This window comes from Calditrichia bacterium, from assembly GCA_020634975.1.
Classification (GTDB): domain Bacteria; phylum Calditrichota; class Calditrichia; order RBG-13-44-9; family J075; genus JACKAQ01.
In genome coordinates this window covers 807,400-922,742 of sequence record JACKAQ010000001.1, presented here as the reverse complement: position 1 = coordinate 922,742, position 115,343 = coordinate 807,400, and the positions used below count along the sequence as shown (strand labels likewise).

At 46.9% G+C, this 115,343-nt stretch carries 91 protein-coding genes (2 of these 91 only partly in view); 68 read left to right on the top strand and 23 right to left on the bottom strand.

Features of this window, described 5'->3' with window-relative positions:
- The 5 genes from alaS to H6629_03565 all read left to right on the top strand — a co-directional run.
- A protein-coding gene (gene alaS, locus H6629_03585; GenBank protein ID MCB9066883.1) for an alanine--tRNA ligase crosses the window boundary here: on the top strand, nt 1-2,453 show its 3' portion. Its footprint begins 190 nt before the window's first position; only the last 2,453 of its 2,643 coding nucleotides appear in the window; its start codon lies off the left edge, out of view; it ends in the stop codon at nt 2,451-2,453.
- Nucleotides 2,454-2,619: 166 nt separating this feature from the next.
- The gene (locus H6629_03580) at nt 2,620-3,462 is read left to right on the top strand and encodes a lysophospholipase (GenBank protein MCB9066882.1); all 843 of its coding nucleotides are present in this window, start codon (nt 2,620-2,622) and stop codon (nt 3,460-3,462) included.
- A gap of 212 nt (nt 3,463-3,674) precedes the next feature.
- Nucleotides 3,675-4,766: an AAA family ATPase gene (locus H6629_03575; protein ID MCB9066881.1), complete on the top strand. Its 1,092-nt coding sequence runs from the start codon at nt 3,675-3,677 to the stop codon at nt 4,764-4,766.
- 190 nt (nt 4,767-4,956) lie between these two features.
- Nucleotides 4,957-5,157, top strand: a complete 201-nt coding sequence (locus tag H6629_03570; protein MCB9066880.1) for a hypothetical protein — start codon at nt 4,957-4,959, stop codon at nt 5,155-5,157.
- A gap of 576 nt (nt 5,158-5,733) precedes the next feature.
- Nucleotides 5,734-7,482 (top strand): response regulator, encoded by a 1,749-nt coding sequence (locus H6629_03565; GenBank protein MCB9066879.1) that lies wholly within the window; start codon nt 5,734-5,736, stop codon nt 7,480-7,482.
- Here the strand turns inward: H6629_03565 and H6629_03560 are convergent.
- A complete protein-coding gene (locus H6629_03560) occupies nt 7,476-8,390 on the bottom strand; it encodes a DUF58 domain-containing protein (GenBank protein MCB9066878.1) in 915 nt (304 codons plus the stop codon). The genes H6629_03565 and H6629_03560 overlap by 7 nt on opposite strands.
- A 390-nt stretch (nt 8,391-8,780) precedes the next feature.
- Between H6629_03560 and ffh the strand changes: the two genes are divergently transcribed.
- The 26 genes from ffh (at nt 8,781) to H6629_03430 (ending at nt 46,918) form a co-directional block, all read left to right on the top strand.
- Complete coding sequence (gene ffh / locus H6629_03555; GenBank protein ID MCB9066877.1) at nt 8,781-10,103, top strand: signal recognition particle protein; 1,323 nt, start codon at nt 8,781-8,783, stop codon at nt 10,101-10,103.
- A gap of 78 nt (nt 10,104-10,181) precedes the next feature.
- Nucleotides 10,182-10,670 carry a 30S ribosomal protein S16 gene (rpsP, locus tag H6629_03550; GenBank protein ID MCB9066876.1) on the top strand — a complete coding sequence of 163 codons (489 nt, stop codon included), beginning with the start codon at nt 10,182-10,184 and terminating at the stop codon, nt 10,668-10,670.
- A 138-nt stretch (nt 10,671-10,808) separates the two neighbouring features.
- Entirely contained in the window at nt 10,809-11,039 is a 231-nt protein-coding gene (locus tag H6629_03545) for a KH domain-containing protein (GenBank protein MCB9066875.1), read from the top strand.
- Between the two features lie 54 nt (nt 11,040-11,093).
- On the top strand, nt 11,094-11,597 hold the full coding sequence (rimM, locus tag H6629_03540; GenBank protein ID MCB9066874.1) for a 16S rRNA processing protein RimM: 504 nt from the start codon (nt 11,094-11,096) through the stop codon (nt 11,595-11,597).
- The gene (gene trmD, locus H6629_03535) at nt 11,597-12,307 is read left to right on the top strand and encodes a tRNA (guanosine(37)-N1)-methyltransferase TrmD (GenBank protein ID MCB9066873.1); all 711 of its coding nucleotides are present in this window, start codon (nt 11,597-11,599) and stop codon (nt 12,305-12,307) included. Before rimM ends, trmD begins: the two co-directional genes overlap by 1 nt.
- 82 nt (nt 12,308-12,389) lie before the next feature.
- The gene (gene rplS / locus H6629_03530) at nt 12,390-12,737 is read left to right on the top strand and encodes a 50S ribosomal protein L19 (protein MCB9066872.1); all 348 of its coding nucleotides are present in this window, start codon (nt 12,390-12,392) and stop codon (nt 12,735-12,737) included.
- Between the two features lie 95 nt (nt 12,738-12,832).
- A complete protein-coding gene (locus tag H6629_03525) occupies nt 12,833-14,092 on the top strand; it encodes a 1-acyl-sn-glycerol-3-phosphate acyltransferase (protein ID MCB9066871.1) in 1,260 nt (419 codons plus the stop codon).
- A 3-nt stretch (nt 14,093-14,095) separates the two neighbouring features.
- Nucleotides 14,096-15,844 carry an Ig-like domain-containing protein gene (locus tag H6629_03520; protein ID MCB9066870.1) on the top strand — a complete coding sequence of 583 codons (1,749 nt, stop codon included), beginning with the start codon at nt 14,096-14,098 and terminating at the stop codon, nt 15,842-15,844.
- Nucleotides 15,844-16,704: a diaminopimelate epimerase gene (locus tag H6629_03515; protein ID MCB9066869.1), complete on the top strand. Its 861-nt coding sequence runs from the start codon at nt 15,844-15,846 to the stop codon at nt 16,702-16,704. The genes H6629_03520 and H6629_03515 overlap by 1 nt, the downstream gene beginning before the upstream one ends.
- A gap of 61 nt (nt 16,705-16,765) precedes the next feature.
- Entirely contained in the window at nt 16,766-17,845 is a 1,080-nt protein-coding gene (locus H6629_03510; GenBank protein ID MCB9066868.1) for a mannose-1-phosphate guanylyltransferase, read from the top strand.
- The gene (locus tag H6629_03505) at nt 17,836-18,135 is read left to right on the top strand and encodes a hypothetical protein (GenBank protein MCB9066867.1); all 300 of its coding nucleotides are present in this window, start codon (nt 17,836-17,838) and stop codon (nt 18,133-18,135) included. The genes H6629_03510 and H6629_03505 overlap by 10 nt, the downstream gene beginning before the upstream one ends.
- A gap of 605 nt (nt 18,136-18,740) precedes the next feature.
- On the top strand, nt 18,741-21,431 hold the full coding sequence (locus H6629_03500; GenBank protein ID MCB9066866.1) for a T9SS type A sorting domain-containing protein: 2,691 nt from the start codon (nt 18,741-18,743) through the stop codon (nt 21,429-21,431).
- 198 nt (nt 21,432-21,629) lie between these two features.
- The gene (locus H6629_03495; GenBank protein MCB9066865.1) at nt 21,630-24,473 is read left to right on the top strand and encodes a carboxypeptidase-like regulatory domain-containing protein; all 2,844 of its coding nucleotides are present in this window, start codon (nt 21,630-21,632) and stop codon (nt 24,471-24,473) included.
- A 33-nt stretch (nt 24,474-24,506) separates the two neighbouring features.
- On the top strand, nt 24,507-27,644 hold the full coding sequence (locus H6629_03490) for a T9SS type A sorting domain-containing protein (GenBank protein ID MCB9066864.1): 3,138 nt from the start codon (nt 24,507-24,509) through the stop codon (nt 27,642-27,644).
- A 96-nt stretch (nt 27,645-27,740) separates the two neighbouring features.
- Nucleotides 27,741-28,757, top strand: coding sequence for a PorV/PorQ family protein (locus tag H6629_03485; GenBank protein ID MCB9066863.1), 1,017 nt, complete (start codon nt 27,741-27,743; stop codon nt 28,755-28,757).
- 200 nt (nt 28,758-28,957) lie between these two features.
- Complete coding sequence (locus H6629_03480) at nt 28,958-29,512, top strand: hypothetical protein (protein MCB9066862.1); 555 nt, start codon at nt 28,958-28,960, stop codon at nt 29,510-29,512.
- A gap of 26 nt (nt 29,513-29,538) precedes the next feature.
- Nucleotides 29,539-31,758 (top strand): T9SS type A sorting domain-containing protein, encoded by a 2,220-nt coding sequence (locus H6629_03475; protein MCB9066861.1) that lies wholly within the window; start codon nt 29,539-29,541, stop codon nt 31,756-31,758.
- Between the two features lie 302 nt (nt 31,759-32,060).
- Nucleotides 32,061-35,165 (top strand): carboxypeptidase-like regulatory domain-containing protein, encoded by a 3,105-nt coding sequence (locus H6629_03470; protein MCB9066860.1) that lies wholly within the window; start codon nt 32,061-32,063, stop codon nt 35,163-35,165.
- A 359-nt stretch (nt 35,166-35,524) separates the two neighbouring features.
- Nucleotides 35,525-37,762 carry a transglycosylase SLT domain-containing protein gene (locus tag H6629_03465; protein MCB9066859.1) on the top strand — a complete coding sequence of 746 codons (2,238 nt, stop codon included), beginning with the start codon at nt 35,525-35,527 and terminating at the stop codon, nt 37,760-37,762.
- A gap of 30 nt (nt 37,763-37,792) precedes the next feature.
- Nucleotides 37,793-39,940, top strand: a complete 2,148-nt coding sequence (locus H6629_03460) for a transglycosylase SLT domain-containing protein (GenBank protein MCB9066858.1) — start codon at nt 37,793-37,795, stop codon at nt 39,938-39,940.
- Between the two features lie 17 nt (nt 39,941-39,957).
- Nucleotides 39,958-40,314, top strand: a complete 357-nt coding sequence (locus H6629_03455; GenBank protein ID MCB9066857.1) for an STAS domain-containing protein — start codon at nt 39,958-39,960, stop codon at nt 40,312-40,314.
- 90 nt (nt 40,315-40,404) lie between these two features.
- Nucleotides 40,405-42,162: a GAF domain-containing sensor histidine kinase gene (locus H6629_03450; protein MCB9066856.1), complete on the top strand. Its 1,758-nt coding sequence runs from the start codon at nt 40,405-40,407 to the stop codon at nt 42,160-42,162.
- Nucleotides 42,163-42,219: 57 nt separating this feature from the next.
- A complete protein-coding gene (locus H6629_03445; GenBank protein ID MCB9066855.1) occupies nt 42,220-43,179 on the top strand; it encodes a histone deacetylase in 960 nt (319 codons plus the stop codon).
- 73 nt (nt 43,180-43,252) lie between these two features.
- A complete protein-coding gene (locus tag H6629_03440) occupies nt 43,253-43,906 on the top strand; it encodes a protein-L-isoaspartate(D-aspartate) O-methyltransferase (GenBank protein ID MCB9066854.1) in 654 nt (217 codons plus the stop codon).
- A 107-nt stretch (nt 43,907-44,013) separates the two neighbouring features.
- Complete coding sequence (locus H6629_03435; GenBank protein ID MCB9066853.1) at nt 44,014-44,688, top strand: hypothetical protein; 675 nt, start codon at nt 44,014-44,016, stop codon at nt 44,686-44,688.
- A 103-nt stretch (nt 44,689-44,791) separates the two neighbouring features.
- Entirely contained in the window at nt 44,792-46,918 is a 2,127-nt protein-coding gene (locus tag H6629_03430; GenBank protein MCB9066852.1) for a TonB-dependent receptor plug domain-containing protein, read from the top strand.
- On the opposite strand, the gene H6629_03425 is transcribed toward H6629_03430, so the two are convergent.
- Nucleotides 46,891-47,049, bottom strand: coding sequence for a hypothetical protein (locus H6629_03425; GenBank protein MCB9066851.1), 159 nt, complete (start codon nt 47,047-47,049; stop codon nt 46,891-46,893). The two genes, H6629_03430 and H6629_03425, sit on opposite strands and share 28 nt — an antisense overlap.
- A 326-nt stretch (nt 47,050-47,375) precedes the next feature.
- Between H6629_03425 and H6629_03420 the strand changes: the two genes are divergently transcribed.
- Nucleotides 47,376-49,160, top strand: coding sequence for a hypothetical protein (locus H6629_03420; GenBank protein MCB9066850.1), 1,785 nt, complete (start codon nt 47,376-47,378; stop codon nt 49,158-49,160).
- A 289-nt stretch (nt 49,161-49,449) separates the two neighbouring features.
- Here the strand turns inward: H6629_03420 and xseB are convergent, their stop codons facing one another.
- From xseB to H6629_03400, 4 genes are all read right to left on the bottom strand, one after another.
- A complete protein-coding gene (xseB, locus tag H6629_03415) occupies nt 49,450-49,680 on the bottom strand; it encodes an exodeoxyribonuclease VII small subunit (protein MCB9066849.1) in 231 nt (76 codons plus the stop codon).
- Between the two features lie 36 nt (nt 49,681-49,716).
- Nucleotides 49,717-50,928, bottom strand: coding sequence for an exodeoxyribonuclease VII large subunit (gene xseA / locus H6629_03410; protein MCB9066848.1), 1,212 nt, complete (start codon nt 50,926-50,928; stop codon nt 49,717-49,719).
- A gap of 196 nt (nt 50,929-51,124) precedes the next feature.
- Nucleotides 51,125-52,003: a tetratricopeptide repeat protein gene (locus tag H6629_03405; protein MCB9066847.1), complete on the bottom strand. Its 879-nt coding sequence runs from the start codon at nt 52,001-52,003 to the stop codon at nt 51,125-51,127.
- 5 nt (nt 52,004-52,008) lie between these two features.
- Entirely contained in the window at nt 52,009-52,320 is a 312-nt protein-coding gene (locus H6629_03400) for an integration host factor subunit beta (GenBank protein MCB9066846.1), read from the bottom strand.
- Between the two features lie 254 nt (nt 52,321-52,574).
- Here H6629_03400 and H6629_03395 point away from each other — a divergent pair, with 254 nt between their 5' ends.
- The 3 genes from H6629_03395 (at nt 52,575) to H6629_03385 (ending at nt 54,906) form a co-directional block, all read left to right on the top strand.
- Complete coding sequence (locus H6629_03395) at nt 52,575-53,357, top strand: MotA/TolQ/ExbB proton channel family protein (protein MCB9066845.1); 783 nt, start codon at nt 52,575-52,577, stop codon at nt 53,355-53,357.
- A 44-nt stretch (nt 53,358-53,401) separates the two neighbouring features.
- Nucleotides 53,402-54,103 (top strand): OmpA family protein, encoded by a 702-nt coding sequence (locus tag H6629_03390; protein ID MCB9066844.1) that lies wholly within the window; start codon nt 53,402-53,404, stop codon nt 54,101-54,103.
- A 74-nt stretch (nt 54,104-54,177) separates the two neighbouring features.
- Nucleotides 54,178-54,906, top strand: coding sequence for an SDR family NAD(P)-dependent oxidoreductase (locus H6629_03385; protein MCB9066843.1), 729 nt, complete (start codon nt 54,178-54,180; stop codon nt 54,904-54,906).
- Between the two features lie 3 nt (nt 54,907-54,909).
- Here H6629_03385 and H6629_03380 read toward each other — a convergent pair whose 3' ends face one another.
- On the bottom strand, nt 54,910-56,367 hold the full coding sequence (locus H6629_03380; protein MCB9066842.1) for a cysteine--tRNA ligase: 1,458 nt from the start codon (nt 56,365-56,367) through the stop codon (nt 54,910-54,912).
- 341 nt (nt 56,368-56,708) lie between these two features.
- On the opposite strand from H6629_03380, the gene H6629_03375 reads away from it, so the two are divergent.
- A complete protein-coding gene (locus tag H6629_03375) occupies nt 56,709-57,206 on the top strand; it encodes a hypothetical protein (protein ID MCB9066841.1) in 498 nt (165 codons plus the stop codon).
- Nucleotides 57,207-57,211: 5 nt separating this feature from the next.
- Here H6629_03375 and H6629_03370 read toward each other — a convergent pair whose 3' ends face one another.
- Nucleotides 57,212-60,079 (bottom strand): SpoIIE family protein phosphatase, encoded by a 2,868-nt coding sequence (locus tag H6629_03370; GenBank protein ID MCB9066840.1) that lies wholly within the window; start codon nt 60,077-60,079, stop codon nt 57,212-57,214.
- Between the two features lie 242 nt (nt 60,080-60,321).
- On the opposite strand from H6629_03370, the gene typA reads away from it, so the two are divergent.
- Both typA and H6629_03360 read left to right on the top strand, forming a co-directional pair.
- Nucleotides 60,322-62,142: a translational GTPase TypA gene (gene typA, locus H6629_03365; protein ID MCB9066839.1), complete on the top strand. Its 1,821-nt coding sequence runs from the start codon at nt 60,322-60,324 to the stop codon at nt 62,140-62,142.
- A gap of 14 nt (nt 62,143-62,156) precedes the next feature.
- Entirely contained in the window at nt 62,157-63,002 is an 846-nt protein-coding gene (locus H6629_03360; protein MCB9066838.1) for a hypothetical protein, read from the top strand.
- A 5-nt stretch (nt 63,003-63,007) separates the two neighbouring features.
- On the opposite strand, the gene H6629_03355 is transcribed toward H6629_03360, so the two are convergent.
- Nucleotides 63,008-63,415 carry a hypothetical protein gene (locus H6629_03355; GenBank protein ID MCB9066837.1) on the bottom strand — a complete coding sequence of 136 codons (408 nt, stop codon included), beginning with the start codon at nt 63,413-63,415 and terminating at the stop codon, nt 63,008-63,010.
- Nucleotides 63,416-63,754: 339 nt separating this feature from the next.
- Between H6629_03355 and H6629_03350 the strand changes: the two genes are divergently transcribed.
- A complete protein-coding gene (locus H6629_03350) occupies nt 63,755-64,387 on the top strand; it encodes a rhomboid family intramembrane serine protease (GenBank protein ID MCB9066836.1) in 633 nt (210 codons plus the stop codon).
- On the opposite strand, the gene H6629_03345 is transcribed toward H6629_03350, so the two are convergent.
- The gene (locus H6629_03345; protein MCB9066835.1) at nt 64,384-65,259 is read right to left on the bottom strand and encodes a methyltransferase domain-containing protein; all 876 of its coding nucleotides are present in this window, start codon (nt 65,257-65,259) and stop codon (nt 64,384-64,386) included. The two genes, H6629_03350 and H6629_03345, sit on opposite strands and share 4 nt — an antisense overlap.
- A gap of 273 nt (nt 65,260-65,532) precedes the next feature.
- Here H6629_03345 and yfcC point away from each other — a divergent pair, with 273 nt between their 5' ends.
- The 6 genes from yfcC to H6629_03315 all read left to right on the top strand — a co-directional run bounded on the left by yfcC (nt 65,533) and on the right by H6629_03315 (nt 74,058).
- A complete protein-coding gene (gene yfcC, locus H6629_03340) occupies nt 65,533-66,996 on the top strand; it encodes a putative basic amino acid antiporter YfcC (protein ID MCB9066834.1) in 1,464 nt (487 codons plus the stop codon).
- Between the two features lie 193 nt (nt 66,997-67,189).
- Complete coding sequence (locus H6629_03335) at nt 67,190-68,947, top strand: hypothetical protein (protein MCB9066833.1); 1,758 nt, start codon at nt 67,190-67,192, stop codon at nt 68,945-68,947.
- A gap of 84 nt (nt 68,948-69,031) precedes the next feature.
- Nucleotides 69,032-69,580 carry a DinB family protein gene (locus H6629_03330; protein ID MCB9066832.1) on the top strand — a complete coding sequence of 183 codons (549 nt, stop codon included), beginning with the start codon at nt 69,032-69,034 and terminating at the stop codon, nt 69,578-69,580.
- A 25-nt stretch (nt 69,581-69,605) separates the two neighbouring features.
- Nucleotides 69,606-70,823 (top strand): aminomethyl transferase family protein, encoded by a 1,218-nt coding sequence (locus H6629_03325; protein MCB9066831.1) that lies wholly within the window; start codon nt 69,606-69,608, stop codon nt 70,821-70,823.
- 38 nt (nt 70,824-70,861) lie between these two features.
- Nucleotides 70,862-72,454, top strand: coding sequence for an NAD(P)/FAD-dependent oxidoreductase (locus tag H6629_03320; protein ID MCB9066830.1), 1,593 nt, complete (start codon nt 70,862-70,864; stop codon nt 72,452-72,454).
- A 20-nt stretch (nt 72,455-72,474) separates the two neighbouring features.
- Nucleotides 72,475-74,058, top strand: a complete 1,584-nt coding sequence (locus tag H6629_03315) for an NAD(P)/FAD-dependent oxidoreductase (protein ID MCB9066829.1) — start codon at nt 72,475-72,477, stop codon at nt 74,056-74,058.
- A gap of 15 nt (nt 74,059-74,073) precedes the next feature.
- On the opposite strand, the gene H6629_03310 is transcribed toward H6629_03315, so the two are convergent.
- Entirely contained in the window at nt 74,074-75,177 is a 1,104-nt protein-coding gene (locus H6629_03310) for a T9SS type A sorting domain-containing protein (GenBank protein MCB9066828.1), read from the bottom strand.
- 309 nt (nt 75,178-75,486) lie between these two features.
- Between H6629_03310 and H6629_03305 the strand changes: the two genes are divergently transcribed.
- Nucleotides 75,487-76,233, top strand: coding sequence for an NAD(P)H-hydrate epimerase (locus tag H6629_03305; GenBank protein ID MCB9066827.1), 747 nt, complete (start codon nt 75,487-75,489; stop codon nt 76,231-76,233).
- Here H6629_03305 and H6629_03300 read toward each other — a convergent pair.
- Entirely contained in the window at nt 76,230-76,595 is a 366-nt protein-coding gene (locus tag H6629_03300; GenBank protein ID MCB9066826.1) for a methylated-DNA--[protein]-cysteine S-methyltransferase, read from the bottom strand. The genes H6629_03305 and H6629_03300 overlap by 4 nt on opposite strands.
- 445 nt (nt 76,596-77,040) lie before the next feature.
- Between H6629_03300 and H6629_03295 the strand changes: the two genes are divergently transcribed.
- The 15 genes from H6629_03295 to H6629_03225 all read left to right on the top strand — a co-directional run bounded on the left by H6629_03295 (nt 77,041) and on the right by H6629_03225 (nt 90,292).
- Nucleotides 77,041-78,990, top strand: coding sequence for a hypothetical protein (locus tag H6629_03295; protein ID MCB9066825.1), 1,950 nt, complete (start codon nt 77,041-77,043; stop codon nt 78,988-78,990).
- Between the two features lie 37 nt (nt 78,991-79,027).
- The gene (locus tag H6629_03290) at nt 79,028-79,333 is read left to right on the top strand and encodes an STAS domain-containing protein (GenBank protein ID MCB9066824.1); all 306 of its coding nucleotides are present in this window, start codon (nt 79,028-79,030) and stop codon (nt 79,331-79,333) included.
- Between the two features lie 16 nt (nt 79,334-79,349).
- Nucleotides 79,350-79,715, top strand: coding sequence for a response regulator (locus tag H6629_03285; GenBank protein ID MCB9066823.1), 366 nt, complete (start codon nt 79,350-79,352; stop codon nt 79,713-79,715).
- Nucleotides 79,715-81,844, top strand: coding sequence for a chemotaxis protein CheA (locus H6629_03280; GenBank protein MCB9066822.1), 2,130 nt, complete (start codon nt 79,715-79,717; stop codon nt 81,842-81,844). Before H6629_03285 ends, H6629_03280 begins: the two co-directional genes overlap by 1 nt.
- Before the next feature lie 65 nt (nt 81,845-81,909).
- Complete coding sequence (locus H6629_03275) at nt 81,910-82,569, top strand: hypothetical protein (GenBank protein ID MCB9066821.1); 660 nt, start codon at nt 81,910-81,912, stop codon at nt 82,567-82,569.
- 245 nt (nt 82,570-82,814) lie between these two features.
- A complete protein-coding gene (locus tag H6629_03270) occupies nt 82,815-83,159 on the top strand; it encodes a hypothetical protein (protein MCB9066820.1) in 345 nt (114 codons plus the stop codon).
- A complete protein-coding gene (locus H6629_03265) occupies nt 83,159-84,337 on the top strand; it encodes a HAMP domain-containing protein (protein ID MCB9066819.1) in 1,179 nt (392 codons plus the stop codon). The genes H6629_03270 and H6629_03265 overlap by 1 nt, the downstream gene beginning before the upstream one ends.
- 118 nt (nt 84,338-84,455) lie before the next feature.
- Nucleotides 84,456-85,022, top strand: a complete 567-nt coding sequence (locus H6629_03260; GenBank protein ID MCB9066818.1) for a hypothetical protein — start codon at nt 84,456-84,458, stop codon at nt 85,020-85,022.
- On the top strand, nt 84,977-85,696 hold the full coding sequence (locus H6629_03255; protein ID MCB9066817.1) for a HAMP domain-containing protein: 720 nt from the start codon (nt 84,977-84,979) through the stop codon (nt 85,694-85,696). The genes H6629_03260 and H6629_03255 overlap by 46 nt, the downstream gene beginning before the upstream one ends.
- A 26-nt stretch (nt 85,697-85,722) precedes the next feature.
- Nucleotides 85,723-86,181: a hypothetical protein gene (locus tag H6629_03250; protein ID MCB9066816.1), complete on the top strand. Its 459-nt coding sequence runs from the start codon at nt 85,723-85,725 to the stop codon at nt 86,179-86,181.
- 16 nt (nt 86,182-86,197) lie between these two features.
- Nucleotides 86,198-86,707: a purine-binding chemotaxis protein CheW gene (locus H6629_03245; GenBank protein MCB9066815.1), complete on the top strand. Its 510-nt coding sequence runs from the start codon at nt 86,198-86,200 to the stop codon at nt 86,705-86,707.
- A 36-nt stretch (nt 86,708-86,743) separates the two neighbouring features.
- The gene (locus tag H6629_03240; protein MCB9066814.1) at nt 86,744-87,598 is read left to right on the top strand and encodes a protein-glutamate O-methyltransferase; all 855 of its coding nucleotides are present in this window, start codon (nt 86,744-86,746) and stop codon (nt 87,596-87,598) included.
- Between the two features lie 202 nt (nt 87,599-87,800).
- Nucleotides 87,801-88,703 (top strand): HAMP domain-containing histidine kinase, encoded by a 903-nt coding sequence (locus H6629_03235; GenBank protein ID MCB9066813.1) that lies wholly within the window; start codon nt 87,801-87,803, stop codon nt 88,701-88,703.
- A 21-nt stretch (nt 88,704-88,724) separates the two neighbouring features.
- Nucleotides 88,725-89,204 (top strand): chemotaxis protein CheD, encoded by a 480-nt coding sequence (locus tag H6629_03230; protein ID MCB9066812.1) that lies wholly within the window; start codon nt 88,725-88,727, stop codon nt 89,202-89,204.
- A gap of 11 nt (nt 89,205-89,215) precedes the next feature.
- Nucleotides 89,216-90,292 carry a chemotaxis response regulator protein-glutamate methylesterase gene (locus H6629_03225; GenBank protein ID MCB9066811.1) on the top strand — a complete coding sequence of 359 codons (1,077 nt, stop codon included), beginning with the start codon at nt 89,216-89,218 and terminating at the stop codon, nt 90,290-90,292.
- Nucleotides 90,293-90,534: 242 nt separating this feature from the next.
- Here H6629_03225 and H6629_03220 read toward each other — a convergent pair whose 3' ends face one another.
- From H6629_03220 to H6629_03185, 8 genes are all read right to left on the bottom strand, one after another.
- Nucleotides 90,535-91,215 (bottom strand): DUF2007 domain-containing protein, encoded by a 681-nt coding sequence (locus H6629_03220; GenBank protein MCB9066810.1) that lies wholly within the window; start codon nt 91,213-91,215, stop codon nt 90,535-90,537.
- Nucleotides 91,216-91,518: 303 nt separating this feature from the next.
- Nucleotides 91,519-92,829, bottom strand: coding sequence for a septal ring lytic transglycosylase RlpA family protein (locus H6629_03215; protein ID MCB9066809.1), 1,311 nt, complete (start codon nt 92,827-92,829; stop codon nt 91,519-91,521).
- Between the two features lie 219 nt (nt 92,830-93,048).
- The gene (locus tag H6629_03210) at nt 93,049-94,413 is read right to left on the bottom strand and encodes a DUF4340 domain-containing protein (protein ID MCB9066808.1); all 1,365 of its coding nucleotides are present in this window, start codon (nt 94,411-94,413) and stop codon (nt 93,049-93,051) included.
- 54 nt (nt 94,414-94,467) lie between these two features.
- Complete coding sequence (locus tag H6629_03205) at nt 94,468-97,131, bottom strand: Gldg family protein (GenBank protein MCB9066807.1); 2,664 nt, start codon at nt 97,129-97,131, stop codon at nt 94,468-94,470.
- Nucleotides 97,128-97,913: an ABC transporter ATP-binding protein gene (locus H6629_03200; GenBank protein MCB9066806.1), complete on the bottom strand. Its 786-nt coding sequence runs from the start codon at nt 97,911-97,913 to the stop codon at nt 97,128-97,130. The genes H6629_03205 and H6629_03200 overlap by 4 nt, the downstream gene beginning before the upstream one ends.
- Before the next feature lie 415 nt (nt 97,914-98,328).
- A complete protein-coding gene (locus H6629_03195; protein MCB9066805.1) occupies nt 98,329-100,251 on the bottom strand; it encodes an ATP-dependent metallopeptidase FtsH/Yme1/Tma family protein in 1,923 nt (640 codons plus the stop codon).
- Between the two features lie 90 nt (nt 100,252-100,341).
- Nucleotides 100,342-101,031 carry a zinc metallopeptidase gene (locus tag H6629_03190; GenBank protein ID MCB9066804.1) on the bottom strand — a complete coding sequence of 230 codons (690 nt, stop codon included), beginning with the start codon at nt 101,029-101,031 and terminating at the stop codon, nt 100,342-100,344.
- Nucleotides 101,032-101,148: 117 nt separating this feature from the next.
- Nucleotides 101,149-101,556, bottom strand: coding sequence for an Hsp20/alpha crystallin family protein (locus tag H6629_03185; protein ID MCB9066803.1), 408 nt, complete (start codon nt 101,554-101,556; stop codon nt 101,149-101,151).
- Nucleotides 101,557-102,060: 504 nt separating this feature from the next.
- Here H6629_03185 and H6629_03180 point away from each other — a divergent pair.
- Nucleotides 102,061-103,632, top strand: coding sequence for a metallophosphoesterase family protein (locus tag H6629_03180; protein ID MCB9066802.1), 1,572 nt, complete (start codon nt 102,061-102,063; stop codon nt 103,630-103,632).
- Nucleotides 103,633-103,647: 15 nt separating this feature from the next.
- Here the strand turns inward: H6629_03180 and H6629_03175 are convergent, their stop codons facing one another.
- Entirely contained in the window at nt 103,648-105,819 is a 2,172-nt protein-coding gene (locus H6629_03175) for a hypothetical protein (protein ID MCB9066801.1), read from the bottom strand.
- 65 nt (nt 105,820-105,884) lie between these two features.
- Nucleotides 105,885-107,450, bottom strand: a complete 1,566-nt coding sequence (locus tag H6629_03170; GenBank protein ID MCB9066800.1) for a BamA/TamA family outer membrane protein — start codon at nt 107,448-107,450, stop codon at nt 105,885-105,887.
- A 324-nt stretch (nt 107,451-107,774) separates the two neighbouring features.
- On the opposite strand from H6629_03170, the gene lexA reads away from it, so the two are divergent.
- From lexA to H6629_03140, 6 genes are all read left to right on the top strand, one after another.
- Nucleotides 107,775-108,644, top strand: a complete 870-nt coding sequence (gene lexA, locus H6629_03165; protein ID MCB9066799.1) for a transcriptional repressor LexA — start codon at nt 107,775-107,777, stop codon at nt 108,642-108,644.
- A 12-nt stretch (nt 108,645-108,656) separates the two neighbouring features.
- The gene (locus tag H6629_03160) at nt 108,657-109,100 is read left to right on the top strand and encodes a hypothetical protein (GenBank protein ID MCB9066798.1); all 444 of its coding nucleotides are present in this window, start codon (nt 108,657-108,659) and stop codon (nt 109,098-109,100) included.
- Nucleotides 109,101-109,183: 83 nt separating this feature from the next.
- Nucleotides 109,184-110,080 carry a hypothetical protein gene (locus H6629_03155; protein ID MCB9066797.1) on the top strand — a complete coding sequence of 299 codons (897 nt, stop codon included), beginning with the start codon at nt 109,184-109,186 and terminating at the stop codon, nt 110,078-110,080.
- Between the two features lie 65 nt (nt 110,081-110,145).
- Nucleotides 110,146-110,712: a DNA-3-methyladenine glycosylase I gene (locus H6629_03150; protein MCB9066796.1), complete on the top strand. Its 567-nt coding sequence runs from the start codon at nt 110,146-110,148 to the stop codon at nt 110,710-110,712.
- A 258-nt stretch (nt 110,713-110,970) separates the two neighbouring features.
- Nucleotides 110,971-112,329 carry a hypothetical protein gene (locus tag H6629_03145; GenBank protein ID MCB9066795.1) on the top strand — a complete coding sequence of 453 codons (1,359 nt, stop codon included), beginning with the start codon at nt 110,971-110,973 and terminating at the stop codon, nt 112,327-112,329.
- 343 nt (nt 112,330-112,672) lie between these two features.
- The gene (locus H6629_03140; protein ID MCB9066794.1) at nt 112,673-113,692 is read left to right on the top strand and encodes a radical SAM protein; all 1,020 of its coding nucleotides are present in this window, start codon (nt 112,673-112,675) and stop codon (nt 113,690-113,692) included.
- An 82-nt stretch (nt 113,693-113,774) separates the two neighbouring features.
- Here H6629_03140 and H6629_03135 read toward each other — a convergent pair whose 3' ends face one another.
- Nucleotides 113,775-115,343: the 3' portion of a T9SS type A sorting domain-containing protein gene (locus H6629_03135; protein MCB9066793.1), read on the bottom strand. 861 nt of this gene lie beyond the right edge of the window; only the last 1,569 of its 2,430 coding nucleotides appear in the window; the start codon falls outside the window, past its right edge — the gene reads right to left on this strand; its stop codon occupies nt 113,775-113,777.

Here is a 115,343-nt window from a genome sequence, read left to right as displayed (position 1 = left end):
CCCAAAAATGCATCCGCGTCAGCGGCAAACACAACGATCTGGAAGAAGTGGGGCACGACAGCTACCACCACACCTATTTTGAAATGCTCGGCAACTGGTCGTTCGGCGATTATTTTAAGGAAGACGCGATTCGCTGGGCGTGGGAACTGCTCACCGGCGTGTGGGGAATTCCCAAAGATCGGCTGTACGCCACCGTTTTCGGCGGCGATGCGGATGATGGGCTGGACGCAGATACCGAAGCCGAACAACTCTGGAAAACCGTTACCGATATCGATCCTACCCACGTGCTGCGTTGCGGCAAAAAGGATAATTTTTGGGAAATGGGCGACACCGGACCCTGCGGACCGTGTTCGGAAATCCACATCGATTTAACGCCGGACGGCTCCGGCGGCAAGCTGGTGAACGCCGGCGTGCCGGAAGTAATCGAAATCTGGAACCTCGTTTTTATCCAGTTCAATCGCAAAAATGATGGCAAACTGGAGCAATTGCCCGCGAAACACGTGGATACCGGTATGGGTTTCGAGCGGGTTGTGCGGGTGCTGCAAGGTGTTGATTCTAATTATGATACGGATGTTTTTCAACCGCTGCTGAAGCACATCGGCGAGCTGGTGAATCTCGATTACGCCAAAGCCAGCGAGGAGCAGCAAATCGCTTTCCGGGTGATGGCGGATCACGTTCGGATGCTCACTTTTTCCATCACCGATGGTGCGATTCCCTCCAACGAAGGGCGCGGTTACGTGCTGCGCCGGATTCTGCGTCGCGCTGCACGATACAGCCGCAAACTGGGCACGCATGATTTGCTGATTCACCAAATCGTTCCCGCAGTCGTCAAATTGTATGGCGAGGCGTTCCCGGAAATCACCGAAAAACAGGCGTATGTGATGGATGTGATCAAATCCGAAGAAGAGAGCTTCAACAAAACGCTGGATCGCGGCATCGATTTGTTCAACTCGCTGGTGCAGGATTTGAAATCGAAAAATCAGAAAACAATTCCCGGTGCGGAAGCTTTCAAATTATACGATACCTTCGGTTTCCCGGTGGATTTGACTCGCGTGATGGCCGAAGAATTGGGCATGACTGTGGACGAAACCGGCTTCAATTCCGAAATGGAAAAACAGCGCGAGCGCGCCCGCAAAGCCGGCAAATTTACGATGGCGACGGATGACGCCGGCGACTGGACGGTGCTCACACCTGCTGAAAAAACGACGTTTGTCGGATACGAAAATGTGGCAATTGACACCAAAATCCACAAATACAGTCGCCATAACAGCGAAATTCACATCGTGCTAACGGAAACTCCGTTTTACGCGGAATCCGGCGGGCAGGTCGGCGACACAGGAACCATTTCCGGCGATGGCTTTTCGCTCACCGTCGTCGATACCCAAAAACAAGGTGGCGAAAGTGTTTGCATCTGCAAAACAAGTGGCGATGTGACCATTTCATCCGCAAACGTTCGGGCGGCAGTGGATATGGCTGCCCGCAAACCGACGACCTACAATCACACCGCAACCCACCTGCTGCACGCTGCGTTGCGCGATATTTTGGGCGATCATGTCCGGCAGGCCGGATCGCTGGTGGCGCCGGATTATTTGCGCTTCGATTTCACCCATTTCAAAAAAGTGGAGCACGACCAGTTGCGAGAAATCGAGAAAATTATCAACGCGCAAGTGCAGGAAGATATTAGCGTTAGCTACGCTTACGAAGCCTTCGACGATGCCAAAGCCAAAGGTGCGATGGCGCTGTTCGGCGAGAAATACGGCGACGTTGTTCGGGTGGTTTCCATCGCTGAAAGCGACAGCGATCCCGTGAGCGTTGAGCTGTGCGGCGGCTGCCACGTGAAGCGCACCGGCGAAATCGGCCCATTTGTGGTCACGCAGGAAAGCAGTGTTGCCAGCGGCGTGCGACGAATTGAGGCGCTCACCGGACCGAAAGCGGTGGCGTTTATCCAGCAGCAACGCGATTTGGTGAACGAACTCGACGCCATTTTGAACACGCGTCCCGGCGAAATGGCCGATCGTGTGCGAAATATGCAGGATCAAATCCGCGATTTGGAAAAGCAGTTGCAGCAAATTCAATCGCAGCAAGTGTTGCAACACGCCGATGCAATCATCGAAAAGGGTGAAAAAATTGGCGATGTGTTGCTGGTGATCCACGAATTTGAAAATCAGGATGTGGATTTGCTCAAACAGCTCGGTGACCAGATGCGCCAGAAAACCAAATCCGCGATCGGGTTTTTTGTGAATAAACTTGATGACGGCAAAATCAACCTGATTTGCGCGGTCACCGACGACCTGATTTCCGGTAAAAAATTCAACGCCGGGAACATCGTGCGCGATGCTGCAAAAATAGCTGGCGGTGGCGGCGGTGGTCGTCCGCATTTGGCAACTGCCGGTGCAAAAGACGCGGAAAAATTGCCGGAAATTTACGAATTTCTGCGGAAGTTGTTGGCATAACTAATCGCAATTATTTTTATCAAAAAACCCCGCAATTTTCCATTGCGGGGTTTTTGTTTTTCACGAAAAATACGTTAATTCCGGCAGATAATTTTAAAAAATGCAACAGCTCCGGGAACGGCGCGACCGTTCCGCATTTTCTCTGTGACAAACATCGGGAAAAATCATGAAACACCACACCGGACATTTTACGGGATTCGATGGCAGCAGCCTGTTCGAGCAGCACTGGCAGCCGGAAAATTCGCGGGCAACGCTGATTATCGTGCACGGACTTGCAGAATACAGCAGCCGATACGAACACGTTGCCGCAGCGCTGGCGGAATCGAACATCGCCACTGCCACGTTCGATTTACGTGGTCACGGACAGTCCGCGGGCAAACGCGCGTTTGTCAATCGATTCGATGATTATTTGCGCGATTTGGCAATTTTTGTCGATCGCGTTGCTGCAGAAAACGGTGATAAACCGTTGTTTTTATTGGGTCACAGCATGGGCGGAGCCATCGCGTTGCTGCATGCGCTGGATCATCAGAATCAATTTTCCGGACTGATTCTGAGCAGCGCAGCGCTCAAAATTCACGATGATTTTTCGCCGCTGTTGCAACGGCTTTCCGGCGTGATTGCCGCAATTTTGCCAAAGCTGCCAACACTGAAAATCGACAGCAAATTTATCAGCCTCGATCCTGCAGTCGTTCGCGAATACGACAGCGATCCGCAAATTTACCACGGCGGCACGATCGCCCGCACGGGTGCGGAGATTGTGAAAGCGACCCATCGCATCCGCGAAAATGCCCACAAATTGCAACTGCCGCTGTTCATTTTTCACGGCACAGGCGACCGGATCACCGATCCGAAAGGCAGCAAATTGGTGCACGATCTCGCCAGTTCACCGGACAAATCGCTCAAATTATACGACGGGCTGTATCACGAAACCATGAACGAGCCGGAAAAAGACGCGGTGATTGCCAATCTGGTGCAATGGTTGAATCTGCGAATCAGCCGCCATTCCTGATTAGTCCTTACGTCACCGGTTTCAGCCGGCGCAAATGCCCGGATCAATCAATTCGATTATTGCATCTCCAAACAGACATTCGTATTTTTTAAGGTTCATTAAACAGAGGTTTGCGGTCCTGTAAAAATATTTTACGGGCTTTACCGTTTATTGCCGGATCAACCTCCATCGGGCCCGGATTTGGGCCATCCAACTTTCAGAAAGGACGATCAATGAAGAACATTTTTGTTGCTGCGACGCGCCAAAATGACGGAAAAACGATGGTTTCACTCGGTATGTTCAGCGAATTCCGGAAGCGATTTTCCAAGGTTGCATACATGAAGCCGGTTGGCCAGCAATACAAAATTGTTGACAATGAGAAGATCGACAAAGATGCCGTGCTGATGCATTTTACCTACGATTTAAGCGATAAACTTTCCGACATGAGCCCGATTGCGGTGCCACGCGGATTCACGAGCAGCTATATTCGCAACGGCGACCGTAGCCGATTAGTGGATCGGGTGAAGGCATCGTACGAACGGTTGAGCCAGGGGAAAGATTTTTTGCTGATTGAGGGCACCGGGCATGCTGGTGTTGGCTCCGTTTTTGACATGTCTAATGCCGATACAGCAAAGCTGCTTGGCTCAAAAGTGGTCATCGTTTCGTTGGGTGGCGTCGGTCGCCCGATTGATGAAATTATGCTCAACAAAGCTGTTTTCGAAAGCAAAGGTGTGGAATTATTGGGTGTAATTATCAATAAAGTTGCTTCGGAAAATTATGATAAAATTAAGGAAATTGTCGGTCTCGGGCTTAAACGTCACGGAATACGGTTGTTTGGCGTTGTGCCGATGGTACAAAACCTGAGTTTGCCATCCGTTGCGGAACTGGTGGAGGATCTGGACGCGGAATTGCTTTCCGGGGATCAGATCCAGTTATCCAACACCATCGGACGATTTATTATCGGCGATATGCAACCGCACGAAGCGATCGATAAATTTGTCAACAACACTTTGCTGATCGTGCCCGGTAATCGCGATGGGATCATTGTTACGGCGTTGTACGAAAGCCTGCTGGACGATCGCAGCAATCGCAATGTTGCCGGAATGGTGTTCACCGACGGCATTCGTCCGCCTCAAAAAATTGTTGACCTGATCCGCCGGAGCGGCATCCCGGTGATGCTGGTTGAAGAAGATTCATTTTCCGTCGCCACAAAAATCAACAACTCCATTTTCAAACTGCGAGCGGAAGAGACTGAAAAAATTAAAATTAGCCAGGAATTGGTCGCAAATCATGTCGATATCGATGGCATTTGCGAGCTGATTTGAAATCGTTTTGCAATAGAATTGTAACTGGCTTCCCATTGTTGGGGGTAATATATTTCAGGTGAATGAAGCTGTAATTAATCATTTTGGTAGAAAAAATGATCACGTCAGAAATCAGATTTTATCGCCGAACAGCTTTGAAAGCCTATCCATTGTATCATAATATCCCAACAACAATAATTATGGTGAAGTCATGAAAATGCTGGTAAAAATCGTTGCACTGGTAGAAAAAGGCAACGATGTGGAATTTAACTGGATCACCCTGAAGCAAATGTGTTTCGAAAGTAAAGAGCCTCGCAAAAATCTGAACGATTGGGCGAAGCAAAACAACATCCGCTTCGAGTTCAAATCCGGTGATGCGGAAAATGAGGAAATCGTATTGTTTTCTCGTTAAGCCGTTACGGGCAATTAAATTATCGATGATCTAAAGTTGCCCGGTTAAATTAAACGCTAAAATTAAAAATGCGGGATGCGAAAAGTTGCATAGCAATTTTTTACATCCCGTTTTTATTTTCCCCAAAACGATGTCCGTTGTGTTGGTTTTTTCAATCCTCACTTCCGAAACTGTAAACCGATTGCGAATTTCGCAGGGCATCCCTGACACGAATAACGATCAAAAAATTCTCTCAAAATACTTTAGTTCATTGTTTACTGTCCGATGATTTTAGGCTGAAGCATCGAACAGATCTTAGGTATTCATTAGCTGGCAGGCAATTCAGCCGGCATCACTATATCAGAAAACTCAAATTGTTGATCAACAAATTACTGTTGGCAACTGATTTAATGATTGAATTTCGGGTGTTTACATGCCCATTTTACACATGCACCGAACCCGAAAAATGATGCTTTTTATGCAAACAAAGGATCCGATACAATGATCACAAACCGCCTTGTTGACCACACTACACGAGATGAAGTAGGCATGCTGATTGAAACTTTCAACGAACTCATCCAAAAAATTCAGGCGAAAATGCAGGAGCGCGAAGAAGCGCTGCAGCTTACCGTAAACGCTACGGAAATTCAACAGCTTATTGTCGAAAAGCTGGAAAATGCCATTCGGGTAAAATCTGAATTTTTAGCAAATATGAGTCACGAAATCCGAACACCGATGAACGGCATCATTGGCTTAACGGATCTGGTTCTCGATACGGATTTAACCGGCGAGCAGCGGGAATATATGGAAATGATCAAATCCTCGGCGGATACGCTGCTGCTGATCATTAACGATATCCTCGATTTCTCCAAAATCGAAGCCGGGAAAATGGATTTGTATCCGCGTCCGTTCGTGCTGCGGGACAGCATTGTTGATATCGTGGAATCGCTTGCGTTACGCGCTCATCACAAAGGGTTGGAATTGACATACATGGTCGAAAACGGCATTCCGGATGATCTCAACGGCGATGTTAATCGGCTGCGGCAAATAATTGTCAACCTGTTGTCCAATGCTATCAAATTCACTTCTGAGGGCGAAGTATCTTTGGAAATTACCAAAGTGATGGAACAGGAACAGAAAATAATGCTCCATTTTGCCGTAACTGATACCGGCGTTGGTGTTCCTGAAGAATCGCAGCGCAAAATTTTTGATGTATTTTCTCAATTGGATAATGAAGTTACGAAAAAGAACGAGGGAACCGGGCTCGGTTTGGCAATCACCACCCGATTGGTGGATTTGATGAACGGCAAAATTTATGTGGAAAGCCCCCGAAATGGATACAACGAAAACGAGGATTCGCTAAAACCCGGCGATGTGGGCAGCACATTTCATTTCACCGCTGAATTTGAATTGATTGAAAACGCCCTGAAACCGGTACCGCATTTTGATAACACCGCTTTCGCAAATGTTCGAATTTTAATTATTGATGATAACCAGACAAACCTTGCTTTTTTGAACGAGGTGGTTTCTGATTGGGGCGTAACGGTCGAAACTGCGGCAACTGCCCAAACCGCCATCGAGCGGTTGCTGAAATCCGCTGCCGATAAACAACCCTTTCATATTATTTTGCTGGATCGCAGCCTGCCGGATTTTGACGGTTTCGAACTTGCCGAAACCATTAAAAATCAGCAGGAGTCAGCCAATTCGATTATCATGATGCTCACCGCATCCGGTAAACGTGGCGATGCACGACGTTGTCGTCAGTTGGGAATTTCGGGATATCTGACCAAACCGATTCGTCATCCGGAATTGCGGGATGCAATTGCCACTTTGGTAGAGGCACATCGCCGGCAAATCGCGATTCCGTTGGTAACTCGCCACAGTCTTCGCGAAGCGCGGGCGCGATCCGAACAAACGCATAGCGAATCGCTGGTATCTGTTGAACAACCTGCGCTGCAGTTCCGCATTTTGCTTGCGGAAGATAATGTGATCAACCAACGCCTGACCTGCCGGCTGTTGCAGAAAAAAGGACATGTGGTAGAGATTGCCCATAACGGTCGTGAGGCACTGAAGTTGTGGCAAAGCAATACTTATGATTTGATTTTGATGGATGTTCTAATGCCGGAAATGGATGGCTTTGAGGCAACAACGCTGATTCGCAAAAACGAAAAAGAAAACGGCGGGCATATTCCGATTATCGCGCTAACTGCCAATGCCATGAAAGGCGACCGGGAACGCTGTCTGTCTGTCGGGATGGATGATTATCTGGCAAAACCGGTGCGAATGGGAGCGTTGATGAATCTGGTTTATGAATGGGGATCGCGCAGTTTAGCGAAGCATCAATAAAGTCGTTTTCTTTTCAGCAAATAGCGCATCAACGGTTGATCAAATTGATCTGTCGTCAGCACATTTTGAAAATCGACCTGCATGTTATGGCACTCGCTTTTCAGCGTTTCGTAAAACGAATCAACCATCTGCCGATAGTTTTCGCGAATCAAAAACGGCTGGGTTTTCAGCTCTTCGTTGGTTTCCATATCTACAAAAGTTGCTTCATCCGAAAAATTGAAAAAGCGGTCGTTGGGATCGAGAATATTGAACACGATCACATCGTGCTGGTAATACCTGAAATGGCGCAATCCTTCCAGAATTTTGTCTGCATCTTCATATAAAAATTCGGTCAGTAAAATTACCAAACCCGGTCGGCGAATTTTTTCCGCCATCGTATGTAACGTTTGGCTGACAACCGTTTTGTTCTGCTGCGGCTCTGCTTTACTCAGTTCACTCAATAAAAATTTAATATACGATGATGTCGATTTTGGCGGCAGGTACCGATGAATTTTATCCGAAAACAGCGCCAGACCAACGGCATCCCGCTGTTTCAATAGCAAATAGGATAGCGCAGCCGCCAGATAAACAGCATACTCAAGCTTGGTAATTCCGTGGCTGCTGTAACCCATCGAACCCGAAATATCAACCAAAATATTTGCTTTAAGATTGGTTTCTTCTTCATACTGTTTGATATAATAGCGGTCTGTTCGCCCGTACACTTTCCAATCGATGTCACGAATATTATCACCCGGCATATATTGGCGATGCTCTGAAAATTCCACGCTAAACCCGTGAAACGGACTTTTATGCAACCCAACCAAAAAACCTTCTACGATAAAACGGGCGATCAAATCGAGGTTTTTCAACCGGGAAACGACTTCGGGTAATAAATATTGCCGTGCGTCAGTGGCTTTCGGTGTTAACATCGGTCAACTTATCCTATGCTGTAAAATTTTTTTAATCGAATCAACACGCCAAAATACTCTGTTTAACAGCAGATGAAAAGCTTTATTTTGGACATGTTTGATACGTTTTACCATCTTTTTTCTCAAAAAGTTTGTAATATCTGGTAAAATATCCTAATTTTAGCAAGATCTTGTTCTTTCAGAAAAAGAATTTGGTCATTAAAAAGGCAGGTTCACTAACCAAACTCACCGTTAGAAAACAGTAGCCAACGTTTCGAAAAGTAACAAACCATTTAACGCGTTCAGAATTAGAAAAAAGTGTTGCAATATCGCTTTTGGCGCAATACATTAAGCACTTTTGTGTAAGTCAGAAGCAAGGATAAAAGGACTGTTTAAATACAGAATTAAGATATGCTGGAAGAATTATCGGCTAAATTAGAAGGTGTACTAAAAAAAGTCCGCGGACAGGGCAAGTTAACGGATAAAAACATTGCCGAATCCATGAAGGAAATCCGCCGGGCGCTATTGGAAGCCGATGTAAATTACCGTGTTGTAAAAGATTTCGTAAAAAAGGTGCAGGAAAAGGCCGTCGGCGAAGCCGTGTTGCGAAGCGTTACACCGGGGCAGCAGATTGTAAAAATCGTCCATGATGAACTTGTTTCATTAATGGGCGAATCCAAAACAGACATTAAAGTTGCCGGAATTCCGCCCACAATTGTAATGATATGTGGCTTGCAAGGCTCCGGTAAAACTACATTTACCGGCAAATTGGGCGGTTTTTTACGCAAAAAAGGGCGTCGCCCGATGCTGGTTGCGGCAGATGTTTATCGTCCTGCCGCAAAAAAACAGCTTGAGATAATCGGTAAACAGTTAAATTTGCCGGTTTACAGCACGGAATCGAACGATGCCGTGCAAATTTGCCGTGAAGCCGTAAAGGTTGCGCGTGAAAAATCCTGCGATGTCCTGATTTTGGATACTGCAGGACGATTGCATATCGATGAAGATATGATGCGCGAACTGGATGAAGTAAAACGAGATGTAAAGCCAAACGAAATTCTGTTTGTTGCGGATGGAATGACCGGACAAGATGCCGTGAACGCCGCAAAGCAGTTTATGGACCGGTTGGATTTTGACGGTGTCGTGCTCACAAAAATGGATGGCGATGCCCGCGGTGGTGCAGCATTATCTATTCGTTCAGTGACAGATCGCCCGATAAAATTTATGAGCACCGGAGAAAAGTTGGATGCAATTGAACCTTTTCACCCTGATCGCCTGGCTTCAAGAATTTTAGGAATGGGAGATGTTGTTTCGCTTGTCGAAAAAGCACAGGAAGCTATCGACGAAGAATCTGCTGCGGAGCTTGAAAAAAAGCTGCGAAAAAACGAGTTTAATCTCGAAGATTTTTTCAACCAGTTACAGCAGATAAAAAAAATGGGTCCGCTGGAGCAGTTGCTGGGAATGATTCCCGGTGTCAGCAAACAACTGAAAGATGTAAAGGTTGACGATAATGCGTTCTCAAAAATTGAGGCTATTATCAATTCAATGACGCGCGAAGAAAGGCATAAGCCGCAAGTGATTAACGGCAGCCGACGGAAGCGCATCGCAAATGGCAGTGGCACAAGGGTTCAGGATGTCAATCAATTGCTAAAGCAGTTTGATCAAATGAAAAAAATGATGAAGCGGATGAACAAAATGAAATTTCCCAAAGGTATGATGCCGGGATTGCCCTTTTAGGTCCGTTAGATTTCAAAAAAAGCATGAACTAAATTTCAATATAATGGTTAAAAAATTTCAAACCCGGAGGAGTTAATCTTGGCAGTTAAGTTGAGATTGCGTCGGATGGGGCGTAAAAAGAAGCCCTACTACCGAATTATTGCAGCTGATTCGCGTTCCCCGCGTGATGGTCGTTTTATTGAAGAGATCGGGGTTTATAATCCTATCAGTGAACCGGCGACAATTGAAGTCAAGCAGGACCGTGCTCTTTATTGGTTAAGCCAGGGAGCAATTCCTACAGAGACTGTAAATAGCCTGTTTCGCAAAACCGGTATCAATTTGCGTTTTGATTTGAAAAAACGCGGTGTTGCTGAAGAAAAAGCCGTAGAAGAGATTGCACAATGGGAAGCCATGCAGGAAGCTCGCAAAAAACGGTTGGAATCCAAAAAATTAGCAGACCAGCAGAAATTGGCACGTCAGGAAAAAGAGAAAGCCGAAGCTGAGGCAAAAGTTGCCGAACCTGAGGCACCTGCCGAATCTGCAGCTGCTGATGCTGTTGATTCCGCCGAAGAAAATGCTGATGCTTAAAATTGCTTCCGATTGTGTAGAGGGGTGGCTTTGCGATGGGGCAGATGATTTCAAGGGAAATAAGACAAATAATGTCTGGAACGGTTATTCCGCGCTGTTATAATACCAAAGCCAACTACTCAAAAGGAGGTCTGTGCGATGAAAGACTTTGTAGAGTTTATTGCGAAGCATCTAGTGGATAAGCCGGAAGAAGTGCATGTTGCAGAAGTGGAGGGTGAGCGTGTTACGGTTTACGAATTACGTGTCGGTGATGGCGATTTAGGCAAAGTCATCGGGAAACGCGGTCAAACTGCGAAAGCTATTCGAACACTGTTGAGCGCTGCTGCTGCCAAAATGGGAAAGCGTGCAGTTTTGGAAATTCTGGAATAAGTAACCTCAATCATTTTTTAATAGATTGAGGTCCGGATTTTGAACGGTTAAATAATGGATCATATTGCTATCGGAAAAATACTCCAGCCGTTTCGGTTGGATGGATACGTAAAAGTGCTCATTTATTCGAATATGCCCGAGCGCTTATTGGATCTGAAAACGATTTATATCAGAAATAAAAGTGAGTATCGCGGGTTTATTTTGGATGATGTGCAGATCCAGCCAAAAACGACGGTTATTAAACTGCGTGGAATCGATAGCCGTGAAGATGCATTAACACTAACAAAATCCGAAATCTGGATTCCGGAGCATCTACAGATTGATCTGGCTGATGACACTTATTTTTTGCATCAACTGATCGGTATGAATGTTGTTGACGGGGATGGGAATACAATCGGTGAAATTACCGCTGTTTATCAAGGTGGTGGCAACGATGTGTATGAGGTCCGCCAAGGTGATAAAGAAATTTTAATACCGGCAGTTGCTCAATTTGTCAAAAAAGTGGATGTTGATTCAAATCAAGTTGTTGTCGAGTTGATTGAGGGAATGATCGATTAATGAGAATTGATGTAATTACAGCGTTTCCCCAAATATTGGAAGCGCCATTAAACGAGAGTATCCTTAAACAAGCTCAAAAACGAATTGAATTGGAAATCCGGTTGTGGGATTTACGAGAATTTGCAACCGACAAACACCGAACGTTGGATGATACACCATACGGCGGTGGCGCAGGGATGATCTTAAAAGCAGAACCGCTTTTCCTGGCGTTGGAACACATTTTGAACGAAGGTGAAAAAAAAGCCCGGATTCTTTTTCCAACTCCTCAGGGAAAACTGTTCTGCCAATCTATTGCAGAAAATTTAGCAGAAGAAAATCGCCTGATTTTTATCTGCGGGCACTACAAAGGCGTCGATCAGCGGGTGCTGGATAGTTGGGTAACCGATGAGATTTCTGTCGGCGATTATGTATTGTCCGGCGGTGAAATTCCGGCATTGTTGATGATTGATGGCGTCGTTCGCATGATTCCCGGAGTATTAAACGATCTGGATTCTGCAAAAACGGATTCTTTTCAGGATGGGCTTTTGGATAGCCCGTATTATACGCGTCCGGAAGAATATCGAAACATGCGGGTTCCCGATGTGTTATTATCCGGCCATCACCAAAAAATTGAGGAATGGCGATTAGCGCAACGGTTAACGCGAACCAAAGATCGGCGACCGGATCTTTATAAAAAGTATTTGCAAAAAGCAGGCTCCGGTAACGGATGATTTGCGTTTTACACAAATAGAAAAATATTGATAAAATAAACAAACGACTTTTTAACAACGATTTGAGAAGGAGTGCGAAGCCATGGACATTTTAAATACGGTGACAGCAAACCAGTTGGTAACAGATATTCCGCAATTTAAAGCCGGCGATACTTTGGACGTGCATGTGCGCGTTATTGAAGGCGATAAAGAGCGTATTCAGGTGTTTTCGGGTGTATGTATCAAACGCCGTGGCGGCGGTGTAAACGAAACGTTCACCGTTCGCAAAATCTCTAACGGCATTGGTGTTGAACGCGTATTTCCTTTGCATTCACCCCGCATTGCAAAAATTGAAGTGTTGCGCATCGGGCGTGTACGTCGCGCGAAACTGTATTATCTGCGCAGCTTGCAGGGCAAAGCTGCACGCATCAAAGAAAAACGCAGCAGCTAAACAACACTTTTGGCAAAATTATCAGATTTTTCAATTAAAATTGGATTTTCGGCTACCGGAAATCCAATTTTTTTATCAACAGGTTGCGAAAATCCATGTCCCACCAGCTCTTTTTCCTTTGCCCGAACTGCCTCGCCGAAGATCAATTTATTCAAAATCGTTGTAAAAACTGTGATGCGAAAATCGATATTCAACCGTATTCGGTGACCTGCGGTAAAAAACAGTTTAGCATTGCCGAATACTATCAGTTCCTATTAAAACATCTTTCCGTTGAGCAGTCTGCCCACTTCCGTTCAACAGATGCGTTTCCCGATGCCCTTCGCGTGAGCGATGTCGCGACGTTGCGACAGGGGAAAACACCGGTGGCAATCCGGGGATATCGCGGATGGTTCAACCGCACAATTCTTGCGCCGGAAAATATTGCCGAAGGACACCTGATATTTGAGGAGGGCGCACTGCGTTTTATTTCGCCGGAAAAACAGTGGTATTTTCCAGCCACAAAAATCACAGCGATAACGACAGACAGCCATTATCTGGAATTCAAACGGCGTGGCGAACCGTTTTTTCATATTCACTTTCACAACGAAAGTGCCCTGAAATACGAAATTTTAGTGCGCAAATGGTTGCAACAAAATTATACGCGTTTGAATTTGGGTGACATTTGTGAGTTTCAGCCGCACATCCGCACGACATCACCAACACCGGGAAAGCGCATTTGGCAGATATCTCCGGGAAATCCGCCACCAGAATCTGCCACCGAAAAAATCGTGAAAAAATTGATTGCCGCGCTGCTGCGTTTGTTGCTGCGCCCATTAATCCGCATCCGGTTTGAAGGGCTTGAAAATTGGCAGCCAGATATGCCGGGATTTGTTTTGGTCAATCACCAAAGTGCGTTGGATCCGTTTATTGTCACGGCATTTTTGGATCACCGGATTGCATTTCTCACGAAAGCTTCTGCGTTTACACACACAACACAACGCAAGTTTTTACAATGGGTTATGGGAATTCCAACAACCCGTTATCAGCATGATTCGGCTGTCATTCGCGACATCAAAACGATGTTGCAGCAAGGTGTGAAAGTGGGTGTCTTCCCCGAAGCCGAGCGTTGTTGGAACGGAAAATTGCAACCTTTTAAATATGGATTAGTGAAAACAATAATGGCATCGCAGATGCCGGTTTTTTGTATCCAACTGGAAAATGTGTTCGATTTTTGGCCGCGCTGGTCGTCACTTCCGCGCCGTGCGAAGGTTGTTTTTCGCATTCATCCGCCATTTTGCCTGCTGCCCGAAGTTACGGGTGTGGATGAACAGCGCCAGTTCCTCGAATCCATTTTTTCCGAAACACAACAACTTTAGCGGATGCCGGAAACCTTCGGAAAATTCGATGGATTCCCGCCGGGAAATCGTTATATTTCGACCGATATGATGCAAAAATTCTCTGATCAAAAATGGATTCGACTACCGCTTTTTCTGGCAATTGCGCTGGTTTTTCAATTTTGCGCTATCCGTCAAAGCCCGCCGGGTGGCCCGGAAGATAAAACGCCGCCGCAGGTGCTGCGCACTTTCCCGGCAATCGATTCGATTGGTGTCGATCAATTGGAATTTCTGGAAGTGGAGTTTGACGAATCTATCGACCCGGCGTCGTTGCGCGACCAGATCTGGATGATGCCGGAACTGCCCAACGGATTCGAAACAAAAGTGAGCGGTGGTCGCAAATTACGTATTCTGCTGAGTGATTCGCTTGAGGACAATCAAACCTATATCGTGAACATCGGGACAGGTGTTAAAGATTATAGAAACAATAAGTTAGAATCGCCAATTTCGTTAACTTTTTCCACCGGAAATCACATCGACCGGGGCGAAATCGCTGGAAAAGTTCTGGCTGAAAAAGCGCAGGATATTTACATTTTGGCGTATCCGTTTGATAATGATTTTTCAGACAGCATTTTTTTTAACGAAAAAGCGCGCTATTACACGCAAGTTTCAACAAATGGCGATTTCCGGATCGGCTATTTGCGCAGTGGCAAATACCGGGTTTTTGCACTTTCCGACCGTAACCGCGACCGGATTTATACGCTGCAAACGGATGAAATCGGTTTCCCGAGCCAGGATGTGCAGCTCGACTCTACTCAACTTCGCTTCGAAAATTTAAATTTTACGATGGTTCGGGAAGACACGATCGCCCCAAAAATTGCCCGCGCCCGATCGCTCAATCTGCATCGCATCGAAATCCAGTTCAGTGAAGATTTGGCTCTGTTACAGCAGCCAGCTATCAGTTTGGTGGACAGTCTTTCCGGCGATTCGCTGACTATTTTTAGCACAGAAGTGGATACGGAATCACCCAACCGGGTGCTCGTTTTTACAGCGGAACAGCGCGAAACGGTGTATTTGGGCACTATCGATAAATTTAACGATGCTTTTAAAAATGAAGCGAATGGCGATTTCCGGCTTTCCACGAAAGCGAAAGAGGACACGGTAACTGCGAAACTGCTGAACATTTCGCCGGCGGATGGCACCAGAAATATTCGGTACGAATCGACTGTTGAGGTGGCATTTTCGCATCCGCTGGATACGCTTTCTTTTCTCGAAAATACAATTTTTGAAACGGCAGACAGCCAGTCCGTTTCGGGCAAATGGCGGTTTAAAACCCGACGAAACCCGGTTTTTACGCCCGATTCGCTGTTCCGGTCAGCGCAAAGTTATGTGTTGCGATTGAACGTGCCGGAAATTTTCAGTGTGTATCAACAACCATTTGGCGATTCGCTGTTGGTCAGCGGTTTTAGCGCGTGGGATTTCTCCGACCTTGGGGAAATTGGGGGAACAATTGCCGTTCCCGATAGCAGCGGTCAGGCGATCATCGAAGTGCGTGAAATGAACAAATCGCAGGAATTCCGATATGTTGTAGCTGCCAACAAACCCTATTTGTTGCCAAACTTGCCGGACGGGATTTATCAATTAAAAGCATATTGGGATATCAATCAAAATGGATTATATGAACAGGGGCAAAGCCTGCCGTTTGAATTTGCAGAGCCGTTGCGGGTCTATCCGGACACCGTGAAAGTGCGGAAACGCTGGACGACCGACGGCATCAATTTGAGGTTTGAGTGATGAAAAATCAACCAATCCGGTTTCATAAATTGCACGGTGCAGGCAACGATTTTGTGATTATTGATAATCGTTCCGACGGGAAGCATGCGCGATTTGACGGAAAAAATGCTGCGCTGATCCGGCGCATTTGCGATCGCCATTTCGGCGTTGGCGCGGACGGGCTGATGCTTATTTCGGAAGATACCGACTCGGATTTTCAACTGGAATATTACAACGCGGATGGCTTTCCCGGCGAAATGTGCGGAAACGGCGCCCGCTGCGCGGTTTGGTTGGCGCATCTTTTGGGTGTTACGGGGCGGCAGTGCAAATTTATTGTCTGGGGCGAAAATTATGAAGCCGAAGTTCTGGAAAATCAACAAGTTCGGTTAAAAATGAATCCGCCGACTTTTTCCGCGGAACGGCAAAATTTGCAATCGCTGTGCGATAATCGCTTTCCGGAAATGGGCTGGTTGAATACCGGCGTGCCGCATCTGGTGGTAAAATCTGCCGAAAATTTGGCAGCGCTGGATGTGCGCAAATTTGGTGCATATTTTAGATATCATCCGAAATTTGAACCGGAAGGAGTGAATGTTAATTTTGTTGTGCCGGAATCCGAACATCAATTAAATGTGCGGGTATATGAACGCGGTGTGGAAAATGAAACGCTCGCCTGCGGAACGGGTGCGGTAGCTTGCGCGATTTATGCCGCGCAGCAATGGCAATGGCAATCGCCGGTTCGCGTAAATGCGGTTGGCGGCGTTTTGCAGATCGCGTTTGATCCCGATTTTCAACAAATTTATTTAACCGGACCGGTCGCAACCGTTTTTGAAGGTGAACTGAATGAGTTGTATTTTCAAAATAATGCAGTTGTAAATCAATGAAAATAAATAAGATAAACATCCATTGCGGTCGACAGACCGCCAAACAGGGAGGATCCAAATAATGACAATATATTCCGTTTTAATGGCAGGCGGTGTCGGTACGCGATTTTGGCCGCGCAGCCGGGAGACATCGCCAAAACAAGTGTTGAACATTGTTGGTGAGCAAACCATGATTCAGGCGACCCATCGCCGGTTGAAAAATTTGTCGATCGACGAAAATGTGCTGGTGGTGACCAACAGCATCCAGAAGCAATTAATCCATGAACAAATTCCGCAATTGAAAGATAAAAGCTTTCTGATCGAACCATTTGGACGGAACACTGCGCCGTGTATCGGATTGGCAGCCGTTCATGTAGCCGCGCAGGATCCCAACGGAATAATGATGGTTTTACCGGCAGATCATGTGATCAGCAATGTTGATGAATTCGAGAGCGTAATGAAACTCGCCGCAAACTTTGCAGACGAACACAACGCACTGGTGACCATGGGCATAACGCCGTACGAGCCTGCCACGGGTTACGGTTACATTCAAGGTGGAAAAGTGGCAATGGACGCGGGTGAGCATAAAGTGCTGAAAGTGCGCACATTTGCGGAAAAGCCGAATCTGGATACTGCCACACGCTTTTTGGAAAGCGGTGATTTCTTCTGGAATAGCGGTATGTTTGTGTGGAAAGCGACCGCCATTTTACAAGAATTTGAAAAACTGATGCCGGAAATGCATGACCTGTTGATGGAAATTGCAGACAGCATCGGCAGCCCGAATTATCACGATGTTCTGAAAAATGCCTACGAACGCATGCAAAATGTGTCCATCGATGTTGGTATTATGCAGCGTTCCGAACGGGTGTATGTCATTCCCGCAAATATGGGCTGGAATGATGTGGGCAGTTGGGAAACCGTCTACGATATTTCCGCGAAAGATAAACATAGTAATGCCGGAAGATATCGGGAACTGGTGAATGTTGGGTCGCAAGGTTGCCTGGCATATTCCCCGGACAAAATAGTTGCGCTGGTTGGTGTTGAAGACCTTTTGGTTGTCGATACCGGTGATGCGTTGCTGGTGTGTCACAAATCTGCTGCGCAGGATGTTAAACACATCGTTGATGAACTGAAGAAAAAAGGATTAAAGCAATGGCTGTAAAAATCCGCAAACGAAAAGCTGCGCCACCGGAAGGCACACCGGAAGAGCTGGAATTGTTCAAAATGTTGAGCGATGTGATGGGTGCCGCGAATGTGGAAGTCCGGGTGGAAAAAGGCGATTTTCGTGGCGGAATGTGTGTGGTAGATGGTGATCGGGAAATGATTTTTCTCAATAAAAAGCATACGCTCGATAGCCGGATAAGTATTTTAATTAATGAAGTTAACAAGCGTGGTTTAAGTGAGCAACTTCCTCAGGCTGCTGTTGACATTATTGCCAAAAATCGCAAATAAAAAAATATTTCAACATTAAATTTTTTTTAATATTTCAGGCATGGGCAACCATGCCTTTTTTTATTTGAATTGCAATAGGATTGTTGTCGGAAAGTGATTTTTATGAAACCCTTGCATCTTTAAAAAACTGAGATTATAATTCAATAGTTTATCAAGACAAGTAACCATTTTTCAGGATTTTGGCATGATTCTCCAATCATCAAAATACTTGTTTTCCAGTTTGCTTTCGATATTTTTCAGCCAACCAGCGATGTTTTTGTTTCTTTTGACAATTCAGGTATTTGGATATTTAAAAAAACGACACTATATTTATAGTTGAGTGGAAATTCCTTTCCGCTTTTTTAGGTAAAATCTTTCTTTACTGTTTTGTGAAAATGGCGCAAAAACTGCTCTAAATATTTGTAAATTCAATAATTATGTAATTCAAAATAATTCAATGGTACAAAAATTGTTCCTTAATTAATAACTAAAGCAAGGAGGTGAGATCGCCCAACGTAATCTCATTTTTTTAGTTTCAGGAGGATATGGATGCAGTGTTAGCACAACATGGATGTTTGGATCGTTGTTAATCAGTTTCATTTATTCATCACAATGTAGGAGACACTATGTTTAAAAAAGCGTTATCAGTTATGATTGTCTTGAGCTTGTCGCTTTTTGCAAAAGAATTTAATACCAAGAAAGCACAGAAAGTGACACCGGCTGACGAAGAACGCTGGGAACAAAAAATTTCCGGACTCGGCAATTATCCTCAAACACAATCTGTCCAGGTGGCAGGGCGAGTAGAGATCGGTCGTACTTGGTACGATTATGCAACAAACAACGTCATGGGTCGTATGATTTCATATGCGCCCAATGGTATTCACGTTACTTTTATGAAAAGAGCAGGTTCTGCAACTGCCACACGTTATGTAACTTATGATTACTTTGATTATTCCTTTGGTGATTTCTTTGGCAACCAATCCGTTACAACGGACCGTCAAACCGGTTGGGGACGTTTAATGACCGGAAAAGACGGTGAAGCAATTATCTCGCTGCACAATAACCCGACCCAAATGTGGTTTGATACCTATGATATCAACTCGGGGCCCGGATATAATTTCCAAAGCAATGTCGGTGTTGAAACCAACCCGGGTGTCTTCGCTGGACAAGCCCGACATGGAGATACTTTAGTGTTCATTACTCAAGGTGCAAGTGAGTGGGCAGATGGTTCATTTAAGTACTCCTTTGACTACGGAACGACTTGGCAAAGCAATAGTGCTTTGAGTGTAACAACAGATAATGGAAACGGAGAACGCTGGCCAGATTTCAATCCCACCAATCCGTCACAAATCAAACATGGTCTTAGCTTAACTCCTCCTGAATTTGGTGGCGACCCAGTTATTGGTGGTGCAACATATTTTGTTACTACTAATGATTGGGGGGTAACTTGGGATACCACCAGAGTTACTGATAATGATGAAGTGTTCCTGACGAAATTTGGACAGACAACATATTCAATTGCTGCTTTCCAACAATTTAACGCAATGTTTACCCAAAATGGTACTTACCATATGATTTTTAGTGCGGTGCAAGCCATCAGGGACACCATGACCTCCACATTGCAAGACTATAAGCCAATTTTGTACTGGAATGATAGCTTGAATAAGCTGGTACAAATCAACGATACGCTCTACGCTGCACCGTCTGATACAGCAACTATTACAGCACTTCAGAGCTTGTATCCGGGTAATGGTATAGGCAATGCATATGCGCATATTGCTGAAGGTCCTAACGGTGAATTGTTAGCCGTTTGGCAACAATGGGAAGCCAGCCCGATAGACGGTAGTATTGTAACAGCCGTCGGTACCGGTGGAATTGAAAAATTTATGACTGACATTTGGGGCGCTTATTCCCCCGATGGTGGTACGACATGGAGCTATACGTTTAAAATTGCCGGTAATCCTGGCGAATCTGATGTATACCCGAATATACCGGAAAACTTTAAATTTGATGCTTCCGGCGATTCGATTATTGTTGATTTGGCGTATATGTTTGACCCAGATCCAGGCTGTTCCTTGTTTGCCGATGAAAATGGCCCGGCAGAAGCCATTTGGTATTACGAACGCGTTGGCATTAACACCAACGACTTGACCTACAAGCCATCATTTGGCGCTTCAGCAGCTGATTACGATGTATTGTTCACCAACGATATGTCCGTTCAGATTGCTGTGGGGAACTTCGATCCGAACAACGCGGCAGATATCGCATTTGTACGCGGTAGCTTTAACGGCTGGAGCGAAGACAATCCGATGAGCCCGAATATCTTCACCCCGACCGATTACGAAGCGCTGGTTGTCATTAATTTGACCCCGCAAGTAGATACCGTTGCTTATAAATTCTTCTATCGTTCGGCTGCAAATGGTGATGTATGGGAAGGTGGCGCAGACTACAAATTCACCCCGACCGGTAACGAAACCGATACCGACGCAAACGGTAACCCGAACTATGATGTACCGCGCCGCTTCTTCGATAATGTTACCGTATCGGATGTATTCACAACTGCTGAAGACATCATTTTCGAAGCGGATATGTATGCAGCAGCAGCATTCCTGGCGGACAGCGGTGCAATTACCTTTGGCGGCGGAAACGTAACCGCTATTGATACTGTTTATTTGGCCGGCAGTGTACCCAAAACCACCCCGGCATTGGCATGGGTATGGGATTTGACACCTGGCGATCCTGCACGCGAAGCCTTGCAAATGAACGATACCGGAACCAATGGCGACGCTGTTGCCGCGGACGGTGTATGGTCAATCACCATCAACTTTGGTGTTGGCGCTCCGAAAAACATCTTCTGGAAACATGGTATTTCCGGACATGACAACGAAGCCGGATTTCAACAAGACTGGAACGAAAACGTAGCTGAAGTTGCTGCCGCTAACGGTGGCCGTGTTTACAAAATTTTCGGCGCAAATGGTGACTATTATACCGCATATGTAGGTATCGAAGATCTGGATGAAGATTTCTTCAGCCAGCCGGAAACCTACGCATTGTTCCAAAACTACCCGAACCCCTTTAACCCCAGCACAACCATCGAGTTTGCATTGAGCAGCGCCTCAAATGTAACGTTGGAAATTTTCAACATCGTTGGTCAAAAAGTACGCACGCTGGTTAGCGATCGTATGATTGCCGGTGGCTATCAGGCTGTTTGGGATGGTCGCGATGATCGTGGAACGACAGTTGGTACCGGTGTTTACATTTATCGTTTGACAGCAAACGATTTTGTTCAAACCCGTAAAATGTTGTTAGTGAAATAAGCTGTATTTTTCTTTCGGATTGTTCCGGCATTCGATGCCGGAACAATCCTTTTTTTTGGATAAGTTCATGTTTTTTTAAGCGTTTGAAGGAGCGGTTTCTCAGGCTGAACTGGGGGCTCCTTGTGGTGAACTTTCCCACCGGAACCTCCACTTCAGTCTGTAATCAACCCAAAAACAAATCATACTCTGGGAGGCATTATGTTAAAACGCTTCTACCTTGCCTTTCTATCTCTCAGCCTATTGTTTGGCGTCTTTGCACAGCAAGCCGGAAAAATCAGCGGCGTTGTTCGTGACAAAGCCAACGGTGAGCCGTTACCCGGTGTTAACGTAATTGTTGAAGAATCGTTGCTGGGTGCATCGACAGATGCGGATGGCTCATATGTTATCCTTAATGTGCCGCCGGGCACGTACACCATCAGTTTTGAATACATCGGCTATCAGTCGATAAAGGTGGAAAACGTGCGGGTTGTGCCGGATATTACCAAACGGCTGGATATGGATTTGAGCACCACAACTATCGAAATCGACGAAGCGATTACGGTTGTGGCAGAAAAACCGTTTTTTGAAGCAGCAGCAACCAACACCGTTCGGGTGCTGGATGCGGAAGAAATTGAACGGATTCCGGTTCGCGGTATCAACTCCATCGTGTCGTATAACGCGGGTGTTGTTGCAGCGGACGGCTCCGGTGGCGATACGGACAACGCCACAATAAACGTGCGCGGTGGGCGCGGTAACGAAACGCTATTTATTGTGGACGGGATTCCATATAATGATGTGGTTTTCGGTAACGTTACCGGAACAATCCCTGACGCAGCTATCGAGCAGGTTTCCTCACAACTCGGTGGATTCAGCGCGAAATATGGGAGTGCGCAATCCGGTGTTATCAATATCACCACCAAAAGCGGTGCCGCCAAGTTTTACGGTGGAACCGATCTGGTTTCTTCCAACATAACGGATGACTACAATTATAATTCTGCAACCGGTTTTCTCGGTGGTCCGTTATTTGGCAAATTCTCGTTTTTCGGCTCCGGCGAATATATTCAAACCGATGATGATCGCCCCCGCGCCAGTGGTTTGGTGATCCCATCTGCCGGTATCGATTTAAAAGCGCGTCCGGGAATGGGCAGCGATGTTACCCGCTTTACAACAAAAGTGGATGGTAATTTCGAAAAATTCAAAATTACCTTTAGCAGCAACGGTTCATACCGCAATTCTCGGCAGTATATTCACGATTATGCCAAAAACGCATCCGATCACTATCCTTTGATCAAAGAAAATGTGTTGGGTGGCGCCATGCGCTTCTCTCATGTGGTCAATCAGACCACATTTTGGGATATTACGGCACGCGCCAAAAATACATACTATCGTCGCGGCGATGGTGTGTGGTTTGAAGACCTCGAATCGTACGGCGATGCTGAAGCAAACGCGTTGCGAGGTGTAATTTTGCCGCAAGGCGATGGCTCCAACGTGTTGGTCGATTCCCTTGGCGGTGTTTTTTATGATAAAGGCCGTATTTTCAACCTCTTCCAGAAATATGAAATCAACACTTACGGTTTGGATTTTAACATGACCAAACAGTTTGACAACCATTTGCTGGAAGTTGGCGCAACGGTCGATCAGCATCAGGTGCGGTATTACACAAACAACCCGATTGACATTGCCGAAAACGTAGATAGCGAATCGGAAGAAATTCGCTACACCAAAACCGTGGGTGTTTTTTACGGCTACGATATTTTTGGCAACGAAATTTCCAACCAAAATTTCCGCACAGTTGAAGGCGATATGTTTGAAGAATCTGCACCCAAACAGCCAATCAATGCCGGTGCGTATATTCAGGATCGCATAGAATTTCAGGATTTCATCCTGAATTTGGGTGTTCGCTGGGATTATTTTGAACCGGATTTCGATCGCATCCGCGATCCGAACAATATTTTCTCATTTGGCGATAATCCCAACCGACTGGATGTAGATGATTACGAAAAAGCACCATCAGAAAGCTACATCAGCCCACGATTGGGTTTTGCTTTCCCGATGACCGAAAAAACGGTATTTCATGCCCAATACGGTATTTTCCGGCAAGCGCCGCGCTTTTTCGATATTTATGATTCGTGGAACAATATTGACGTGATCGAACAGCGCGATGGCCAGGGCCAAAACAATGGTCATGTGCAAATGGAGCGCACCACCAACTACGAATTCGGTTTCAAACAACAGTTTGGCAACATTGCCAGTTTGGATGTTACCGCATACTACCGGAATGTGGAAGGGTTGATCAACGTTACAACCGTTCGCAGCCAGTTCGGGCAAACCACCAGGACTTATATTTCTACGGTGAACCAGGATTTTGGAACGATAAAAGGGATGGCTTTTAGCTTTAATTTGCGCCGGATGGGACCGGTTACCACAAAAATTGACTACGCGCTCTCGTTGAGCGAAGGCACTGGTTCGGATCCTTCCAGCAGCCGGGTGGCAACTTTCCGCAATCCGAACAATGCAGTGCCGCTGGCAATTGCGCCACTGGATTTTGACCAACGCCATACTTTTACCGCAAGCCTGGATATTCGATCAGGCAATGACGAAGGACCGAATATTTTCGGTTCAAAATTATTGGAAAACTCCGGTGCGACATTCCTGATTAATTACAATAGCGGACGCCCGTATACGCCGCTGGAAACCGCAAATCCGTTGACGGATAATTCGCAGTACGGGAATACAACGCAATATGTGAACAGTGCACTTGCCGGTAGCTTGTTCCGCATCGACTTGCGGGTGGATAAAGATATCCGCATTGGTAATTTTTCGATTACGCCGTATTTATGGATTCAAAATTTACTGGATCGTGACAATTTTGTTGATGTTTGGCCATCAACCGGAAAACCGGATGATAGCGGTTACCTGAACACGCCCGAAGGTGAACAATTGGTTCGCAGTACATCACCTTCCAGCCCGGATTTTGTTTCGGATTTTAAGGCGCTCGAAAGAGATCCTGAAAATTACGGTTTACCGCGGATTATCCGTTTGGGGCTGAAAGCAAAGTTCTAAACTGAACAGAAAAAATAACTGACGAGGCATAAAATGCGATTCAGACTACTCATTGCCATGATTGTTGCCGGCATGTGCATAAGCGTGGCAGCCAAAGAAAAACCGGGCAAGCAATCGCTCCAGAAAGGTGCGACGATTGGTCTGGTGGACACAATGGCGATCAACAACATTTTTCTACCTTATCAAAACGATGGGTCAACGGCGGAAAATGCCCAGGCATATTTCCCGAACCCCGGTATACCAGTACCATTATCTTATAACCAGAGCTTTTTGTATCAGGGCGGGATAGCCGCAACCGGTTATATAAACGGTCAACTGCGGGCATCTTGGATGGCTAAAGCATCGTTAATTCAGGAATTTCAACCCGGAAAATGGGGAACAAACCCGGACGATTCAGACGCACGTTTTTACGTGGTCAACAAATCCGACGCCCCCGGAAGCCGTGCCTATATCGATTGGCAAAAAGCAGTTGAGCTGGGCGCCAGTTTTAAGGATATGGACGGCGACGGTGTGTACGACCCCAATATTGACGTGCCGGATATTTTGGGTGACCGCACCAGTTGGACGGTGTATAACGATGGCACGGATATTTCCGTTCGGACAGACGGTTTGCAAACCCAGCCCTTAGGTTTGGAAGTGCATCAACAGGTGTTCGCGTTTGCCCGGGATAATGAATTGGGCAACGTGGTTTTCCTGCGTTATCGCATGATTAATGTGACGGAAAACGACATCGATTCGCTGATTTTCAGCATTTGGACGGACCCGGATATCGGCGAAGCGACTGACGATTTGATCGGTTCAGATATCGAGCTCAGTTTGGGCTATTGCTACAACAACGGCGATGACAACGACGGCACCGGTCCATACGGCTCCAACCCGCCTGCGTTTGGGGTGGATTTTTTCCAGGGACCGATTGTTTCTTCTCCCGGCGATACGGCATATCGCTTTTTGGGACCGCAGTTTGGTGTCGATACCATTCCGGATTTCCGTAATTTACCACTGACATCATTTACATTCTATAATAATGACCCCAGTGGGCAAACCCAATTCCCGAGCCCGGGAAATAATGTGGTTATCGCACGGCGCTATCAGGTTGGTGGTGTAGATGGCAACGGAAACCCGATTAACCCTGAATTATATGGCGTCGGTGGTACGGCTGGTACGGCACCGCAATATTTTTACTCCGGCGATCCTGCAACCGGAGAAGGCTGGCTGGATAACACCGAAGCAGACAAACGGTTTATGGTAAATACCGGCCCCTTCCGCCTCGCTGCCAGCGATACGCAGGATATTGTGGTTGCGTACGTTGTCGGGCAGTTGCAGCAAAACGGAAATTCGAGCGCAAACGTAGCTGAATTGAAACGCATCGATGCGACGGCACAATCCATTTATGACGGTAACTTTTTTGTTGCCGGACCGCCGCCGCCGCCTCATGTGGATGTGCGGACATTTGATGACCGTATCGAGCTGATTATTGATTTGGAACGCAACGGCACACTGTATCACGATGAAATTGACGGAATCGATAACCGGCAGATGTTCGAGGGCATCAATATTTACCAATTCAATTCGCCCCAAACCACGCTTCGTGCCAACAACGGGCAATTGAACCGGCAACTGCTGGCATCGTTCGATGTACGCAATCAGTACGCCGATATTTTGATTCAACAAACCAACGAGCGTGTTCGGCTGTATCGCGGAAACAATAATCTGAATCTCTCCGCAATCGGCGATTCCGGCGGTACGGTTATTCGCTATGTGATAGATAAAGATGTATTTAACGAAGGTCAGCCGTTGATCAACAATGCAGAATATTATTTCTCGGTAACGTCGTTCAGCATCAATGTAAACCAGTTATCACCGTTGGAAAACGGCGCATGGATTGGCAGTGCAGACCCCTATCTGGAAAACCCGCTCGGTGGGGCTCAGCTTTTCAGTGTTATTTTTAATCGCGATGAAAATCGTCCGTTTAAAGGCAGCACGGCAGAATATATCGGCACCCGAACGGGTCTGGCCGGCAGGGATGTGTTTGACGGTCGTGTGGTGTTCGACGTGGTTGATCGCGATGCTCTGACCAACGACAATTATCTCGTTTCTTTCTTTAATAATGGCGATTTTTACAGCATCACCAACGAATCACAAAATCGCGTTTTGCGCGATACATTGATCCAGCAGGACAGTCTTGCTGGCAATTCATGGACATTCCCGATTATCGATGGTTTGTCCATCCGGGTTAAAAATGTGCCGGACGGTATCAATTCTGTTGAGGAAACCATGCCTGCTGGTGGTGTCGACTGGTTGGATGGCGCGGCCATTCTTACCAGCTCAACCGCCGCATATAATGGCGGAGTGGATTTTATCCAGAATTCCTTCCGCAGTAACCTATCGCCGGGTTTGTCGCGCGAAGACTATTTTCCGGTGCGGTTGGTGCTCGGCACAACGGATGATGCATTTGCGCAACATTTTCGTGCAAATTACAACCTTTCGGTCGGGATGAAACCCACATTCCTGAAAGCGTTCGATATGACAGATCCCAACAGTCCGCGTCAACTGTATGTGGCGTATCACAACGCCAGCCCGACGGGTATCGTGGATTTTTCATCGAATAACGACATCATCATTTTTAAGTCGGATTATGCCGGTGATGCCGCTCGCTACGGGCGCGCGTCAACCGATACGCTGTTCCGCGATGAAGCATATCTGGTTGCCCAGTTTGTTGCGGTGGATTCCATTTTGCAAGCCAACGAAATGACGCTGGATATCACGCCGTATTATCCAAATTCCAACGTGGATGAATACCGCGTTCACACCGAGGATGTGCAGCCGCTGGTAACCGCTGCGGAGCGCAAAGATCAATTGGAAATGGTGAATGTGGTTCCCAACCCGTATTGGGCATATAGCGCATACGAAACCAGTTACGATACTCCGGTGATCAAATTCACCCATTTGCCCAACGAAGTGACCATCCGCATTTTCAACCTTGCCGGGCAGTTGATTAAAACCCTGAGCAAGAATAATGTAGCGAATGAATTAACCTGGAATTTGCGAAATGAGTCGAACCTTCGGGTGGCATCGGGCATGTATCTTGCCCATGTGGAAGCTCCGGAAATCGGAGAAAAGATACTCAAATTTGCAATTATTCAGCGTGAAGAGCGATTGGATCGCTTCTAAAAAGCGGGATGGCAGATCGATTTGGCAACAACGGCCAGATCGGTTGAATCCCGACAAAAACTGAGAAAAAGAAAATCAAAACTGTGAGATCGTAATATGGCTAAATCAATTTGGACTTCGATTGTCATCCTGACGCTGTGTGTCGGGATGCTCCAGGCCGGGGATGAGGCGCGGTTGGGAACAACTGCCGGCTCCCAGTTGTTGATTCCGACGGGTGCCCGGTCGTTGGGGATGGGCGGATTGCTGAGCGATGTTGCCGGCTCCGAAGCCATCTTCTGGAATCCCGCCGGGATAACTCACGGCACCGGAAATGAAGTAATGTTCAACAATATGAGCTGGCTGGCGGATATTGATGTGAATTACATCGCGCTGGTTTACAACGGCGGAAACCTCGGTGGCTTTGGGTTTCATATCCAAAGCATGGATTTTGGCGATATCGTGGAAACAACCGAGGAATTACCGGATGGAACGGGTAACACCTATTCGCCATCGTTCATTATTACGGGATTTTCGTACAGCCGACTGTTGACGGATCATATTAATGTTGGCATTACCGCCAAATACATCAACGAAACGATTATGGAAACCCGTGCATCGACATTCGCATTCGATTTGGGTGTGCAATATCGTTTTCAAAACAACATCCGCATGGGTGTGGTTATGAAAAATGTTGGCGGTAAAATGCGTTATGACGGGCGCAATCTGGAACGCAGTTTCGAGATCCCGAGCAACAGTTTGCAAACGGACAACGGCTATTTTCGAGGTAGTGCGTTGGCATCGGATATTCCGTCAACATTTTCATTTGGCGTATCGTACACATCCAATTTTAACGAAGACAATTCGATGATGTTCACCGGCTCATTTACCAACCAAAACGATGCATCGGATATCGGATTCGGCGGTGTGGAATATGCATTCAAAGAATTCTTCTTCCTGCGCGGCGGTTACAACCACCAGTTCCAAAGCAGCGATAACAACGTTTTTGGCGCGTCTTTCGGTGCGGGGATGAAATACCAAATGGGCGATTTCATCTTCCATTTCGACTACGCCTTCCGCCAGTTGACAGATTATTTTGAAGATTCCAATATTTTTACCATCAAACTTGGATTCTAAAACTGCCAAAAATTGACTCAAACTAAAAGGCTGCTATTATTTAGCAGCCTTTTTTATCTGCTACCTCAAAAATAATTCTCAATCAAGAAAAAATTAGTGATTCAATAATATTTAATTATATTAATCACCTACGAAATTTGCATAAAACGACATCAGTATTTATAGATGATTTTTTCAATAAATAAACAAGGAGAAATGCTATGTTGCATCGTTTTTTTGGGCGTGGCATGTTACCGGCAATCCTTTTGCTGCTGGTTTGTACTGCATCTGCGCTGACACTACGGAAAACATCACTGGAAGAATTGACAACATCTTCACAATTGGTTGTGCTGGGAAAAGTTACAGATGTGAAATACGTTTGGGAAGATGCATCCCAACGGGCAATCAACACATTGCTGACCATTTCTGTGGATGAATACATCAAAGGTGATGGCGATGGCACAGTGGTTGTCCGGCAATTGGGCGGACAAATTGGCGATTTTGGCGATCATGTTGCCGGAACACCCCAATTTAATGAAAATGACGAAGTTGTGTTCTTTTTGCTGGAACACAATGGCAGCTACTGGATTCATTCAATCGTGTTGGGTTCGTACAATGTAATTACGCAAAATGATGGTGTGCAGTATGTGCTGAGCGATTTGCGGGATATTAACCTGGTAGACGATGCCAGCCACCCGGTTGCCGAAGCAGAGGCTTATACCTGGATGCCGGTAAATTCTTTTATCAGCGAAGTGCGTAATTTTGTGCAACAGTAACCAACGCCCAAAACGAGGAAAAAACAATGAAGTTACCATTAAAAACCATTAATCGTGATCAATTTTTTATCACTGCGCTGGGCATCGCATTGAGTCTGTTGTTTTTGGGATTTTGTGTGCTGACCAGCAATCAGGGATTCGAGCGGCGCTATCTGGATTCGGATATCCCGTTTGTTTACCAGCTAAATAACAGCATTCCGCTGGAATGGATTCCGGTGATCAACGCATCCGCAGATTCCTGGACAAACCTGGAATCCTGCTATTGGGTGTTCGAAGCCGGTCCGCTGACCCCAACAACCAGCGCCAGCCAGGATAATATCAATCTGGTATTTTTCGATTTTGGTGGTGTAAATTTTCCGCCGGGAACCAGCACCATTGCATTCTCCCGGACATACACAACCGGCAGCGGTGCCAGTTTCCACGCAACGGAATCTGATTTGGTGTGGAACGCCCGTGATTTTACACCCTCTATTACCGGCAACGCCGGACAACAGGATTTGCAAAGCGTAATGTCGCACGAATTTGGGCATCACATGGGCATTGGACATGCAGGACCGGTTGGCGGACCTCCCGGATGTGGGCCATTGTTAACAGCCTCTACGATGTATGGCACATCCTCCTCTGGCGATACTACCGGCCGCACCCTCGAGCCGGATGATATTGCCGCAGGCTCCATCATTTATCCCACAATGACGCTGGAAGGCGTTGTGGTGGATGTCGCAAATGGTTTACCGCTGGAAGGCGCCGGCGTTATCACAACGGTTGACGGCGCAGGATATTACACCGGTCCGGTCGAAACGCCAAACGGCAGCACATACGAGCGCCCCGGAATTGTTGGCGTTATTCCTGTTCAGGCGGACGGATCGTATTTTGCGGTAATTCTCAAAAATCCGATCGATTTACGGGTGGAATATTTCGGTTATCAATCCATTCTCGATCAGGTGCAATATCTGCCGCCCGGCGGCATCGGTTTAACCCAGGCTGCAGTTCGGGATTTCCAATTGCAGGAAAGCCCGCTCGCCACGTTCTCCGGAACAGTATTCGATTCTGTATCGCTGGATACGATTTCTGCCGTACTGGAAGTTGTCGCTATCAGCAATAAAGTGGGCACGCCGGACACAGTTTTTGCATCCGCAACCACAATTGCCGGCGGTTTCTCGCTCGATTTACCGGCAAACGAAAATTATCTCGTCACCGTGCGTCCGGCTTTGCCGTACCCGACAGTTCAATATCTGATCGACGATCTCGATCAGGCTGGCGAGCAAGCCGATTTCCGGCTGAATCCGGCGGACGTATTCTTGGTGAACGACGACCCCGCAGCCGAAAGCGAAATTTATATCCAGCAAGCGTTTGATGCGTTGGGTGTAACCTATTATACCTGGCAGATCGCCACATCCGGATTACCGGAAACTGCCGATTTCCAGGCTTTCCCGGAACCCAAAACGGTTTTCTGGTTTACCGGCGCAGCACTCGCGGAACCGGTGAACGAATTGGAAATGAATTTGTTGACAGAATTTTTGGATTCGGGCGGACGCCTGCTGCTCAGCGGGCAAAATATCGCAGAAAGCGATACCGGCAGTGTGTTGCTGCAGGATTATCTGCAGGTGAGTTATGATCGTAATTTTTCGCCGCCAATTATGAAAGGCGTTGAAGACGATCCGGTTGGCGGTGGTTTGCTGATGCAAACATCCGGCGGTCCGGGCAACCAGGCCAGCAAAGATGTGCTGATTGCCGGCACAGCTGCAACGCCGGTTGTCGGATATGGTCCGGCGGGCACATCCGGTACAGCGGGCATTCGCATCCACAACAACCAGGCTGGCTGGAAAGCCGTATTTTTAGGATTCGGTATCGAAACCATCAACAATACCGACGGCATTCTGGATCAATTTGTGGATAACACGCTGAACTGGTTTAACATCCTCACCGGCATCGGAACGGCCGAGCCGATCGGCGATATTATTCCTGAAGTGTTTTCGTTGGATCAAAACTATCCCAATCCTTTTAACCCGGAAACAACCATTCGGTTTAATGTACCGGAGGTAAGCAAGGTTAAGTTGAAAATATTCAATAATTTGGGGCAGGAAGTTCGCCAATTGACCAGCAAAACCTATCAGCCGGGCGCCTATCAAATTCAGTGGGACGGCCGCGATAGCCGGGGCAACGTGCTCGCAACCGGCATGTATTATTATCAAATGGAAACCAGCAAAGGCTTCCGCAATGTCAAAAAAATGATGCTCGTGAAATAACGTTTTATCAGCTGAACTTTTTAGCCGGATTGATGCTCTCGCAATAGCGAATCATCAGTCCGGCTTTTTTTTGTGAAAAAAATCGGTTTTCAATCGTGTAAAAAGTTGCTTTTAAAGGCGTTAAGTATTTAATTAAACCTTGGAATTTAAACATCCTTTTACAGAAAACGACGCAATCGGGAAAATGCTTTTTGCGATCACCGCTTCAACCGAAAGGTATCTCGTTTTCTTTCCGGAAGTCGTATTCAATCCAGTAACAATATATTATTCGAAGATTTCGTAAATGCCAAGGAGGTAGTTTCATGCAATTTGAGGGTACTGCAGAACGGGGAAAAACATCCCGTAAATCCAGTTTTAAAGCGACGCTGTTTACGGGCTGTTTTTTAATGATTTTTTCGTTTCTCGGTGGGCTTTATGCACAAATTTATCAGGGTCCGGCCGCTGGATCGATCGGCGCCGGCGCCATCGTTTCGACCGACCAGTTTACCAACAAACCGGAAGAACCTCTTCAGCCGCATCGCAAACGGATTGTAAACCCATTTTGGGAACACCTGAATCCGCCGTATGTGGAAGACCGTTTTAACGTGACGCCGCCATCTGCACCGATGGGCAGCAACGAATTTTATGACGCATCCGTAACCGGACTCGCGCCGCAGGCGAATACGACGCCAAATATTGTGATCGATTTTGAAGCGAATTCGCAAACCAATTCCATCCCGCCGGATCCGATTATGGCGGTGGGACCGGATCACGTTATTTCGATGGTCAACTCGTCATTTGTTTTCTACGACAAACAGGGGAATGTGCTGTTTTCGCGATCCGCAGATGCATGGTTCCAAAATGTGTTGCCGTATTCCGGATTGTTCGATCCGATTGTAGTTTACGATAATATCGATAATCGCTTTGTGATGTGCTGGGATTTGCAAAACGATGTAAACCAAACCGGTTATTGGCTCGTTTCTGTATCGGATGACGAAAACCCGATGGGCAACTGGTGTAATTATGCGTTTCCGGCACATTTAAACGGAACGGTTGATGTTGGCAACTGGGGTGATTACCAGAAAATGGGGTACGATCATCAGGCTGTTTACATTTCCGGACGCCAGTTTAGTTTTACCGAAGGTTTCCAATATTGCAAATTGCGAATTATCCCCAAATCGGAATTATACGATCCGGCATGCCCGGCAGTAACCTACACAGATTTTTGGGATTTCCGCGATCCGAACAACAGCGGTGTCCGGGTGGATGGCCCGCCGATTGTGGCTTCGCATTTGGAAGCGACAAATAATACCGCTTATATGGTTGTCGATTCACCTTATATCACCGGTAATTTTATTACATTGTGGAAAATTGTGGACCCGCTTGGCACATTTGGTGCAGCAACGCTCACAGCTGTTAATATTTCAACCGTTTCTGCGCAGCAACCGCCGGATGCCAACCAGTTGGGCGGCGGAACGCCCCGCATCAATTCCGGTCGGCGGGCATATCGCAATGCGGCATATATGAACGGGAAATTATGGACATCTACCGCAATTGCCGGCGGAACCGGTAACCAGTACGCTTTTGCACGATACCTGCAATTGGATGTTATGAACGATACCGTAATTGAAGATGTATCGTTTGGTGCGAACGGATATTATTATTTATATCCTGCAATAATGGTAGATGAAGATGAAAATATTGTGATCGGATACACCCGCTCCGGAGACAACGAATACGCCGGTGCCGCATTTACCGGACGCCGCGCAACCGATGCACCGGGATTGGCACCGTCTACATTGCTGAAAGCCGGTGAAGGCAATTATGTGGTTACTTTTGGCGGCACCCGAAATCGCTGGGGCGATTATCTGGGCATTGCGCCCGATCCCAAAAATCCGTCCGTTATTTGGGCATTAATCGAATACGCCAAAGCTCCGTCCAACACCTGGGCGAACAGAATCGGCGCATTCTCCCTCAAATATGCCATCAATGGAACAATCACTGCAGAGGCAACCGGCGATGTGCTGGAAAACGCTTCCGTGAAAATTGAGGAAAGCGGCGCCGTAAAATTAACCGATGAGAACGGCGATTTCCAGTTTGGTGCACCGACAGACTCGGTAACGGTTACCGTCAGCAAATTTGAATATCAAACCACATCGCGAACAGTGACATTGGAGCCGTATTTCACCATTCCGGTGAATGTGGCGTTGCAGCCGGAGCTACAGGCGGATTTTACCGGGCAAATTTCGGATGAAAGTTCGTCCGAGGGTATATTTGCCCACATCGAATTTTATGCAAAAGATAACCCGAATCCCGAACCCTACCTCGTTTTGGATACGGATAGCAGCGGCAATTTCGTTCAGCCCAGTTTTATCGGTGAATACGATTTGCGAATTTATCCTGAATCGCCATATCCATACACCGAAATGAACGGTGTGTTGCTCGACACGCTCGGTACGAATCTGGATATCTTGCTTTCACCGGCGGATTTGATGATTGTGGACGACGACGACGGCAGCGATTACGAAAATTATTTCATAAACGCAGCAATAGCGGATACCCAAAATTATCACCATTGGAACGTTGTCGAAAAAGGATTGCCAACAGCCGATAAAATGGCGGAATATCCCAACGGTATCGTCATCTGGTTTACCGGCGATAGCGATAGCAACGCCATAAGCGACGACGAAGCTGCGGAACTATTGGCGCATCTCAATAACGGCGGAAAGCTGTTCCTCTCCGGGCAGGATATTGTTGAGGAACTGAACGGCACAGCGCTGATGAACCAATTGGGCATCGGTTATGTTCAAAACTCCGCAACGCCGGTTGTGCGCGGCGAAACCGGCGGCATTATCGGCGATGGGCTGGTGCTGATCACCGGTGCTGGCGCTGCCGGCAACCAAACGTCGCGAGATCAACTCATCATCAACGATGCAACCCGCACCACACAGGAGTTCCGTTATGGTGCCGGAGCAACGGCAACCGCCGGTATTTCCTACAAAAACGGTGCATCAAAAGCAATTGTATTCGGATTTGGATTCGAAGCAATTACCGACCCGGATCGCCAGAATGCGGTTATCCAGCGGGCAATTCAATTCTTCAAAACGCCGGTTGGCATTGGGGATTTACCCGGCGATGTAATCCCGGAAATTTTTGCGCTGGAACAAAATTATCCTAATCCGTTCAACCCGGAAACGACCATTCGTTTTTCGGTGCCGGAACGTGCAACGGTTTTATTGCAAATTTACAATACCCTCGGTCAAAAGGTTCGTACGTTGGCAAATGCCCGCTATTCCGCCGGAATTTATGATGTCCGTTGGGATGGCCGAGATGATTCCGGCAACAGCGTTACTTCCGGCATCTATTTTTATCGTATCGAAGCCGGAGCCAATTTTTCAACAGTCCGTAAAATGATTTTGATGAAGTAAAACAGCCGCCGAATAGCCATTCAATTTTACAAAAGCGCGGCACCGGCAACGAATGCCGCGCTTTTTTGTAATCTGCAGAAAATATTTTTAATCCGGCACAAATTCTACCTCCAATTCCGGGAACGCAAATTGCCAAAAACATGTTAAATTGGAGATGTTAAATTTAATGTTTGCTTTAGTTTGACCTGAATCTATCGATTATAAATTCTTATACTGTAAATTCATTACGTGGCATCACATAAGAATCCGGTCCTGATTTTGAAGTGTCTTAATCGCATCTTAACCGGTTGTTTATCATAACGAAATAGAGCTGTTATTAATTTGTTCAATATGGACAAATCACAAAAAAAGTGGCGGATATGCTGAAAAGATTTTTACATCTGATTGGGGTGTTGGGCGGATTATTCCTGTTGACGATTCCGGCAACAGCCGAAACCCCGGATATCGATGATTACAACCGGGCCAACCAATATTACGAATCCGGCGATTTTGCGAATGCGCTGGTTTTTTATGAAGCCGCAGTCGCAAAAAATCCCGAGTTGGGAACCCGATTTCCCAAAATATTGTTGAAAATCGGCTATTGTTTGTTCCAGACCGGACAATTTGAGAAAGCCGCGTCTGAGCTTGGCAATCAATCCATAAAATCCCTCGAAATTGCCGATTACGCCGATTTTTTTGCAGCAAAATCGTTGATGGCTTCATCGTTGCCCGGCAATGCCGCATCGATATTGGAGCTGTATCGCAGCCGTTATCCCAACAGCCCGATGGGCATTTCCGCAGATTCAATGCTTGCTGAAATTTATTTTCAACAGGGCAAATGGCAATCTGCCAAAACGCTGTACAGCCGGCTGATAAAATATCGCGGATTCGACAAAGGCGAAATTACCGGCCGCCTGATGCACATCGCCAAAAAACTCGGTAACACTCAGGCGTTAACCAACGAAGCCTTTACGCTGATGAAAAAGTATCCGTTTCATCCGCAAAGCAGGATTGCCTACCGGGAAATCCGTAGTAAATATGATAATGCCGTGCTGACCACCACCGCACTCCAAAATATGTTCAGCTATCTTGCGGAAACCGAACAGTACTCGGAGATGACCGCGCTGCTGAAACATCAGGAAAAACTGGGCGGCAAATCCGAATTATTGCGCTGGTTAAAAATTCGCAAATTATACGAAGAAAAACAGTATTGGGGATCGTTGCAAGCTGCCAAAGCCCAACGGGACAGTTTTGTAACGGCAACATACAAACGCCATATCGATTTGAATTTTGCCCGCTGCTACCTGCGAATGGGTTTGAAAGACAAAGCTATTGAAGCGTATGACACATTCCAGAAACGTTATCCGACCGATGCACTTGCTGCAGAAGTGCTGTGGGTGATCGCCTGGCTGAGCGAAGAACAGGGACGCCCGGACGCTGCCCGGGAATATTATCAACGGCTGATAACCGGCTACAGCCGCTATGAACTGACGCCGGAAGCACGGTTTCGCATCGGTTTATCGCATTTTCGGGATGGCGAATTTGAGCAAGCCCGAGGCTATTGGAAAGCGGCGCTCAATCGCAAATCCGATGACATCTGGAATCCCCGGATGACCTATTGGATCGCCAAATCGTACGCCGCAGAAGGCAACGATTCGATGCGGGTTGCATTGCTGAGCACCATTATCGCACAACCGTTTGATAATTATTATACGATGAAAGCGTTTCTGACCACTCAATCCACCGAACATATTCATCAGTTGGTAGATTCGCTGTTGTCCGAAATTCACCACAAACCGGTGAGCTATTTGCCCAAATATTTGAATGATTTTCAGCGCCCGTTGCTGGTACAGGAAGTTTTCGGTGAAAATTATGCCCAACGCGAGCTGAACGTTTTGGCGGAAAAACTGAACGAACCGGGTTGGGAACTCACTTTTGCGCTCGGCGAAATGAATGAGCGGCTTCAGAATTTCGGGCGGGCGTATCGCTATTATCAACGGGTTTATTTGAACCATTTTGTCCGGAGCGACTGGAAAGAATGGATTTTTCTGTTCAAAAATTTATATCCGTTATATTTTAACAGCGAAGTGAACACTTACGCCCGGAAATGGAACATCACGCCGGCCAGCATTTGGGCAGTGATGAAAAAGGAAAGTGCGTTTGAACCGCAAATTACATCGTACGCCAACGCATACGGGCTGATGCAAATTATCCCGCCGACAGCGGATCGCCTCAGCGAAAGTCTTGGCATGGAAATGACGGACGTGCGCCGGTTGTTCGAGCCCGATTTCAACATTCTGCTGGGCAGCTATTATCTTTCGGAATTGCTGAAGCGATATGACGGCAATATGTATCACGCGCTGGCGGCATATAACGCCGGTGAGCATCGGGTGGATCGCTGGCGAAAAGTATATCTGACTGATGACGATGATTATTTTATGGAAAATATCGAATATGAACAAACACGCCAATATGTTCGGGGCGTAATGAAATATTACTGGTTGTATCATCTGATTATTCATCCGCACCTTGTCACGGAAGAATTGGCGGATTTCCCGGCGAAAGTTGCCCGGGAGCCGTGGTTCCGCGAAACCGGAACGATTGAATCACCCAATTAGAGGAGTTCTGCCATCAAAAAAGCTGTTTACATGATGGGGTTTTTATTGTGCTTTGCCGGTATTTCAATCGCCGCCGGCGAAGAAATTTATCAAAACCACCTCCCGCACCGGGAAGCGCTCGATACCGAAGTGCGTTTCTGGAAGAATGTGTTTGCGAAAGTGGCGAAAAACCAATTTGTCATTCACGATGTGGATGATCTCAGCCTGGTGTATAAAACCATCACGCTCGATACATCGCTGACCGAACGGGAAGAAGATAACAAGCTGAAAGAAGCCCGTAAAGAAGTTGAAGAATTGTTGCTCCGTTTTCACAACAAACAATTTGATGTAGCGAACCTGACGTATTGGGAAAACACCGTTTATATGCTGTTTTTAAAGAATACGGATCCCGATAAATTTCTGAATGCATCAAAAAATATCCGGGCGCAACGCGGCATCCGGGAGAATTTTTTGGCGGGCGTTCAGCGGATGTTCACCTATTTGCCATATATCGAAAAAGTGTTTCAGGAATACGAATTGCCGCGGGAACTGATCTATCTGCCGCATGTGGAATCATCCTTTAACCCGGATGCGCGATCGCATGTGGGTGCATCGGGAATGTGGCAATTTATGCGCAGTACCGGGCGTCAATACATGAAAGTTAACCGGATAAAAGACGAACGGTTTGACCCGCTCGTTGCTACCCGAGCAGCCGCGAAATTACTCAAATTTAACTACCGATTACTGGATGATTGGGCGTTGGCGATAACCGCATACAATCACGGTTTGGGTAGCATGCAAAAAGCCAAACGGCTGCATGGCGATTATTTGACCATTCGCGAGAAATATTTGCGGCGCAGCTTTGGTTTTGCATCGAAAAATTTTTACCCCGAAGTGCTGGCAGTTGTGGAAATTTGCGACAGCCTCGATCACTATTTCCCCAACGCAGCGAAAGACCCGGTGCTTGAATTTCAGGAAATCGAGTTGCCCAAAAACCTGAATCTGGCGCGATTTGTCGATCAGTTTGAGTTGGATAAAACAGAAATGGAACGGCTAAATCCCGGATTTAACCGGAGTGTCTGGAAAGGACAAACATATATTCCTGCCAAATATACCCTTCGGTTGCCACTGGAAAGCAGCGCACGGGATATTTTGGCATCACTTGGTGCATCGGATGAAGTAATCGGTGAAATCAAGCTTGCGCAGCTTTTGCCCAAAAGCAACAGCATCGCCATTCGCCAATTGCAGGAAATTTACGCGCGTCGGGCAAAGGTGCAGAAAAATATCCGCAATATGCAAATTGGTGTGATATCTCCTGACAAAACAGATGTTTACGCCGAAAATCCGGAAACGATGAACTGGTTACTGGCACTCAACGATTCGCCTGTTGAAATTGTTGAAGAACCGGTTTTGGTGGCAGAAATTAACCCGTCCGCACCGGTGGAAATTGTTGAACCTGTTGCTGAAAAATTGGAACAGACAGCTTCGGAAGCCGAGCCGCTGATCGCCAAATTGGATGGGCAGCCGCTAAAATACCCGCTGGATTTACCGCGAATGCAGGTTGCAGAAAATCCTGTTCAGCAAAAATTTCCCGATTTTATGTGGGAATTATCCCCAGAAGAGCCGAAGCCTCAACCTGTTGAAATTGCTGAAGTTGAGCCGAAAAAACCAGCAAAAGCACCCCCCGTTGTTGCCCATGTTGAAGCAAGCACACCAGAGATTAGCTGGCAATTGGTTGTGGATGGCCGGGAGATATCCATCATCGAACTTCAGCAAATGCTGGTTACCCGGCTTCGCCCGGATGGTGATGAAATAATTGTTTATCCGCAGGAAACGGTCGGGCATTTTGCGGAATGGCTGGGTAATAATGCCAGCACCATTCGCCGCGTGAACGGGTTATCGCGAAGCAGTAATATGAAAACCGGCGCGCGCCTTAAACTGGATTTTTCAACCACATCGCCGGACGTATTTCTGCAAAAACGACTCAACTATCACATGGGGCTTATTCAGAAGTATTTCCAGAATTCCGCCCGGGTGGAGTTGATTCAACACACCATCCAGTCCGGTGATAATCTGTGGAATCTCGCCCGCAAAAAATATAAGTTTCCCGTAAATCTTTTGCTTTATTTTAACGATTTAAATAAATTAGAGCAGTTGTTTCCCGGTGATAAATTAATGTTGCCAGTTATCTATCAATAGACTTTAGAGGAGAGCCTATGAAAATTAAAGAACAAATACAGGGCGACATTGCCGTCATTACTGTTAGCGGAAACATGATGGGTGGACCCGAATCTCAGGATCTGCATGACAAAGTGAAGAGCCTTTTGGCAGACGGATTAAAAAAATTTGTAATCGATATCAAAGGCGTAAAATGGATGAACAGTTCCGGTTTGGGAACGCTGATGTCCTGTATGACATCAATTACGGAAAACAACAGCCAGTTAAAATTAGCCAGCGTTACGGAAAAAGTAAAAAGCGTTTTAATGATCACCAAATTGATCGAAATATTTGATACGTATGAAAATGCTGATCGGGCCGTTGCCAAGTTCCTGGAAGACGCAAAAGGAGCTTAACAATCAAAATTAGTGAAAAAAAATAAAAAGCTCCCAACAGCGGGAGCTTTTCTTGTTTGAATGACCCGCCAAATAAGGAAATAGGTGAAGATGGGTAACCCCGGAACTGATCCAAAGTTGCTGCAGGATGAAATTCGTCAGCTAAAATGGTTGCTCAAAAAACGTGAGAAAGAGCTGTTTTCCATCCAGCGGATCGGGAAAGCGCTCAGCTCGACGTTGAATATCGATAAATTGCTGCGATTAATTATGCAGGAAATAACGGTGTTGATGGGTGCCGATCGCAGCACGCTATATATCGTCGATTCCGAAAAGCAGGAATTGTGGGCAAAAGTTGCCTTAAAAGCGGAAATAAAAGAAATTCGCCAGCAAATTGGCCGGGGAATTTCCGGAACGGTTGCGAAAACCGGTCAGGCGATTAATATTTCCGATGCTTACAACGATCCACGATTCGACCCGATCACAGATAAACGCACCGGATACCGGACCCGCTCCATGCTGTGCATGCCGGTATGGGATCCGAACGCGCAGGAAGGTGAACGTAAAATAATTGCCGTTATTCAGGTGCTCAATAAAATTGACGGTGTTTTTACGGATGAAGACGAAGACTTGCTGGAAGCACTTGCTTCGCAGGTGGCAATTTCGATCAGCAACGCGCGGTTGTATCAACGCGTTGAGAAGAAATTGCGCGAGATCGATCTGCTCCACGAATTTGAACAATTGCTAAACGTAGAGCACGACCTGCCGTTGGTTTACCGGAAAGTGCTTCAGCGAACGGTTGAACATTTGAACGCCGAATGGGTGGTTGCAATCGTGCCGGATAACGGGCAGCTGATTGTTTGTTCTGCCAATCAATCCGGCAAAAGTTATCAGGAAACGTTGCCGCAAGTGGATAAGCTCCCCGCTTTGCCAGATATTTCCGATTACCACGCATTGTCCGCTTTTTGGGATGAAATACGGCAACATCTCAGCATTGCCGAAATCGCGCAAAATGCCGGCGATGAATATTTGTTCAAAAATATTCAACTAACCGATGCATCCACCGGATTGCTGGTGGCGATTGCGGTTGGTGTCGGGCAGGCACAGGATTATCAGGACGAACGAAAAATAATGGAGCTGATCGCGCAAAAAATATCCCGGGCTCGGGAACTGCACGATTTGCGGGATGGCATTATCAAACGGGAACGGCTTTCGGCAATCGGGCGGGTGATCAGCACCGTTGTGCACGATATTCGAAGCCCCGTAAGCACCATCAACGGATTTGTGGATCTGATGCAGGACGACACCACAACGCCGGATGAGCGCAATGAATTTGCCGATATTATTCGCGATGAAATTCGCGCAACGATGAACATGATCACCGAAGTGCTGGATTTCGCGAAAGGTAAAACCAATTTGTTGCCGCGCAAAAACAGCGCCCAGCAATTGGTCAAACGCTTTGGCACGCGGCTGAAAAAAATGTGCGAAGATAACGGGACAAAACTGTCCATTCTCGTCGAAAGCCAGCAATTGCTGCATGTTGACGAAGAAAAAATACTGCGGGTTTTTTACAATATTTCCAAAAACGCACTGGAAGCGATGGGAAAAGGTGGGCAATTCATGTTCCGCATTTACGATGAAAATGAATCTGTCGTGTTCCAGTTTACCGATAGCGGACCGGGAATTCCCGGCGAAATACAGGATCGATTATTCGATTCATTTGTAACCAGCGGCAAAGAAAGCGGCACCGGATTGGGGTTAGCCATCGTTAAAAAAATTATCGATGAACACAACGGACGAATTGTTATCGATTCCAAACCGGAATCCGGCGCGACATTTTGGGTAAAATTACCCATTTACACCAGAAATTGAATAACTGGTTTTTACGATTTGCAACGCATCGAATCTTATTTTTGAAGGGGCATTTGCATGCATCTGAACTGGAAAAATCTCCACTTCTATTACCACCCGATTTTTTTGGAACATTTAAAAGGGCTGCGTCATCCGGAAAACCCCGAACGGCTGGGTATTATCGTCGAGTATTTGCAACGCCACGGCATTTGGGATCAACTTGTGCACAAAACACCGGAAAAAGCAGAGCTAAAATGGATCGAAACCAACCACAGCCCCTCGTATATCCACAGCATTGAGGAAACGTGTTTGCGTGCGCCGGCAATTCTGGATGGCGGAGATACACTGGTAACCGAAAAATCGTTCGAAGCTGCCTTATATGGCGTCGGTGCATGCCTTGCGGGTGTGGACGATCTGATGAATAATAAAGTAGATAGCGTATTTTGCGCCATCCGTCCGCCCGGGCATCACGCCGAATATGCCGAAGCAATGGGATTTTGCCTCTTCAACAATGTTGCCATTGCCGCGCGATATGCCATTGATCGCTACGCGCTGCAGCGTGTTTTCATTCTGGATTGGGATGTGCATCAGGGCAACGGCACCCACCACAGTTTTTATCAAAATCACGATGTTTATTTTTGCAGCATTCACCAATGGCCGTTGTATCCGGGAATCGGCGCTGCGGAGGAACGTGGTCGCGGGCTCGGAAAGGGATACACGCTCAACATTCCGCTGCCGCCCGATTGCGGTGATCACGAATATCTGCGGGTGTTAAGCGAGCAGATTATTCCCGAATTGCGGTTGTATCATCCGGATTTGCTGATCATCTCAGCCGGTTTTGATGCCCACGATGATGACCCGCTGGCGCAAATGCGCGTTTCCACCGAAGGTTTTCGCAAAATGACCCGGATGTTGCGGGAAGAAATGAAACAAATTAATGACGGTAAAATATTATCCGTTTTGGAAGGCGGCTATCATCACGAAAACCTGGCCGCAAGTTTGTTGGCACATCTGGAGGCATTGGTAGAAACAGAGTAAAATCAGCAACTTACGTGTTGTTATCGTCTCATTTGCCAACATTTTTTGCGACCGGCAAAGCAAAGGATTTTGCATGACTTCACCGGAAACCGGTGGAAACCGGGAACAACTTTGGCAAAAACTGCGCCGGCAAATGGTTGACGAGCATTTAATGAAACGCGGTATTTCCGATGCACGGGTGCTGCAGGCGTTTCTCGATGTGCCGCGCCACCTTTTTGTTCCCGAAGAACGCATTGACGAATCCTACGACGATAAGCCACTTCCTATCGGTTGGGACCAAACCATTTCGCAACCGTTTATTGTTGCATACATGGTTGGTTTGCTTTCGCTGAAACAATCGGAGCGCGTGCTGGAAATCGGCACCGGTTCCGGCTACGAAACAGCAATTCTGGCAAAAATAATCAGCGAAGTGTATTCGATCGAAATCGTTCCGGAGTTGTCGGAGCGTGCCGATAAGATTATGGAAAATATGGGTTTAGCCAACGTCCGTTTGCGGGTTGGCAACGGCTACGAAGGCTGGCCGGAAGCCGCGCCGTTTGATGCAATTATTGTTTCCGCAGCGCCCAAAAAAATTCCGCATGATTTAATTCACCAATTGCGCATCGGCGGGCGGATGATCATTCCGGTTGGCGGAATGATGCAACGGCTTTTCCTGATCACCCGCGGTGAAAAAAAACTGAACATTTCCCGGAAAATCCCCGTACGATTTGTTCCGATGGTCCGCTGAAACACGTTCCCAACGCTGCGAATTTAACCCGATCGTGGCATTGTTTTCCTCCCTGAAAACCGCTAAATTACCCGGATTCGAATTAAATCAGGCAATTAAGGCAATTTATGGCAATTAAAAACCGGCGTTTTTGGGGTTTGCTGTTTTCCGCGATATTTCTGTTATGGCGCTGCGACGCCGACCGGTTAACCGGATTTAACTATCAGGCCGAACAGGTGCCAAACGATGCCATCGTTACCGGACAAATCAGCAATGTTTTCACCGGAGAGCCGATCCACCGGGCAACCATCCAAATGCAGGGGCGGGTAATTTCAACCACCCGCGACGGGCGCTACACCATTCCATACGAAATTGGCGAAGACGACCGGCTCAGCCGACCTGCAACAGTGCGAATTTCCGCCCGGCAATATTTTACACTGGATACGCAACTGGTTGTTTTTCCTGAAAATAACACGCTGAACGCAAAGCTGGTGTATGGCGCCCCGATTATTTTGAGCAGCAGTATTGCGGATTCAATTGTCGTCGCAGAAATTTTTGATTATCAGGGGGCTGCAAATATCGATAGCGTTTTTGCAATCGGCACATACTGGGATGACAGCCTTCGTGTGCTTTCGAACGTTGCTTTTTTGATGAACAGAATTGATATTCTGGATGATTTTTCCGCACTTTTTCAAACCCATTTTCCCGATACCGTAGATTCCAGCGGGTTGCTGCGCACCAATTACAGCATCCGCGCGACGGATAAAGATGATTTCACCGAAACCCGTATTTTTGGCTATTGAACCGATCTAAATTATTAAAAATGAGAGATTTATGAAAATCCGCTCCTATGTTGAAAAATTTTTTTTTGCAATCCTTTGCCTTTTTTTGATCGCTGGTAGTGCAATGGCGCAACAAGTGATTTCCGGTATTGTGGTTGATGCGCGATCGCTCAATCCGCTGAAAGGTGCGGATGTGTATCTGAAGCTGGCGAAAGTTGGAACAACAACGGATGATGACGGTTTTTTTCGGCTGGAAGTGGCGGAAAATGCGCTCAGCGATACGCTGATGGTCAGCTTTTTGGGATTCGAAACGTATGTGAGCAGGTTGTCGACATTTCCCAATCGCAGCCGAATTGAATTGCAGCCGGGCAATCTTTCCGTATCGGATTCGGTGACGGTGCGCGACTTTCGCTCAGATATTTCCCGACAGGAAATTCCCCACGCTCGGAGCGAAATTTCATTCGAAGAAATTGAATCGCGCGGCAGCAGCGAAATTGGCGATATTTTCAAAAATATTCCGGCAGTGCGCATCGAAGGGAATGATTTGAACGGGCGGCGCATCCAGATTCGCGGCAGCGATGCCAGCGAAGTAAACGTTTATATCGACGGCGTGCTCATTAACAATCTCGGTGTCAGCGATGCCGCCGATTTATCGATCATCCCGGTGGAGAGCATCGAATCGCTGGAGGTGCTCAAAGGCTCGAACATGACGCTGCTGGGCAACGGTGCGTTCGGCGGCGTGGTCAATATTCACACCCGTAAAAAACTCGACCGGGAAGTGTATCTCAAAACGAAACAGGGCAGTTTCAACAGCCAATATTACATTGGCGAAGTGAACGTGCCGCTTTCCCGGAATTTTGTGCTCAACTATTTTGGGCAGGTAAACAGCAACAAGCCGGGCATCGAATTTTTTCCCGGCGAGGTGTTGGATTCCACAAAAACCGAAAATGCGCAGGTTGATATCTTCAAACAAAACCACAACTTACGTATGGATTATTATTTATCTGAAGGGCAGTTGAGCGCCCGCGTTTTCGGATATGTTCTGGATTACCAAAAGCCGTCCTGGCAGAATTTGCGGCAAAATCTCATCGTAGCCGGATCCTATCGCGGAACATTGCTCGGTGCGGAAGATCTCGATTTGATGTTGAATTACCAAATCGGAAAAGACGACATCGAGCGATTGCAAACACAAGTTCAAAATACCTACGAGGATATTTATCAAACCCGGCGGTTGAATTTCCGCGCTGCCAAAAAATATACCGCCGATAAAAATGAGTTCCAGTTGTTGGCGGAATATTATCACGATGAAGTGGATATCGAATTCCGCGACGCCAGACGTGCTAACCCATTGTATTATGGTGCTTTACTGTATGAAAACAGATTCAGTTTTGCCGGTGTGGCAGGGTTTAGCAACCAATTTAACAATCGCCCGGACATCACCTGGAAGACCCATTTTGGCTTACGCGATGATTACATTACCACCGGTGAACATTTTGTTTCGCCGACAATCGGTATTCAGATTGAATTTGAGAAACCCAATTATGTGCTGACACCCTATTTGAGCTACGGCAAAAACGTCCGCTTTCACTCGCTGGCGGATAACGCATATCTCCAGTTACAGGAAATTGACGCCGGAGATTCCACACTCAATCGGCTGGAACCGGAAGTGAACAACGCCGGAGAGATGGGTTTTAGCCTGAAACGCGATGTTCAGGGGCGGATGTATTCCGGTTACGAAGTGGCGATGTCCGTTTTTCGCAGCACAATTGTGAACAAGCTGATCCAGTTGCCGAGCGATCCGTCCCGGGTGCTATCGCAGATCGGGCGCAACGAGACCAACGGTTTCGAGACATCCCTCAAATTCAACGGATTGCTGAAACGGATGAGTTTGCAGGCAACAGCAACGATGCTGGATATTTCGGATCTCTCGCTTTATCCCTTTAAACCGGAAAATATGTTCAGCGTTCAGTTGGATTATCAGTCACCGTGGGGATTTTATGTAAACACCACGCTGTTCCGCGAAGGAAAAAGCAGCGGACTTGTGCCCGCCGGAAACCAAACCAACGAGCTAATTTCGGAAGAAATACCCGCATTTTACGATGTAGATATTGCAGCCGGTTATCGCTTTCGGGTGAGCGGTATGCAATGGCATTTGCAGGCTTCCGGCTACAATATTCTGGATAATAGTGGTTATCAATTTTATTTGTTGAAAAAACAGTATTTTCAGGTATCGTTATCGGTGAAGTTGTAAAATGGGCAAATTATCACATGAAATTTTGACGCATTTTCAGTGCGGCGAATGCCGGAAATGGTGGAGTATCGGCGATGCACCATCGGATCGCCGGTGCTGGTTTTGCCCGTGGTGCGGAGCCAGCCAATCATTTGATGATATTTCTGATGTCACTCAATCACCCGACCTACCGGAAAATCCAACAACTGAACCGGAGTAGATTCCGTTTTCTCCGGTTGTATTCAATGTGCCCCTCGTCAAATCGCTTCAAAAATGTAAAAAAATAACACACTCTCGGACAAAAATAGTGCGGTTGAATTGACCGCAAAAACCCCCGTTTTTTTAAGCCCTGTAATACTGTTGGCTGCATTTATGTTTGCGGGCTAACGGTATTGGCATACGCCTTGCTATATACCAACACGATAGTGATGGATGTTCAGGTTGTGAAACCTTAACCGAGTTAATTCAGGAGTAGCATATGAGAAATCGTTTCGGAATGAAAGTAGTTATCAGTATTGTTCTGATACTGAGTTTCTCCGGAGTTAGTTTTGCGAAAGATCAGTTTAGCGGCTATTGGCGAACCTCGTTTGGGCATCTGTCGCTGGATGTCGATGGCAGAAATGTGACCGGAATTTATTCAGATGGCAAGGTAAAAGGAAAGCTCGAAGGTCGGTTATCGACAAATGGAAAATTACTGACGGGCAACTGGATTGAAGGAAACAATCGCGGTAATCTGTTGTTTGTCCTGCAATCCGGTGGAAATTCCTTTAACGGAACATGGGGCAGGGGCGATGAAAATTTGGACGGCGAGTGGATCGGCGTCCGGGAAAAACCTGATGACAAGCTGAACAGCGCAAATGCCACTCAATTTGAAGGCACATGGCAAACCAATTTTGGCACGATGGGACTCGCAGTGCAGGAAGATGGTAAAATTGGCGGTTCATTTAATGGTAAAATCAGTTCCGGAACCGTGAAAGGGTATTATGATGCCGCAAAATCACAACTCGTTTTAAATTGGTCAGATGGCAAATTTGCCGGTGTTGTGAATTTCAATTTGATGGAAGGCAGCAACGGGCTTTATGGTGAGTGGTGGTATAGCTCCAAAAAATATGGCGGCAGTTGGTATGGTGTTCGCAACAGCGATGTTTTGGGGTGTATTGATGGCAATTGCACAGATGGCCAGGGCACATACGTGTGGGCTGATGGCCGGCGCTTCGAAGGTAGCTGGGTAAAAAATGCTCAGCACGGCATCGGCGTCAGTTATTTGCCGGACGGTCGCGTACAATATTCTGGCGTTTGGATTGATGGGATCTACCGTTGGCAAGTTTTATCCGGTGATGTCCAAAATGGAACTGGAAAAATCAAAACGCCGGAAGGCGATGTTTACGAAGGATTGTTCAGTAATTTTATTCCGGAGGGTGAGGGTGTTTTCACATTTGCAAACGGAAATATTTACACCGGCGAAGTGAGCAGCGGGCAGCCGCATGGTAAAGGCAATCTGCAAATTATTGCAGAAAATGCGGTTTTTGAAGGTTATTTCCGCAAAGGAAAACCACAGGGGCGCGGCGTTTACACCTTCGCAGACGGACAGGTTTACGACGGCTATTTCCGAAATGGCATTCGTCATGGAAGCGGATTTCAAACGTGGGCGGATGGTTCCAAATATCAGGGGCAATGGCGTGATGATCGCCCGAATGGCAGGGGAAGCTGGTATTTCGCCAACGGCGATGTGTATGAAGGCGCTTTTGATAATGGAAAGCGAAATGGGAACGGCGAATACCGTTTCTCAGACGGGCAAATTATTCAGGCCAATTGGAAAGATGACCGGGTTGAGTCTGTCAAAAGTAATTCTGCGGAAACGGATCGCTCAAACGATGCGCATCTCAGCGTATACATTCCGGGATTTGCCGAGTCATTTGTTCAGAATAAGCGATATTTTTTGGTTTATAATACTACCGAAAAAGCCGAACCCGAGTCCGGTAGTATCCCACTCGGCAGTGTCATTCCGGAAAAGGAAGTGCAGATATTTTATCACATCGTTGAAGCACCGGGAACTGTGGATGAAGAAACGGTTCGGGTATTTCTCAGTGAAAAGCAAAAATTGGACCCGGAATCTTTCAAAATTGCAGCGATCCCGGATCGTGTCGATGGCATAAAACAAGCTATACGCAGCTATCGATTGGGATTAGATGTGACCCGCATCTATGTTTCGGAAGGTGAAAAATGGCAAATTAGCGGTGATAATTTGGCAATATCACAATAAATAAAACAGTATCAAAAACGCTAAAGTTAGCCGATAGTACAGCCAGGCTTTAAATTCGGAAGGTTCGTCAATTGAGAAATTGAGCATCATCCGTATTCAAAGGGAAGTTGATTCAATCGCGATGATTGGCTGCTTCCGATAAGGTGGGTCTTTAATCGCGAGATTAGGGCTGATCTTGAAAAGGGTGTCAGTAATCGCGAGGATTACCTTGCATCCGGCTGCCAAAACTACCGGCAGGCGTCATCCCCGTTCATGCAACCGCGTGGACGGGGTTTTTTATTGCGGAAAACTACTCGGTATCCAACGGCGTTTCCTCGAAAGAGCCATCCGCTTTTTGCGTCAATTTATAAATTGTTTTTTCTGCTTCGCTCAATTTGCCGGAACAGATTTTGAGTAAATCCATACCTTCTTTGTATAATTCTACCGACGTTTCCAGACCCACGCTGTTATCTTCGAGCTTTCGGGTGATTTCTTCCAGCCGTTGGAACGCGTTCTCAAATGTAATTTTTTTTGCTGCCATACCGTTTACCGTTGTTTTATGAATTAAAATTGAAAATCAGGGTGTGTTTTCCTGTGCATCAGATGGTTCGACAGATGTTACGGTGCTGTCAAACCCACCCGATGCCAGCCGGATATGCACCGAATCGCCGTTTGCAAGCTGTGATGCGTCGGTGAGGATTTTGCCATTTCGGGTTGCAATGCTGTAACCGCGTTTCAAAATAGCGTCCGGATTGAGTGAGTTGAGCTGCGTTTGAATATGTTTCAGGTTGACCTGCCTCATTTGGATGGCGTGATTAACATTGTTTGTCAAACTGCGCTGCAATTCATCCAGCCGTTGGCGATGCTGAAAAACCAAATCCAGCGGTCGCCGGAATGCGTAGCTGTTCTGCCAGTTAGTCAATTGGTCGCGCAAATTATCCAATCTTTTGTGGAGCAAGCTGCCCATTTTTTCGTGAAAATAATTGAGCTGACCCTGTATTTCCCGCCAATCGCGAACCGCAATTTCCGCTGCTGCGGAAGGTGTCGGTGCGCGGTGATCGGCAACAAAATCGGCAATCGAAAAATCGACTTCGTGACCGACTGCCGATATCACCGGAACGGTTGAATCAAAAATTGCCCGAGCCACAATTTCCTCGTTAAATGCCCATAAATCTTCCAGCGAACCGCCGCCACGCCCGACGATTAACACGTCAACATTTTGGTATTTGTTGAATGTTCCAATAGCAGCCGCAATTTCTTCCGCTGCTCCAGCGCCCTGCACGCGAACGGGTAACAACACAATTTTGGTTGCCGGCGAACGTCGCTGTATTACGCTGACGATATCTCGTATCGCTGCACCGGTAGGCGAGGTGATAACCCCAACCGATCCCGGGAAAGGTGGTAGCGTTTTTTTATGAGCGTCATCAAATAATCCTTCTGCAAGCAATCGCCGTTTGAGTTGCTCGAAGGCCATTTGTAACGCACCAACGCCAGCCGGCTGAATCTGCTGGATAATCAGCTGATAATTTCCACTGCGCTCATAAACCTGAACATCGCCTTCAACCAGCACTTTTATTCCATCCTGGGGTAAAAAAGCAAGCTGGGCGGCACGGAATTTCCACATCGCGCAACTGATTTGGGCAGATTCATCTTTCAGGGTAAAATAAATATGTCCGGAAGAATGGCGTTTGTAATTGGATATCTCGCCTTCCACCCAAAGTCGGGGAAAGCTCTGTTCCAATACTGATTTGATGTCGCGGGTAAGTTGAGATACGGAGTAGGTTTTCATCGATAACTACCTTAAAAAAGGAAAGCGTAGAGATTGTAGCCCTACGCTTTCAAAATTAACGAACCTTCTTTTTATGACGATTCTTACGCAATCTTTTTTTGCGCTTATGCGTTGCCATTTTATGGCGTTTTCTCTTACGTCCGCAGGGCATAAATGCTCCTCATTAAAACGTTAATTAATGAATGATAATTTAATTCTATTCAGATTTATTAGCGTCACCGGATTCGAATTCATTAACTTCCTGATGAATCTGGTTTAGCACCTGCATCGCTCGCTGAGCTTGGGGGGAATTGGGTGCAACTTCCTGAAGTCTGCTCCAGTATTGCACCAATTGGTTTACTTCACCATTTTGAACGGCAACAACGCCCAAATTATAAAGCGCGTTAACATGATTACTGTCCAGATTATGTGCCAATTCAAACTGCTCTTTCGCTTTTTCATATTGTTGCATATTGAAAAAGCAAACACCTAAATCCACAATTACATCCGGATTATTAGGGTCGATTGAAAGCGATTTCCGATAATAAGGGATAGCATCTTCATATTTTCCACCGTCGAAAAGCATGTTTCCCATTTGAACATTTAACGTCAGATCATCCGGGTTGGATTTCAACTGTTCTGCAATTGCAGCCAGTTCTTCATCGCTGGGTGGATGAAAATGTCCATCATCCTCACTATGCTCAGTACTTTGTTGCGCCGCTTGTTCTTCCGTTGGGTGATTATGCGGATTCGCCTGCTGAACCTGCTTACTTTGTAAGGGTTCCCAAAAATTCGTGTAATAGAAGGCTACAGTAATAATGATAGCCAATAAGCCCATAGCTGCCAAAGGCACAATTTGCTTTTGGGTGAAAACAGGCGCAGAAGATTTTGCTTTTGTGACAGGTGTCGATCTTCTTTTTGAAGATTTATTATTTAAATCATGTCCACATTTTGTGCAAAAAGATGCTTCTGCGTTGTTTTCTTGTTTGCAACTTGAACAAGTTTGGGTTTTAACTTCCAAATTTGTTCCGCAGTGAGAGCAAAACTTTGCATCAGCCGGCAAAGTTGCTTTACACTTCGAACAAGTTTTTGCCATTAGACTTATCCTGACTTACCTTTTTTAGCGAGCTGCTGTTCATTAACATTCTCGCGAAAATGCTTGGCCGGTCTGAATACCGGAACAAATCGGTGATCAACGGAAACGATTTTCTTCGTCCGTGGATTTTTAACGGTTCTTGCTTCGCGTTCTTTCGAATAGAAGCTACCGAATCCTCTTATCTCTACGCGTTCACCAGTCTGAACGCTATCGATTACGTTATACAGAAAACCGTTTACCACCGACTCCACATCTGTTTTGGTAAGTCCAGTTGAATCTGATAACAGTTTAACGATATCTGCTTTTGTAACAGTCATTTATTCCTCCGATAATTTTATAATTTACAAAAATCTTTTTCCAAAAATCAAGCTTAAAACCAATTCATTTTGATTCATTTGATCGTTTTTTCGTTATAACGGCTGCAATGGCGCTGGTTTTTGCATTAATTCACTTAAAAATTTAACGATACATTTTAAATTTTGTTCGGTTATCCCTCTAAAACTATACTTAACCATTTGATATATCAACCGATAAATTAAGGAAAGATGATTATGAACTAAGGTAGAATGCTATGTCACGAACAACAATTATGGGCATTATTATTTCGGTTGGGATATTATTTTTTGCCGTTACCATGCAGACAGTTTCCGTTATGGCTTTCATTAATCCTTCCGGATTGGCAATTGTTATGGGCGGAACAGCCGCTGCTGCGTTAACCAGTTATTCGATAAATGATATCATTCGTGTATTTAAGGTTTTTGCTATTGTTATGCAAAAACAGAGTATTCAACTTGGTAGCTATGTTTCGGTAATGACCAAAATTGCGGAACGTGTTCGTATCCGCGGGCTTTTGTCGCTGCAAAACGAAGTGAAAGGCTTGCCCGACCCATTTTTGCGTGATGGCTTGCAAATGCTGATCGACGGATATGCGCCGGAAGAACTCCGCGATATTATGGATCAACGCATCATCAATCACAAAATAAGGGAAAATAACGACGCCCGCATTTTCCGAACGATGGCGCGTTTTGCGCCAGCTTTCGGGATGCTCGGAACGGTTATCGGGCTTATTGCCATGCTTCAAAAAATGTCCGGTAGTAATATGGAAAATTTGGGTCCGAGCATGGCTGTGGCGCTCGTAACAACTTTTTACGGACTGATTTTGGCGAATATGGTGTTTAACCCGATTGCCGAGAAGCTGGAACGCCGCACCGAAGAACGGATTGTGCTGATGAGCATGATTGTCGATGGTCTGGTGCTGATCGGTGAACAATGGCATCCAGCCAAAATTCACGATTCGCTGAACTCGTTTTTAGCCCCGGGGCAGCGAAAAATTCCCAACAGGCAGAATTACTAACCGGCATATTCGCTGAAAAAATCAATTGAAAGCGGCAATTCAGCATGCGAAACGAATATCACAATAATTTGCACAAAAAGCTATCCGCGATGGACGAAATGAATCGCCCGGAAAATTTGGAAACCGGTGATGAATGGCTCACTTCGTACTCCGACTTGATGACGCTTCTGATGACATTTTTTGTGCTGCTCGCCTCAATTTCATCCATCGACGCCAGCAAATTTGAACAGGTTGCAAACTCGATGTCCAACGCCGTTGGCGACGTGGATACGCCTCAAAAAAGCCTCGAAGAAGTATATAAAGATGTAAACACAATGCTCACCGAAGAAAATTTATCGGCGGAAGTGAAAGCGGAAAAAACGCCGCAAGGGGTTGCGATCAGCGTTCCCGGCGCATATTTGTTTCAGTCGGGAAGTGCGGATATTTCGCCGCAGGCGCAACCGTTGATCAAACGAATTGCAGAAATTATCCGCTCAGTTCCGTATAATGTCGCCATCGAAGGGCACACGGATGATGTGCCGATCCAAACCCGCGAGTTCCCATCCAATTGGGAGCTTTCTGCCGCGCGTGCCAGCGGAATTGTTCGTTTTCTTATCGATCAGGGCATTTATTCCCGCAGGCTTCGGGCAGTTGGTTTTTCCGATACCCAACCGATTGTGCCGAATATCGATCCGATGACCGGCGTCATTTCCCCGGAAAACCGTGCGCGCAACCGTCGGGTTGTCATCCGCTTTTTGGCGTTTTAAGCGCAAATTTCCCGCCCTCTATTGTCCATCCCGAAATAAACAGATATATTTCCCGCAAAAAAGCGGGGAATTAAATGGCAGCACCCAAAGCGATTATTATTGGCGCATCCACAGGAATCGGCGAAGCGCTGGCAATAGAGCTGGCTAACAACGGTTACGAAATCGGGCTAACTTCCCGACGTGAACATCTGCTGAGCGAATTGGCAGAAAAATTGCCGACAAAAAGCTATTTTCGTGCAATGGACGTTGCCAAACATGACGAGGCAATTCGCATTTTAAATGATCTTTTTGCCGAAATGGGCGATGTCGATTTGGTGGTGATCAATGCAGGAATTTCTCTGAAATCGCATGCGGACTGGCAGAGCGAAAAAGCGGTGATCGACGTGAATGTTACCGGATTTGTGGCAATGTTCAATGCATCGTGGGCGTATTTTTTGCAACGCGGCAGCGGGCATATTGCAGGGATTTCGTCGATTGCGTCGTATAAAGGCTTTCACCGGAATTCGGTTTATTGCGCCTCTAAAGCATTTATTTCCAACTACATGCAGGGCTTTCGCCAAAAGGCGCATCGCAAAAAAGTAAACATCACGGTTTCGGATATTCGCCCGGGATTTGTGGCAACGCCGATGACCGAGCACAACAAAGGCATGTTTTGGGTAGCACCCCCGGAAAAAGCAGCAAAACAAATTTATTCTGCTCTTCGCCGAAAGCGGTCGCACGCATTTATCACAAAACGCTGGCGTTTTGCAGCCTGGTTTATTCAGCTAATCCCGGACTGGATTTTCGTGCGTTTGCCCGCTTAATAATTACTCAATTTCCCAATCTGCGGTGCCGTCGGGTTTGTCTTTGATGGTGATGCCGGCGGCTTTCAACCCGTCGCGGAGTTTGTCGGAAAGCGCCCAGTTTTTGGCTTTGCGCAATTCGCCGCGAATATCGATGTTTAGCAGTACCAGTTTTTCAATGAGGTCGCTGTGGTCTGCTGAATTTTTGGCACCGCCTTCCGGGATAATTCCCAACACATCTACGCCAAATTCCTGAAAAATCGCTGCAATTTCCGCCAAAAACGGCGCGTGATGCACTTTTGCATCGGCGAGATACGAGTTGGTTGCTTTGGCGAGATCGAACAGCACACCGATACCTTTTGGCGCATTGAAATCGTCGTTCATCGCGTCAACAAACAGATCGCGATACGATTGCGGCGAAAAGGGCGCGGAAAAATCTTTGGTGTCGGACGCGTTTGCCTGCGCTTTTTGCAGGCTGTTAACTGTGTTGGTGAGCCGGGTAAGTCCCTGTTCCGCGGCTTTCACGGCGTCTTCGCTGAAATCCAACCGGCTGCGATAGTGGCTACTCAACAAAAATGTGCGCAGTGTTTCTTTTGAATATTGCATCAGTGCATCTTTTACGTTCAAAACGTTGCCCAGCGATTTGCTCATTTTTTCGCCGTTCATCGTTAGCGTGTTGTTGTGCAGCCAATATTTCACAAACGGTTTGCCGGTTGCGGCTTCGCTTTGGGCGATTTCGCATTCGTGATGCGGGAACATGTTGTCTAGCCCGCCGCCGTGAATATCGAAAGTTTCGCCGAGATATTTCATCGCCATCGCCGAGCATTCGATGTGCCAGCCGGGATAACCGATGCCCCACGGCGATGGCCAACGCATCAAATGTGCGTCGTCCGCGTTTTTCCACAGCGCGAAATCTGCCGGATGGTGTTTGTCGTCATGCACCGCAATGCGCGCACCGGCTTCCATCTCTTCAACTTTGCGTCCGCTTAGTTTGCCGTAATCCTTAAATTTTTGCACATCAAAATACACCGAGCCATTGGATTCGTATGCGAATCCTTTTTCGATAAGCGTTTTGATCAACTCGATTTGCTCAATAATATGCCCGGTCGCGTGCGGCGAAATATCCGGGCGCAGCACGCCCAGCGCGTCCATATCATCGAAATAGCTCCAGGTATATGTGGTTGCCACCTGCATGGGATCGAGTTGCTCTTCCCGTGCCTTTTTTTGCAGTTTGTCTTCACCTTCGTCTGCATCGCCAACCAAATGCCCGACATCGGTAATGTTTTGCACGTATTTCACTGTGTAGCCGAGGTGGCGGAACCAGCGGATGATCACATCAAAATTGACGTAACTTTTGGCGTGACCGATGTGCGCATGGCTGTAAACCGTTGGTCCGCAAACGTAAATGTGAACCCTTCCGGGCGTTACGGGCACAAATTCTTCTTTTTGTCGTGTGAGCGTGTTGTATAATTTCAGCGCCATTTCATCCTCGATTTCTTCTCAAGTTGTATTAAAACATGAAATTAAGTTGCGGTGCAAAGGTTTTGCAAGCGAGAAAATTTTCTGCAGGATTGAAAAATTTCGGTTCAACCACCAATGGTTATCCTCGACAATTTTGACGAGATCCGTCGGGTGAGTAATGCGTTTTGTTAATTACGTTGACGTTGACTGTGTTTTGAAAAACACCCTTAAATAATTGATATTTTTGAAAATAGATCGATAAAATTGAAGTCGAATTCAGGTGTGGCACAGCGATTGATCTATTCGTGGTTGTGTGAAAGGATAACGTCATTACAACTACGAAAGGATGGATCATGGAGCGCATGAGCAGGAAAACAGGATATTGGGTAAAGGTTTTGACGATCGTTTTGGCGTTGTTGATTGTCGGGTGCGATGTACACATTGTGGACGGTGGCGGGCATCATTCGAATCCGCTGTATATCACCGAAATTGAGGTAACCGGCGAATACGACGTGTTGCGGATGGAGGTGGAAGTGCATCTGGTGGATGCCAACACCGGGCGCTTGCTGGGATGTGCCGGACAAAATTCCGGGTTGAGGCATGTGGACTATCCCGATATTTTTTATGAAGTTGACGCCGAATTTGTTACGCCGGATGGCGACTTGCTGTATTACGAGGATATCCGCAATCGCGATATCGAAGTATGGGTAATTGAGGACGATCTCGATCCCTGCCCTGGACCGTACGTGCCGCACGAGGACGACATCATCGGCATCAGCCGCCCGATTGACGGACGTGATTTCCGCCGGTTAATTGATCTGAGTTTTGATAATGTGGTGCATTTGCGGATGGGCTCGTGAGCGAATTAGATGGCTTTTACGACGACAACCGTGAGGTCATCATGCTGTGGCATGGCACCGGCAAATTGGTTGACGGAAGCGATAATCTGATCGCGAAGCCGTTTGGCGCTGTGCCCGTTGCATTGTTTCAACAAATCTAATAGTTCGGCATCGCCGTATTCCAAATGCGCGGTATTTTGCGCTTCGGTGATGCCGTCTGTAATAAACAAAAACACATCGCCGGGGGCGTAATGCAATTCCAATTCTTCGAGAGATTTCGAAAAATGTTCCGATTTGGTGAGCCCCAATCCAATGCCTTTGGGTGTGTGCAAATTGACGGCACCGGTTGCGGCGCAAAAATGATACAGCGGCGAATGTCCGGCACGCGCCAGTTGCATCACCTGTTTTTTGGCGTCGAACGCTGCGCCCATCGCGGTGATAAACGATTGTTTTTCCATATCTTTGATGAGTAATTGATTGGCGCGGATAAACAGATCACGCGGGGAAAGCCCGAAATCATTCAGCGAACGCATGATGCCCTGAACCTTGGACATATACAAGGCCGCAGATGTCCCTTTCCCGCTCACATCGCCGATGATTACGGTGAGATCCGCTGCCGCGCCGTTCAGATAGTCGTAATAATCGCCGCCCACTTCCTGCGCCGGAATGGAGATGCCCGCAATATCCAGCCCGGAAATTTTGGGTGTGGTTTGCGGCAGCGAGGCCAGCTGAATCCGCCGGGCGATGTTCAATTCGTGGCGCATCCGTTCCTGCTCGGCGAGTTCGTCGTATAAAAAGGCGTTTTCGATGGCGACGGACGCCTGTTTCGCAACCGCGGCCAAAAACATCAGGTCATCTTTGTGGAAAGGCGATTCAGAACGTTTTTCGCCGATAAGCAGCACGCCCACCAGCTTCTCTTTCGAGCGAATCGCGATGATATGTTTGAACCCGTTTTGCTCGAACAACACCTGAATATCATCCGGCAAATAATCCACGCTGAACCGATAATCTGCTTTATTCGTTTGAATAACTTTGATGATCCGCGTATTGATGCTGTCGCTAAAATTTTTCCAACGGGATTCCTGCAAGCCATACACAACGGAGCAGCAACATTCTTTTTCGTTCCGGAAAAACAGCACGCCAACTTGCTTCACCTGCATCAGCTCAGCCAATTTGCGCACGATGCCATCTGCCAGTGCTTCCATCGTGAATTGTGCAGCCATTACTTCCGCCAGCTCGCTGGCTGCCTTTCTATAGTCAAATTGGGCGCGATCAAATTTTAAATCGATAAACCGCTGCACAAATCGGCGGAATCGCCATGCGCCCCAGGTCAGAAAAATGCCCAAAAAGATAACCGCCAGCTTTTCGGTATTGATGCGGTCCTGATCATCCATCGGTTGATCCAGCACTTCGATGAACGAGCCTTCGAATTTGATATTCGGTAAATTGAGCGACATTTCCGGCAGATAAAACAGCGCTTTCAGCAAAACTGCCAGCAAAGCGATAGACCAGATCATCGAAACGATACTGTATTGGATGTTGCGTTTCACCCGCAAATCCAGATCCAGCAGCCGGTAATGCCCAATGGTAAACAGATATGCAAAGGGAATCAGCATCAGCGGCAATCCAAAATATCCCCGGAAAAAGTCGGTGAAAATGCCGTTTGGCGGCGGAGCGCCCGGTGCGCGGGAACCAAATGTGGCTTCAAATGCAATTAAACCAACCAGCATCAGCAAAATAATGGCGCCGATAGCCAGCGATGTGTGAAAAATGATCCGGTTGAATTTTTTGTATTCATCCGAGCGTTCTTTCCTGAAAAACCATGGTATATTATTGTATATACCCAAAGTAATAAAGCCGATGGGGAAGAAAAAGTAATTTCCGGTAACAATTACCAAACTGAAAAACAGGGTTGCCAACCCGTACGATCCGTAGCGAATCCATTTGCGTTTGCGCAATTCATCGCGTTCGATGGGAAAGTAATGGGCCATGTGCAGCCACAGCGGAAAGCTGTAAAATACACAAATCAGGGTGAACACTTCCCGGAAAAAAGTGAAATTATCGTATGGCGTAAACCGGCTGGAAATTGTCGGATAGATAATCATCAGGAAAAAGCCCAACGCAATAAAACTCAACCCCAACAGCCGCGCCGCTTTAAATTGCGGGCGAATTATGGCAATAAAAATGCCCATCAAAATATACACCAATCCGGATAAAATAAGGATCAGCGCAGCCAGCCGAATGCCCACGCTTGCCAATGTGATCGATAGCGTTAAGTTGTTGTTATTGCGAATGATATCGTATGCCAGCGTATTGCCGCTTTGCCCTTCGCGGAGGATTTGCTGCGCTTCCACTTCATCTTTAAACCGCTGGTTGTTGATGCGGTGAATGAGATCGCCAACCTGCAATCCGGCGCGATCGGATGCGCCGCCTCGGGTAACCTGGCTCACATAAACCGTTGCCGGAATATCCCGGAAACTGGAATCCGACAAGCTGCTGCGCTGCACCTTAAATTCGATCCCGTCGGAAATGGACGGGCGAAATACAACCAGGTTAAAGCTGGAATCGGGCGATAATTTATCCAAAAATTCCTGAATATGTTTCGGGCGCGTCATCACTTCGTCGTTGATGCTCAAAATCAAATCGCCAACCCGGATGGTATCGAAAACCACGTTCGGGCGTTGTTCGCTTGCCGGGAAATCTGTGGTAAAAATTTGTTGTGCCGGAATGTTGTGGGTAATGTATAAATCGCTGGGCGAGGTGCGGAAGACATTTTCATCCGTTGGTGAGCTGGCAAAACGATACAAACTTACAAATGCCACCACTAACATACTGGCAGCAAGAATCGAAAAAAATATCCGGAACCGATTGGGGTTTGTATCAAAAAATTGCATTTAGCGCCACTTTATAGGATTCATAGTCTGTTTACAAACAGATTTATACGCAAAAAAATGTAACTTGTTGCCCACCAATTTGCAAGAAATAGCTCACTGATCGGCATTTTATTTCACTTGACTTTCAACGGATTTCATCTTTAGTTGTGCGCCGTAGTTTTAGGGTGTAACTTTGGAATTGTATTCAGGTAAATTAAGTTTACCAATCCTGAAATTTTTATTTTGATGAAAAGGTATTTTTTATGTCAGCTTTACGAAATATTGCAATTATTGCGCACGTTGACCATGGGAAAACCACGTTGGTTGACCAAATGCTCCAGCAGGGCAACATTTTCCGGGAAAATCAGGTCGTGCAGGAACGCTTTCTGGATTCGAACGATTTGGAACGCGAACGCGGCATAACGATTTTTTCCAAAAATATTTCCATTCGATATCATGATGTTAAAATCAATTTGATCGATACACCGGGACACGCCGATTTTGGCGGCGAAGTGGAACGCGTGCTGAAAATGGCCGACGGCGTGTTGCTGTTGGTGGATGCGTTCGAAGGTCCCATGCCGCAAACCCGTTTTGTGCTGCAAAAAGCGTTGTCGCTGCATTTGAAACCGATTGTCGTGATCAACAAAGTTGATCGCCCGGACAGCCGCCCGGACGAAGTGCTCAACGAAGTGTTCGACCTGTTTGTGGATTTGGAAGCTAACGATGACCAGCTCGACTTCCCCTGCCTGTACGCCAGCGGACGCGATGGCTGGGCTGTTGCAAATATTGGCGAAACCTCCGAAAATCTCGAACCGTTGATGGACGCGATTCTCAAACACATCGAACCGCCGAAAGTGAACGATGGTCCGGCGCAAATGCAAATCACCAGTATCGATTACAACGATTACGTCGGGCGAATCGGCATCGGGCGGGTATTTCGCGGCGCCATTCACAAAAACGACAAATTGGTGGTGATTAAACGCGACGGCTCGGAACATCCGGTAGATATCAAACAAATTTATACTTTTGAAGGTTTGGCCCGCGAAAATGCCGAAAGCGTGATAAACGGTGATATTTGCGGCGTTGTCGGTGTGGAAGATATCGATATCGGTGACACGCTGGCCGATGCCGAACAGCCGGAACCGCTGCAGCTGATCGCCATCGACGAACCGACTATCAGCATGACATTTTTAGTGAACAACTCGCCGTTTTACGGACGCGAAGGCAAATTCGTCACATCGCGCCAGTTACGCGATCGCCTGTTCAAAGAAACGCAGAGCGACGTTGCACTGCGGGTGGAAGAAACCGGATCGCCGGACAGCTACAAAGTGTACGGGCGCGGCATTTTGCACCTGTCCATTTTGATGGAAAATATGCGTCGCGAAGGCTACGAATTGCAGGTGGGTCAGCCTAAAGTGCTTTACAAAGAAATCGACGGCAAAAAAGCCGAACCGGTGGAAGAATTGATCGTTGATGTGCCCGACCAGTTCGCCGGAAAAGTGATTGAACTTGTCGGTCAGCGGCGCGGCGAAATGAAAAAAATGGAGCCGAAAGGCGCGGTGCAACATCTGGAATTCCACATTCCGTCGCGCGGATTGATGGGCTTGCGAAACCGCATTCTCACCGCAACATCCGGCGAAGCCGTTATGCACCACCGTTTTTATCAGTACGAATTTTTCAAAGGATCGATTCCCCAACGGACTTCCGGCGCGCTGGTTTCCATGGCGGACGGTCCCTCCACCGGATACGCTATCGATTCGCTGCAGGATCGTGGCAGATTTTTCATTTTCCCCGGCGATATGATTTACAAAGGTCAGGTGATCGGCGAACACACCAAAGAAAAAGATCTGGAAGTGAATATCCAGAAAGGCAAAAAGCTCACCAACATGCGCGCTTCCGGCTCGGATAAAGCGTTGAAACTGGCGCCGCCGACCATTTTTACGTTGGAAGAAGCGCTGGAATTTATCAACGATGACGAACTGGTGGAACTGACGCCAAAATCTATCCGGTTGCGAAAGCTGTATCTCGACGAAAACGACCGCAAACGGGCACGATTGCAGAAACCGTTGCACAGTTTTAGTTAATATGGGCAAAACACATGTTTCTGGAACGCTACTTCGACAAGTTTGAGCACTATTGGGAAGACGACGGAACCCGGAAATACTTCGCGATTGTGTTGGTTGGTATTTTTTTGCTGGCACTGTTGGTGATAGAGTTCAACCGGCAGGGCTGGCTTCCCGGCGCTGTTTCGCCTGCTGTTCCGACCAATCATTTTTTTGCCGTTGATATCGTTTTTACATTCGTTTTGATTATCGAAATTATCGGGCTGGTTTTCGGACTGGCCCGTTCTGTTTCCAACGCCGTTGGCATTCAGATAGAAATTCTCTCGCTGATTTTACTCCGCGCATCATTTAAGGAATTAACCAATTTTAACGAGCCGATCCAGTGGGGCGATGTGTCCGAACCGGTGCTGCACATGCTTTCCGATGCGTTCGGTGCGCTGGTTATTTTTGTGATTCTCGGCTATTATTACCAATTGCAAAAACACCGTCCAATCACCAAATCACGGCAGATGCAGCACCGCTTTGTGGTTGCCAAAAAAGGATTGTCGCTGGTGTTGCTGGTGTCGTTTGTGGCGATCGGCTGTTACGATGTGCTGTTGTGGCTCGGGCATCAAAAAACCTTCGATTTTTTCAGCACGTTTTACACCATCCTAATTTTTGCGGATATCCTCATCGTTTTGATTTCCACCCGTTACAGCGCCAATTATTACGTGCTGTTTCGCAACTCCGGGTTTGCGTTTACCACAGTGATGATCCGGTTAGCGCTTACTGCGCCGCCATATATCAATGCGTTACTGGGCGTTGGTGCGGCGGTTTTCGCGGTTGGGCTAACGCTGGCTTACAACCACCTCGCCCCAAAAGATCAGCATATCGATCACTGAACATTTCAAAATGCCATTGCAATAGTGCCGAAAATTGGCGGAAGGGTGCACCAACTGACGATGCCGAAAGGATTGTCCTTTCCAATGTGATAGGAAATTAACCCGCCAACGAGATTCCCGCCAATCAGCCTAAGAACTTTCAATTTTTTCTTTGAGTTCCGGTGATCGTTCATTCCGCCAAAAAAACTACCAATCAAACCTCCGATATTTAGCGCACGCCATGTTCTGTATTTATCTTGATTTGGTGTGGGACAATTTTCCATACAAATGTTAATATTTACCGTTGAAATGCCGTAACAACCGCCGATCACAAATGCACCGAGGAAGGCCTTTTTGGGTCCAACTGGTTTTGATTTTGCAGAATCGGTTTTTGTAGAAATCGAATCAGAGAACAGGTTGCGGGAATTCGACAATCGAAAATCAGATCGCATCGACCTGAACTGCCCGAATGCCAGCGATGAAAATCCCCAAAAAATTGCAATTATGAAAACACTGGTTTGCCGTTTCATCAATCACCACTCAACTTTCGAATTTCGTTTTCGGTTTTTGTTCGTAAATTGCGAAATCTGTGCCACCGAAATTCCGTTGAGTTTCATGGAAAATACTGCCATTTCTCGCCAAAATCGTCGAATGTCGTCAAATATGACGAACTGAAAAATGTCGAGTTATTTTTCCGCTTTTCAGCGTGGCGAGTTGCAGTTATCTTTGCATTTCAAATTATTGCAATAATAGAATTTATCGGAGCGAAAAATATGGGCGGAATGACCCTGCGGGAATTGTTTGTGATGGCGCCGGTTTCGGGCGTGATTATGGTAATCACCATCGCGATCAGCTGGTATGCGCTGGCCAAAAACCAGAGTTTGATGTATGATTGGGTGCTGCATCCCTACGCCGTTGTGCGGCAAAACAAATATTACCAATTGATAACCCACGGGCTCATCCACGGTAGTTGGATTCACCTGTTTATCAACATGTATGTGTTTTATAATTTTGCGTTTTATCTGGAAGGCTGGATGTTGGGTTCGGTAAATTTCGCAATTGTGTATTTTGGGTCGATGCTGATCAGTGCGGGCGTTTCTGTTTGGCGACGCCAGAACTATGAGGAATTCCGCAGCCTCGGCGCATCCGGCGCGATTTCCGGGCTGCTGTTCAGCTTCATTTTATTCAATCCGACTGTCGAATTGCTGCTGTTTTTTATTCTGCCGATGCCCGCATGGCTGGCGGCGATTGTGTTTGTTGCCGGCAGCTACTATCTCGCAAAAAATAATATGCTGCCGGGTATCGATCACGAAGCGCACCTTTGGGGCGCAATCGCCGGTGCGGCGATCACTATTGTTTTGCAGCCAAATGTGTTGCAAATTTTTATCACAAAATTGCTCGGTTAGGAAACCGGCTCACCAATTTCCGCTTTCGGGCGAAGCGTGATAAACGCTTTGGTCGGGCTGTACCATTTAAAGCTGTATGTATCGCGGGCGATCACATCAAAATATTTATTTACGGAATCCATCAGCGATCGCTGGCTAAATTCATAGATGTGTTTGGGGGCATCCGCGTTTTTTACCTTTGTGGCGCGATCTTCCAGTTTGTCTTTAATATAATGGGTGAGCATTTTTGCCGCGGAAATCGGTCCGCGAATTTCGTGGATGCTTTGCAAAATGTGCAGCCTGCCATCCGGTTTCAGCACCCGGATCACTTCCTCAAAAAATGTGTCCAGTTCCCGGAAATGATCGATCGCGGATAGCGAAACGACATCCGTGAACGTGTTGTCTGCAAACGGAATGTATTCCGCCAGCGCCCGTACAAAGGGAAATTCATCCACTTCCGGCAGAATGATTGGGTCCAAACCGATGTAATGCACTTTTTTCGGATCGAAATTGTGCCGGAATTTGCCGGGACCGCAGCCGATATCCAGCATTACGCCCTCGCGAATGTTGGTAAATTCCGCGAAATAACGGTTGGGTTTGGATTTGTTGCTCATTTTTGTGATCACTTCTTCCGGTTTTTTGACGCGCTGTTCCCGCCGCGCCTGAAATCCTTCGAGGTGATCTTGCCACATTTTCCATTTTTCATCGCTGAGCAAATGATACGGAATCAGATCGGGAACACCGTGGGTAACTTTGAAACTCAGGTTTTCTTGTTCGCAAATCAGCTCGCCTTCAATAATTAATTCGCTGTTTCGCTGCTCATTTTTCAGGCGCAATTTTGATTCCGGTGCAACAGGGCAATACAGTAAGTCTAGCAATTTGTCGTTAAGCATAATGTTTTCTCCATCAGTTTGAGAAAATGAACAAGCTTATCAAATTTATAAAAATCAGATATTTACGTTTTTTGAACATGTGGTTATTTCGAGCTTGATTTCAAACTCGAAAAACCGTTGCAAATAATTGATCAAAAATTTTGAGGGCTCGTATCAGTCCAAAATACACATGAACATCATCCAGCAAAAAAAACAGTATTGACATTTTGAGAGTCGAATGGTACGTTAACTGCATTTCATAGGAATACCTGATTTTAATAAAAAGGAGCCACCGTGTCAACTTCTTTTCTGGAACGCATCAAGATCCCACATGTATTTGTGCTGCTGCTGGGCGTTATTTTGTTTTGCAGCGTGCTCACTTATTTTATCCCATCCGGCGAATATAATCGTGAAGAACGAACTGTTGGGACGCTGACGCGCACCATGGTTGTCCCGGGCACTTACCAAACCATTCCCAAACATTATTCTGCACAGGGCATTTTATTTGACGACAAAGTGGAAGGTAAAGCCAGCCCGGTTAGTTTACAGGGATTTTTAAGCTCCGTTCCCAGAGGCATGGAACAGGCTGCGGACATCATTTTCTTTATTTTTGTGATCGGCGGTGTGTTCGGCATTTTGCAGCGCACCGGAATGATCATCGCATTGCTCAATAAATTGCTCAATATTTTTCGCGATTCCGGCTGGCTGTTAACGGTAATTATAATGATTGTTATCGCAATTGGTGGCTCAACATTGGGAATGGGTGAGGAATTTATTCCGTTGGTGCCGCTATTTTTGATCGTTTCCAAAGAGTTGGGTTATGACCGTATCTATGGTTTGGCGATGGTCATGTTAGCCGCGGATGTCGGTTTTGCATCTGCAACTACAAATCCGTTTACTGTGCAAATTGCCCAAGGAATTGCCGAACTGCCACTGCTCAACGATTTCCATTTTAGAATTTTGTTTTTTGTCTGCATCATGGCTGTTGCGCTGGTTTATGTGCTGCGATATGGTGCGAAAATCAAAAAAGATCCTAATAATTCCTACATGCCGCATGACGATTTTGAACTGGAAGCGCACCATCAGGATATTCAAAAAACCGAATTGACCAACGCGCACATCTACACATTTGTGGTTTGCCTGATTATATTTGTTTTTATCCTTTTTGCAGTTCAGGAATTGGGCTGGTGGATGGCCGAAATGGGCGGCGGATTTTTATTAATGGGCATTGCCGCAACTATTTTTAGCCGTTTATCGATTGATGAAGCCACCAAAGCATTTATAAAAGGAATGGAAGAAATGGTGGTTGCGGCGTTGGTGGTTGGCTTCGCCAAAGGCATTCAGGTGGTATTAGATGACGCAATGGTGTTGGATACGCTCATTTTTTCTGCGGCAAGCCTGCTCCGGCATTTCCCGGATTACGTAGCCGCGCAGGGTATGCTCCTCTTTCAAACGGTGCTCAATTTCTTTATCCCGTCCGGTTCCGGGCAGGCTGCGGTAACTATGCCGTTGATGGCACCGCTGGCAGATGTGCTCGGCATTACCCGCCAATCGGCTGTGTTTGCGTTCACTTGCGGCGATGGTTTTTCGAACACGATCATTCCCACTTCCGGCGTGCTGATGGCGATGCTGGCGTTGGCGAAAATTCCCTACACCACCTGGTTGAGATTTATGTTCCCGCTGTTTTTGCAATTGATGGTGGTTTCGGCGTTTTTCCTGTTTATTTCCGTTGTTTATCCGGTGGTTTGGACGTGGTAAGTTGAACAAATTATGTTTGGGGCAAACGCCCGTTTGCCCCTTTTTAAACTTTGAAATCTAATAATCCCCCAAAAATTACGCCCAAAAATCTGGCGAAAAGCGCAAATCTTGCCACAAATACCTGTTTGGTGTGAACTTTTCAAAATTTCAACCGTTGATCAATGCGTTGGGAAAAAGCCAAACGGAGATTGGGATGTCGCTAACCACAGATGTAATTTCCAGAAATTATCAGAGCACGTTGCAACTGGTTGAAACGTTGCTGCGCCGTGATTTCCGGCAACGCGGATACGACAGCGAAATCAGCGCTGAACTCGACGATTTGTGCCTTTCCGTGATCGGGCACGAGCCGGTTGTGCTGCTGATTCAGCAAATCCCGTTCGAGCCGTCGGTTTACCAACCCCTTGTTTTATCTGCAATTGACGAAGTTAAACGTTTGTTTTTTCCGGACATCCGCAAAAAGCGATTTGTATCCATCGATGCGCTGAACGGCGATACGGAATGGCTGGCCGACGAGCCGGAAATCGATGAGGAATCGCCGCAACCGGAGCTTGCAGATGCGCTCGAAAACCTGATTTCCCGCGAATCAAATGAATATCTGCAAAACATTATCGCGCCGGTTTTTCCGGAGTGGCAGCATCAGCTGAGCTATTGGTGGCAATCTACCCGAAATCACAGTTTCGCCGAAATCGCTGAAACCATCGAACAGCGGGTGCAACTGCTGAAAACCCATTTTCCGTCGGGTAATTTTGTGAATTTCGCGCAAATCGATAGCGAACAATCGCTCAGCGATGCGGAGATTCGCCATATTTTCCTGCAATTTTATTTGGGAATGGAGCGTAGTTTGCCCACCGCTTTTTTGCAAACGGATGGCGACAATCGCGCCGCGGTGATGGTTCAAACGTTGTTCGAAACGCTGCAACTTTCGCCGGAACATGTGCTCGATCAAAAAGATGAAACGTTTTTTATCCGCCACAAATTGCAGAGTGTGTATCGCTATTTCAATTATTCCGCCAATCGCGTACTGCTCAATGCGTTTCCGGCGGCGATTGCGCCGTGGCAAAACAGTAAAATTGCCCCGCAATTTTGGGATGATCCCCAAAACCGGGTGGACGCAATTTGCTGGTTGGTGGAAAAACGGCTGAAATTGAATCCGGACGCGCTGTTTCGCAAATCACCCGACCGGGACGATTTTGCGGCAAACGGATTGTCATATATGTTCAACACATTTTATAACTCGGTTTCCCGGGCGCTGGCGGAGGCGTATCCCGAAAAACAACCGTGGGAACTGGGCAAAGTACCTTTCGATTTCTGGAATAACGATACTGCCGCAGCGGCAATCCGCTGGATGATTAACCAAAAAAGCTGGCATCCGGACGAACTGCCGGAAAAAGTGCGCACCCGCGAGCTGACTCGCAAAACGTTCAGCGAATTCGGGTTGGCAACCGTGTTTGAAAAACGATTTGCGAAAAATATTTTCCGGGCGATTTCCGCCGCTTATCCGGGACGCTACTATCCGTGGGAACTGGGCAAAGTGCCCGGCAGCTATTGGGAAGCGCCGGAAAACGTGTTCAGCGCATCGCGCTGGGTGGCGGAAAAAGCAGGTATTCCCGAAACGGAAATTGTGCCCGCCGTTCGCCAATCGCGGTTAACCTGGCAGGAATTTTCCCAACATTCAATTGGCGCTGTGCTCAAAAAACACGCCAAAGGCGATCTGGTGCGGATGTTCGCGCCGCAATTTTGGCGCTCCCGCAGGGAACAGTTGAAAGAGCACAAATTGCTCAAAAAAATCAATCACTTAAAACAGGCTGAACATAAAACCAATTTGTTCCATCTGCTGCTGTACGGGTTGTTTTATTCGCAAATTCAACAATCTGCCCACCAAAATATTCAACGTTATCAACGCCTCGAGCGACGAATCCAACTGCGATCTTCGCAGTTTTCTGACCGATAAATCGCGCAATTTCTCTTGCCTATTGTTTCAAAACGCTTATCTTTAGTTGTTTTGGAGAATAGCGATTGAAGGGAGAAAATATAATTGGTTCCGGCTATTCGGGAACGATTTGAACAATCCGAACGGTTGCGGCAGCAATTGTTGGTGGATGTTCAGGATTTGGATGAGATGCAAATGGCTTTTCGCCCGGCATACGATGCCTGGAGCATTGTTCAGGTGCTTCAACATTTGATGCTGGTGGAATCGGCTGTTTTGCAATATTTGGAAAAAAAACTGCAGGCTACCACCTTTCCCAACGCCGGATTTGGTGCAAAAATTCGCAGCAAATTGCTGAATGTTGCACTCCGGATGCCGGTAAAAGTGAAAGCGCCGCAGGGACTTGCGCAACCGGTCCGCGCGATGACGTTTTGGGATGTTGCCAAACGCTGGAACGATAACCGCGATGCGCTCGAATCGATGCTCGGAAAATTAACTGAAGACCATTTGGACAGCGCGATTTTCAAACATCTGATTGCCGGATATTTAAATGTTTTCCAAATGTTCGATTTTATCGACAATCACCTGAGGCATCACATTATTCAGGTGAACCGAATTAAAGCCGCCAAAGATTTCCCTCAAATACAATATGAATAGAATGAACCGGATCAAAGGAGCCTGAATGCCATTGCCAACGCCCTTTCACTCTCGCACCGCTCCGCTTTGCCGGAGTATGGAATGGCGGGATTGGGCGGGATATCTTGCCGCTGTGACATACGAAAAAAGTCACGAATTCGAGTATTTTGCGATTCGCAACGCCGCAGCGTTGATCGATGTGACACCGCTGTTCAAATACGAAATCAGCGGTACAGATGCCTCGAAATTGGTAGATCGCATTATTACGCGCGATGTGAGCAAGTGCAAAATTGGGCAAGTGCTGTACACACCGTGGTGCGATGAATTCGGGCGAATGATGGATGACGGCACCGTTCAACGATTTTCCGAAGAGCGATTTCGCATCACATCTGCGCAGCCTAACTGGCGCTGGTTCCGGGATTGCGGTTTTGGCATGAACGCAACCGTAACGGACATCACCGAAAAAATAGCCACGCTCTCGCTGCAGGGACCGAATGCCCGGGCAATTTTGAGCGAAGTTGTCACGGAAGGCGATGTGGCATCGTTGCGATTTTTCCATTTGCTGGAAACAAAAGTAGACGACGTACAAACGGTCATCACCCGCACCGGTTACACCGGCGATTTGGGATATGAAATTTGGGTGGATTATCATCACGCAGAACGACTGTGGGATATTTTGATGGCAGCCGGTCGCGCATACGGCATCACGCCGGCCGGGCTGGCTGCGATGGATATCGCCCGGGTGGAAGCCGGGCTGATCCTCAACGATGTCGATTACGTTTCCGCCAACCGCGCGCTCATTGATGCCCAAACCGCAACGCCGTTCGAAGCCGGATTGGGTTGGGCGGTGCAGCTTCGCAAAAAACGATTTGTCGGGCAACGGGCGCTGATCGATGAAAAAAAGCGCGGACCAAAATGGCAATTGGTCGGCTTGACAGCCGATTGGGAAGTGATCGAAAAACGATTTAACGAAGCCGGGCTGGCACCGCAAATTGCCGGACGCGCCTCCCGCGATGGCGTGCCCGTTTACGCCAACGGGAAACAGGTTGGACAGGCAACCAGCCGGACATTCTCGCCTATCTTAAAAAAATACATTGCTTTAGCAACGCTGGAAACACCGTTTGCAGAGCCGGGGAAGAATCTCGAAATGGAATTGACTGTGCAATACAGCCGTCACAAAATTCCCGCGACGGTCACCAAATTGCCGTTTTTCAACCCGGAACGCAAACGGCTGAATATTTCCGGAACCAAAATAGAAGAATAAAAAATAGCCGGCAATCGCAGCCGGGAAGCAAAAAAACGATGAAAAAATACGATGCCATTGTTATTGGCGGCGGGCACAACGGGCTGGTAAATGCCGCATATCTCGCCAAAGCCGGGAAAAAAGTGCTGGTGCTGGAGCGGCGTCACCTCGTTGGCGGCGCAACCGTAACCGAAGAAATTTTTCCGGGATTTAAATATAGCGTGTTTTCGTATGTGGTCAGTTTGCTGCGCCCGGAAATCATCCGCGATTTATCGCTGCCCAAACACGGGCTGATGATGTTGCCGCTGGAAAGCACCCTCACGCCGCTACCGGATGGCAACTACCTTTACCGCGATGGCGATCCCAACAAAACGCGCCGGAATATCGCCAGATTTTCGCCGAGCGATGCGGAAGCCTATGCCGAATACGGTCGCGAAATGCATTTTCTGGCGAAAGCCGTAAAACCGCTGTTGGGCATTGTGCCGCCGGACCCGTCGTCCAATCGTCCCGGCGATTTGTACGGTTTGTTCGATGTTGCCAAAACCATGTTGAAATTACCCACCGAACAGGTGTATCAACTGATCAAAATTATGACGATGAGCAGTGCAGATTTTCTGGAACGCTGGTTCGAGAGCGATCCGCTGATTGCCACGCTATCCGCGAGCGGCATCATCGGAACGTTTTTGGGACCGCGTTCACCGGGATCGGCGTATGTGTTGCTGCACCATTATATGGGCGAAATCGACGGTAATTTTCGGGCATGGGGATTTGCCCGCGGCGGCACCGGTTCGGTTGCGAACGCTATTGCCGCGGCTGCCCAATCGTTTGGTGTGGAAATTCGCACGCTGGCATCGGTGGATCAGGTGATCGTCAAAAGCGGGAAAGCAACCGGCGTTGCGTTGAACACCGGGGAGGAAATTGCCGCGGATCTGGTGGTTTCTGCACTCGATCCATTTCACACATTTTTGCGGATGGTTGAAAAAGAGCACTTGCCGGCGGATTTGCGCAAATCGATCAAAAAATTCCGGTATCGCGGTTCATCCGGCAAAGTGAATCTGGCGCTGGACGGATTGCCGGAGCTGGCTTGCCTGCCGGGTGTTGGTCCGCATTTGCGCGGCGCGATATCCATCAGCCCGAGCGTGGATTATCTGGAACGCGCTTACGACGATGCAAAATACGGGCGATTTTCCCGCGAGCCATATATGGATATCATCATTCCATCGATGATCGATCCGGCGATGGCGCCGCCCGGAAAGCATGTGATGTCCTGTTTTGTGCAATATGCGCCATACGAATTGAGCGAGGGCAACTGGCGCGATCAGCGCGAGGCGTTTGGCGATGCCGTAGTGAACACGCTCAGCAAGTATTTCCCGAATATCAAAAATTTGATTTTGCACCGTCAGGTAATCACTCCGGCAGATATCGAGGAAACCACCGGATTGACGCAGGGCAACATTTTTCAGGGTGAATTGAGCCTTTCGCAGCTGTTTTTTCTGCGACCGGCGGCGGGCTGGGCAAAATATCGCACGCCCATCAAAGGCTATTACCAATGCGGCTCCGGCACGCATCCCGGCGGCGGAATTATGGGTGCACCGGGACGGCTGGCAGCGTTGGAAATTATAAATGATCTCAAACACGGCATCAATCGCTGAACAATTGAAAACAACTGAATATGGCAAATTACGACGCAATAATTATCGGTGGCGGGCATAACGGGCTGGTGTGTGCGGCTTCGCTGGCAAACGCACGAAAAAAAGTGCTGGTGCTGGAACAACGCCGCAACTTGGGCGGCGCCGCTGCAACAGAGGAAGTTTTTCCGCAATTTTTGGTGAATACCGGCGCGACAGATGCCGGGTTGTTTCTGCCGGAAATTATTGAAAAATTTGGACTTGTCGCCGCTGGATTGCAGGTGTTCCAGAGCGATGCCGCCGTATTTGCACCGCAGCCGGACGGCACAGCCATCACCCTTTGGCGCGACCTGAATCGCACGGTTTCGGAGCTGCAAACGCTCTATCCGGATGATGCCAAACGATTTTTGAAATTCAACGCCAAAATGAATAAAATGAGCCAGGCGTTGCGTCCCGCGTTGTTGCGCAGCGCGCCGAATATTGATTCGCTGAACGTTCGGGAGTTGATTGAATGGGCACAGCCAGCCTTAAAAATTCGCCAACTCGGCAAAAAAGATATGATGGAATTTCTGCGCGTTTTACCGCTTTCTGCCAGCGAATTGCTCGATGAATGGTTCCAGAGTGCCGCGTTGAAAGGCTTGCTGAGCACCATTGGCGTCACCGCCAGTCACCTCGGGCCGCGAGCGGCGGGAACAGCGTTTTTGATGCTGTACCATTACACCGGGCGGGAAAACGGCGGATTTAAATCGAGCTGGTTTATTCGCGGCGGCATCGGTCGGTTGGCGGAATCGCTGGCGGAATATGCCCGGAAAAACGGTGCGGAAATTCGCGTCGCCAGCCCGGTGGACCAGATTTTTGTGAACGATCAGGACGAAGCCGTTGGCGTCCGGCTGGAAGACGGTGAAAAACTGTTCGCCAAAGCGATTATCTCCAACGCCAATCCCCGAACCACTTTTTTTGATCTCGTCGGTGCGCCCTATCTCGATCCGGGATTTGTGCGCAACGTGCAAAACATCCGCTTTCGCGGCGTAACCGCGCGGATGAATCTGGCGCTAAAGCGATTGCCAACTTTCACCGCAGCCAGCGGCGATCCCAAACAATTGAGCGGTCACATCATCATCTCGCCGTCCGTTGATTATCTGGAACGCGCATCTGATGCCGCCAAATATGGCGATTTCTCGCGCCAGCCGATGCTCGATATTGTCATCCCGACGATATCCGATCCGACATTGGCGCCGGAAGGGAAGCATATTATGAACATCAACATGCAGTATGCGCCGTATCAATTGCGCAGCGGCAGTTGGGAAAGCGAACGGGAATCGCTCGCCGAAACGATCATCCAAACTTTGGCGGAATATGCACCGGATTTACCGGATGCGATCGATCAGCAGCAGCTGATTACGCCGCTGGATTGGGAGCGGGATTACGGTTTGGCGGAAGGTTGCGGCTATCACGGTCAAATGGCACTCGATCAGCTCATGTTTATGCGTCCCGTTGCGGGTTGGGGACGCCATCGCACGCCGATCAAAAATCTGTTTCTCTGCGGCGCCGGAGCGCATCCCGGCGGCGGCGTAACCGGCGCACCCGGCTTCAACGCAGCCAAAGAAGTGCTCCGCACGCTTCGCTGAAAAAACCTCATTTCACTATTTCATCAACACCATTTTTTTTGCGGCGCGAAACTCACCGGCTTGAATGGTAACAAAATAAACGCCGCTAGGCAAATTGCTGCCGTTAAACGGGATTTCGTAACTACCGGCATCGAGCGTTTCGTTGAGCAGCGTTGCCACTTTTTGCCCCAAAATATTGAACACCGAAAGCGAAACACGGCTCCGCGCCGGAATCTGGAAGGGAATGCGGGTTTCCGGGTTAAACGGGTTCGGGTAATTTTGGGCAAGTTCAAAATTTTCGGGAATGCCCTGCGCAACCGGCGGGATGCCCACAAACAGGCTATTGTATTTTTGTGCAGCTTTGGCCAGCTCACTTTGCATCGCGGAAATATCGCTGCCGATCGCCAAACCGACAAACATATCCAGCGAATCACCGGGTGATAACGGAACGACATCTGCACCCAAAACGACAACCGAGCCAGATGTGCCGGCTGTATCTGCCGCAAAAACAGTATCTGCTGTCAGCCATTTCCGCAGGCTGTCATCGGACTGATTGTAATTGAAAAACCAATCGAACGCCACAATACTTTGCGGCAACGCAGAAAGCAGTTGGTAGCCGGACACCAGCGGCGCACCGTCGCGAAAGGTTGAAACGATGCCGTTCGATGCATCCGAATTCGTAATTTCATTTCCGAAAACACCGCCCACTTTCGGCAAAATTTCCAATCCCGGAATCGCCTGCAAAGTATCCGACTGTTTGTTGACAGTGCGAATCCGTGCGAGGGCGTAACCGCCGTCATTCCATAAATACACGTTGATTTTTGTTTCCACGTCCGGCGCGGCGTTGCTGTAGGCGTTGTCGATAACAACCGAAATTTCCTGATTGCTGAACTGCAGCAACGGCGTATCTACTGCGGCTGCGGCAAAAACGTTGCTCGCATCTTTCAGATAGTCAAATACGCCGGAATTCGCCGATCCGAAAAGCAGGGATACACGGTCATTTTGTGCAATACCGTCTGCCGACAAAATCCGGATGCCGCCGAAATTATCCAGCCGAACGCCGATATTTTCATTATAAACAGTGGTTTGCGCATGAGAAATATTAGCGAATGCAACCGCCAGCATTGCAAAAAGTGACATGATTTTTTTCCGAAACATCGTTATCCCCAGATTATTTTTTTGACAGGAAAATGTTTACGTATGTTTGAATATTGCAGTATTTTAGCCAAAAATTCAACCGATAAAAATTTGTTTTTTTTAAGGCGGCGGTTGGCTATTCGCCAAAAATGACTTGCTAATTGAGGGTTGATCTTCTTAATTTCAACTAAGATTCACATCCGGTTTGGGGAAGAATAATTGAACCGATGCACAAATTTGGGATCTGATACGAATTATTTCATACCAAAGATTGTGGAGGGAATTAAGATGTTTGCACCAACCGAATCCAGAATGATTAAACAATTTTCCACTGAAAACGGCACACTTGTACCGGCAGTTACCACCGAACAAATGATAGAAATTGACCGCGTTGCAATTGAGAAAACCGGTCCGGCGTTATTGCAAATGATGGAAAACGCCGGTCGAAATCTCGCCGAAATGGCCATCCAGATTTTGGGGAAACAATGGAGAGAAGCTGTAATTGTGGTGTTGGCCGGAAGCGGCGGCAACGGCGGTGGCGGTATCTGCGCAGCAAGGCATTTGGCCAACCGGAATGTGGATGTCCGGCTGTGTCTGGCAAATCCGGATTGCATGAGCGAGAGTGCGGCAAACCAATATCACATTTATTTATCCACGCCCGGCCGTGAAGTTAGCGGAACTGAACTGGCGAATGTGTATCCGGATTTAATTATTGACGCGCTGATCGGCTATAATCTGCAAAATGTGCCTAACCGGACTTTCGCGGAATTGATCGAATGGGCAAATAACAGCGAAGCACCGGTGCTGTCTCTCGATGTCCCGTCCGGCATTGATGCTACAACCGGAGAAGCGCCGGGAATCTGCATCCTTCCCCAATGGACGATGACGCTTGCCCTGCCGAAAACCGGGCTGCATGCAGCACAAGTCGGCGATTTGTGGCTGGCGGATATCGGCATCCCGGAAGGTGCGTATCGCCAGTTGGCAATTCAGTATAATTCCCCGTTCGGCAAACGGTTCCGGGTGGCGTTAAGCGAAGCGCCGACAGATTTCGCCCGTTAAATCAGCAAATATCCTTCATGGCGAAGCAGCCATTCTTTTCGCCATAAACCGCCGCCATAACCGATCAACATATCGTTTTTCCCGATCACCCTGTGACAGGGAATAATAATGGCAATCGGATTACTCCCATTGGCTTGCCCCACTGCACGTACTACTTTTTCATCACCCAATTCCTCTGCTATCTTTCCGTATGTGGTCGTTTGACCACATGGAATGGTTTGCAGCAACTGCCACACCCGTCGCTGGAACGCAGTTCCGGATGGACGCAACGGCAGTTCGAACTGTTTCCGTTCGCCGGAAAAATATTCCCTGAGCTGTTTTTTGCACTCCGTAACCCAAAAATTTTCCGTGCAACCTGCCATATTTGGCGTGTCATCACAGAAGTGCAATTCGGTAATGGCGCTGTTATCTGCCAAAATTTTAAGCCATCCGATTTCAGTATGAAAAAAACCACAAATTTTGCTAATGCTCAACCTGGCCACCTCGATATTAAGTAATGTGCCGTTGGTTTTTTCAAAATATACGATAGGAATTTTTCAAAACGAAATACTGTAACGGGATTCAGTAATCAAAATTGAGCAATTTACGCATCGCTGTTCAGGTTTTGGATTGCGCATGACGATAAAGTATGTATCGGCGCTTAAGGGATTGATTTACTAATGCAAGGATGGGGACTACACATTGACATCTTTTTCGAAGATTTTAAATCGAATCAAAACATCTTTTCCAACCGGCGAAACTGTTATAACCGAGGAACCGGAAAGCAAAGAAAAATTAGCCCAAAAAGCAGTTATTAGTTTAGCAGAGATGCAACGGATCAACCAGGCTGAAAAACAGCACCGGAACTGGGTTGAAAACTTGCAAAACATTCGCTCTGCGTTACAAAACACCATCGCCAACACAGAAGATGATTTTTTAAATGTTGGCAGCGGCCTTTTTTCACTCCAACAAAATGTCTCCGGTTTAACGCAATCCTCATATCAGGCATTAGACCTGATTTCCGGAAAAAATACGGAAGAAGTGCTCAACGGAATTACGATTGCAATGGATGAGATTAGCCATTCGCTGGATGTGGTTAACAAACATATTAAACGCGATATGAGCATTTTGGAAAAAATCGGCGTTACTTTTTCCGATGTTCACGATTTTCAGCGTGCGTTTAAAAAAGTGGTAAAAAATTTGCAGGTTTACAGCAAAGCCACACGAATTGAAAGCTCACGATTGCATACCCTGGGCGAAGATTTTCATACCCTTGCCCACAATGTTGGTGATCTGTCCGTTATTATTCATGAGAAATTTACAAAATTTTTCCGCAGCCTGAACTCGCTTCAGGGGTTGTTGGCCAGAACGATTAGCAGCATCAACACTCTGGAAAAAGAGCATTTGCAGAAAACGCAGGAAAATATCAACAATTCGTTGATCAATTTGGTTATGCTAACTGGCAAACAAACCGATTCGATGATTTTGGCAAATGAGGTTTCCCGGCAATCTGCAGATATTTCCAAAAGCATGAACACGATTGTCATGAATTTGCAAAGCCAGGATGCTACTCGCCAAATTGTTGAGCACGTTATCACTGCAATCGAAAAATTATGCGACGACATTCAACAGGCTGATAACAACGAAAATAACAATTTTAATCCCGAAACATTGATGGATATATCCATCGAAACACTTGCCGTCAGCCGATTGCAACATGCTCAGCTGGAAAAAGCCCGTAAAGATTTTGTCAAATCGGTAGAAAATATTCTCCGGAATATGCAAACCATTGGCGACCGGGTTTCGTTGTTGAATCGCGATATTAACAGCCTCGGCAATGCAAATAATGCATTGGACAATTCATTTTTCAAAAAAATTGAAGGCGATATTTCCGGATTGATAACCACGTTGATGGCAAATTCTGAAAACCGGGAAAAGCTGATCGATTATATTGTAACCGTTTCCAACGACATCACCGATTTTTCCGGTTTCATCAACGATATTGAGGAAATTGGTGAGAATATTGAACTTATCGCAATGAATGCGCGGATAAAAGCGGCGCGAGTTGGCGCAGAAGGCGCGGCGCTGGCCATCATCGCGGAGCACATTCAACAAAATTCTCTGGAAACACAACGCCACACTGCCTCGCTGCTAAAATTACTCAAATCAACAACCGGTGTTGCAACATCACTCCAGAACAGCCGGGAAAAAAGTGATGACGAGGTTAATATGAAACCTCAGCAAATGATGTTGGATCTGGAAAAACAATTGCACTCCTTCCGGGGAATTCAGAAAACGATTGGTGAAATGCTCACCAAAACAGCAACAATGAGCGACCAAATAAAAATGGATTTGCGGAAACGCATCGGTTCGGTCAGTGTGCACAGGGTTTTCGATCAATCCATTGGCGAAATTAGTCACCAATTGCAAAAGCTGATCCGGAATATCGAAATCCATACCCCGGAACTGCCGTTGGAACGTGTTCAGGAACGGCTGCGGGAATTGGAAAAAAATTACACAATGGAAAGCGAACGCAGTGTTCACAGCGCAATACTGACAGTTGATTCTGCCGAGACAGCGGATAAAAAAGCCAGTGCGCCAACCCAAGAGAATGAGCCGGAATTTTTCGACGAATTCGAAAATTTTGATCTTTTTGATGATGGCCCCGCCGTTGGCGATCCGCAAATGGAACAGGACGAATTTTCTCAAAATGATTCGCAAACTGTTGGAGATAATGAAGAAGCAGACGATTTGGGCGATAATGTAGATTTGTTTTAAAGAATACTTAATCAAAAGAAGTAACAGGGGCTGAAAAATGGAATTTTCGGTAACAACAACAGGTGAACAAACCGAACTGGTTTTAAATGGCGATTTGCAGATTATGTATGCAAATGAAATGCGCGATGTGTTGCTGCAGCATTTAACGACAGTTCAAAACCTGACCATCAATCTGACAGAGATTACTAATATCGATGTCTGCGGATTTCAACTGCTGTATGCAACCCGCCTTAGCGCAAAAAAAATGTCTAAAAATGTTGTGTTTAACACCGAAAATGCGGCCGTGCTACGGGAAATAGCTGCTGAAAACGGTTTTTCTTTAGATCGATTGATTCAACAATAAAATAGGAATAGGGCAAATGAGCAAAGTTATTATGACTGTCGATGATTCAAAAAGTATCCGGCAAATGGTCGGTTTCACACTGAGCCAGGCTGGCTACAGTGTTGTTGAAGCCTGCGACGGGTTGGATGCGCTGGAAAAGCTGAAAAGCAGTCCGGTAAACATGATCATCACCGATATCAACATGCCCAATCTGAACGGTATTGGGCTGATAGGGAAGGTTCGGCAAAATCCTTCTTACCGTTTTATCCCGATTGTGGCACTTACAACAGAATCGCAGGACACCAAAAAAATGGAAGCGAAACAAGCCGGTGCAACAGGTTGGATTGTGAAACCGTTTTCACCGGATCAACTATTAGCCGTTGTTAAAAAGGTGCTCAGATAATGATCGACCAATTCAAAGCCGCATTTTTTGAGGAAGCTGCCGAATTGCTGGAAAATTTGGAAACCAGCCTGCTGGATTTGGAAAACGATTTGAACAATCGTGAGCTGTTGGAAAGCGTTTTCCGGGTGATGCACACGTTAAAAGGCTCTGCCGGAATGGTGGAGTTAAACGCCGTGGAAGCCTTTGCGCACGAGTTGGAAACCGCATTTGACAAGGTTCGCGATGGTAAACTGCAGATGACGGACCAGTTAACCTCATTGACACTCCGCGCGAAGGATCAAATCCAGAATATGATTTCCGAATCTGGCGATTATGACCAGCAGGAGGTGCAGGAAATTATCCGGCTTGTCAAAAACATGGTTGGCGAAAAAACAGAAAAAAGTGATGTAAGTGAAGAAAGAACAGATGTTAAAGAGTCGCAGGAAAAGGCAGTTAAGAAATTATTTGCAATCCATTTTAAACCCGCCGAAACGCTGTTGATTAACGGCAGCAATCCATTTTTTCTGTTGGAAGAACTGCAGGAATTGGGGGAATGCACCATTATTATGAATGCATCCCGGGTGCCAGATCTGGAAAGCATTGCACCGGAAAACTGCTATCTGGAATGGCAGATTATTATTTGCACCGCCAAAACCCACAACGATTTGGAAGATGTTTTCATCTTTGTTGTGGACGATTGCGAGCTGAATGTCCGGGAATTGGCAGATGACGCCGGTTACGATCTTGAGGAAATCCAAAAGGATTTGAAGGACTTAACAACTGATGACACTTTTTTGGGCGATGCCGAATTGCAATCGGTTTTTGATCGTCACAAAAAACAGCAGCCAGAGCCGCCGCAGCCAACTGAACCCCAAAAAATAATACAAAAAACTGAAAATTCAGCGCCGAAAACGGTTGAGAACAAACCGGCTCCGGCACAAAACATTAATGCAACACCGGAAAAATCGGCGGTGCGGAAAGATGCAAAAGAAGCCACTATCCGTGTACCGTCCGGACGGTTGGATGAACTGGTGAATCTGGTTGGTGAGTTGGTTACACTGAATGCCCGCCTTACCCAACACACGCTTTCGCAGGATGATCAGGAATTGACCGGCATTTCCGAAAGCCTGGACCGCTTAACCAGCCAATTGCGCAATAGCGCATTAAATATGCGAATGATACCCGTTGGCACTTTGTTTTCAAGGTTTTCGCGATTAGCGCGGGATCTTGGACGGGAATTAAATAAAGATATCGAATTGTTTACCAGCGGCGAAGAAACAGAAATGGACAAAACCGTTATCGAACGGTTAAATGATCCGATGGTTCACCTGATTCGCAATTGCGCAGATCACGGTATCGAATCTACTGAAGATCGCATTGCCAAAGGAAAACCAGCCAATGGAACTATCTCTTTAACGGCGCAATATTCTGGTGCGCATGTGATGATTCAAATAAAAGATGACGGCAAAGGTTTGGATATCGAAGCGATTCGGGCTAAAGCGATCGACAGAGGGTTGATCGACCCGGACACACGTGTTTCTGATACCGAATTGTTTCAATACGTTTTCCATTCCGGATTTTCGACTGCCAAACAAATTACCAAGGTTTCCGGGCGCGGCGTTGGGTTGGATGTTGTCCGGCGAACCATCGAAGAATTGCGCGGTACTATCACACTATTCAGCGAACCGGGTGTTGGCACAACCTTTACGCTCAAATTGCCGCTAACGCTGGCGATTATCGACGGGCTGCTCGTTTCGATTGGCGATGGCTATTATGTGCTGCCGCTATCCAGCGTTCACGAATGCCTGGAATTTTCCCGTGCCCAGGTGGGTACGTATCAGTATCAAAATTTGGTTAATTTGCGTGGCAAACTGGTGCCATACATTAACCTCCGCAACATGTTTGGCGTAACAACGGAAGAACCGGAAATACAGCAGGTTGTGATTGCCGAAATTAACAACCAGCATATTGGGTTTGTCGTGGATAATGTCATCGGGCAACATCAAACCGTCATCAAATCTCTTGGAAAAATATCTCAGGATCTGGAAGGATTATCCGGCGCCACTATTATGGGCAATGGGTCAATTGCATTAATTCTGGACATTTTTGGAATTTACAAGCAAGCGCTTCAAAAAGGCGAGCTGGCGTAACTTCGGCATTGATCTTCAAAAATTAAGCATCTTTATTCGCTAATATCATACGGAAAGGTTCGGAAATGGGTAATCTAAAACTGACAATGCGGACGAAATTATTAGCCGCTTTGCTGATATCGAGTGTTTTGGGAATGGGGATCGTTGGAACATTATCGTTTTATAGTGCTGAAAACATGATAGAACAAGATGTATCCAATCAACTGGTTTCGGTTCGGGAGATAAAAGCCCGGCAGGTTGAAAATTATTTTGGATTTATCCGAAAGCAGGTACTCACATTTTCACAAGACCAAATGATCATCGATGCCATGCGCGAATTCAAAGCCGCATATCATGATGCTTCCATGCTCGATAATGTCTCCCCGGAAGAGCTTGCAAAATATGAGGAAAAAGTAAAAAGCTACTATCGTTCCGAATATTTGACACGGCTGCAGCCGAATGTGGATGATAAGCGGAATCTTGACCAATATTGGCCGGGAGAGGCGCAAAGCACCTATTTACAATACCATTATCTGGCAATAACCCGAACGCCACCGGAGAAAAACATAACCTGGATTATGCAGAAGACGGCAGCTATTACAGCGAATTGCACGCAAAATATCACCCGATTATCCGCAGTTATCTGCAAAATTTTGGTTATTACGATATTTTTCTGGTCGATCCGGAAACTGGACACATCGTTTACACCGTGTTTAAAGAAGTTGACTATTCCACAAGCCTGTTAACAGGTCCATATGCGAACACCAATTTTGGAAAAGCATTTAAAGACGCGCGTGCTGCCAACAGCCCGGATTTTGTAAAACTGGTCGATTTTGAGCCATACGATCCGTCATACGCTGCACCGGCATCCTTCATTGCCTCCCGATTTATGATGGTGATAAAAAAATCGGCGTGCTGCTGTTCCAAATGCCCATCGAAGAAATAAATAGCGTGATGACCGGAAACAAAAGCTGGAAAGGTGATGGACTGGGTGAATCCGGCGAAACCTATCTTGTTGGCGCAGATCAAAAATGCGCAGCATTTCACGTTTTTAGTGGAAAAACCCGATGAATACCTGAAAGTTTTGCAACAGTCCGGGTATGATAGCAAAGTTGTGGACAAGATCGGACGGATGGGAACATCCATTTTGTTGCAAGAAATCAGAACTGAAGGCGTAAAGAACGCTCTCAAAGGCAATAGCAATGTTGAACTGATAAAGGATTATCGCGGGGTGGATGTTTTGAGTGCATACTCACCCCTGCATATCGAAGATGTCAACTGGGCGATTATTTCCGAAAAGATGGTGAGGAAGCGTTTGCCGAAGTTCAAACCTTAATGTGGCAAGTGTTTATGATTTCTGTCATTATTATTGCCGCTGTTGCATTGTTTGCATTCTTTTTCACGCGAACATTTATTACGCCAATTAAAGCGGCAGTAAAAACAACCCAAATTGTTGCAGAAGGCGACCTGACCGAGTTGATAAATAACAAACAAAGTGATGAGATCGGCGATTTGGCAAATTCTATCGACGATATGGTTGTGAATCTTCGGCAGATTGTCGGGAACGTGCAAAATGTTGCCTCCGGCGTAACCTCCAACAGCGAGCAGGTAAGCGCGACCGCGGAAGCGATTTCGCAGGGTGCAACCGAACAAGCTGCCACCGCGGAAGAAGTATCTTCATCAATGGAAGAAATTGCGGCGAACATCCAGCAAAATGCCGATAACGCGCTGCAGACGGAAAAGATCGCCGTGCAAACCGCACAGGATGCCAAAATAAGCGGGGAAGCGGTCGTAAAAACAGTCGGTGCGATGCGCGATATCGCGGGAAAAATTTCGATTATCGAAGAAATTGCCCGTCAAACCAACCTGTTGGCGCTCAACGCAGCTATCGAAGCTGCCCGTGCCGGTGAGCACGGCAAAGGCTTTGCGGTGGTTGCCGCAGAAGTGCGCAAACTGGCGGAACGCAGCCAAACCGCAGCCGCAGAAATCGGAGAGCTGTCGGGTTCCAGCGTAAAAGTAGCGGAACATGCCGGAGAATTGTTGGCGAAAATCCTGCCGGATATTCAGCGAACAGCGGAGTTGGTGCAGGAAATCAGCGTCGCCAGCAACGAGCAAAGCACCGGTGTGGACGAGGTGACCAAAGCTATCCAGCAACTGGATCAGGTGATTCAGCAAAACGCCTCAACATCGGAAGAATTATCTTCGATGGCGGAAGAATTGTCCACACAATCGGTTCAACTGCAGGATGCCATTTCGTTCTTTAAAGTGGACAACGCAGCCAGGGGTTCCGCACCAAAAGTAACCCAGCAAGCGATCCACAGCATCGAAAAGCGTCCGGCAAAACCGGTTAGCATGGCAACAAATAGCATTTCATCTACCAAAAAAGCATTGCCGCCCAAAAAAGCGGCAGCCAAACCAGCAGCCAAACCTGCCCCGGCAAAAGAAATCGGCGGATTTGAATTTGATATGACCGGTGGCAAGGACAAAATGGATGACGAATTTGAAGAATTCTAAAACCTGATGTTTGCAGAAACGTGGTTTACTTTGAAAAAACAGTCCTGATGCGGAGAAGCGGATTCATTTTTCGAGATCGATAATTGGATAAAATTAATATTTACTACAGGGTATTTTAATGATTAGTAAACTGGGTATCAGGGTTAAAATTTTTTCATCTTTTGGCGTATTGTTAATTTTGATTATTGGTGGCGCGTTATACACGATTGGGGAATTGAACACGCTCTTCAATGGTGCACAAAATTCAATCTTGAAAGATACGGTGTATCTGAGAGCTGTGCTCCAAATTCAAAATTTTACAACGGAAGGTCATCTGTGGTTTGAAGAATTGATGTCCGGTGATGATGAAGTGCCAATTGAAGAAATTTATCAGCATTGGCAACATGGCATTTCAATTTGCGATGCGATGCTCAATGGCGGTGAAAACCGTTTCGGATCGTTCTACAAAATCGAAGATGCAGAGTTTCAGAAACAGATTTATGCCATCCGCAACGGTCTCCAACAACTATTAGAGAATGCCAAGCAACGCAGGGAAATCAATTCTGCTGCGGGAAGCACGATGGAAGCTCAATTTGATGAGCTGTATGAAAAGATTATGATTGCGGCAAAAATTGCGAACAGAGCTTCCAGGAATTGCAGATGTCCAATTATTCTAAAATGGAAAGCGCTTATCACGGCGGGATAACAATGATCCGGCTAGCCATTTCGTTTTCTGTTATTCTTGCATTAGGCATTTCAATTGTGTTTGGCAAGTGGATAACCGGCGCAATCAGTAAACTGATGGTTGCTACCGAAGAACTGGCAAATGGGGATCTCACCCAAAATGTTGATATTCAATCGGAAGATGAGTTGGGAAGACTGGCAAATTCGATGAATGTCATGCGCGACAAATTTGTGTTGACAATACATGATGTGCAAACCGTTGCCTCTGGCGTAACCACCAATAGTTGGCAGGTAAGCGCAACCGCAGAAGCGATTTCGCAAGGTGCGACGGAACAGGCTGCCACCGCTGAAGAAGTATCTTCATCAATGGAAGAAATTGCGGCGAACATCCAGCAAAATGCCGATAACGCGCTGCAGACGGAAAAGATCGCCGTGCAAACCGCACAGGATGCCAAAATAAGCGGGGAAGCGGTCGTAAAAACAGTCGGTGCGATGCGCGATATCGCGGGAAAAATTTCGATTATCGAAGAAATTGCCCGTCAAACCAACCTGTTGGCGCTCAACGCAGCTATCGAAGCTGCCCGTGCCGGTGAGCACGGCAAAGGCTTTGCGGTGGTTGCCGCAGAAGTGCGCAAACTGGCGGAACGCAGCCAAACCGCCGCCGCGAAATCGGCGAGCTGTCGGGTTCCAGCGTAAAAGTAGCGGAGCATGCCGGAGAATTGTTGGCGAAAATCCTGCCGGATATTCAGCGGACAGCGGAGTTGGTGCAGGAAATCAGCGTTGCTAGCAACGAGCAAAGCACGGGTGTGGACGAGGTGACCAAAGCTATCCAGCAACTGGATCAGGTGATTCAGCAAAACGCCTCAACATCGGAAGAATTATCTTCGATGGCGGAAGAATTGTCCACCCAATCCGTTCAACTGCAGGATGCCATTTCATTTTTTAATATTGGCAAAAGCGCACAATCAGTGGTATCAAAAACAGCGCCGGTAAAGCTGAGTGGAACGCAAAAAGCGGTATCAAAACCCGTAAAAAAATCCGAAAAAAATGCTCTGAAAAACATTGGAGCACCAACAAAAGCGTTGCCGGCAAAAAAACCTGCCGCCGCCAATGCAACCGGTGGATTTGATTTCGATTTGACCGGCACGAACAGCGATGACAACGAATTTGAAGAATTCTAAATTAAAAGGTAAAAATATGGCTAATCCAACAACATCAACAGCCGCAGATATCCGGACATATCTCACTTTCCGGCTGCAAAAAGATTTGTTCGCAATCGATGTGCTCAAAGTCCGCGAAGTAGTGGAGCTGACCAGCATAACCCCGATTCCCGGCTCGCCGAAATATATGCGGGGCGTGATCAATCTTCGCGGAAATGTCGTTTCTGTGGTCGACATGCGCCGCAAATTTGGGATGGCGGAAATTGCCCAAACCATCGATACTTGTATCGTTGTGCTCGATATCCAAATGGATGGCGAAGAAATGATTTTAGGCATTTTGGTGGATGCCGTTCAGGAAGTGTTTGAGCTGAGCAGCAGCCAAATTGAGCCACCGCCAACAATGGGCACCCGTTTTAAAGCGGAATATTTAACCGGTATCGGAAAATCCGAAGATCATTTTATCATGATTCTGGACATCGACAAAATGCTCTCCGCAGAAGAGTTGATGCTGGTGAAAAATTCTGAAGAAACCGTTGAAGAAAATTAATTTTAATCCGGCAAAATTGCACGAGGAAGTGCCATTATGATAAAAGCAAGCACGTTTGAACGGCGTGTCATGTCGAAAAAAACATTTGATAAGTTGAGCCGGTTTATTACAGAGCAGTGCGGTATCAAAATGCCCGATGCTAAAAAAACAATGTTGGAATCGCGCATCAACTCCCGCCTGCGAAAACTCGGTTTTGATAGCTTTGAGGAATACGTAGAGTATTTGTTCAGCGAAACGGGAATGAAAGAAGAACTTGTTCCCATGATTGACATTGTGACGACCAACAAAACCGAATTTTTCCGGGAAGATTTTCACTTCGATTTTTTAACAGCTCAGGTGTTGCCGGAAATGGCCGAGAAAAATCGGGTTGGGCACCAAAGCCGATTATCCGTGTGGAGTGCCGGCTGCTCAACCGGACAGGAGCCATATACGCTTTCAATTGTATTGAGTGAATTTGCGGAAAAATTCAACGGTTTCGATTTCACAATTTTGGGAACGGATATTTCCACCCGTGTGCTGGAAACTGCAGCAAAAGGAGTTTATGATATCGAACAGATTCGCAAAGTTGATCAAAACCGCCGCAAAAAATATTTTCTGAAAAGCAAAAATCCTAACAAAAAGATCGTCCGGGTGAAGCCGGAATTGCGGAGTCGGGTTGCCTTACGCTGGCTGAATTTTATGGAAGATTTCCGGTTTCGCGAAAAATTTGATGTGATATTTTGCCGTAACGTGATGATTTATTTCGATTTACCGACACGCCAAAAACTGGTCAGCAAATTTTGCAAGCAACTAAACCCCGGCGGATATTTATTCCTCGGGCATTCGGAATCGCTTTCAGGAATAAATGCACCGGTGGAACGCGTATCGGCGTCTATTTATAAGTTGTTGTAAATTAATTGGTTCGTTGAAAAATAGTGTTCAGATGTAAATGAATTACCGGATTCTCCGGCAAAAAAGGGGACGGGAATGTAATGCAAGGAATGTGTATTTGCGAAATCGGCAGTTGCTATTTGTTTTCCCTCCTGTGGAATATTCAGAAAATTTATACAAACGTGTGGTGAAGTTAATTCAATAATTTCGGGGATGATTTACAATGCAAAACATATTGACCGACAGCGAATTATTGCGGGAAATCGAATATCGATTGGATGAACGCCAACAAACTTTGCAAGCGATGCAGGCGCTTAATCGCAATCTGGAGGTTGTCAACCAAAAGCTGGTTGATTCTGAAAATTTAAAGTCGAATTTTCTCTCGAATATTCGCAACGAAATTAACAACCCGCTGGCATCAATTATGGGTATGGCAAACCTGGTTGCAAATTCAAAAAATTTGTCGCCCGAGCATGTAAAAGCGGCTGCGCAATCTATTTTTGGAGAGGCGTTTAAACTCGATTTTCAGTTGCGCAATATTTTTGCAGCAGCGGATCTGGAATCCGGATTGGTTGGGCTGGAGATATCGCATGTGCATATCAAAAGCTTGCTCGACCATCTTAAAGTCCAATTTGCACTACCACTTACGGAAAAGCAGATAACCCTGGACATCCAAAAATCGGGCGATACGCCGGACGATTCGCTTTTCAATTCCGATGCTGAAAAGCTGCATCTGATTATTTCAAATCTGGTGGATAACGCCATCGAATTTACCGAACCGAACGGAGCTGTTCTCCTCAATTATCGCTGTGAGGATGGTAAATTGTCGGTTTCAGTAAAGGATAATGGCATCGGGATTCCGCCGGAAGATCACAAACGCATTTTCGAGCGCTTTCGTCAGTTGGATATGGGGTCGCAAAAACTGCACAAAGGAAACGGGATCGGTTTGAGTATCGTGAGATCCGTGCTGGATTTAATGCAGGGCGATGTTGCGGTAAACAGCAAGCCGGGTGAAGGCTGTGAAATTACAATCCAAATTCCCGAATCGGAAAGCGTGAATGAAATCGATTTTTTTGGCGAAGCTGGCAACGAATTTATGTTTGAAGATGCTCCGGAAGAATTCTAAATGAAACAGGCAACTCAACTTATGACAGATACGGTACCGAAAATATTCCTGTATCCCGGCGAGCTATTTGTCGGGGAAACGCCTCATCTTGTGACAACTGTCCTGGGTTCCTGTATTGCGGTTTGTTTATGGGATCCAAAGCTGCAAATTGGTGGAATCAATCATTATTTATTGCCTCTGTGGAACGGCGAGGGATTGCCATCGCCGCGCTACGGTAACATCGCAATTCCCAAATTGATTGAAAAGATGTTAGCTGCCGGTGCCGACCGGCGACGCTTGCAGGCGAAATTGTTCGGCGGGGCGGCTGTTGTCGGGTCTACAAGTGCCAAACTGAATGTCGGTGAACGCAATATCGATTTTGCCAAACGCAATCTGGAACTGGAGCGAATATCCATTTCCGGCGCCAGCGTTGGTGAAAATTTTTCCCGGAAGATTTTATTCGATACCCAAACCGGAAAAGTATTGCTCAAAAAAGTGGAAATAAGTCAACTTCAGCAATAAGGATGTATAGTATGCAGCGCAAAATTAAGACACTTATCGTAGATGATTCTGCACTGGTTCGACAAACCTTGCGGGAGATTCTCTCATCCGATCCGGAAATCGAAGTGATGGACGCCGCCGGCGATCCGTTTTTTGCTGCGAAAATCATAAAAAATGAAGTGCCGGACGTGATAACATTGGATATCGAAATGCCGCGAATGGACGGGCTGACTTTTTTGGGAAAAATTATGACCCAACACCCGATCCCCGTGGTCATCTGCTCCAGTTTGGCTGGAAAAGGAACGGAAGCCGCAATCCGGGCGCTGGAATATGGTGCTGTGGAAGTGATTCAAAAACCGAGAGTGGGCACAAAAGAATTTTTGGAAGAATCGCGAATTCAGATTTGCGATATCGTAAAAGCAGCAGCCAATGCAGAGCCCAAACGAGTGTCTAAATTGCATGTCCGCGATAATAAGCCCAAAGCAAAATTAACAGCAGATGCAGTAATTGCAGAAAGCAAACCCGCAACCACCCTCAAAACTACCGAGAAAGTGTTGGTTGTCGGCGCTTCCACCGGTGGAACAGAAGCATTGCGCGTATTTTTGGAAGCACTGCCGATGGATGCACCGGGCATCGTTATTGTTCAGCACATGCCAGAAAAATTTACCGCATCCTTTGCCCAGCGGATGGACGACCTCTGCAATATATCCGTCAAAGAAGCGGAAAATAACGATACAGTCATTCGTGGGCGGGCGTTAATAGCGCCCGGCGGCAAACATATGCTGCTCAAACGGAGCGGTGCCAGATACTATGTTGAAGTAAAAGATGGTCCGTTGGTTTCCCGCCATCGTCCGTCTGTCGATGTGCTGTTCCGCTCTGCCGCCCGATACGCCGGGAAAAACGCCATCGGCATTATTATGACCGGAATGGGCGACGACGGTGCAAAAGGTATGCTGGAAATGAAAAACGCCGGTGCATCCACCATCGCTCAGGATGAAGCCAGCTGCGTTGTGTTTGGCATGCCGCAAGTGGCTATCAGGCTTGGCGGAGTGGACGAGATTTTACCGCTCCGGAAAATTGCAGCGCATTCGCTATCGCTTGCGAAATAGATTTTTTTTCGTAAAAGCAATTTCATGTGACGTCCCCCGTATCTTTCTTTAAAGTTAATAAGAATCGATTGGGGGATTTTTTTATGGAAAAAATAAGCTGTGGGTTTGATTCAAATAAACGGTTTGGCAGAAGCGATAGGTATGCGGCATATTCAGGGATTAAGCGCGCGATTGGAACGCGTGCTGTCAGATGTCAAAAAAATAAATATGTGACCGTGAAGCAATTTTAGGGCAGGCGGGTGTTACATCATTTGAAATTCCGAGATAATTTTCATCCACAAATAGGGTGAAATAATGACTTCCAGACTGGCGAATGCCAGCGCGATATAGCTTCGTAATTTCCCCTGCAACGGTTCATCAAAATCACCGATAATCCTCAACGATTTCAACGCATAATAAATGCCGACGCTCGCGCCCAGCCCACCAAACCAGAAAACACAAAAAATCATTGCACGCGTGGTCATTTTATCGACCTGAGATTGAGCGATTAAATAGCGGCGTTCCTGCCAATCGTTTTCCAAATGTTCATCGGTATAAATCTGGGCGGAAAAATAATCTTCGAGCAATTCGCGCGCTTCCTCTGCGTCTTCTTCGGGCACCTGAATTTGAATTGGCCCGGTAACGATATTAAATCCCGTGCCGATTTGTCCGGCGCCAAAGAGATTTTGCACAGTAAAATTTTTAGAGAAAAAATCGATTTGGGCACTTTCGAGCAGGGCTTGTGCGGCAAGATGTTCCGATTCATTTCGAGGGACATAAACTGTCACAAAACGGCTGGAGTAGTTGTTTTCTGTATCCTTAACCTCACTTTTGCAAATCTGGCAAATCGTTTTGGTCGCGTTTATCGGTGCGGATGTTTGCGGATAAGGCACTCCGCAATTCGGGCAAACCATGTTTTCCGGATAAGTTTTGTCAGGATACATAACTGCTCCTCCAATTGCAGTTTGGTATTTATAACATCAAAAAATATTGGGGTTTGGGTAGAGAAGAAGTTCGACAAGTGCTTCTTCTACGGTAGATCGATTCAACAAAGATCAATAGCTTTACAGCAAATAAAGGGACAAACAGGTGAATATTCGAATAAACTAACGGTAACGTTGATCTTATGGATGAAATAAAAAATATTAAACTGCAAACACGGTTTTAATATTTCTTGATTAAAAGATAATGGTTCATCCGAACTAAATCAAATACTAATCCTTCGAAAATGTTTTTTCCGGGAAAAATTATTTAACAGGCTCCACTTTCACATCAATGATACCGCTGCGAATGCCGTCCAAACGATAAGCTGCTTCGTGAGAAAGATCCACAACGCGCTCTTTAACATGCGGTCCGCGGTCGTTTACCCGAACGATGACGCTGCGGTCATTAGCAACATTGGTGATTTTCAATTGAGTGCCGAAGGGATAGGTGCGATGAGCACAGGTGAGCTTGTCCCGATCGTACGGTTCGCCGCTGGCGGTTTTGCGACCCTGAAAATTATCGCCATAATAGGATGCTTTGCCGAATTCTACTACGCCCGTGGTTGGGGTTCCGGCCGGCGGCGTTGTTGCAGGCGGTGGAGTGCCCGTACCTGACCCGGGATTAGTTCCCGCAACCGGCGGGATTGTGCTGCCCGGTGTATCCGGGAAGTTGTTGTCAGGGATTTTCGGTTGGGAAGTAGCGGGTGTTGAAGGTGACACCGGTTTAGCAGGTGTTACCGTTAGCGCCGCGCCTGAAGTAGTTGGCTCAATATCCACTAACTGGTAACCGGCGTTTTGCAATGTCCGCCAGGTGCCCAAATAGCTGTTCCAATCGGCACCTGCCAACAATTTTTGCAATTCGATATCCTGCCGCCAAATGCCGATAAACACCTGGTTTTTACCGCTCCCGAATGATTCCATATCCACCAGTGCAAGCCCGTTTTTTTCGAAAGCTTCACTGGTGGTGTTAAATTCTGCCCATGTCATAAAATTTAGCGGCAGGGAAGGGGAACCGCCGTCTGCACTCCAAATGCCGGCGTACTCGCGTTTGTCGCCTTTTTCGTATGTTTCTATGTCGATTAAATTCAATCCTTTAGCGGAAAATTGGGCGTTTAGTTGCGGAAGGCTTTCCCAATTCATATCGTAAACCATTTTTTGCTGAACCGCGCCGGCGCGCCAAATGCCGGTAAATTTGTGCCGCCCGCGATCAACGTAAATTTCCCAATCGATCAAATGCATGCCCAACGCTGCCCATTCATCAAAACGGGCTTTGAACGATTCCCAATCGGCGTCCACCCAAATTTCGTAATTGCCGCTGCCGCGATGCCACAAACCGGAATATTTTTTCTCATTACCAACTCTGGTAACCTCGATATCAACCGGGCGGTAACCTTGTTCACCCAGTTCGTCCCACTTTTTTTTGAACGGTTCCCAGTCTGAATTCACCCAAATTTTGTGGTCGGTTTCGCCTTTGTTCCAGATACCGTTGTAACGCAATTGGGCTGAAGCAACTGTTGTTATCGTAAAAAAAAGTAGGGCTATTTTCAAAATTGAAGTTGCGAATGGCCTGTTCATCATCATTCTCCCGCTGACAGAAAATCGTTGCAGATATCTGTCAGTTATACTTTGTTTCGCACCCGACAGATTCATTTTTCGTGGTGCAAAAAATTTGCGATATATTTGGGAATTTACAACATCACGGCAGAAAAACAAATAGCGTGGCAGTAAAAAGAAAAGCGCAAAACGGGCAATCCGCATTGCGCTTTCCGAAAAAAAATGTGCTAAAATAACCGGTCAACCATTCTTTTTGGTCATCAAATCTTCCCGCGAGAGGTCAAATTTTTTGAAATCTTCGTTGGAAATGACATAATACCAATCTGCGAAACGCTGGTTTAGCTCATCAGAACGGGTTTTTCCGGCGTCAATTTTTTGCTGCCATGCCTGATGTGCGTCATACAGGTTTTTGTTGGTTTTATCCGCTTCGCTCCACAGGCTGTCTGCTTTGTTGAGAAAATCCGTGTTCGCCGGTTGTTTTGGCTCTTTAAAATTGCTGCCGTCGAAACTGGTGGTGACGAACAAATAACGGTTTTCCGCCACGCCTTTGTCGAGCTGATCCGGGTCGTCCACGCCCGCGCTGACGTCGAAACCACTGCCGTATGCGATTTCGCCAAAGCGCAGGGTATAAATTACGCCGTCGTTGCAGCGAATTTCCATTTCACCTTCGTTGGAAAACAGGTTGCCGTCGCGTCCAAAATAATAGCCTTTGCTTTGCAACGAACGCATGTCGTTTTGGGATAATTCAACTGCGTTTTCGGTGCGCTTCAGGCTGGCGGAAAGTCCTTCCGGTTTGGTGCGCACGCCAACAATTTTCAGGTTGTCCAGTGTGTTCAGCAGTCCGTCTGCTTTCATTTTGTTGACTTCGTTTCCGGCGGGCAGGCGATCCATTTGCCATTTGTCACCGGTTTTGGTGAGATCAATTTCGCTGCGGCGATTGATGGCGCCGGTGCGTTCGTTGATCGAATAATCTTTCAACTGGATTTGGGTGACACTCTCTTTGCCCACTTTCAGCAGATCGGATTCGATCCAGTCGCTGAATTTGGTGCTGATATCCAAATCCATCCGCACGGCGTAAACCCGTTTTTGCTCGGGAACGCGAACAAACCGGAAGCCTTCACGACCTTCAATTTCTTTGCCAACAATAAAATCTGCGAGAATTTTATCGTTTTCGCCTTTGATGGTCACCCGTTTTCCGCGTCCGCTGAGGGTTGTTGCGGTTTCGTCCAGCGGATCGATAACGCCGCATAATTCGTGGTCGCTCACGTTGTCGCTGCGGAAATCATCTTTGGTAATGCCGATGACACCTGCGGCAGTTTTTGCCAATCGCTCTTTGCCATCCGCCGGGTAATCGTGGTGCGACGGAATCGTCCATCTGCCATCTCTGAATTCCACTTTGAACGGCACGGCTTCGCCGGTTTCTTCGTTGAAATTGATGACTTCCAGCGAAGTTGCTGTATTCGGATCTTTAAATTCCGGGAAAAATTCTTCACCCTGATCCAAAAATGCATTCGGTGTTACGCGACTGGGTGTTGTGGCAAATGCCAGCAACGCCAGCAATAGCGCGGCTCCCGCAAAATACATGGTTTTCTTTTTTTCGTTCATTGTTATCCTCCAATTGCTTTCGTATGGGCGAAACGATGGTTCGCCCGGAACAATTTACACCAACACCCGGCGCGATGCGGAAATGCTGTCCGATTCCCGGCGGCGGCGGCGAATGAAAATCATGATGCCGATCACCAGCACCGGAATCGGCGGAATGAGCACCGCCATCGTTTTGATGCCGTTTTGGATATTGCGGATTTTGCTTTCCATTTCCGCTTTGCTGGCCGCAATTTTGGCTTCTTTTTCCGCTTCGATGTTGGTTTTCAGCGCATCGAAACGGCGTTGCTCCACTTCCTGAATATTCTGCGCCATAATTTGTTTGGTTTGCTCATCAAGATCCGTGCGTTGCTGCACTTCCTGCACTCTTTGAGTGAGTCGCTGCTGTGCATCCGTGAGGGCAACTTGCGCTTCATTTTCTGCCAGTTGCTCATCCGCAGCGCGTTGCTGGATGTATTCCTGCGTTTGCGCTTCCACAGATGTGAGCGTGCGATGCTTCACCCGGCGATTGCGCAACGCAACAAACGATTCATCGCCAACCAGCACATCGATGCAGTTGAGGAAAAACGAAACGTTGTCAAAATTCAGATTTGAAATCCCCTGTTTGCGGATTTCAAAAAATTGTTCGGAAATAAAATCGAGATCGGCGATAACAATCGCGTTGATGTTTGTGGCGTTCGCCGAAGAATCCGGCTGGCTTTTCACCCACGCGGCCATCGTGTAATCCACCGCGTTCGGGCGATGCGGTAATCCGCGAACATTCAGTTGGCTCATGCCCAAAAAGTTGCGGCGAACCATCATACTATACGGCTGGACAGCGGAAACAAAACCGCTTTTCACCAGCGGCGTAAATTCCACATTTGCGCCGGACGCTTTGTTGAGGTAACCGGGAAACATCAGCACCAGTTGTTCCAAATGTGCGCTGGTCAAATTTTGAGCGTTGAAGGTTTCCGCGTTTTCGTTACCGCGACCGACAAACACGATTTCCGGCGGCAATTGCGCCAAATCCGGATGCGGGTTGTAGGCATCCCACACAATTTGGTCTTTTGCGAAAGTAACACCCAGTTCGCGGAAAAATCCGTCCAGATTGCCTTTTTCTTTTGGCGCCGGACCTTGCTGCATAAACGGGTTGCGATTGGCGCCGGCTTGTTCGGATGGCGCCATGCTGATATCGATCGCCGGCAGCGGATCTTCCAAAATGAGGCTTGGCACGCCGGTTTTGATATACGCCATCAGGTTATCCATTTCGTCCTGCGCCAGGGTTGACGGCATCGGGACAACCAGACCATCCAATTCCTCTGTGATGGGTGTTTTTGGTGCGATGCGTACCACTTCGTATTGTTTCTTCAGCTCATCCACCACTTGCCATGCGGGCGATGTGCTGCTCCGCTGAAAATCGAATCCGCCGAATAATTTGGCTTCGGTGACCACAACACCCACTTTTTTGCGTTCCGTTTTGGCGACAACGCGGATGCTGCGACCCAATTCGTATTCGGTTGGCAAGCCGCGATCGAAAAATGGAATCACTTCCTCTTCCGCACCGCAGGTGAACGCCACGCCCATAAATACCGGCATGCTTCCGGCGCGGGCGCTGCCCGGATTGGGAATTTCCATCGCGTTGATGCCGAATTTCTCCCGTGCGTCGCGGGCTTCTTCGGTGTATGGCTCGGTATCGTGAATGAGCACTTCAACCTTGTTGTCTGCGATTGCGTCGATCTCTTTCAGAAAACTGACGAGGTTTTCCCGGGTTTGCACATATTGTTGCGGCACTTCTTTGCTGATGTATGCCTGAATGAACACCGGGCGCTCATCGGAAATTTCGTCGATAAGCTGCTCTGTTTCATCCGAAAGTGAATGCAGTTGCTCGGCGGTCACGTCCATCCGGAACCCGATGCGTCCCAAAATGGCGTTCAAACTGATGACGCCAACCAACAGCGCAACCACACGAATGCTGTGATGCTGCTGCATTTTCATCCCGTCTGCTTCCAGCGGCCAATGGCGTTTGCTGATCAGCAACACGTTGAGATAGAGCATTACCGCCATAATGGAGAGAAAATAAATCAATCCCGAAAAGCTGATGATGCCCCGGGCGAAATCGCCAAAGTGCCCGTAAACGCCCAGTGGCGCTAAAAATTCGCCAACGGATTGGCTGATCAACCCGCCGATATCATCAATAGATATCAGTGCTGCGCTAAACAACGCGCCCAAAATAAACGCGATGGTCACGTTTGCCGTGAGCAGCGAAGCGAGCATGCCGACAGCGATAAACGCTGCGCCGATCAACCAGTATCCAACGTAATTGCCAAACATAAGTCCCAAATCCGGGCTGCCGAGCCAGAACAACACGATCACGTGGCTCAACGACAATAGCAGCGATGCGGTGTAAATGCCCAGCGTCGCCAGATATTTGCCGAGCACCACTTCCAGATCGGTGGCGGGCAGGGTGAGCAACAATTCATCAGTGCCCTGACGTTTTTCATCAGCCCAAACGCCCATCGTCAGCGCTGGGATAAACAGCACCAGCAGCAGCGGGAAAATGGCGTTTAGCTGATCGAGATTGGCTAAATTATTCAAAAAGAAACGCTCCTGCCAAAATGCGGCTGCAGCGCTTAAAAATATAAATAAAGTGATGAAAACGTAGCCGGACGGATTGGTGAAATACAATCTCAGGTCGCGCTTGAAAATCGATTGCACCACCTTAAAATTGATATCTAAATTCACTGTTTTTCCTCCTCACTAACGGTTTCGGGTTCAATTTTTTTTGGTGAATTTGTGGGAAGATTGCCGGTGAGGCGATAAAACGGCGTTTCCAGCGAGCCGTTTTCTTTCAACTCTGCCGGTGTGCCGTCGAAAACCAGCCGCCCGTCGTGAACAAATAATACGCGATCGGCAACGGCGTCCACTTCCTGCAAAATGTGGGTGGACAACAGAATGGTTTTTTCGCGCCCCAATTCTTTAATATTTTTCCGGAATTGGAGAATCTGGTTCGGATCGAGTCCCGAGGTGGGCTCGTCCATCACCAAAACATCGGGATCGTGCAACAGTGCCTGCGCCAATCCCACCCGCTGGCGATAGCCTTTGGATAATTTGCCAATCGGTTTTTCGAGAACTTGTTGCAATGCGCACTGCTCAATAACGGTGTTGATGCGCTTTTTCAGCACTTCCGGCGCCATTCCGCGAGCATCTCCAAAAAAATTGAGCAACTCAACCGGCGTCATATCCGGATACAGCGGTCCGTTTTCCGGCAAGTAGCCCAACCGGCGGGCAGCTTCCAAACGTTGAGTGGTGATATCATATCCGGCAATGCGGGATGTGCCGGCTGTCGGCGCCAAAAATCCGCATAAAATACGCATTGTGGTGGTTTTCCCGGCGCCGTTGGGTCCCAAAAATGCAACAATCTGCCCTTTGGGAATTTCGAACGAGATATCTTTGATGGCAACAAAAGGACCATAAAATTTGCTCAATCCTTTTGCTTCGATCATGATGGGGTTTGCCTGACTCATGTTGCTGAACCTCATCTGTTTTTAGGTTAGTTGTTGTTATTTATGACATTATGAATATGCTATGTTCAAAACGGCTTTTTCCAAAAAACTTCAACGCGTAAAGCATTTTACAGTTTCCAAAAAATCAAAAAAATTGAATTCCTGAAAAAACTAAAGCGGAGGCAAAGGATGGAATTGGTCGTTAAAACTGATTTCGATTGCCAGGCTTTAGCTTTGAGTATCCGTTTTTCGCGTGCCCAAACTGCACGCTAAAGCTTGGTAATCAATACTCAACCGGATTATCTGCACCGGAGAGTTGATTCGGGCGAAAAGATAAACGTTTTGAGCGGTTTATTCAATAGCTTTTAAAAATAAACAATTGCCAAACTCATAAAAAAGCGGGTTGGAACCAACCCGCTTTTTTGATAAACCTTAATTATTCAGCCATCTCCGGCGATTCTGTCGGCGTTTGTTCGCCCAAAATTTCCCGGATTTCGTGATAGCCGAGCACCTCTTTTTCCAGCAGCGCGCTGGACATCGCGTCCAGCAATTCGCGCTTTTCGATGAGCAGCGTTTTGGTTTGCTCGTAACATTCGTTGATCATTTCCAGCACTTCCTGATCAATCATCCGCTCAATTTCTTCCGAACGGCGGCTGAGGTTTGCACCCTGCCCCAAAAAGTTCGGGCCGTTGTTTTGCACTAACGAAAGATTCGGCAAACGGTCGCTCATGCCGTAAACCACCACCATATTTCTGGCGATTTGGGCAACGCGTTCCAGATCATTTGATGCACCGGTAGAAATTTCGCCAAAAATAATTTCTTCGGCGGCGCGACCGCCGAGCAGCCCTTTTATTTTTCCGAGCAACTCGGATTTGGTCATCAAATAGCGATCTTCCAGCGGCATTTGCAGGGTGTAGCCGAGTGCGCCAATGCCACGCGGCACGATCGACACTTTTTGCACGCTATCCGCGCCCGGCGTGAAATAACCGATAATCGCGTGTCCGGATTCGTGATATGCCACAATATTCCGTTCGCGCTCGTTGATCAGCTTGTTCTTTTTTTCCAACCCGGCGATGATCCGCTCGATGGCCTCCTCAAATTCGATCATATCCACCGTTTTTTTGCTTTTGCGAACCGCCAGCAGCGCCGCTTCGTTGGCAACATTGGCGATTTCCGCACCGGCGAAACCGGGCGTTTGCGATGCCAGTCGCTGCAAATCCACATCGTCGCCGAGGGTGATGGATTTGGTGTGCACCTTAAAAATGGCAATCCTGCCGTTGAGATCGGGTTTGTCCACCAGCACCTGTCGGTCGAAACGACCCGGACGGAGCAGCGCGGAATCGAGCACATCCGGGCGGTTGGTTGCACCGATGATGATCACGCCGGAACCGGGATCGAACCCGTCCATTTCCACCAGCAACTGGTTAAGGGTATTTTCGCGCTCGTCGTAACCGCCGCCCATTGTGGCGTTGCGGGAGCGGCTTTTTCCGATGGCGTCAATTTCATCGATGAAGATGATGCACGGCGCTTTTTCCTTTGCCTGCTGGAATAAATCGCGCACCCGCGATGCGCCGACACCGACAAACATCTCCACAAAATCGGAGCCGCTCATGCTGAAAAACGGCACTTTGGCTTCCCCGGCAACAGCTTTGGCGAGCAGCGTTTTGCCGGTTCCGGGCGGTCCGACCAGCAACGCGCCTTTGGGCAACTTGCCGCCGAGCCGTGTATATTTTTTTGGATCTTTCAGAAATTCGACCATTTCGCGAACTTCTTCCACGGCTTCGTCCACACCCGCCACATCTTTAAACGTGACCTGGTTTTTGGGATCTTCTGCGTAAATTTTGGCTTTGTTTTTCCCGATGTTCAAAACGGAGCTGCCGCCGGTGTTCATTCGCCGGAAAATAAATCCCCAGATCAGGAATAAAATACCGAACGGTAATATCCAGTTTAATATGAAGTTACGTAAAAAATTATCTTCGATTTTGCCGGAATAATCCACACCGGCAGCGCGGATAGCCGGCAGCAATTCGGTATCTTCAACGCCGGGAAGGCGATTGACAGTGAACTGCCGGGCAGATTTTTCCTCGATCTCATCCCAGCGAAAACGCCACGGCGCGGACGGTCCCGGCGTGATGTTTTCGGACGTCGCATCCGTGGAATCCGCTACATATTCGCCGATGATGCGATCCGGCAAAACCACTACTTTGGCAATTTTTGCGGAATCCAATTCTTCGAGAAATGATTTATACGATACTTCCGTTGGCGGCGGTGCGCCGGTGAAAAAGATGGTTTGCAATGCCAGCAAACCGATGATTACGAAAACATAGTACCAAACCGAAAATTTGGTTTGCTTTTTCATCTGAAATTCTTCCTTTGAATTGTTCAAAAAAAGCGGCGCAAATTCAACAACCGAATTGCGCCGCGCGAAAAATCACGATAGCTGTAGCGATTAATCGTCGGACATCGAATTGCGTAAAATAAGCAATCGCACCAGTTCCAGAACCGATACAGCGGCGGCGGCAACATAAGTCAGCGCGGCTGCGTTGAGCACTTTCCGGGCAAACGGCATTTCATCGCGATGGAGATAGCGGTAGCCATCCAACTGTTCCAGCGCGCGGGAGCTGGCGTTAAATTCAACCGGTAACGTTACCAACTGGAACAGCACCGCGCCGGAAAAGAACAGAATGCCGGCGGTGAACAACCCGGAAAACTGGAAGAAAAAGCCAGCCAAAATCAACCACATCGACAAGCTGCTGCCGATATTGGCAACCGGCAAAATGGCGTGGCGCATGCGCAGCGGTGCGTAATCTTTGGCATCCTGAATGGCATGTCCGACCTCGTGTGCGGCAATGCTCAGCGCAGCGATGGAACGTCCGCGAAAATTATCCGTGGACAGCCGCACGGTTTTGTCGCGCGGATCGTAATGATCGGACAGGGTGCCGGGCACTTCTTCCACAGCCACATCGTCCAGCCCGTTACTGCGCAAAATTTGCCGCGCAACTTCGGCACCGGTAATGCCAGCCTGGTTGGCCACTTCCCGGTATTTTTTGTAAGTGCTCCGCACTTTGAACTGGGCATAAATGCTCAAAATGATCGCAGGAATTAACATCAAAAATGTCGAATCAAACATGAACGGCATAGTCCACGCTCTCCTTTATTTGGTTGTTTGTTTTATGTTCAATAAAATCAATCACTTAAGTCTAAAAACTCCGTTATCAGTTCATGAATATACACAAAACCTAGGAGCAGAGTTCCATTATTTGATGCGAATTTTCACCGGTTTTGCACCATCCTGGCGCGGGAGGTGAATGCGCAGCTCGCCATCACGAAAACTGCCGGAAACCTTGCGTCTGTCGATCGATTCCTCGATGCGGAATTGACGCCGGAAAGCAAAAAAATGTCGTTCGTTGGCGGCGATTTCCGCGGGCATCCGCACGATGCCTTCAACGGTCAATTGATCGCGATCGAGTACCACATCCAGCCATTCATCGGGAACGCCGGGCATATCGATAATCAGCAAAATTTCCTGCGCTGTTGCGATAATTTCCACCTCGGGAACCAGATAATATCGCGGTCGCGGCAGCAAATCTGCCCGAACAGGCGAAATCAACTGCAGCGAAGTGGACGTTGCCGGTTTCAGCGAATGATGTTTCGGGTCAGTCATCCTGTTTTCCAAAAATTGTGTCGTTAAAAAATGTTGAATATCCGTTTTCAACCACAAATTTTTACACTCACCCACAATAATTTAGCAAAACAGATGCCATTTGCAAACTGGTGCTAAAATACGGCATTTTTTGATTTTTTCATCAGAAAACGCGGTTCGGAATGCCAAATCGGTATCGGAAAACTGCCATTTTGCAATTCGACGAAATGAATTTCCTGCCAAAATTACACGAGTGAAAATTATCGCCCCGCAATCTCGTGGAATAGGTCACGGATAATATTTCAAAAAAATGCAATTTATCGACTTAATCCGGTTCCGGCGGTTCAGGGTTTTGGGATCGATCCGATGATAGTTTTACAATTTTTTTCTATTTCAACAATCAAAATTTTTAGAATTGTGCAACCGGAATCAACGAATGCCAAAAAAAATTTTTGAATATTTTGTGAAAATCAACATTAAACGAATGCCCGGCATCGACCGGCAGCGATGTTGGAGGACTGACCAATGAACTCATGGTTTCCGCGTCCCAAAACCGCGCAAGCGATTTTTAGCGCAGGCGTTTCGCAGGAGAAAATGCCGCCGGCCGCGCAGATTTTCGAAATGATGAACGCTGCGGATGCTGTCGAGTGGCGCAATCGCGTTGGCGTTACCGAATTGGAAAACGGCGCAACCAAAACCACCACTCGTTTGCTGTGTTCCGGCAATCTCGTTTTCAAAACGCATACGGATTTGGTATCGGCAAATTCCGATTCACTGATCGAAAAATTGTATGAATGGGACACGCGCGAACAGCTGTACAAGTTGTGGCATCCCCAAAAATTCCGGTTTGTTTATTTTGCGAATGACAAATATTGGCTGTGCAGCGCCACGCCACTCATGAAAACCGTTAGCGAAGTGCATCACTGGGAAGCACGATCGCGCTGGTGGGTGGAAATGTTGCGCATCGCGCTGCGTTCGCTGCAAATTCACGATGTGATGCCGGATTTAAATCCCGCTAATTTTGGATTTACCGCCGAACGCGATGTGCTGTGTTATCTGGATGACGATCTGATTCCCGATGCCGGTATCGGATCGATGGCAGTGGCGATTGTCCGGCGAATTGCGGCGGAACCGCCGGTTGTTCCGGCGCAATGGCATCAATTCGGGCGGGATTTGAACCGGAATTTGCGCCCGTATTTTCACAAAGATGACGAATGGGAATTGCTGGTTACCGGCGTTGCGCAGCAGCTCGTTGGCGCTGAGAATCGCGAAAAACATGAGGCGTTAATTCGGGGGATGGAAAATCTGGCTTTTCAGCCGCAAAAAAGCGCAGCAAAACGCGACCGTTCCGCAAAAATTTGCGTTTTTGGCGATGTGCACGCCAATCTTCCGGCGCTGGATGCAGTGCTGAAAGCAGCATCTGCGTTGGGCGCGACGCACTATTTATTTTTGGGCGATGCTGTCGGTTACGGTCCACATCCGCGAGAGTGCGTTCAGCGATTGGGGAATTTGCCCAATCTGCTGGCTGTTCAGGGCAACCACGATTATTGGGTTGGCACCGGCGATTGGCAGCGGGCGGATGAATCCAGCCGGATGCTGGCGGCATGGAGCCGGGAAATGCTGCAAGCCAACGAAACCAGTTGGTTGCTGAAACTGCCACCGGAATTGGCTTATAAAAACTGGCTTGCCAGACACGGCGCGCCAACCAACCCGGATTTTTTGTTCGGATTTGTGAACGAAACCAATAGTTCCGAAAATCTTGCGGCGATTGCCGGTCGCGGATTTGCGACGGGATTTTTCGGGCACACCCATTTGCCGATGGTTTGCCGGTTGAGGGGCGGGGAAGCGCTGGTGCTGAAGTCTGATGATGTTGAGATTTTTCGGGATGGTGATACGCTGCTGATCAATCCCGGTGCGGTCGGGCAGCCGCGCGATGGCGATCCGCGGGCTGCGTTTGCAATTTGGGACCGGGCAACGGAATTGCTCCATTTTCAACGGGTTGAATATCCGGTGAATCAAACCATTGCGGATTTGCGAAAATTAAACCTGCCGGAAATCATTTCCCATCCGCTGATTGCCCGTTTGGAGCAGGGCTGATCAATTGATTAAAAATTAATGCCGTTCCAGCTCGTACAGCGTGATGCCGTAATTAAACCGGTCGCGCGGCGGGCGGGCGTTCCACTCCTCAAACGAATGCGATCCATCCGTTAAATAATGCAACACATATTCGCCGGCCGGTAACAAAATGGTTTCGCGGCACAGCCGGTTTTTGTCGGCGCCGCCGGCTTGTTCGGTTTTTTGATATTCCATCCGCCAAACGGTTTCGCGGGTGTTGCGATTTTCGATCCAGCCGTAATCATACATTTCATCATCACCCTCGCCAATGGCGTAAACCATCATCAGCGTTTCGCGATTTAGCCGGAAAGTTTTGCGGATGTGCTCATCGTCGTGTACTTCGATAATCTGGGCGACCACGTTTTCGTTGGGCAAATCGCGGATTTCCGGTGCCTGCGGAATACCAGGCAGCACGTGAAGCCCTTTGGGTTTGTCGTCATCCACCGGGAAAAGCGCAATCCCCCAGCGTTCCGGGCGATATGGTGCACGACTGTTCCAGTCGCGATAGGCGTGGGAATCATCCGTTCTATAATATAATGTATAGGTTCCCGGCGCAAAATTGATGACTTCTTCTGCCTGCCGGTTTTTGTCCGCACCGCCGGCATGAGTGGTTTTGCGATAATCCATTTGCCAGATTCGCCGTTTGGTGCGCATGTCTTCAATCCATCCGAAATCGAACATCTCATCGTTGCGGCCTTCGCCAACGGCAATCACCCGCAGATTTGTGGGTTTATCCACCTGAAAAATGACGCTTTCCAACGCATCATCGCCAACGCGGGTGAGGGCGATAACCGGATCCGGCGTAATTTCCTGCAACAATTTTATTTGCGGCGCGGCATTCGGCTCGCTCATTTCCAGCGTAATGCCCCAATCCGCGCCGTTGCGCGGCGGACGGGTGTTCCAGTGACCGAACGAATGCGATCCGTCCGTCACAAAATAAACGCGATAGGTGCCTGCCGGAAAATCAATCACGGTATCGACCACCCGGTTTTTGTATCCGCCGCCGGCGTGGCGGCTTTCCCGGAAGGTCATTTCCCAAATTTTTTTGCCGGTTCTGGCATCGGTGATCCAGCCGTAATCGCTCATGTCGCCATCGCTGCCTTCGCCCATTGCGTGAATGCGGATTTTTGCAGACTTGCTCAATTCAAAAGTGCGTTCAACATATTCGTCGTCGCCCAGCCGGGTCATTTCTACAAACGGACGGGTTTGTTTGGGGCGAAATTCTGTAATTGCCGATGGATCGAATTTGCCCGAAACACCGCGCAGCGTAACACCCCAAAAATAGGGATCATACGGCGGATTAGCGTTCCATTCCTCAGATGAATGGGTATCGTCCGTTACATAATGCACGCTGTAATTTCCGGATGGCAATGAAATGGTCGTCCGCCACTGACGGTTTTTGGTGGCGCCGCCGGCGTATTCGCTGTGATCATCGTCCATTTCCCAAACGGTTTCGCCGTTGTCTTCGCGAATGATCCAGCCGTAATCGTACAGCCCGTCTTCCAGGCTTTCGCCGAGGGCGTAAATTTCGAACGTGCCGTTTTCTGTGAGGCTGAAGCGCCGATCGTAAACTTCGGAATCGCGGATGTTGGAGATGGAAACCACCGCATTGCGCCGGATCGTTTCCTGATAGGTGAGCACATCGCGCCGGTCGAAGGTGCGGTCTACACCGCTCACCGTGATGTGGCATTTGCCCAAAATATCTTTGCTGAATTCGTCCGTATTAAAAAAATGTTTCAGCCATTTGCCGAGACTGGGGAAGTTGTCGTTGTTGATCATGATTTTGTCCGGTTCGCGGGCGCACATGTACACCTCGTATCGTCCGGATGCCAGCTTCAGCGAACCGTTGAAATTTCGCATAAATTCGGAATCGATTTCTCGACTGTTGCCCCGGGTGATGCGCCACACCAGCTCCCGCGTATCCGCGTTGATGATCCAACTGTAAACAAACATGTCGTTCGGATCGTAAAACCGGCTGTGAAAATATTTGCGCTGCCCTTCCTGTCCGGCGCCTGTCGCATCTATGCTTACCTGCCTGTCGGAACGCAGCTCAAATCCCCCAACCAGAATGTCCTCAAAATCAATGTCTCTCAATTCCAACCGGTTATTCTGTGCCCATATTCCACTTGCACAGCAAATTAGCCAGCCAACCCAAAAATATTTTTTCATTAAATTCCCTCTGAAACAGCCTTAAAAATGATTGAACCTTTGCCCCCAAAAGTTCTCGCGGTGGTTTAAAATGGTTGTTGTAACCGCAGCGTTACCACCATATTTGCGCTGCGATCGGTGCGTTTTGCAAAATCGAGCCGGAATGTGCCGTCATCATCGCCGATGCCAAAACCAAGGCTCGATTTGAGGTTGTCCCAGCGCAGCGGGCGAAGGCTTTGGATGATGTTTTCATCGCTGCTGCCGTTCCAGGCATTTCCCACATCGCTGAATAAAATGAATGCCAAACCGTCCAGATCGAACCAGTCGTCCATCAAATCCGGCATGATATGATATTCAATATTTGCCAGAAACATGCGGTTCCCGGTAAATTCTTTATAACTGAATCCGCGCAGCGAACCGATGCCGCCAAGCTCGAACCGTTTTTGTAACGGCAGTTCACCGGTGGACGTTCCGGCAATGGCGCGAATCTGAAAATTCTCGCCGTAAGTCAATGGCTGATATAGTGATACGTTCAATAAATATCGTTCAAAATCGAAATCGCCGCCGAGTCCGGGATTGGAAAATTCGCCGTTAATTTCGGCAAACATGCCCCGGGTCGGATAGTTTTGGCGATTGCGAGTATCGATGCGTAAAGCCGTGAAAATACTGCGCATATTGCCGGCATCTTCACCCAAAAAAGGATTGCGCCGGAAATTGGCATCGCCATTAAACAGCGCCCAATTGGTTTGCGCGGCAAGCGTTTTGTAATCATCATTCCGGTACGAAACCGTTGCACGAACCGATGGAATCAGCAGTTGTGTGAGGCTGATGCTGTAACCCTCGCGCTCGAAATAATCGTAATAATCCTGTTTCGCAAAAAACGCGGCGAGGCTGTTTTCCATCTGGTCCAGCCGCCATTCATCCTGCGTATCGGTCAGGCTGTGAAGCTCTGCGCCGATGATTGTTGCGTTGTTGTGCTGGTGCAGCACCGGACGATCCAGCCCTATTTGGTAGCGCACTTTTCGGCTTTCGAAGCCGTATCCCACAAAACCGTATGGCGAAAGATAGACGTGTCTGTGATATTCCTGCGGAATCTGGAATCCGACAAATCCGCCGTCGATGCGGTTGTATCGCACCAGCAGATTTTCTTCATCGGGATCATCCATCCGGTACCACGGCGATCTGTCACGGTACGGTCGCCAACTGTAGCGATACACTTTGCTGATCTGGTCGCGTTGCCGCGAAATAAAGTCGCGATGGGTTTCAAGCATATTCCCGCGCACATTTCCGCCATCAGACAGATAAATTTGACCGGCAACACTGGTCACGCCGCCTTCCACCAAACCGCCGCTGCCAATGGTTACATCCGCATCCAAAACGAGGATGCTCCCGCGAACCAGCCCTTCCACCCGCAGGTGATGTCCGACAACGACAACATGACCGTCAATAATTTGTGACCGTTCGATAACGGTGTAGTCATAATAACGAAAAACGGGCATTTTCGGATGTTTCGGCAAGTAGCGCCGTTCGGCTTTCCGGCGCATTTCGGAAGAATATTGATCAGAATGCCAGCTCTGGGCGCTAACCCCCGCGCCCAAAAACAGCAGTGCCAAAAAGACCTGAAACCATCGTAAATTGTAGCTGTTCATCATCGAAATTCCTGTTGAATATTACTTTCCTCAAACAACTTCACTTTACGGATGTTCAGCAAAAAAGTTACCCATAGATCATTATAATTAACGTTTATACACCATATTTTCAAAAAAATATTCAAAACAGCGTAAATTTTGACGGAAAATGACGCGAAAAAATGACAGCAAAATTAAAAAAATTCGAATTACGTGAACATTTTTATATCTTTTTTTGATTTTTCACTTGACAAAACAACTTCGGATTGGTATAATAACAGGTGTATATAAGTATACTTCGGTGGATTCTTTTCCACTATTTATGTTGAATTAAACAGAGAAATCATCATGTTAGAATCGATGACACGCCAGCAACGGGAAATCCTGCGGTTTATTCAGGGGCATTTGCTGGTGTTGGATTACCCGCCCAGTGCAGCGGACGTGATGAAAGCTTTTACCCGGCGAAACCCCGGCGATGTGGTGGAGGATTTGAAAATTCTGGAACAGCGCCAAACGATTGAAATATCCGGGTTTACGTCGGTTGAATTTGATCTGATAACCATACACCCACAATTTGAGGATGCAGAAATGAAAGGAATGACCCAGCGTCAGGAAGAAATTTTACGGTTTATCGCCGATTACATTGGCGATCGCTCGTATCCGCCAACCTATCAGGAAATTGCCGATAATTTTGGCATCGCATCCAAACATGGCGTTGTCCGCCATTTGGAAGCGTTGGAAAAGAAAGGCAAAATCGCCCGCGATGGCACTACCGCCCGCGGCATTCGCATATTAGACGAAGCGTATTTGAGCGGTGCGGATGACAGCGAAATTGCCCGTCTACCTATCATCGGGCGTGTAGCCGCTGGTACTCCGATACTCGCAAATGAGAATATCGATGATTATGTTGTTGTGCCTCGCCGGATGATCCGTTCGGAAGGTAACTATTTTATTTTGCGGGTTCAGGGTGAGTCGATGATCAATGCTGGCATTAACGATGGTGATTTGGTTGTCGTGAAATCCACACAGGCTGCCGAGCACGGGCAAGTTGTTGTCGCATTAATGAATTACGACAACGAAGCAACCGTCAAACGCCTGATCGTTCGTGGGAAAGAAAAATTTCTCAAAGCTGAAAACCCCGCCATTCCGGATATCTATCCGCAAAGTGAGTGGAGTATTCAGGGGTGTGTTGTCGGACTGATCAGAGATTTGAACTAATCGGGGAAATTTATGGTACATTTTCGGCAAACATATTTGCTCGGTCAGCCGGCGGCCAAAGAACCAAAATCCGGTGAAGATTTTTTTAGTATGCCCCGTGGTGAGCAGCTGCTCGCCAAAGCAACACCTGCAGCCGGAGTGCTGGAAAAATGGATTGTTAACCGGCGTGTATCAGTCGATGACCGGTTCACGCTGGAAGCAAATGACAACCGGATGCTGGATGCCGGTATAAAAAAAGGTGATTATGTTGTAGTAAAATGTGAAAAAAACTACCGCGATGGTGAGTTGATCGCAGCCCAACTTGGTGAACGCATCCTCATTCGGCGTTTTTTTCGTGTTGCTCAACGCATTCGGTTGGAATGCTCAAATCCTGATCGTCAATCCATGATTTTGGATGAAAAAACACCCGGTTTTCAAATGTTGGGTAGTGTTGTGCAAGTCATCAAAGAGTTTTAACCTGGTCGTAATTTGTAGCTTATTTGCCCGATTTTCCCGTCTACAATTTCATTATTAACAATTGTTTAATCGAGATAATTTAAATGAATTGGCATGCGACCAACGGCATTTTACATCCCACGCCGCCGTTTAATTTTGAGTTGTCTCGTGAGTGGTTGAAAATTGTATCTGAGCAGGATGAGGACATCATGTTTGGCAATCACTCGATTGCCAAGGGAACAAGTGTGAATCGGCAGGCTATTCTTTTCCGGCTTAAATCCGTTGGCACAATTGAAAATCCACGACTAAAATTTTTGCTCCTCTCCGAAAATCCAATTTACGAAAATACCCGCCTGATTGTTCTGGACCGCATCAGTCAATTTCTCAGTCTTTATGACAATCTCAATTATTTTTATCGCATCGGAAAAAATGACACACATTTTTATCCAGTTTTGCAAAAGCTGTATGGGTATCACCCTGTAAAATTTCTGACACTTTTTGAAAATGCTTGCTGGGCAGTTTTACAACAAAACAATACAATTGAGAGTGCCAGGCATATGAAGCGACGAATGTTACACCATTTTGGCACCGTAATTCAAATGCGCCAAATACGTATTCATATTTTCCCAGAGCCTGAAGACTTGGCTTTTGCGAACTATTTTGATATTTGCAATCAGTTAAACGACGAGCTCAAAGCTGAATCATTGCAACATTTGGGGCGAGCTTTTAGCGATGTCCGTGAAAGTTTTTTAGTGCAATCACCTTATCAAACAGTTTTCGAGTGGCTGATAAAAATTCGGGGAATGAGTGCCTGGGCAGCTAAATATATATTGTTAAATGGGCTTGGAAGAACAGAACATGCACTATTGGCAGATAAAAATCTAATTAATTCTGCGGGGCGCTGTTATGGCAAATTAATATATACCGGTCTTGCCACAATCGCGGAACAGTATGGTGAATGGCAAGGATACTGGTCTCGCTATTTGAACATTGCGGCTTAAAAATATTGTAGCGTCGCTTAAATGATCAATTTTTTGATATTTATTGATTCTCAAAAGGGAGCAAGATGAAACGATGCGAATGGGCTTCTGAAAAAAATCCTTTGTATCTCAAATACCACGATGAAGAATGGGGTGTGCCGGTTCACGATGACCGCCATTTATTTGAAATGTTAATTCTCGAAGGTGCCCAAGCAGGGTTAAGCTGGGAGACCATTTTGAATAAACGAGAAAATTACAAACGTGTGTTTGATAGTTTTGATGCAGAAAAAGTTGCCAAATATGACGAGTCCAAAAAGCTGTTGCTTTTAGCAGATGCCGGAATTGTCCGAAATCGGTTGAAAATTGATGCGGCAATACAAAACGCAAAAGCGTTTCTTGAAATTCAAAAAGAATATGGCAGTTTTGATGCATATATCTGGCAGTTTGTTGGCGGAAAACCAATCGTCAATTCGCGGCAGAATTTACGAGATATCCCCGCTAAAACACCGGAATCTGACGCAATGAGTAAGGATCTGAAAAAGAGGGGTTTTAAATTTGTTGGGTCTACCATTTGTTATGCATTTATGCAGGCCGTTGGAATGGTGAATGATCATACGGTCGATTGTTTCAAATACAAACACTCGACAACTTGATAATTATTAGATAGTTATGGCGCCTGAAAATACTCGGTTCATATTTATTTCAGGGTATTAACAATTACAGATCTTTCTTTTTTGGTATACTGAATTGCTAAATTAATGAGGTTAAAAAGTCGCATTAATATCTTTTGGTTTCATTTCTTTAAGAATCTTCTTAGCTTGGAACCGTTTCTAAAAACGCCCAAATTTATGTTGACTAACTTTTGGACGATTAGTAAATTGACACGACAAAATGATTTGGAGGTCGAATAATTGTCGGAGCGGTTCCAAAAAACGTTTATATCCGCCAGAGAGTTTCTCGAAAGTTGGGATAAAGAAATTTATGAAATGACCAAACTGGATTATTTTATTTTCCTAATGGTCAACCAACTTGGTAATCAGCTTGAGCAACGTTTTTTTAAACGAAGAGGCGCAGATTTTCGTTTACATTTATCATTTGAAAGCCTTGGAACTTTGTGTTTTACACTGGGTGATAGTTTCGAATATTTTCTTGATGAAGACTTCGACGATAAAAAACACGATATTAAATCATTGGAAAATCACTTGTTTGGTCATAGCCTGGATGAGGAAGATGAACGAATGCTCATGGACAGAGCAGAAAGAATTCGTCTGTTGTTGAGCGAGGATGTATATTTTGCCGGATTGATCTCACCTGTCGATTTGTTGCATCACACCATATTAGACACTTTGCTACAGTTTTATTATGAAGAAAAAGGGATCGAATTCGATGAGGATGATTTGGATCTTATCGAACTTGCTGAATTTACTGTTGATGTGATGATCGATTTTGTCCGGCGAGAGGAAAGTACATTGTTACTGCGTTTGAACGAATCCGCATTGGATCATTTTGAAGAGTTGTTGTCCGTTGAGGAAGATTATAAAGAAGGCAACGAATGGCAGCAGCGCGATGACGATTATGAGTTCGAGTCTGAGTGGGAAAATACAACGCCCTATTACGAAGATATCCATCAGGTGATCCAAAAATTTGTGGATGACCAGTCGAAAAATCCATCTGAAGATATGGGCTGTGTCGCTTGCGATATCGAACTTTTCGAAGAATACCTGTCCGAGCATATCGGTTTAAATAATGTTTATGAAATAAACCACGAACATATTCTCGAGTTTATGTCCGTCTGGTTGGTTAAAAATTTTGCCCAGGAACGCGAACCGCATTTTAGCCGGATCTTTCAAAACCTGGCACGTTTTGTAACCTGGTTAGCAAACGAATACCATATAGATCTGAAAAAAAATTTTGTTCAATATTATGAAACTGTAAAAACAGATGTTCCGAGGGTTGTTAAGGCGCTAAATGAATATTTAAAAAGTTATAATTTGTTTGAAATTTTATTAATTCGTGACGATGATGAACATCATCAACAAAGTGGGTTCTTTGAAATTACAAAATTAAACAGATCGCAGGACACTAGCTGTAATTTGATTAATTTGCAATTAACCAGTAACATGGAAAATGTGGAATTAAACGCCAGAATTTTCAACCGGTTGAAAAAAGGGGATATTCTACAGGCAACAATTGTAGAAATTGATGATCGCTGGAGTATTTTAGAGATACATTATATTTTCCCAAATGCTGCAAAACCATTTGTATTTTAAGCATAAAACCGATTTTACTTTTGGTTGAAGCAATTGATAATTTTAATATGAAATATTCTAATACATAAAACAATGGTTTCTGAAAAAGTTCTAAGTTCAATAATTACAACAGTTCAGGGTTTGTTGCAAAAGTTGAAAAAATACGCAAAACCAAAGAATATCTTGTGTAGTACATGAAAATTAATTAAGTTAATAATCAGGCGACGGGGTCTCTCCTTAGAAACCTCCCTCCTAAATTATTTTAAATAAGCCTCGTCGCCTTTTATTTTTTTGGACATTAACTAACCGTAAATGTCCTTTTTTTTTGTCCAGCTCATCCAGTTTCAATTATAGAGATCATCGCATGTTGTCATATATCAGCTATTTATTACCATTATGGAGCTTCTCAAAATTTATCAATGCATGCAAAATACTTTCATCGTATGCATTATCTCGATTAACCGGAAAATATTTTGTTTGGGGCAAGCCATACACATTTATCATTGAACCAACGGCAATTTGTAATTTACGATGTCCGCAATGCCCGGTTGGATTGAAAACGCTGTTGCGTCCGCAGGACAATATGACTTTTGCTGAATATAAGGTTGTGATAGATGAAATTGCCGATCACACCTGGGTTCTGTTGTTGTTTTTTCAAGGTGAATCCTTTATCAATCCGGAAATTATTGATATGATCGATTATGCATATGATAAAGGTATATTTACCGTGATCAGCACAAACGGAACTCGGTTGGCAAATCCTGAATTTGCAGAAGCACTGGCCGCAAGCAAGTTGGGGCGTTTAATTTTATCTGTTGATGGAGCAACAGAAGAAACTTATAAAATTTACCGGCAGGCGGGACATTTTCACCGGGTAATCCGGGGGATTGAGCAATTTATGGCTTCACGAAAGCGACAGGGGAAGATGTTCCCAAGAGCAGATTTGCAATTTATTGTAATGCAACACAATGAGCACGAGATGCAAGATATCCAAAAACTGGGTAAACAATTGGGTGTTGACCGGGTTGTATTCAAATCGCCACAGATTTACGATTTTGATAATGCAGAGGCTACTTTGCCAAAAAATCCCAAATATCGGCGTTATAAAAAAGTAGACGGCAAATTCCAATTGAAAGGTTCATATTCCGGGTATTGCAAAAAAATTTGGTACGGCTCCGCAATGACCTGGGATAAAACGGTAATTCCCTGCTGTTTTGACAAAGATGCTTGGTTCAAATTGGGAGATTTAAATAAACAGGATTTTGCATCGGTATGGAATGGGGAAGAATATCATGATTTCCGCAAAAAGGTTATATCGCACCGGGATCAGATTGAAATGTGCCGAAATTGCACCGAAGGGTTGCAAATATTCTTCAAAAAATAAAGCCTAAAAACTTTTCTGAAAAATTTTTGTGCAAAAAAAGCCCTGTTTTAGCAGGGCTTTTTTTTTGTTCTAAAACAATAGTTTATTTGAGCAAGATCATCTTGCGAACTTCGCTGAAATTGCTGTTTTTAGGATTTGCTGAAAAAGTTTCCAGCCGGTAAAAATATACCCCGGACGGGAATTTGCCCGCATTCCACGAAACCGAGTATGTATTCGCAGGTTGCATTTCATTTACTAAAATATCAACTTCCTGTCCCGCAATATTGAAAATGGAAAGCTTTACCCGCGCCGAAAATGGAATCTCGTAACGAATGGTGGTTTTAGGGTTGAACGGATTCGGAAAATTTTGAGTCAGATGAAATGTGTTGGGAGTAGCAATATCTCTTTTATCATCGAGCCCGGTTGTGCTGTTGAAAAAGTGACCGTATAAACCAGTGCCGGTGCCAACCAGCAAATCATCCCAAAACAACACATTAATATCCATACCGATCGGGTAAGAAAATCCCAATTTCCAGGTATTTACATCTAAATAATAGATATTCGAATCTACGGCAATAAATGGTGTTTGATTTCCATCGGGTGTTTCGCCAACCGTGATTGCGGGAACACGACCAATTCCGGGCAGCGTTGCAGTCGGTAACATTTCCCAATGGGTCGAATCGGCATATTTTACATAAACGCGCGGTTCATCCGTTGCGCCATTGTTTCCGGCGACAAATATATCACCGGCATCATTGTGTGCGAGATCGCGTGCGCCAAAATTGGTAATCACTGTTCCTGTTTCGCCAATCATGCTATTTTCAAAAACCGGTACGCCAACCGAAGGATCGTAAGTTATTTTTTTTACGCCATATGACGAGCTTGTTCCATCGCTAACATATTCGCAGGCAACGTAAATTGTTGTGGTGCTATCTGAGTTGTAAACGAATTCAAAATCCAGAACCTCAGTGTTGTACGGGGTTGTATCCAGTTTATCCCAGGTTGAGCCACCATCTTCCGTCCAAAAAATGCCACCTTTGACACCGTTGTCCGGCGAGTTTACACCGATTATTACAACTTCGTTGTTTTCCGGGTGGATCTTGATGCTGGAAATGTAACTCCAGAAACTGAATCCCCATGACGGATCTTGAACATCAAAAATGCGGTCCCAACTGAAGCCGCCATCGGTGGTTTTGTAAACGCGAACATTTCCGGCGTAAGCCGTATTTCCAGTTGAATCGGATTGGTCCATTGCGATCGAATAATATGGCGAGCCATCTCCCATTGGAAACATTATTCGCCAATTTTCGCTGGCAGAAGCATAGTTTTCAACCCGTCGAATCCCGGATTTTGATGCTGTCCAACCGATGGTTTTTGCCGTGTTCATATCAAAATCGTTAACTTGCACAGCCTCAACGCCTTCGTCAATTTCAAAAATTGTTTCACCGCGATCGGTAGATGCGCCAATGCCCTGATCTGTGGTCATGTAAACGACATTCGGGTTTAGCGGATCGCAAGCAACTGTGCCGTCATTCGCATGCGTTTCGAAACCATTCCACCCAAAGCCGTTCCAATCTGTCGGGTTTTCACCCCGATTGACACCGATGTTTGAACCGAACATCACCGAATAATTTGCTCCGCTGCCAGCACATTCGATATTCGGGCCATCGGT

What these genes read in the sequence shown, in the direction of transcription:
- H6629_03245 (MCB9066815.1), top strand. Translation starts at nt 86,198, where the DNA reads ATGGCTAATCCAACAACATCAACAGCCGCAGATATCCGGACATATCTC.
- H6629_03580 (MCB9066882.1), top strand. Translation starts at nt 2,620, where the DNA reads ATGAAACACCACACCGGACATTTTACGGGATTCGATGGCAGCAGCCTG.
- H6629_03290 (MCB9066824.1), top strand. Translation starts at nt 79,028, where the DNA reads ATGGAATTTTCGGTAACAACAACAGGTGAACAAACCGAACTGGTTTTA.
- H6629_03430 (MCB9066852.1), top strand. Translation starts at nt 44,792, where the DNA reads ATGGCGCAACAAGTGATTTCCGGTATTGTGGTTGATGCGCGATCGCTC.
- H6629_03210 (MCB9066808.1), bottom strand. Translation starts at nt 94,413, where the DNA reads ATGAACGAAAAAAAGAAAACCATGTATTTTGCGGGAGCCGCGCTATTG.
- H6629_03360 (MCB9066838.1), top strand. Translation starts at nt 62,157, where the DNA reads ATGTTTCTGGAACGCTACTTCGACAAGTTTGAGCACTATTGGGAAGAC.
- H6629_03265 (MCB9066819.1), top strand. Translation starts at nt 83,159, where the DNA reads ATGTGGCAAGTGTTTATGATTTCTGTCATTATTATTGCCGCTGTTGCA.
- H6629_03280 (MCB9066822.1), top strand. Translation starts at nt 79,715, where the DNA reads ATGATCGACCAATTCAAAGCCGCATTTTTTGAGGAAGCTGCCGAATTG.
- H6629_03440 (MCB9066854.1), top strand. Translation starts at nt 43,253, where the DNA reads ATGACTTCACCGGAAACCGGTGGAAACCGGGAACAACTTTGGCAAAAA.
- H6629_03520 (MCB9066870.1), top strand. Translation starts at nt 14,096, where the DNA reads ATGCCGGAAACCTTCGGAAAATTCGATGGATTCCCGCCGGGAAATCGT.
- H6629_03445 (MCB9066855.1), top strand. Translation starts at nt 42,220, where the DNA reads ATGCATCTGAACTGGAAAAATCTCCACTTCTATTACCACCCGATTTTT.
- H6629_03495 (MCB9066865.1), top strand. Translation starts at nt 21,630, where the DNA reads ATGTTAAAACGCTTCTACCTTGCCTTTCTATCTCTCAGCCTATTGTTT.
- H6629_03275 (MCB9066821.1), top strand. Translation starts at nt 81,910, where the DNA reads ATGGGTAATCTAAAACTGACAATGCGGACGAAATTATTAGCCGCTTTG.
- H6629_03575 (MCB9066881.1), top strand. Translation starts at nt 3,675, where the DNA reads ATGAAGAACATTTTTGTTGCTGCGACGCGCCAAAATGACGGAAAAACG.
- H6629_03155 (MCB9066797.1), top strand. Translation starts at nt 109,184, where the DNA reads ATGAATTGGCATGCGACCAACGGCATTTTACATCCCACGCCGCCGTTT.
- H6629_03315 (MCB9066829.1), top strand. Translation starts at nt 72,475, where the DNA reads ATGGCAAATTACGACGCAATAATTATCGGTGGCGGGCATAACGGGCTG.
- H6629_03480 (MCB9066862.1), top strand. Translation starts at nt 28,958, where the DNA reads ATGTTGCATCGTTTTTTTGGGCGTGGCATGTTACCGGCAATCCTTTTG.
- H6629_03505 (MCB9066867.1), top strand. Translation starts at nt 17,836, where the DNA reads ATGGCTGTAAAAATCCGCAAACGAAAAGCTGCGCCACCGGAAGGCACA.
- H6629_03350 (MCB9066836.1), top strand. Translation starts at nt 63,755, where the DNA reads ATGGGCGGAATGACCCTGCGGGAATTGTTTGTGATGGCGCCGGTTTCG.
- H6629_03235 (MCB9066813.1), top strand. Translation starts at nt 87,801, where the DNA reads ATGCAAAACATATTGACCGACAGCGAATTATTGCGGGAAATCGAATAT.
- typA (MCB9066839.1), top strand. Translation starts at nt 60,322, where the DNA reads ATGTCAGCTTTACGAAATATTGCAATTATTGCGCACGTTGACCATGGG.
- H6629_03305 (MCB9066827.1), top strand. Translation starts at nt 75,487, where the DNA reads ATGATTAAACAATTTTCCACTGAAAACGGCACACTTGTACCGGCAGTT.
- H6629_03190 (MCB9066804.1), bottom strand. Translation starts at nt 101,031, where the DNA reads ATGCCGTTCATGTTTGATTCGACATTTTTGATGTTAATTCCTGCGATC.
- H6629_03500 (MCB9066866.1), top strand. Translation starts at nt 18,741, where the DNA reads ATGTTTAAAAAAGCGTTATCAGTTATGATTGTCTTGAGCTTGTCGCTT.
- H6629_03395 (MCB9066845.1), top strand. Translation starts at nt 52,575, where the DNA reads ATGTCACGAACAACAATTATGGGCATTATTATTTCGGTTGGGATATTA.
- H6629_03405 (MCB9066847.1), bottom strand. Translation starts at nt 52,003, where the DNA reads ATGGCAAAAACTTGTTCGAAGTGTAAAGCAACTTTGCCGGCTGATGCA.
- H6629_03175 (MCB9066801.1), bottom strand. Translation starts at nt 105,819, where the DNA reads ATGAAAAAATATTTTTGGGTTGGCTGGCTAATTTGCTGTGCAAGTGGA.
- H6629_03285 (MCB9066823.1), top strand. Translation starts at nt 79,350, where the DNA reads ATGAGCAAAGTTATTATGACTGTCGATGATTCAAAAAGTATCCGGCAA.
- trmD (MCB9066873.1), top strand. Translation starts at nt 11,597, where the DNA reads ATGAGAATTGATGTAATTACAGCGTTTCCCCAAATATTGGAAGCGCCA.
- rimM (MCB9066874.1), top strand. Translation starts at nt 11,094, where the DNA reads ATGGATCATATTGCTATCGGAAAAATACTCCAGCCGTTTCGGTTGGAT.
- H6629_03195 (MCB9066805.1), bottom strand. Translation starts at nt 100,251, where the DNA reads ATGAAAAAGCAAACCAAATTTTCGGTTTGGTACTATGTTTTCGTAATC.
- H6629_03260 (MCB9066818.1), top strand. Translation starts at nt 84,456, where the DNA reads ATGATTAGTAAACTGGGTATCAGGGTTAAAATTTTTTCATCTTTTGGC.
- H6629_03485 (MCB9066863.1), top strand. Translation starts at nt 27,741, where the DNA reads ATGGCTAAATCAATTTGGACTTCGATTGTCATCCTGACGCTGTGTGTC.
- xseB (MCB9066849.1), bottom strand. Translation starts at nt 49,680, where the DNA reads ATGGCAGCAAAAAAAATTACATTTGAGAACGCGTTCCAACGGCTGGAA.
- H6629_03570 (MCB9066880.1), top strand. Translation starts at nt 4,957, where the DNA reads ATGAAAATGCTGGTAAAAATCGTTGCACTGGTAGAAAAAGGCAACGAT.
- H6629_03545 (MCB9066875.1), top strand. Translation starts at nt 10,809, where the DNA reads ATGAAAGACTTTGTAGAGTTTATTGCGAAGCATCTAGTGGATAAGCCG.
- H6629_03325 (MCB9066831.1), top strand. Translation starts at nt 69,606, where the DNA reads ATGCCATTGCCAACGCCCTTTCACTCTCGCACCGCTCCGCTTTGCCGG.
- H6629_03380 (MCB9066842.1), bottom strand. Translation starts at nt 56,367, where the DNA reads ATGGCGCTGAAATTATACAACACGCTCACACGACAAAAAGAAGAATTT.
- H6629_03385 (MCB9066843.1), top strand. Translation starts at nt 54,178, where the DNA reads ATGGCAGCACCCAAAGCGATTATTATTGGCGCATCCACAGGAATCGGC.
- H6629_03225 (MCB9066811.1), top strand. Translation starts at nt 89,216, where the DNA reads ATGCAGCGCAAAATTAAGACACTTATCGTAGATGATTCTGCACTGGTT.
- H6629_03200 (MCB9066806.1), bottom strand. Translation starts at nt 97,913, where the DNA reads ATGAGTCAGGCAAACCCCATCATGATCGAAGCAAAAGGATTGAGCAAA.
- H6629_03310 (MCB9066828.1), bottom strand. Translation starts at nt 75,177, where the DNA reads ATGTCACTTTTTGCAATGCTGGCGGTTGCATTCGCTAATATTTCTCAT.
- H6629_03435 (MCB9066853.1), top strand. Translation starts at nt 44,014, where the DNA reads ATGGCAATTAAAAACCGGCGTTTTTGGGGTTTGCTGTTTTCCGCGATA.
- H6629_03560 (MCB9066878.1), bottom strand. Translation starts at nt 8,390, where the DNA reads ATGTTAACACCGAAAGCCACTGACGCACGGCAATATTTATTACCCGAA.
- rplS (MCB9066872.1), top strand. Translation starts at nt 12,390, where the DNA reads ATGGACATTTTAAATACGGTGACAGCAAACCAGTTGGTAACAGATATT.
- H6629_03180 (MCB9066802.1), top strand. Translation starts at nt 102,061, where the DNA reads ATGAACTCATGGTTTCCGCGTCCCAAAACCGCGCAAGCGATTTTTAGC.
- H6629_03220 (MCB9066810.1), bottom strand. Translation starts at nt 91,215, where the DNA reads ATGTATCCTGACAAAACTTATCCGGAAAACATGGTTTGCCCGAATTGC.
- H6629_03345 (MCB9066835.1), bottom strand. Translation starts at nt 65,259, where the DNA reads ATGCTTAACGACAAATTGCTAGACTTACTGTATTGCCCTGTTGCACCG.
- H6629_03420 (MCB9066850.1), top strand. Translation starts at nt 47,376, where the DNA reads ATGAGAAATCGTTTCGGAATGAAAGTAGTTATCAGTATTGTTCTGATA.
- H6629_03140 (MCB9066794.1), top strand. Translation starts at nt 112,673, where the DNA reads ATGTTGTCATATATCAGCTATTTATTACCATTATGGAGCTTCTCAAAA.
- H6629_03425 (MCB9066851.1), bottom strand. Translation starts at nt 47,049, where the DNA reads ATGATTGGCTGGCTCCGCACCACGGGCAAAACCAGCACCGGCGATCCG.
- H6629_03460 (MCB9066858.1), top strand. Translation starts at nt 37,793, where the DNA reads ATGATGGGGTTTTTATTGTGCTTTGCCGGTATTTCAATCGCCGCCGGC.
- H6629_03370 (MCB9066840.1), bottom strand. Translation starts at nt 60,079, where the DNA reads ATGCAATTTTTTGATACAAACCCCAATCGGTTCCGGATATTTTTTTCG.
- H6629_03510 (MCB9066868.1), top strand. Translation starts at nt 16,766, where the DNA reads ATGACAATATATTCCGTTTTAATGGCAGGCGGTGTCGGTACGCGATTT.
- ffh (MCB9066877.1), top strand. Translation starts at nt 8,781, where the DNA reads ATGCTGGAAGAATTATCGGCTAAATTAGAAGGTGTACTAAAAAAAGTC.
- H6629_03450 (MCB9066856.1), top strand. Translation starts at nt 40,405, where the DNA reads ATGGGTAACCCCGGAACTGATCCAAAGTTGCTGCAGGATGAAATTCGT.
- H6629_03255 (MCB9066817.1), top strand. Translation starts at nt 84,977, where the DNA reads ATGTCCAATTATTCTAAAATGGAAAGCGCTTATCACGGCGGGATAACA.
- H6629_03160 (MCB9066798.1), top strand. Translation starts at nt 108,657, where the DNA reads ATGGTACATTTTCGGCAAACATATTTGCTCGGTCAGCCGGCGGCCAAA.
- H6629_03490 (MCB9066864.1), top strand. Translation starts at nt 24,507, where the DNA reads ATGCGATTCAGACTACTCATTGCCATGATTGTTGCCGGCATGTGCATA.
- H6629_03335 (MCB9066833.1), top strand. Translation starts at nt 67,190, where the DNA reads ATGTCGCTAACCACAGATGTAATTTCCAGAAATTATCAGAGCACGTTG.
- H6629_03230 (MCB9066812.1), top strand. Translation starts at nt 88,725, where the DNA reads ATGACAGATACGGTACCGAAAATATTCCTGTATCCCGGCGAGCTATTT.
- H6629_03375 (MCB9066841.1), top strand. Translation starts at nt 56,709, where the DNA reads ATGAGCAGGAAAACAGGATATTGGGTAAAGGTTTTGACGATCGTTTTG.
- H6629_03470 (MCB9066860.1), top strand. Translation starts at nt 32,061, where the DNA reads ATGCAATTTGAGGGTACTGCAGAACGGGGAAAAACATCCCGTAAATCC.
- H6629_03390 (MCB9066844.1), top strand. Translation starts at nt 53,402, where the DNA reads ATGCGAAACGAATATCACAATAATTTGCACAAAAAGCTATCCGCGATG.
- H6629_03465 (MCB9066859.1), top strand. Translation starts at nt 35,525, where the DNA reads ATGCTGAAAAGATTTTTACATCTGATTGGGGTGTTGGGCGGATTATTC.
- H6629_03565 (MCB9066879.1), top strand. Translation starts at nt 5,734, where the DNA reads ATGCAGGAGCGCGAAGAAGCGCTGCAGCTTACCGTAAACGCTACGGAA.
- H6629_03170 (MCB9066800.1), bottom strand. Translation starts at nt 107,450, where the DNA reads ATGATGAACAGCTACAATTTACGATGGTTTCAGGTCTTTTTGGCACTG.
- H6629_03185 (MCB9066803.1), bottom strand. Translation starts at nt 101,556, where the DNA reads ATGACTGACCCGAAACATCATTCGCTGAAACCGGCAACGTCCACTTCG.
- lexA (MCB9066799.1), top strand. Translation starts at nt 107,775, where the DNA reads ATGTTAGAATCGATGACACGCCAGCAACGGGAAATCCTGCGGTTTATT.
- H6629_03475 (MCB9066861.1), top strand. Translation starts at nt 29,539, where the DNA reads ATGAAGTTACCATTAAAAACCATTAATCGTGATCAATTTTTTATCACT.
- xseA (MCB9066848.1), bottom strand. Translation starts at nt 50,928, where the DNA reads ATGAAAACCTACTCCGTATCTCAACTTACCCGCGACATCAAATCAGTA.
- H6629_03400 (MCB9066846.1), bottom strand. Translation starts at nt 52,320, where the DNA reads ATGACTGTTACAAAAGCAGATATCGTTAAACTGTTATCAGATTCAACT.
- H6629_03150 (MCB9066796.1), top strand. Translation starts at nt 110,146, where the DNA reads ATGAAACGATGCGAATGGGCTTCTGAAAAAAATCCTTTGTATCTCAAA.
- H6629_03455 (MCB9066857.1), top strand. Translation starts at nt 39,958, where the DNA reads ATGAAAATTAAAGAACAAATACAGGGCGACATTGCCGTCATTACTGTT.
- H6629_03240 (MCB9066814.1), top strand. Translation starts at nt 86,744, where the DNA reads ATGATAAAAGCAAGCACGTTTGAACGGCGTGTCATGTCGAAAAAAACA.
- H6629_03525 (MCB9066871.1), top strand. Translation starts at nt 12,833, where the DNA reads ATGTCCCACCAGCTCTTTTTCCTTTGCCCGAACTGCCTCGCCGAAGAT.
- H6629_03320 (MCB9066830.1), top strand. Translation starts at nt 70,862, where the DNA reads ATGAAAAAATACGATGCCATTGTTATTGGCGGCGGGCACAACGGGCTG.
- H6629_03295 (MCB9066825.1), top strand. Translation starts at nt 77,041, where the DNA reads ATGCAACGGATCAACCAGGCTGAAAAACAGCACCGGAACTGGGTTGAA.
- H6629_03515 (MCB9066869.1), top strand. Translation starts at nt 15,844, where the DNA reads ATGAAAAATCAACCAATCCGGTTTCATAAATTGCACGGTGCAGGCAAC.
- H6629_03215 (MCB9066809.1), bottom strand. Translation starts at nt 92,829, where the DNA reads ATGAACAGGCCATTCGCAACTTCAATTTTGAAAATAGCCCTACTTTTT.
- H6629_03300 (MCB9066826.1), bottom strand. Translation starts at nt 76,595, where the DNA reads ATGGCAGGTTGCACGGAAAATTTTTGGGTTACGGAGTGCAAAAAACAG.